The sequence below is a fragment of the Pseudomonas shirazensis genome (assembly GCF_014268785.2).
In the GTDB taxonomy this organism is placed as follows: Bacteria; Pseudomonadota; Gammaproteobacteria; order Pseudomonadales; family Pseudomonadaceae; genus Aquipseudomonas; species Aquipseudomonas shirazensis.
In genome coordinates this window covers 772,975-887,607 of the sequence record NZ_JABWRD020000002.1, presented here as the reverse complement: position 1 = coordinate 887,607, position 114,633 = coordinate 772,975, and the positions used below count along the sequence as shown (strand labels likewise).

Genomic DNA, 114,633 nt, shown 5'->3' with positions numbered 1-114,633 from the left:
CGGCACGGCCGTTGCCGATCCCGGGCTCCTGCAGCCATTCTCGTGCGGTTTTGCTCGCCAAGGCCTGCCAGTCAGGGCCTGGCTCAAGGCGGCGCGGCGCAGGCATACCCAGGCCGTGTAGCCAGCGCTGGAAAGGTTGCTGGCGGGCTTGGGTGAACGCCTCGAGCAGCTGTTCGGCGCGCGTTTCAGCGATGCCCGCAACACCCAGCAACTGCTCCCGGTCCAGGTTCAGCCAATCGTCCAGCGTACTGACCAGGCCGCTGTCGACCAACTGAGTCCAGGTTGCCGCGCCCATCCCAGGCATGTTCAGGCCTTGCTTGCCGCCCAGCCAGTGCAGGCGGGCGACAAACTGCTGGCGACAGGCGGGGCTGTCCTGCCAGCAGCTGAGCGAGTGGTAGCGGCCCGGTTCCGGGACCTGTACCGGCGCACGCTGGCTGCTGCGGTGCACCACGGACTCCAGCCGCGGAATGGTCAAGCCGGCCAGGCTTATTGCCACCTGATCGCCTGCGCGGATGTCCAGCGCTTGCCAGCGTGCCAGCGACCCGAGGCTGACCTGACTGACCTGGCGATCATCCAGCTGCAGCGGTTTCAGCTGTAACAGAGGCGTGATGCGCCCGGTGCGGCCAACCTTGAACTGCACCTCGCGCACTTCGGCCAGTGCCTGGCGCAGCGGATACTTCCAGGCTGCAATCCAGTACGGCGCATTGGCCTGCCAACGCTCTGCGGCGGGGCGCTGATCCTGGCGCAGGATCACTCCGTCAGTAGCGAACGGCAGGGCTGATCGATACCAGTGCTGGCGCCAGTGAGCGGCCTGCTCGAAGGTATCGATGGCGACGCTGTACTGCTGACTGTCGCTGAAGCCTAGTGCAGTCAGTGCACTGAGCCGTTCTGCCTGTGTAGCTGGCCCCTCGGGCCAATCCCAGACGAACAGGCCGATATCCGCGCCCAATTGCGCGCTGAGCTGCTTGCGCGCCATCACGCCGGCGACACTCCCACGTGCGCCGCGCCCACCGGCGGCTGCCTGCACGTGGTTGTCCAGGCGCAGGTACAGCTCGCCCTGCAGCGCCAGATCGAGGGCGCGTGGCAGTTCGCGCTGGATGCCCGAGAGGTACGGCAGGTGCCGGCTCCAGTCATGCCCGTGGACGCCGTCACCGCGGCTCAGCAATTGCACCAACCGACCTTGTCGGTAAACCAGCGAGACCGCCACCCCATCGACCTTGGGCTGAATCCACACGGCCTGTTTACCGCGCAGCCATTGTGCGGCGGCCTGCTCATCACGCAGCTTGGCGACGCCGGTATGAACAGTCGGGTGCGCCAGCGGGCCGCGCGCGCTGGCCAGCGGGTCGTCACTGGCATTGATGGCAAAGCACTGTTGCAGGTCCAGCAGGCGCTGCCGGCTTTGGTCGTAGAGTTCATCATCGACCAGCGCGATACCTTGGCGATGGTAGTGGTCATCCCACGTTGCCAGTGACTGGCGCAACTGTTCGACCTCTTGTTGCGCCCGCTCGCCAGGCCAGGCGGGGCAAGCGGCGGCCTGAGCACCCGACAGGTACAACAGCGACAGCAAATACAGCAGCAGTTTCAGCATCATGGCCAGCATCCTTGCCAGGCGATTCGGAACCCTCAGCCTAAGCGCGTAAGCGGACCAACGCTGGGCCAGTTTGTCAGGCGATATGTCACAAAAAAGCCCCTGTCGAGTACTCGGCAGGGGCTTTCGTCTGTGGCTGTAAGAAAGCTTACAGGCCAGCAGCGTCCTTCAGCGACTGGGCGCGGTCGGTGCGTTCCCAGGTGAAGGTGGTGAAGGTGTCGTCACCCACGGTTTTCTGCTCAGGGGTACGGCCGAAGTGACCGTAGGCCGCAGTTTCCTGATACATCGGGTGCAGCAGGTCGAGCATGGTGGTGATTGCATAAGGACGCAGGTCGAAGCACTCACGCACCAGCTGGACGATCTTGGCATCGGAAATCTTGCCGGTACCAAAGGTATTCAGCGAGATCGAGGTCGGCTGAGCAACACCGATGGCGTAGGAAACCTGAATCTCGCAACGCTCGGCCAGGCCGGCAGCCACGATGTTCTTGGCGACGTAACGACCGGCGTAGGCCGCCGAACGGTCAACCTTGGATGGATCCTTGCCGGAGAACGCGCCGCCGCCGTGACGGGCCATGCCGCCGTAGGAGTCGACGATGATCTTGCGCCCGGTCAGGCCGCAGTCGCCCACCGGGCCACCGATGATGAACTGGCCAGTCGGGTTGATGTGGAATTGGGTATCTTTGTGCAGCAGTTCGGCAGGCAGGGTGTGCTTGACGATCAGCTCCATGACAGCTTCTTTGAGGTCTTTTTGCGAGACTTCAGGGTTGTGCTGGGTCGACAGCACGACTGCGTCGATACCAACAACCTTGCCGCCTTCATAGCGGCAGGTGACCTGCGACTTGGCATCCGGACGCAGCCATGGCAGCAGACCGGACTTGCGTGCTTCGGCCTGGCGCTCGACCAGACGGTGCGAGAAGCAGATCGGTGCTGGCATCAGCACGTCGGTTTCGTTGCTGGCGTAGCCGAACATCAGGCCCTGGTCGCCGGCGCCTTGATCTTCAGGCTTGGAGCGGTCAACGCCCTGGGCGATATCGACCGACTGCTTGCCGATGATGTTCATCACCGCGCAGGTCGCGCCATCGAAGCCGACGTCGGAGCTGTTGTAGCCAATATCGACGATGACGTCGCGCACGATCTGCTCGAGGTCGACCCAGGCCGAGGTGGTGACTTCGCCGGCAATAATGGCAACACCGGTCTTGACCAAGGTTTCGCAGGCCACACGGGCGAACTTGTCCTGGGTGATGATGGCGTCCAGGACCGCGTCCGAAATCTGGTCGGCGATCTTGTCCGGATGTCCTTCAGACACGGACTCGGAGGTGAAAAGGGAGTATTCGCTCATCTCGACGGGTTCCTAAAATTTACCGATGGTGATGTCGCCAGCCGTCCGCTGAAAATGGCGGACCTGGATCTGGAAACCGTTACGCAAGCCCACATACAGGCTGTCTCCGAGAGCCAGCCCTGCTGCCCGGGCCCAACGGGCCAGGTCATCCTGCTCAAAGCCCAGCCAGAGATCGCCGCAGGCCTCGCGGGCCCAATGCTGATCATGGCTGCACAGTTCGGTGACCAGCAGGCTGCCGCCTGCCTTTACCCGTTTGGCCAGCAGGCGCAGGGCCTGGGCCGGATCGCTGAAATGGTGCAAGACCATGTTCAGCACTACGCAGTCGGCTGTCACATCCGTTGCACCCAATGCATCGGCCAACTGCAGGTTTACATTACTCAAGCTTTCTCGTTCACAGACCTGGCGCGCCAGCTCGAGCATGGTCGGGCTGTTGTCCATCGCCGTGACGCTGGCAAAGCGCCGGGCCAGGTCGGGCAGAAAACCACCGTCACCCGGGCCGACTTCAAGGGCACTGGCGTCAGCGCCGAAGCTGAGTTTGTCGAGCAGTGCCAGCAGGCTCTCGCGGTACTGCGGCAAGCCGGCGATCAAGTCCTGCTGGGCACGAAACTTTTCTTCCACACGCAGGAAGAAGTCCTGGCTGGTAGCGGCACGGCGCTGTTGCACCTGGGCAATGCGCGCCTGCACTGCGGCCGGCAACGCGAGGTCGTCGACCTCTTCAAGCAGTGCCGTATGCAGCCGGCCACCGGGACGCAGGCTGTCAGGCAGGGCGCGCCGATAGAAGATGGCGTTGCCTTCGCGGCGCGTGGCCACCAGTTCGGCCTGGGCCAGCACCTTGAGGTGATGACTCATGCCGGACTGGCCGACGTCGAAGATCTGCGCCAGTTCGAGCACGCCGAACGAGTCACTGGCCAGCGCGCGCAATACATGCAGGCGCAGCTCGTCGCCGCTGGCTTTGCATAAAGCTGCCAGGTCGTCGCTGCGTTGCAGGGCCAATGGTTGCGCGGGAAGATTCATAGCGCGGCAGTCTAGTCAGGCAAGGTTGCCCTCGCAAGGGCAATATCAAAAAGTTTTGATATTGGACGATGGATGGCCCGAGTCAGTCCGAACCACCGTCTATTCTCGCGAATCGCTCATCAATCACAGGAAAAACACCCAACTGCGACCATCCGTCATTGCCCCGGAGCCGACTGTGGGGGAAAATGGTCGTCTTTTTTGCGCTTCATAACTTATTCAAGCCCCCAGGAGACTTAGCGATGCCCAGCCGTCGTGATCGTGCCAACGCCATTCGTGCCCTCAGCATGGATGCCGTGCAAAAGGCCAACAGCGGCCATCCCGGTGCCCCAATGGGCATGGCGGATATCGCCGAAGTGCTTTGGCGCGACTACCTGAAGCACAACCCGAGCAACCCGAGCTTCGCCGACCGTGACCGCTTCGTGCTGTCCAACGGCCACGGCTCGATGCTGATCTATTCGCTGCTGCACCTGACCGGCTACGACCTGTCGATCGAAGACCTCAAAGGTTTCCGTCAGCTGCACAGCCGCACCCCGGGCCACCCTGAGTTCGGCTACACCCCGGGCGTCGAGACCACCACTGGCCCACTCGGCCAGGGCCTGGCCAATGCGGTCGGCTTCGCCCTCGCCGAAAAAGTCATGGCGGCGCAGTTCAACCGTGACAGCCACAACATCGTCGACCACAACACCTACGTGTTCCTCGGCGATGGCTGTCTGATGGAAGGCATCTCCCATGAAGTCGCCTCGCTGGCCGGCACTCTGGGCCTGAACAAGCTGGTGGCGTTCTACGACGACAACGGCATCTCCATCGATGGCGAAGTCCACGGCTGGTTCACCGACAACACCCCGGCACGCTTCGAAGCCTACAACTGGCAGGTGATCCGCAACGTCGACGGCCACGATGCCGAAGAAATCAAGATGGCCATCGAGACGGCGCGCAAGAGCGATCGTCCGACCCTGATCTGCTGCAAGACCATCATCGGTTTCGGTTCGCCGAACAAGCAGGGCAAGGAAGACTGCCACGGCGCGCCGCTGGGCAATGACGAAATCGCCCTGGCCCGCAAAGAGCTGAACTGGAACTACGGCTCGTTCGAAATCCCGGCCGACATCTATGCCGAGTGGGACGCCAAGGCGGCCGGTGCCAAGGCAGAAGCCGAGTGGAACCAGCGCTTTGAAGCTTACGCCGCTGCTCACCCAGAGCTGGCTGCCGAGTTCAAACGTCGTATGGCCGGTGACTTGCCTGCCGACTTCTCGGCCAAGGCTCAGGCCTACGTCAACGAAGTTGCTGCCAAAGGTGAAACTATCGCCAGCCGCAAGGCCAGCCAGAACGCCCTGAACGCCTTCGGCCCGCTGCTGCCCGAGTTCCTCGGCGGTTCGGCTGACCTGGCTGGCTCCAACCTGACCTTGTGGAAAGGCTGCAAAGGCGTCGACGCCGTTGATGCCAGCGGCAACTACGTGTTCTACGGCGTGCGCGAATTCGGCATGACCGCGATCATGAACGGCGTCGCCCTGCACGGCGGCCTGGTGCCTTACGGCGCGACCTTCCTGATGTTCATGGAATACGCCCGCAACGCCGTGCGCATGTCGGCTCTGATGAAGCAGCGCGTCATCCACGTCTACACCCACGACTCGATCGGCCTGGGCGAAGACGGCCCGACTCACCAGCCAATCGAGCAGCTGACCAGCCTGCGCAGCACGCCGAACCTGGACACCTGGCGCCCGGCCGATGCGGTCGAGTCGGCGGTTTCCTGGAAGCACGCGCTGCAGCGCAAGGACGGCCCTTCGGCGCTGATCTTCTCGCGTCAGAACCTGCAACATCAGCAGCGCGATGCGCAACAGATCGCCGACATCGAGCGCGGCGGTTACGTGCTCAAGGACTGCGCTGGCGAGCCTGAGCTGATCCTCATCGCTACCGGTTCCGAAGTAGGCCTGGCTGTACAGGCGTTCGACCAACTGAGCGAGCAAGGCCGCAAGGTCCGCGTCGTCTCGATGCCATGCACCAGCGTGTTCGATGCCCAGGACGCCAGCTACAAGCAGGCTGTGCTGCCGCTTGAGGTCGGTGCACGGATCGCCATCGAGGCTGCCCATGCCGACTTCTGGTACAAGTACGTTGGCCTCGAGGGTCGCGTTATCGGCATGACCACTTACGGCGAATCGGCTCCGGCCTCGGCGCTGTTCGAGGAATTCGGCTTTACCCTGGAGAACATCCTCGGTACTGCTGAAGAGCTGCTGGAAGACTGATGTAAAACAGGGTGGGCAGTGATGCCCGCCATGTCGTGACAAGGGGGGGGCTTTGCCCTCCATCGCGACACAAGGCCGCTCCTACAGGTACGTCGCCGTCGATAAGGCAGCGCGGTGCCTGTAGGAGCGGCCTTGTGTCGCGATTGGGCCGCGCAGCGGCCCCAAATGGCCCTAAAGCTTTAGTGAGCTCCGAATGCCTCAGCGTCCCTACAAAGTTGCACTCAACGGTTACGGCCGCATTGGCCGCTGTGTCCTGCGCGCGCTGGTTGAGCGGGGGGCGGCTGCGAGCTTCGAGATCGTTGCCTTGAACGACCTGGCCGATCAGGCCAGCCTGGAATACCTGACACGTTTCGACTCCACCCATGGCCGCTTCCCCGGCGAGGTCAAGGTCGATGGCGATTGTCTGCATATCAACGGCGACTGCGTGCAGGTGTTGCGCAGCGCCACCCCGGAAGGCATCGACTGGGCCGCGCTGGAGGTTGACCTGGTGCTCGAATGCACCGGTGCCTACAACACCCGCGCCGATGGCCAGCGCTTTCTTGACGCCGGCGCACCACGGGTACTGTTCTCGCAGCCGATGGCCAGCGAGGCCGACGTCGACGCCACCATCGTCTATGGCATCAACCAGGCTTGCCTGAGCGGTGCCGAGCAGTTGGTGTCGAATGCCTCCTGCACCACCAACTGCGGCGTGCCGCTGCTGCGCGTGCTGGATCAGGCGTTCGGCATCGAGTACGTGCAGATCACCACCATTCACTCGGCGATGAACGACCAGCCGGTGATCGACGCCTATCACCATGAAGACCTGCGCCGCACCCGCTCGGCGTTTCAGTCGGTGATCCCGGTGTCCACTGGTCTGGCGCGTGGCATCGAACGGCTGCTGCCGGAACTTGCCGGGCGAATTCAGGCCAAAGCGGTGCGTGTGCCCACTGTCAACGTGTCGTGCCTGGACATCACCCTGCAGACCGCCCGTGACACCACCGCTGCCGAGGTCAACCAGGTGCTGCGTGATGCAGCCCTGAGCGGCCCGCTGCGAGGGCTGCTGGCCTACACCGAGCTGCCGCACGCCAGCTGTGATTTCAACCATGACCCGCATTCGGCCATCGTCGATGCCAGCCAGACCCGCGTTTCCGGCCCCCGCCTGGTGAACCTGCTGGCCTGGTTCGACAACGAATGGGGGTTTGCCAACCGTATGCTCGACGTTGCTGATCATTTCCTGCACGTCGTCCACCAAACCCGCAGCAAACAGCCCTGAAGGACTGCATTCATGACCGTGTTGAAGATGAGTGACCTCGACCTGCAAGGTAAGCGCGTACTGATTCGCGAAGACCTCAACGTGCCTGTCAAAGACGGTGCGGTTGCCAGCGATGCGCGTATCCTGGCGGCGCTGCCGACCATCAAGCTGGCCCTGGAAAAAGGCGCCGCGGTAATGGTCTGCTCGCACCTCGGTCGGCCAACCGAAGGCGAGTTTTCTGCCGAAAACAGCCTCAAGCCGGTGGCTGATTACCTGAGCAAGGCACTCGGCCGTGAAGTACCGCTGGTGGCCGATTATCTCGACGGCGTTGAAGTTGCCGCCGGTGAGCTGGTGCTGTTCGAGAACGTGCGCTTCAACAAGGGCGAGAAGAAAAACGCCGACGAGCTGGCGCAGCAGTACGCTGCCCTGTGCGACGTATTCGTGATGGATGCGTTCGGCACCGCCCACCGCGCCGAAGGCTCGACCCACGGCGTGGCCAAGTTCGCCAAGGTTGCCGCTGCCGGCCCGCTGCTGGCTGCTGAGCTGGACGCATTGGGCAAGGCCCTGAAAGCGCCTGCCAAGCCAATGGCTGCCATCGTTGCCGGCTCCAAGGTGTCGACCAAACTGGATGTACTGAACAGCCTCAGCAGCGTCTGCGACCTGCTGATCGTCGGTGGCGGCATTGCCAACACCTTCCTCGCCGCCGCTGGCCACAAAGTCGGCAAGTCGCTGTACGAGCCTGACCTGGTCGACACCGCCAAGGCCATCGCCGCCAAGGTCAACGTGCCGCTGCCGGTCGACGTGGTAGTGGCCAAGGAGTTCGCCGAGAGCGCCGTGGCTACCATCAAGCTGATCAGCGAGGTTGCCGACGACGACATGATCCTCGACATCGGCCCGCAAACTGCCGAGCAGTTCGCCGAGTTGCTGAAGTCGTCGAAGACCGTGCTGTGGAACGGCCCGGTCGGCGTGTTCGAGTTCGATCAGTTCGGTAACGGCACCAAAGTACTGGCCCAGGCCATTGCCGGCAGCGACGCGTTTTCCATCGCGGGCGGTGGTGACACCCTGGCGGCCATCGATAAATATGGCGTTGGCAGCGATATCTCCTACATTTCTACCGGTGGCGGCGCGTTCCTCGAGTTCGTCGAGGGCAAGGTTCTGCCTGCCGTGGAAATCCTGGAACAACGAGCCAAGGCCTGAGCATGAAGGCGCCTGGCGCAGGGAGCGAGCGGATGCTCAAGCAATTGCCGGTGATGATCGTGGCCTGTCTGCTGGGCGCCTGCTCCAGCGGGCCGGCTGCCGATGGCGAGCCGTCGCAGGCGGTGCCGGGCGGCTGTTACCAGTCGCAGTGGCAGGCCGAGACGGTGCCGGTGATCAACAAGCGGCTGGGTCCGGACGGCCTGGAAAAGTACGACGACGAGCACCAGCGCAAGGCGCCCGGTTGCCCGTGATGGATTGGCGGGCAACCTAAACCTGGTTTTGTGGTCTTGGATTAGGGGCCGCATAGCGGACCCATAACGAGGGTTTCGGATGAAAGCGCTATTGGCCCTGATGGCCCTGGCGACACTGGCAGGCTGCTCACTGCTGCAGCCGGCACCGGCTGCGCCGGCAGACACCTGGACGCGCTGGGTCTGTGATACACAGACCGAAGTATCCTGGCGTTTCGCCGATGCCAGCCAGGATTCGGTCGATGTCCGCCTTGGCGGTAATGACCAGGTCTACCGGCTCAAGTCCGAGCCGGGCGCCTCTGGCGCGCTGTACAGCGATGGCGTTCTGGCCCTGCATCTGCGCGGCGAAGAAGGCCTGGTGTACTGGGTAGCAACCAATGATCTGATAGGGCGGGGCTGCAAGGCACCGTGATGGCCGGGTCGCTTCGGCGGCCCACATAACATGAACAGCAACCGCCCTATGGCAGGTTTGCACGAAACAACGACGCTTGTCGGGAGAGAGATACACAATGGCACTCATTAGCATGCGCCAGATGCTGGACCACGCCGCCGAGTTCGGTTACGGCGTTCCAGCTTTCAACGTAAACAACCTCGAGCAGATGCGCGCCATCATGGAAGCCGCCGACAAGACCGACTCTCCGGTCATCGTGCAGGCCTCGGCCGGTGCTCGCAAATACGCCGGTGCACCCTTCCTGCGCCACTTGATCCTGGCGGCAATCGAAGAGTTCCCACACATCCCGGTGTGCATGCACCAGGACCACGGTACCAGCCCTGACGTTTGCCAGCGCTCGATCCAGCTGGGCTTCAGCTCGGTGATGATGGACGGCTCGCTGGGCGAAGACGGCAAGACCCCAACCGACTACGACTACAACGTCCGCGTCACCCAGCAGACCGTCGCCATGGCCCACGCCTGCGGTGTTTCGGTAGAAGGCGAGCTGGGCTGCCTGGGTTCGCTGGAAACCGGCATGGCCGGTGAAGAAGACGGGATCGGCGCCGAAGGCGTACTCGATCACAGCCAGATGCTGACCGATCCGGAAGAAGCCGCCGACTTCGTCAAGAAGACTCAGGTCGACGCCCTGGCCATCGCCATCGGCACCAGCCACGGCGCCTACAAGTTCACCAAGCCGCCTACCGGCGACGTGCTGGCAATCGACCGCATCAAGGAAATCCACAAGCGCATCCCCAATACCCACTTGGTGATGCACGGTTCTTCCTCGGTACCGCAAGAGTGGCTGGCGATCATCAACCAGTACGGCGGCGACATCAAAGAGACCTACGGCGTACCGGTTGAAGAAATCGTCGAAGGCATCAAGTACGGCGTGCGCAAGGTCAACATCGACACCGACCTGCGCCTGGCCTCGACCGGTGCCATGCGTCGTCTGATGGCGACCAACCCGAGCGAGTTCGACCCACGCAAGTTCTTCGGCGAAACCGTCAAGGCCATGCGTGACGTCTGCATCGCCCGTTACGAAGCCTTCGGCACCGCCGGCAATGCCTCGAAGATCAAACCGATCTCCCTCGAAGGCATGTACCAGCGTTACCTGAAAGGTGAGCTGGCTGCCAAGGTCAACTGATCAGGGCTGTATGCTTGAAAAAACCCGCAGCGATGCGGGTTTTTTATGTCTGCGAGATGACCGTTAGTCGGCATGGGAAACTAAATTCGGTGATAGCGTTCTGATTCCATTGCACCCCGCCAACTGCGGTCTAGAGTAGACGGGTAGGAAGCAGTCGCTCTTACAAGAGAAGCAGCATGGATGAAGCTCAACCCACTGCAACGGACGGCAAGTCCGTCTTGCTGGTTGTCGACGATTACCCAGAGAACCTGATCAGCATGCGCGCCCTGCTGTCCCGTCAGGATTGGCAGGTATTGACTGCCTGTTCGGGCACCGAGGCGCTCGGCGCGCTGCTCCGCCATGAAGTCGATCTGGTTTTGCTCGACGTGCAGATGCCCGAGATGGACGGCTTTGAAGTCGCCCGCTTGATGCGCGGCAGCCAGCGCACTCGACTCACTCCAATCATTTTCCTGACTGCCAACGAGCAGTCGCAGGATGCCGTGCTCAAGGGTTACGCCGCCGGCGCCGTGGATTATCTGTTCAAACCCTTCGATCCGCAGATCCTCAAGCCCAAGGTGCAGGCCCTGCTCGAGCAGCAGCGCAACCGACGCATGTTGCAGCGCCTGACCCGCGAACTTGAAGCGGCGCGGGCCTTCAATGCCTCGATCCTGGAAAACGCCGCCGAAGGTATCCTGGTGGTGGATGAGAGCGGCACCATCAGCTTTGCCAATCCGGCGATCTCAAGCCTGCTGGATACCCCGGTGCAGATGCTCCAGGGCGCTCACGTGCTTGACCTGCTGCAACTGGCGATACCCAGCCTGTGGCGCGAGTCGGACTTCTTCAAGGCGTACCAGCAACGGCAGATCTTCCGCGTGCACGATGCGCAGTTGCGCACCGCCGACGGTCAACTGGTGCCGGTGGCGTTGTCCTGCGCGCCGCTGCCGAGCGAGCAGCACGCCATGGTGATTACCCTGCTGGACATGTCAGTGGTGCGCAGCCTGCACCAGCAGCTGGAACAGCAGGCGGTCACCGACCCGCTCACCGGCCTGCTCAATCGGCGCGGCTTCTACCAGGCTGCCGAAGCTGCGCTGCTGCGCAACGAGCACTCGGAGAAGGTCCAGGCACTGATGTACATGGATCTTGATGGCTTCAAGCGGATCAATGATTCGCTCGGGCACGAGGCGGGCGACGAGATCCTGCACTGGGTCGCGTCTCAACTGAAGGAGTGCCTGGGCAGCGAGGCGCTGCTGGCACGGATGGGCGGTGACGAATTCACGGCTCTGTTCGACGGCCTGCCGTATCCAGAGCTGGCCGGGCGCTTCGCCGAGCGGGTGCTCGAACGCCTGTCGATCAGCCACCAGGTGGACGGCGTGGATGTGTCCCTGGGCGTCAGCATTGGTATCGCCACCTATCCCGACTGCGGCGGCACTTTCGAGGGCCTGTTGCGCGCGGCGGACACGGCGATGTACGCCGCCAAGCATGCTGGCCGTCAGCAATACCGGTTTTACGATCAGGAGCTGAACGGCCGTGCGCGGTCGCGGCTGATGCTCGAAGACGGCGTGCGCAGCGCCATCGAGCAAAAGGATTTCAGCCTGGTGTTTCAACCGCAGGTGGCGTTTGCCGGTGGCCAGCTGCGTGGCTTCGAGGCGCTACTGCGCTGGCAGCACCCCAGCGTCGGTGATGTACCGCCGGGCTTGTTCATCCCGTTGCTGGAAGAGACCCGGCTGATCAGCCGCCTGGCCAGCTGGATCTACGATCAGGGTGCTGCCCAGCGCAAGGCTTGGCGCGCGGGCTTTGCCGATGACCTGGTATTGGGGATCAGTCTGAGCCGGGTCCAGTTCGCCATGCCCAATCTGGTCGATGAGCTGCAGGCGGTGATCCAGGCGCACGGCTTGCGCCCGGCGCAGCTTGAGGTCGAGGTGGCGGAAACCTCGCTGATGTACAACGTCGACGCCGCCGTGAAGCAGGTCAACCGCCTGCGTGAGCTTGGCGTGCGAGTAGCGCTGGACGACTTCGGCGCCGGCGGCTGTTCGCTGCGGATGATCCGCGATCTGCCCATCGACACACTCAAGCTTGACCGCCATCTGGTCGCGCGCCTGCCCGACTCAGCCAGCGATGCGGCGTTGGTGCGCAGCGTCATTGGCCTGTGCGCCGACTACGCGATCACGGTCATTGCCGAAGGCGTGGAAACCGAAGCCCAGGCGGCCTGGCTGAAGGCGCACGGCTGCTGTTATGTGCAGGGCTTTTTGGTGGCACGGCCGATGACTGCTGCCGATGCGAGCGGCTTTCCGTTGTTTTTCCACTGGCCCGGGCAATGATTGGCTAGAATCGCGTGTGCTTTTATCGACCGCCGTGCCATGACCGACCTACGTTACCTGCAAGCCTACCCACCGCACCTGCAAGAGCAGGTGCGGCAGATGATCGCCAGCGACCGCCTGGGCGAGTACCTGCGCCAGCGCTATCCCGCGCGTCACCAGGTGCAGAATGACAAGGCGTTATACGCCTACGCTCAGGAACTGAAGCAGAGCTATCTGCGCAGTGCGCCGAACCTGGACAAGGTGCTGTTCGACAACCGCCTCGACCTGACCCACCGCGCCCTGGGTCTGAATACAGCTGTGTCGCGGGTGCAGGGCGGCAAGCTCAAGGCCAAGAAAGAAATCCGCATCGCGGCCTTGTTCAAGGACGCCGCGCCAGAGTTTCTGCGCATGATCGTCGTGCATGAGCTGGCGCACCTGCGTGAGCGCGACCACAGCAAGGCGTTCTACCAGCTCTGCCAGCACATGGAGCCGGATTACCATCAACTGGAATTCGACCTGCGCGTTTACCTGACCTACCAGGAACTGCCCAATCAATCCTAAGGACCCCGAGCATGGAAGTGAGCAAGACCAAGAGCAGCTTCTACCGCCGCCTGTACGTCGCCTGGCTGATCGACAGCCAGACCGCCGCCAGCGTGCCGGCGTTGACCGAAGCCACCGGCATGCCCCGGCGCACCGCTCAAGACACCATCGCTGCGCTGGCCGACCTCGACATCATCTGCGAATTCGAGCAGGAGAGCGGCGCCCGCAACCATGCCGGGCAGTACCGCATCCGCGACTGGGGCGCGATCGACAAGCAGTGGATCGGCGCGCATCTGGCGCACATCCGTAAGGTGCTGGGCTACCCCTGAATCAACCTGCAGCGGGTCGCTCGCGGCCGCTGCACTTTCCCTGCCGCGCGTGCCTGGCTTAGCATGGCGCGCTTTACCCTCAGGAATGCTTGCGATGTCTGCACCCCGGCCGGCGCTCAGCCCCCGCTTCAGCAACTACGCCGCCATGGCCGACGGCGTCGCCACGCTGCTGTTTCCGCATGCTGAAGTGGTGGTGCATGACCTGCGCAGCCAGACCATCGTGCACATCGCCAACAATATCTCCAAGCGCCAGTTGGGCGACGACTCGGCGCTGCACGACTTGCCTGCCGACCTCAATGGCGCCACCCGGCTCGGTCCGTACGAAAAGCTCAATTGGGACGGCCAGAAAATTCGCTCGATCAGCAGTGTGATGCTCGATGACAACGGTCAGCCCGAAGCGCTGCTGTGCATCAACTTCAACGTATCGCTGCTGGAGCAGGCCAGGCAGGCGCTGGATGTGTTCTTCCAGGCCAGCCGCCTGCTGCCGCAGCCTGAAGTGCTGTTTCGTGATGACTGGCAGGAGCGCATCAACACCTTCATGCACAGCTGGCTGGCCGAACGTAGCCAGAGCCTCAATACGCTGGAGCGCGAGCACAAGCGCGAGCTGATCGAGGCTCTGCATGGCGAAGGGGCGTTCCGCGGCAAGAGCGCTTATGACTATGTGGCCAACGTGCTGAACATGGGCCGGGCGACCGTCTACAAGTACGTGAAGCTCGCTCGCGAAAGCTGATCACCTGTCGACCTGCTCGCTGATGCTTGCGTGACGTGGAAATAAAATCTATCGTAGATTTAATTTCCATATGAGTGCGCTGCCTGGGTGGCGCTCTGCCACCGAGAGCATTACTGATGATCGACGACCAAGCACTGCGCTCCCTGCAGCAGGCCATCACTGAAGCCCACACCGCGCTGCGTCCGCAGGTCGCGGTCACGCCGTTGACCTTGAGCAGCCGCCTGAGTGCTCTGAGCGGCTGTGAGGTTTACCTCAAGTGCGAGCACCTGCAGCACACCGGCTCGTTCAAATACCGCGGTGCCAGCAACAAGCTGCGCCTGCTTGACCCGGCCCAGCGCCAGCGTGGCGTCATCACCGCGTCCTCCGGCAACCACGGCCAGGGCCTTGCCTTGGCCGGCCAGGCACTGGGCGTGCCGGTCAGCGTCTACACCACCACGCAGGCCTCCAGCTACAAGCTGGAAGCAATGCGCGCACTGGGCGCCGAGGTCATCAGCCTTGATCTCGATCCGCTCGGCGCCGAACTGGAAGCCGGGCGCCAGGCGCAGGTGCAAGGCAAACCGTACGTGTCGCCGTACAACGACTACCAGATCATCGCCGGTCAGGGTACGGTCGGAATGGAACTGTTCGAGCAGCAGCCGGAGCTGGATGCGGTGTTCGTGGCTGTGGGCGGTGGTGGTCTGATTAGCGGTATTGCAGCGGCCCTGCATGGCCTGTCGGCGAAAACCCGCATCGTTGGTTGCTGGCCAGCCAACTCACCAGCCCTGCATGCCTCACTCGCAGCAGGGCGGATCATCGAGGTCGACGAGGAGGAGACTATCTCCGATGGCACCGCCGGCGGCGTCGAACCCGACAGCGTTACCCTCGGCCTGTGCCAACGGCTGTTGAGTCAGAGTGTGTTGGTCAGTGAGGCGCAGATCAAGGCTGCCATGCGTGAGGTCGCCGCCAGCGAGCGCTGGATCATCGAGGGCGCCGCAGGCGTGGCGATGGCCGGCATGCTGGCGCTGGCCGAGGAGTATCGCGGCAAGAAAGTCGCAGTCGTGCTGTGCGGCCGCAATATCGTGCTGGAGAAATACCTCGAGGCTATCGCATGAAGGTCTACGAGCTGCCGGCGATCATGGCCGCGCTGGATGTCCATCAGGCCATGTGCGCCATCGAACTGGGCTTTGTCGCTTATTCCGCAGGCCGGGTGCAGGTGCCACCGGTGCAGGCATTCGGCTTCCCTCAGGCAAATGGCGACTGCTGTATCAAATCGGCCTATGTCGAGGGCAGTGAGACCTTCACGGTCAAGGTTTCCACTGGTTTCTACAGCAACCCGCAGCAGGGCTTGCCGAGCAACGACGGGCTGATGCTGGTGCTCAGTGCCAGCACCGGCCAGCCGTTGGCGCTGCTGGCTGATCAGGGTTGGTTGACCTGCATGCGCACCGCCTTGGCTGGGCGCATCGCGGCACGGTTGCTGGCGCCGAACCGGGTCGAAGCGATCGGCATCCTTGGCACCGGCATGCAGGCGCGCTTGCAGCTGGAGCAGTTGCTGGCAGTCACCGCCTGCCGCGAGGTGCTGGTGTGGGGTCGTAGTGACGCCGCGCGGCGCGATTACAGGGCGTTTGCCGAGGCGCTGGGCTGCACTGTGCGCTGTATCGAGCAACCGCGGCTAGTGGCCGAGGCGGCCAACCTGCTGGTCTGCGCCACGCCTTCCCGCGAGCCGCTGCTGCAACGTGAATGGCTGCTGCCCGGCAGCCATATCACCGCGGTCGGTGCCGATGCATCAGGCAAGCAGGAACTGGCGGTGGAGCTGGTCGCCAGTGCTCAGCGGATCATTGTCGATTCGCGCCGCCAATGTAGCCAGTACGGCGAGGTGTCTCATGCGCTCAAGGCCGGTTTGATAGCCCCAAGCCAGCTGAGCGAACTCGGCGAGGTGCTGGCAGGGCACACGACCGGGCGCGAACACGACGGGCAACTGACCCTCGCCGATCTGACCGGCGTTGCGGTGCAGGATGCGCAGATTGCCCGCTGCGTGCTGGAGGTGCTGCAACGCTGACCAATTGGGCCTCGCAACGAGGCCTGATTATTGCTTTGGCAAGTAATCTGCCGCCTTGGCCAAAATAGAGGCCATTTGACATCATTGCCCGCTGTCGGCAGCACCGCGGATCTGTATTCTGCTCAGTATGACGGAGCACATGTTACCGTCATCCGCGGGAGCCCCCCATTGCCAAAAGGATTCGTGCATGCGGCCACTGCTGTGCCTTGCCGGGCTGTTGCTGGCGTTGCTGGCCTCGCCTGCAGCTGCAGAGCAAAAACTGCGTCTGGTTGCCGACAGCTGGCCGCCGTTCACCGACGCCAGCATGCCCGGCGGTGGCCTAGCGACCAGCCTGGTGACCACGGCGCTGATGCGCGCAGGCTTTACCAGTGAATACGAAGAAGTGCCTTGGGCGCGGGCGTTGAAAGGGTTGGGCGAAGGACGTTACGACGTGCTGGTCAACGCCTGGTACAACGAATCGCGCACCCAGATCGGGCAGTTTTCAAGTGCCTACCTGGGTAACCGTATCCGCTTGCTCAAGCGTCAGGGTGAGGCCTTCACTTATCAGCGCCAGGCTGACCTGTACCCCTACAGCATCGCCGTGGTGCGCGGCTATGCCTATTCGCCGAGCTTCGACGATGACAGCCGCCTGAGCAAGGTACAGGTGCGCAATTTCTCCTCAGCTGTGCGCATGCTGGCGGCCGGGCGGGTCAAGCTGGCAGTGGAAGACGAGTATGTTGCACGTTACAACCTGCAGCGCGAGCCGCAGCAAGTACGTGACTCGGTCAGTTTTGTCGATCCGCCGCTGGCTGAGAACAGCCTGCACATTCTGGTCAGCCTGCAGCACCCGCAACATCGGCAGATCGTGCAGCGCTTCGAGCGCGCGATTGCGGCCATGAAGGCCGATGGCAGCTATCAGCGCCTGCTGCGCCAGCATGGCTTCTAGAACCTTGGCTCAGCTCGGCGCACTTTCCTTGATCAAGTGCGCGGCCATGGTCCGCAGCGGGCCGAGCTGGCGGCAGATCAAGGCCAGCTGCGTCTGCACCAGGCGCTGATGCTCATCCAGCTCGTCCGGCATCTGCTCGAGGGCATTGGCCAAGGCTTCTTCTTCATCACTGTGAATCGCCACCGGCAGGCGCGCGGCCAGGCCGTTGGCGATCTGGTCGAGGCTGTTGGCCAGGCTGACCCCGGCACCGTCGATCAGTTGCTCGTGGACCTCTGGCGGCAGCGCCGTATCGCGGTGCGCACCTAGTCCTGACAGGTAGCTGAGCAAGGTGTGCGAGAGCACCAGGAAGCGGAAACCGACATCGGCTTCCTTACGGAAGTGGCCAGGCTCCATCAGCATGTTGGCCAGAGTAGTCGACAGCGCTGCGTCAGCGTTGTGCGCATTGCGCCGGGCCAGGCGATAGGCGAGGTCGTCGCGCTTGCCGTACGCATACTGCTGCATGATCTGGCGCAGGTACTCGCTGGCGCAGGTCAGGGTATTGGCCAGCACCTTGTTCAGCCGCCGCCCCTGCCAGTCGGGCAGGAACAGGAACACCGCCAGAATGGCGATCAGGCTGCCGACCAGGGTATCGAACAGGCGCGGCAGGAACAGGCCGTAACCGTCGCCGATCTGGTTGAAGCAGAACAGCACCATCAGCGTGATTGCCGCCGTGGCCAGGGTGTAGCGGGTGGTGCGGTTGACGAAGAACACCACCCCGGCAACCACCGCGAACAACGACTGCACCACCGGGTTGGGGAACAGGTCGAACAACGCCCAGCCGACCGTCAGGCCGATCGCCGTGCCGAAAATCCGCTGCACCAGCTTGCGCCGCGTCGCGCCATAATTGGGCTGGCAGACGAACAGCGTGGTGAGGATGATCCAGTAACCCTGGGTCGGGTGAATCAGATGCACCATGCCATAGCCGATCGACAGCGCCAGCGGCAGGCGCAGAGCATGGCGGAACAGCAGCGAAGTCGGCGTCAGCTGCGTGCGCAGGCGGCTCCAGACGTCCTTGAAGTTGCGCGGCGAGCGGTCCAGCAGGCTGCTGTCACTGGCATCGGCAAGGCCATCCGGGTTGCTGGCGTCGGCGAGCAGGCGGTCCAGCGTGGCGAGGTTGCCAGCCAGCGCCCGCAGCGAGCGCAGCAGGCCGCGCCAGGCTGGGTTGCTCTGGATGCGCAGGTGTTCCAGGGAGGCGTGCAGGTCTTCCAGCGCCTCGGCAAAACCGCTGCCGTAGACGAACGGCTGGCGCATGCGGATCGATTCCGACAGCTGCTGGCAGGCCGAGCCTTGCTGGCGCAGCAGGCGCTGGCAGCGGAACATCACGTCGCTGTGGAAAAACGCCTCGGCCAGAGCGTTGTACGGATAGTGCGAGGCACTCACGCGCTCGTGAATGTCCTGGGCCAGGAAATACAGCTTGAGGTAGCGGCTGACCTTCGAGTTGGGTTGGCTGTTGCCGACCCGGTGCAGGATGATCTCTTTGGCGGCGTTGAGGGCTGCGACCACCTTGCCGTTCTGCTGGGCCAGGTCCAGCCGTCGCGATTCCACTTCAAGGTTGCGAATTGGCTCGAACAGGTTGGCCTTGAGCTTGAGGTAGCGGCCCAGCTCGTAGAACAGCTTGGCCAGGCTCTGCTGCACCGGCTGATTGGAGAACAGCGCCTGCCACAGCACCGACAGCAGCCCATACCAGGCAGCGCCTGCCACCAGCAGCAAGGGCTCGTGCCAGAAGTCGGTGACCTCGCCGCCGCGCTGGTCGACGCCGATCATGGTGTACACCGAGAGGATCAAGGTCGCCGAGGCAATCGCGCCATAGCGCTCGCCTAAGGCGCCGAGCATGGTCAGGCAGAACGCCGCCAGGGCCAGGGCGAAGGCAAAAATCCAGGGGTAGGGGAACAGCAGCTCGACCGACAGCGCGGCGATGGCAAAACAGGCCAGGGTCACCAGCAGGGCGCTGAGGCGGCCCTGCCAGCCGTCGTCGGTCTCGGCCAGGGCGCTGGCTATGATCCCCAGAAACAGCGGGATCAACAGCTTCATTTCATCTTGATACCAACACAAGGCCATGCTGCCGGTGAGGGCGATGGTCACCCGGATGGCATAACTGAACTTGTCCTGGCCCCACAAACGACGCAGAGAATGACGAAACGAGCTCGATGACATAGTGGCCTGCTGGCAGTGATCGATGAGAACCTTTCAGGGCATTGCTGAAAGGATTCTACATTACACGAACTGCGCCGCGGCGTTGGCAGAAGCCCAGGCCCACTGGAAATTAAATCCGCCGAGATGGCCACTGACATCGAGCACTTCACCGATGAAATACAGCCCAGGGCTTTTCAGCGATTCCATGGTCTTGGACGACACTTCGCGCGTGTCGACGCCGCCCAGGGTGACCTCGGCCGTGCGATAACCTTCGGTGCCGGCCGGCACTACCTGCCAGCAGGCCAGCTTGTCAGCGATCTGTGCCAGCTCGGCCGGGGTGTACTGCTTCATCGGCTTTGATTCGAACCACTGCTCGGCCAGCAGGTTTGCCAGCTTGCGCGTGAACACCTCGCCGAGCACGGTCTTCAGCTCGCTGTTGGCGCGCTCGATTTGCTGGCTTTGCAGCCAGTCCAGCGCGTCACGGTCAGGCAGCAGGTTGATCTCGACGCTGTCGCCGGCCTCCCAGAACGAAGAAATCTGCAGAATCGCCGGGCCACTCAGGCCGCGGTGAGTAAACAGCAGGTTCTCGCGAAAGCTGCTGCCGTTGCAGCTGGCGGTGCAGTCCAGCGAGGTGCCCGAAAGCTCGGTGCACATGGCCTTGAGCTGCGGCTCGGTGATGGTGAACGGCACCAGCCCGGCACGGGTTGGCAGCAAGGTGTGGCCGAACTGGCGCGCTACCTGGTAGCCGAAGCCGCTGGCGCCCAACGTCGGGATCGATAACCCGCCGGTGGCGATCACCAGCGACTGGCAGGCGAACGGGCCGGCGCTGGTCTGCAGCCGATAACCCTCGGCGGTTTTCTCGATGGTCTCGATGCTGGTGTCCATGCGCAGGTCCACCCCTGCGGCGTTGCACTCGGCCAGCAGCAGGTCGAGGATGTCGCTGGATTTGTTATCGCAGAACAGCTGACCGAGCTTCTTCTCGTGATACGGCACCTGGTGCTTGGCCACCAGTTCGATGAAGTCCCACTGGGTATAGCGGGCCAGCGCCGATTTGCAGAAGTGCGGGTTGTTCGAGAGGAAGTTGCTCGGCTCGGTGTACATGTTTGTGAAGTTGCAACGCCCGCCACCCGACATGAGGATCTTCTTGCCCGGTTTGTTGGCATGGTCGAGCAGCAGCACACGGCGGCCACGATTGGCGCTGAGCTGAGCGCACATCAGGCCGGCGGCGCCAGCGCCGAGGATGATCACGTCGGTGGAGTGCACGGGGGTTACCTGGAATCAGTTGAACGAGGGTGAGGCCGACCCTGTGCCGCCGGCACAGGGTTGCTGCAGCTATCAGAGGATACGCACTCTCAGCGCGCGGCCCTTGATCTTGCCGCTGTTGAGGCGCTGCACGGCCTGCTTGGCCAATGCTCGCTCGACCGCAACGAAGGCCTGGAAGTCGAAGATGGCGATCTTGCCGACCTGCTTGCCAGGGATGCCGGCGTCGCCGGTCAGTGCACCGAGAATGTCACCCGGGCGCAGCTTGTCTTTACGCCCGGCGCCGATGCACAGAGTGACCATTACCGGCAGCAGCGGCTCGCCGCCCTGGCTCTTGAGGTTGTCCAGCTGTTCCCAGCGCAGGGGGCGCTTCTGTTGCTGCTCGATCGCCTGGGCGCGATGGCCTTCGGCGGGAGCGACCAAGCTGACGGCGACGCCCTTTTCGCCAGCACGGCCGGTACGGCCGACACGGTGTACGTGGATTTCGGCATCACGCGCCAGTTCGACGTTGATGACCATGTCCAGGCCGTCGATATCCAGGCCGCGCGCGGCAACGTCGGTGGCAACCAGCACCGAGATGCTACGGTTGGCGAACATCGCCAGCACCTGATCGCGGTCACGCTGCTCCAGGTCGCCATGCAGCGCCTGGGCAACGATGCCCTTGGCGGTCAGGTGGTTGACCACCTCGTCGCACTGCTGCTTGGTGAAGCAGAACGCCACGCACGATTCAGGGCGGTAGTGCGCGAGCACGCGGGTCAGCGCTTCAAGGCGCTGCTGCGGGTCGATCTCGATGAAGCTCTGCTCGATCTGGGTTTCGCTGTGCAGCGCGTCGACCTTGACCTGCTGCGGTTTGCGCATGAAGTCAGCGGCCAGTTGCTCGATGCCGCTCGGGTAGGTGGCCGAGAACAGCAAGGTCTGCCGGCGCGACGGCGTCTTGCCGATGATCGCGGCAATTGCGTCGAAGAAGCCCATGTCGAGCATGCGGTCGGCTTCGTCGAGCACCAGCGTGTTGAGCCCGTCGAGGACCAGCGTGCCCTTGTCCAGATGCTGCTGAACCCGGCCCGGAGTGCCAACGATGATGTGCGCGCCGTGCTCCAGCGAGGCGATCTGCGGGCCGAGCGAAACGCCACCGCAGAGGGTCAGGATCTTGATGTTGTCTTCCGCCCGGGCCAGCCGGCGCAGTTCTTTGGCCACCTGGTCAGCCAGCTCGCGGGTCGGGCACAGGACCAGTGCCTGGCAGCCGAAGTAGCGCGGGTTGAGCGGATTGAGCAGGCCGATGCCGAAGGCGGCAGTCTTGCCGCTGCCGGTCTTGGCCTGGGCGATCAGGTCCTGGCCACGCAGGATCACCGGCAGGCTCTGGGCCTGGATCGGGGTCATCGCGGCATAGCCGAGCGCCTCCAGGTTGGCCAGCATGGCGGCAGACAAGGGCAGAGAGGCAAATGCGGTGGATTCGGTGGTCACGAGGCGGGCCTGGGTAGCAAAGCGAAAAATGCCCGATAGTCTACCAGCCTCGTGGTCATTCCCCCTAAGGTTCGATCTCGGCTTCCGGACGACGGGCACGCCTGCCGTCGCTTGGCGCCAGTTGCAGGAAGATCGCCGCTGCCAGCATCGACATCAGGCCGATGGTGAAGAAGGTCAGCTGGAAGGCCCCCAGCACGCTCTCAACGCCATCGCCGTTACCAGCCGCGGTGAAGCCGCCGAGCAGGGCACCGGCACAGGCCACGCCCAGGCTCAAGGCCAGTTGCGCAACCACCGAAAGCAAGCCGTTGCCGCTGCTGGCACTGGCATCGTCGAGATCGATCAGGGTTACCGTGTTCATCGCGGTGAACTGCAGCGAGTTGACTGCACCGAGCAACGACAGCTGCACCAGCAACAAAGCATACGGCGTCTGCTCATCGACCAGGCCCAGGCTCGCCAGGAGGATGCCCAGCAGCACGGTATTGCCGGTGAGGATGATGCGGTAGCCGAGCCGCTCGATCAGCGGCCGTGCCACCGACTTGGCAACCATCGCCGCTGCTGCCAGAGGGATCATGCTCATGCCAGCCTGGGACGGCGAATAGCCCAGGGCGATCTGCAGCAGCAGCGGCACCAGGAAGGGCAGGGCACCGCTGCCCAGACGAGCGAACAGATTGCCGAGAATACCGATGGCGAAGGTGCGCACGCGGAACAGGCTGGGCGAGAACAGCGGCTCGGGATCGCGCCCGGCACGCAGCCAGTAGGCCGCCAGGCATGCCATGCCGGCAAACAGCAGCAACATCACCCGCAGGTGCGGCATGTGCAGCTCACCCAGGCCTTCCATGGCAATGGTGATCAGCACCATCGCTGCACCAAACAGGAGGAACCCAGGTGTATCGAAGGTCGTGCGCTCGCTGCCGCGCAGGTCGGGGATGAACTTCCACACCGCCCAACAGCCCAGCGCACCCACCGGCAGGTTGAGCAAGAAGATCCAGTGCCAGCTGAGGATTTCTACCAGCCAGCCGCCAACGGTCGGCCCCAGCAGCGGGCCGAGCAGGCCGGGGATGGTGATGAAGCTCATGATCCGCACCAGCTCTGAACGCGGGTAGGCGCGCAGCACCACCAGCCGCCCGACCGGCAGCATCAAGGCACCGCCCAGGCCCTGAACGATCCGCGCCCCGATCAGGAAACCGAGGCTGTTGGCCAGGGCGCACAGCAGTGAGCCAAAGCTGAACAAGAGGATCGCGCTGAAGAAGATCCGCTTGGTGCCAAAGCGGTCGGAGATCCAGCCAGAGGCCGGGATCAGCAAGGCCACGGTGAGCATGTAGGCGATGATCACCCCTTGCATGCGCAGCGGGTCTTCCTCGAGCGAGCGCGCCATCGCCGGCAGCGCAGTGTTGAGGATAGTGCCGTCGAGTGACTGCATGAAAAAGGCAATCGCCACCACCCACGGGATCCAGCGGGCGGTGACAGGGTCAAGCGGTGCGCGATCGGTCATGGCGGCCTCAAATCCTTCCAGGCGGCGGTGTTACAGAGTCAGGGTCATCGCTTTGACCAGCGCGCCCGGCAAATGACTCGATCCGGTTTGCCGTTGGCCGTAGGTGCTGGTCGAAAGGATCAGCTCACGCTCGGCAGTCAAGGCTTCGAGCTGCTGGCCGAGCAGGTTGTACAGGGTATCGTCGAAGCGCATGGTGCTGACCGGTCCCTGAATCTCGCCGTTCTTGACCCAGAAGGTGGCAAAGCGGGTCAGGCCGGTCATCCGTGCTGCTGGCAGGTCAGAGTAGTTCAGGTACCACAGGTTGCTGATGTACAGGCCGGTGCCCAGGCGCTGGAGGATGTCGGCGGTGGCCAACTCGCCCGGCGCCAGGCTCAGCGCGCAGGGTGACTCGTAGCTGTCGGCGCCGTTGGCGGCCAGCTTGAACTCCGCTGCGCTGCGGGCACTGACCAAGCGCTGCAGGCCGCGACCCTCGGCGATCAGTTGCAGGTCCTGGCGCTGCGAACCTTCGTCGGAAAACGCCGGGCTCAGCGAGCCACTGACCTGCTCGCTGATACTCACCAGCGGGCTCAATTGCGCATCGCCGCTGTACAGCCGCTGCAAGGCGCTGTTGCCGGTGGCCAGTGCCTGCGCGGAAAAACCGCCCCAGCAGAGCATGCCGGCGATTTCATCCATGGCCGCTGGCGCCAGGTAAGCGCGATAGCTGCCGGGCTTGAGCAGCACCCCAGGCAGGCCCAGATAGGCCAGTTGCTCGCGGGCCAGGCGCAAACGCTCGACAAAGGCAGCGGCGTCCCAGCTCTGGCCGGCATAGTTGGCTTTGACTGCCTCTCCGTTGGCGTGGAACAGGCTCCAGTCGAAGTTGAAACTGACCGCTTCATGCCAGCCAAACGCCCCGAACGAACTGGCAAAGCCGCGGCAGATCGGGCCGGCGGCGTAGATGCCGACCAAATCCAGTTCGGCAGCTTCGCGTTCGACCAGCGCCAGCACCTCGGCTGGGTCCGGCAGCGCCTGTTGTTGCAGGCTGTGCGACTGCCAGGCGCTGTCGTCCAGGCTCAGGTACGGGTCGACTGCCAGCAGCGGCAAGGTCTGGCGCAATTGCTTGAGGGCATCGTGCAGGCGCTGCTGGTCAAGCTCGGCATCGCCACACAAGGTGAATTGTTGCTCGGCCTGGCGGCCATTGTCGACCAGCCGGAGCTGGGCGCTGGCCTGGCTGACCACACCGGCCTGGCGCACCTTGGCATGGTTGAAACGAATGAACTGCGACTGCTCGGCGCTGAAACCGAGGGTGAACTGCTCGCCGTCGCGCAGGGCTGCACGCAAGGTCTGCAGCAGCTGCTGGAATTGCTCCTGGGGTGTGGCGCGCATCAGGCGTCTCCTCCGAATACATCGATCTGGCTGAACACACAGGCCGGCGACGCATGGCCGACCCGCACCACCTGATTGGGCTCGCCCTTGCCGCAGTTGGGGGTGCCGAGCACCTCGAAAGTGCTGCGGTCGCCGACTGCCGACAGGTCGCGCCAGAACTGCGCCGAAATACCGCGGTAGTTAGGGTTCTTGACCACGCCCTTGAGTTGGCCGTCTTCAATCAACTGGCCCCACTCGCAGCCAAACTGAAACTTGTTGCGCGCATCGTCAATCGACCACGAGCGGTTGGTGCGCATCAGGATGCCCTGCTCGATACCGCCAATCAGCTGCGCCAGCGACTGCTCGCCGGGTTCGATATTGAGGTTGGCCATGCGGTCGATCGGCGCGCGGTTCCAGCTGCAGGCGCGGCTGTTGGCGACCCCATCAAGCCCGGAGCGGAACTGCGACAGCGCGCCCCCGAGCGGGCGCAACAGCCTGCCCTGACGGATCAGGAACTGCTTGCTGGCGGCCGTGCCGTCATCGTCGTGGCTGTAGCTGGCCAGCTCTTCGGCGATGGTCGGGTCGAAGGTCACGTTGAGCAGGTTCGAGCCATACTGGAGCTGGCCGAAGTCGCTGGCTTTGACGAAACTGGTACCGGCGTAGTTGCGCTCGTCGCCCAGAATTCGGTCCATCTCCAGCGGGTGGCCGATCGACTCGTGGATCTGCAGCATCATCTGGTCAGGCATCAGCAACAGGTCGCGCTTGCCGCTCGGCGTGTTGGGCGCCAGCAACAGTTGCAAGGCCTGATCGGCAACCTGCGTCGCGGCACCGATCAGGCCGCAGCGCTCGATGATCTCGAAACCGCCCTGCTGGCCAAAATTGTCCCGGCCCAGGCTGCGGCTCTGGCTGTCCTGGCCGTCGCTGGCAGTGACGCCCATGCCCGGAAACAAAAAGCGCTGGGCGTGACGCAGTTCGGCGCCGGCCGAGTTCAGGTAGGTCTGTTCGACTTCGCTGATACCCAGGCTCGCCTGCCAGTCGACCAGGCGGTTGTCCGTCGGCACGCTGGCCGATTCGGCGGCGAGCAGGCCCAGGCAATCGGCCAGGTTTGGCAGCGGCTGAATGAAGTTGGGGGAGACATGGTCATGGCGCTCGCTCGGCACCGCTTGCGTACTCAAGTCCAGCAGGCTGTGCCGGGCGATCTGCCGGGCCAGCGCTTCGGCTTGCTCCAGCGCCCGTTGCAAGCCGCTTTGCGAAAGATCGGCGGTGGCCGCGTAGGCCTCCACACCGTTGATGCGCACGGTGAGCATGGCGCCTTCGTCCTGATTGAAGAACGGTGGCTGGGCAACATTGCGGCGCACCGCCAAGCCTTGATAGGACTGCTTGACGTGGCGCAGCGAAAACACCTCGGCCGTACTGCGCAGCGCAGCAAAGCGCTGACGCAGCAGGGCGCTGGAATCGAACATGGGCAGAACTCCGTGAACGCGGCGGCTCCCCCTAGAACCACCCTTCGTGCATGCTCAGGCAGGTGTCATCACGGGCCTCGAGCAGTGCCAGCTCAGTATGGCAGCCTGGTACTTCCCAAGTCAGGAAATAACGCGCCGCCTGCAACTTGCCACGATAGAAGTCGTGGTCGGCCGCCGCGCCGTTGACCAGCCCGCGCTCGGCATGCAGCGCCTGCTCCAGCCAGCGCCAGCCAATCACGCAATGGCCAAATACCTTGAGGTACAGCGCCGAGTTGGCCAGCGCCAGGCTGACCTTGCCAGCGGCCATATCACCCAGCAAAGCCAGAGTGACGGCCTGCAGCCGATTGACCAACTGCTCGAGCGGCTGGCGCAGCTCATCCAGCGCCGGGTGATGGCTGGCGCGTTCGGCGGTGGCAGCCATCAGCCGAATCAGCTGCTTGAGCCCGGCGCCGCCGTTGTGCGCCAGCTTGCGCCCGAGCAGGTCGAGCGACTGAATGCCATGCGTGCCCTCGTGGATCGGGTTCAGACGGTTGTCGCGGTAGTACTGTTCGACCGGGTACTCGCGGGTATAGCCGTGGCCGCCAAGAATCTGGATCGCCAGCTCATTGGCCTTCAGGCAAAACTCCGAGGGCCAGGATTTGACGATCGGCGTCAGCAGGTCGAGCAATGCCTGGGCCTGCTGGCGCTCGCTGGCGCTGGGCGCTGTGTGGGTATCGTCGAACAGACGTGCGGCATACAAGCCCAGATCGAAGGCGCCTTCAACGTAGGCCTTCTGCGTCAGCAGCATGCGCTTCACATCGCTGTGGGCAATGATCGGCACCGCCGCGCTGAGTGGGTCCTTGTTGTCCGGCAGGCGCCCTTGCGGGCGCTGGCGGGCGTAGTCTAGCGAGTACAGATAACCGGCATAGCCAAGCATCACCGCGCCCATGCCGACGCCGATCCGCGCCTCGTTCATCATCTGGAACATACAGGCCAGGCCATGATGCGGCTGGCCGAGCAGGTAGCCGACACAGTTGCTTTGATCGCCGAAATTCAGTGCCGTCGAGGTGGTGCCACGCCAGCCCATCTTGTGGAACAGCCCGGCCAGCAGCACATCGTTGCGCGGGCCCAGGCTGCCATCGGCATTGGCCAGGTACTTGGGCACGATAAACAGCGAAATGCCCTTCACCCCGGCCGGCGCATCCGGCAGCTTGGCCAGCACTAGATGGACGATGTTCTCCGACAGCTGATGGTCGCCGCCAGAGATGAAGATCTTGTTGCCCTTGATCCGGTAGCTGCCATCGCCAGCCGGTTCGGCGCGGGTGCGGATATCCGCCAGTGACGAGCCAGCATGGGGTTCGGTCAGGGCCATGGTGCCGAAGTAGCGCCCCTCGATCATCGGCTGCAGGAACAAGCGCTTCTGCTCATCGCTGCCGAAACTCTCGATCAGGTTGGCGGCGCCCATGGTCAGAAACGGGTAGGCCGTAGTGCCCGCGTTGGCGGCCTGGAAGTGCGCGAAACAGGCTTGCGAGAGCAGGCTCGGCAACTGCATGCCACCGACCTCGAAATCGCGGTTGGCATTGAGGAAACCCGCCTGCAAAAAGGCATCGACCGCAGGCTTCACCTCGGCAATCAACTCGGCCCGGCCATCCACGTAGCGCGGTTCATTTTCGTCGGCCTTCCGGTTGTGCCCGGCGAAGTACTTCTCGGCGATGGTGCGCGCAGTGGCCAACGCCGCATCGAAGGTTTCCCGGCTGTGCTCGGCGAAGCGTGGGCGCTGGGTCAGGGCCTCGGCGTCGAGAACTTCGTAGAGCTCGAAAGCCAGGTTGCGGGAGCTGAGCAGGGTTTCGGACATGCTGGCGGGTCCAGTGATGGGGTTGGTGCAAGGCTATGCGTGAATTTGCCGTGGCACTAGAACAATAGGTCCTAGTGATGGGGCATCACAGAGTGGGGGGAGGGCGATCGGAAACTTCCTACATGCTTCTCGGATTTCTTGGCGAGACAGAAACGCCTCACAAGTTGTAGATATTGTCCCTTTGTAGGGGGAAATATGGACAGATTGATTCGCTGGAATGATGTGTGGAAAGAAGATCTCCTGCTGGATCGCTGAGTTTTGGTCCTGGGAAGTGGAAGATAATGGATGTGCGTAGAAGGAAAATAGCTTCAGGTGCAGCTTTTTTTGGAAATTTTCTGGCGTCGCTTAGTGATGAGGGGCGAGTGTTCTTGAGCGATGGAAAAGACTATGCGAACACTACGAGGGTCGTGACGCAAAAATGGGTGCCTCTAGGCGATGAGGAACTTTATATTGCGGCGTCCTCGGCGATATATAAGTGTGGAGAAGTCAAAGAAACAGTGCAAATTTATGTACAGGGAGACGATGCGTGGGAGGTGTCGGGCAGCGTGTGGTATTGGCGCCGTGTAATTGCAGACGAGGTATATGAACTGAAATGACAAGTCGTCTACAGATCTCGTCAGGTCGGAAGATACGGTTGATTCAAATGCTATGGGGAGGGATGGATGCGCTTTATGTAGCGTTCCTTGTGTATGGCAGTTTGAAACGCGGCAGAGTTCCGATCTTGGGTGATTTTTATTCTGGTTTAGAAAGTATGCAGTGCTGGGGTGGTGGGCTGGAGTTTTTAATATGGCTCGGCGCTGCAGTCCAGATCTCAGTTATCGTGACGTGCGTGTTGTTCCTTGCTGGAAGAACGTACGCTTTATATCTCGCAGTTATCCAATTCCCAGGTAGGTTGATGTTTGCGATCCCCTCGTTTTCCCTACTCCTCGTTATTCCAGGTATTAATGCCTGGCTTTGGATGGTGATTTTTTTAGCTTTCGAGGCAATCAAAGGCTGGAGCCTGTGGTGGCTATGGCGCAACCGGACGTGATTAATTTGGTGTCGGTGAGTGGGGGCTAGAATTGGTGCTTCGTGCGTCATTGGGCATTGATGACGCCGAGTCGGGAGTGCGGCGGTGATTGCGCTGGCGTTGCGTAAGTGGACGGTGGCCAGGCGCGGATTGGTGTAGCTGCTGCTGGTTTTGGGGCCGCTTCGCGGCCCTTTCGCGACACAAGGCCGCTCAACCGCGTTCAGTCGGCATACACGGGCCAGGCACCTCGTCCCGCTGCCATGCGCGGTCATCTGGAGCGGCCTTGTGTCGCGAAAGGGCTGCGCAGCAGCCCCAATTACAGGCGACGTCGACCTAGAATCAGCCGGTAGTCACCAGGTTGAATTTGCTACTCAGTAGTCAGCAGGTGTTGATGCCACGTGAACTTAGTGTGCTGCCTGTGGCGCACAATCAGTTTTATTTGATCTGATGTCTCGGATTTTCCCTCTACCGTGTAGTCCATTTCCCAAACCGGCGCTCAGATGCCTCAGGCCATTGCGACGAGTTGCGTTGCGAACTACGATCGGGTGGCGGGGTTGAAGAAGAGCAGAAACTATTGTTTTTCGATTGTGGGTGTATCCGGCTTAGCTTGCGTCGCTCCAAAGCCCTTTACCGCTACCATGACCAAACAAGCCCCCAACAGGGTTAACCAATTAATCTTGTTGCCAAATGCAAGGTAATCCATTGCCATGGTTATGACGGGGACCATATAGAAGAGAACACCCACCTTGCTGGCGGAGTTTCTGGCGAGCATCTTGAATAGCAGGACAACAGCGAGCGTGGATACAACCGTGGACATCCATAGTGCCGAAACGACAAACGTAGGCGTCAAGCTCAGTCGTATATCCGTAAACGGCAGCACCGCCAGGAAGGTAGTCGAAGCAATGAGCGCATGATAAAAAGCGGCGGTCACGGGATTGATCGTGGTGTTCTTCTGCAGGACCGCACCGGCCGTTATGGCGAGCACCGACCCCAAACCAAAACATAGTCCTATGGCAGTTATCGATCCTAGTTCACGGGCGCCGAGTAGCGCGATCGTCAGGCCTGATAACCCCAACAAAAGATATAGGCTGCCAGCCCTGCCAATCCGTTCGCTGGCAAAAATTGGGGTGAGGAGAGGTTGGAACCCGAGGATCAGTGCAAGTACCCCCGGCGACATGTGATGGTTCAAGGCAAAGAAGTAGGCTGCTTGATAGGCTACTTGTAAAAGTACACCGACACCCATCACTCGAATCAAAAGGGCTTTTGGTAATAGCAGGCTCTCTTTCAACTTGTAGTGCGGCGCGGTCAGCCAGCAAGCAATGAGCAAGGCCAGCACTGCGCCAACAGAGCGAATTGTAAGAAAAACAGAGACTGACGCATCCTCGAGGCCGAGCTTTACGAAGATAGCTCCGCTGCTCCACATCAGTAAAAAAGCCAGGGGGTAATATTTTTCTGCTGTGGTCATAGCGGAGCTCACGATCAGGCGTTCCAGTCGTTTATTGCATAGCGCTGACCAATATCTCTCTGTTCGATGAGATAGCGGCGCAGCCCGACAGCCTTGTCAATTATTTCTAGGTTGTCGGCTTGCCTAGCGGCGCTGATGATCCAGTCATAGCAGGATGAGACTGGAAGGTCATAGATAAAATGGTACTTTGATAATGCGAATACAATGTCTTTGAAGGTATGGCGATTTATGATTTTTGATGTGGCGGAAATGATCTCCGATACGTGCGTTGTGTGTAGCGGTTGGCGCTCGATATAGGTGGTGTGGCAATCAAAGTCAATAGCGGCTTGAGCTCCAAAAATATCGGTGTCGACAAAGGCATCTTCAAACATGAAGTCCAAGCAGAGAAACATACGGCTGTGTAATCCAAAATTTACTGCTGCATGGCTTATTCCTGCATCGAGGTACCAGACTTCGCCTGCCCTCATCTGGAACACACCGTGCTCGTCAGAGTGGAAGGATTCGTCATTGTCCTCAAGGGCAACAAAGACCCTGAAATATTTGGTTTTCTGGCCAAGTTCCACGAAGTCGCGGTGCGGTATCACCAGTCCGTCAACGAGGCTCCTGGCGCGAACCATTTGGAGGTTATCGAACTTAAAATGTGTATGGATGAACTCGCGAAGGTGCAAGCATGCCAATGCATGCTCAGTAGGTAAACAGTGGTCTGTGCTCCTGTACTGAGTGTCGGAAGCGTCGCCGCTCGCATTATAGATGGATAGGTTTTTCCAATGGCCTTGTCCAAATTCATCGTACTCTTCAGGCTGCTTGGTTACGGAATTGAGATGCTCGATGTCCCTGGTTAAGTTGTAGTCCCGGAGGTCGATTTTCCCGATGATTCTAGATGGCATGCTATGGCTCCATTTGAGAAGCTCGCATGCTAAGTCATTGTTTGATCAAGTGATCGCTAATAATTATGATGCAACCCATCTCGGAATGTGATGATAGAGCTTCGAATGAACCTTGATATGAATCAGCTGCGCACATTCGTTACCGTGGCGGAATTAAAGAGCTTTTCCAGAGCCTCGGAAAAACTGTGTCGCGTCCAGTCAGCCGTAAGCCAGCAGATCCAGAAGCTTGAAGCTCATCTAGGCGCTGACCTGTTTGTCAGGGGCAAGAAAGCGTTGGCGTTGACGGCCAAAGGCGACGAGATGCTTGTTCATGCTGTCAGAATCCTGGAGATGAATGATCAAGCCGTCGCCACGATGACCGACATGAGCTACAAGGGGCAGGTCAAGGTTGGGACGTCTGACGCCTACGTCTCCAGTTTCTTCTCGGATATTATCAAGCGGTGTGCTGCGCGTTTTCCTGACATGGAGATTGAAGTGCACTGTGGTTACAGTAGCCAGATTTGGGAGCGCTATCTGTCCGGTGAACTGGATGTAGTGTTGACGCAGGGTAGGCCTCCGGCGGTGTCATCTGAGCTTCTCCATTCTGAAGAGCTTAAGTGGGTCTGCGCTAAGGGCAGCAATGCCTTGGCACAAAGTCCGGTGCCCTTGGCACTTTTTACTAAGGGCTGCGGCGACAGGGACTTGATACTGCAAGCTCTGCAGCGTGTTAGAAAGGCCTATCGAGTAAGTTACAACAGCACCAGTTATGCAGGTATTGTCGCGGCATTGGCATCCGGGTTCTACGTGTCTGCGGTCTTGATGAGTACGGTTGACGAAGACTTTCAAGTCTTGACAGGGGTTGATGGCTTCCCAGTGATAGGTAACCTGGATATCACGCTTGCTTATCATGATAAATCCAAAGGCTCGCTTTCCAGTGCCTTTGCCGATATTTCCAGAAGTTACTTTGGTTCCATGAGCGCAAGCGGTCTTTTGGTGGAACCCAAAGCGGTACAGTCCCAGTGATCTGTTCGTCGGTTAACGCACCATTCTGAAAGTCATAAAAAAAGGAGAGCCAAAGCTCTCCTTTTTTGCTTACTGCCGTGCCGGTGTCAGCCGATCGTCATCAAGCTCGCGTTACCCCCTGCCGCAGCGGTGTTGACGCTCACTGCGCGCTCGATCACCAAACGCTCCAAGGCAATCTGCTGATCGCCGCTGGACAACCCGTGCACACCGACAATCGCCCCGGCGCGCTTGGCTACCTGTTCGCACACGGCGCGCAGTTGGTCCGAGTGGCCGTGGTGGATAACAGCATCGAACGCTACTTCATCCTTGGTCCAGTCGGCTACCAGCTTGACCTTGCCTTGCAGCTCTTTAGGCAGGCGCGCACGCAGGCTCTTGGCCGGCTCGCCGTCGACGCATACCGCCGAGCTGCCTACAGCCAGTACTGCAGCCAATTGAGCCAGCAGGTCAGCTTCATTGTCTGCCAGGCACAGCACATGCTCGCGCGGCAGGATGGTGTAGCTGTTGCGCTCGCCGGTCGGGCCCGGCAGCAGGCGGGTGATGCCGCTCTGTGATTGCTCTGCGAACTGCTCGCAGAGGCTGGCCAGGTCGCTCAGCTGGTTGCTTTCGGCCCAGGCTTTAAGGCTGTGCAGCGGCTTGATCAATTGATCGCGCAGGACGCTGTCGACCTTGCTGGTAGCATCGGCCTCCTTGAACTGGCGAGCCACGGCGTCGACCGGGCGGGTCGACAGCAGGCGGTACAGGTACAGCGGGCCGCCGGCTTTCGGGCCGGTGCCGGACAGGCCTTCACCACCGAACGGCTGCACGCCTACTACGGCACCGACGATGTTGCGGTTGACGTACATGTTGCCGGCGTTGACGGTATCCACAACCTTGGCGATGGTTTCGTCGATGCGGGTGTGTACGCCCAGGGTCAGGCCGTAGCCGGAGGCGTTGATCTGCTCGAGCAGTTGGTCGAGGTTGCGGCGGTTGTAGCGCACTACGTGCAGTACCGGACCGAAGATCTCGCGCTTGAGTTCGTCGAAGCTGTCCAGCTCGATCAAGGTCGGCATGACGAAGGTACCGCGTTTGCATTCGGCAGCATCGGCGATGGCCACCTGATACACGGCGCGGCCTTTTTCGCGCATGGCCTGGATGTGCTTCTCGATACCCGCCTTGGCTTCAGCGTCGATTACCGGGCCGATGTCCACCGACAGGCGCTCCGGGTTGCCCTGGCGGTTTTGCGCCATGGCGCCCTTGAGCATTTCGATCACGCGGTCGGCGGAGTCTTCCTGCAGGCACAGAACGCGCAGGGCCGAGCAACGCTGACCGGCGCTGTCGAATGCCGAGGAAACCACGTCGATCACCACTTGCTCGGTCAAGGCCGACGAGTCGACGATCATCGCGTTCTGCCCGCCGGTTTCGGCGATCAGCGGGATCGGTCGGCCTTGAGCGTCGAGGCGGCCAGCGATATTGCGTTGCAGCAGGCGGGCGACTTCGGTCGAACCAGTGAACATCACACCTTTGACCCGCTCGTCACCGACCAGACCGGCGCCGACGGTTTCACCGCGGCCTGGCAGCAGTTGCAGCACACCCTCAGGTATGCCGGCTTCAAGCATCAAGCGCACCGCTTGCGCAGCGATAAGCGGAGTTTGCTCGGCAGGCTTGGCCAGCACAGGGTTACCGGCAGCCAAGGCCGCAGCAACCTGGCCGCTGAAGATCGCCAGCGGGAAGTTCCACGGGCTGATGCACACCACCGGGCCCAATGGGCGGTGGGCGTCGTTGCTGAAGTTGTTGCGGGCCTGTACCGCGTAGTAACGCAGGAAATCCACCGCTTCGCGGACTTCGGCAATGGCGTTGGCGTAGGTCTTGCCGGCTTCACGCACCAGCAGGCCCATCAACGGCTGGATCTCGGCCTCCATCAGGTCGGCACTGCGCTCGAGGATCGCTGCACGCTCGGCTGGTGGCGTCGCTTGCCAGATCGGCGCAGCGTTCAGCGCGCACTGGATGGCGTTGTCAACATCAATGACGGTGGCTTCCTGCACATGACCGACGACGTCGCGATGATCGGACGGGTTGATCACCGCTGCCGCCACTTCCTGGCTGCTAGCGCAACCCAGCATCGGTGCGGCTTTCCACTCGGTGTGAGCGGTTGCCAGCAAGGCGCAGGACAACGACGCCAGGCGATGTTCGTTGGCCAGGTCGATACCGGCCGAGTTGGCCCGCTCGCTGCCATACAAGTCACGCGGCAGCGGGATGCGCGGGTGTGGCAGGCCGATGCTGCCTTCCTGGGCCGCCATCTGCTCGATATTGGCGACCGGGTCGGAGACCAGCTCTTGAATCGAAATCGAGTGGTCGGCAATACGGTTGACGAACGAGGTGTTGGCGCCGTTTTCCAGCAGGCGTCGCACCAGATAGGCCAGTAGCGTCTCGTGGGTACCGACCGGGGCATACACCCGGCACGGACGGTTCAGCTTGCCATCGGCAACTTTGCCCACCACTTGTTCGTAGAGCGGCTCGCCCATGCCGTGCAGGCACTGGAACTCGTACTGGCCCGGGTAATAGTTCTGCCCGGCGATGTGGTAGATGGCCGACAGGGTGTGGGCGTTGTGGGTAGCGAACTGCGGGTAGATGGCTTCTGGCACCGACAGCAGCTTGCGTGCGCAGGCGATGTAGGAAACGTCGGTGTACACCTTGCGGGTGTAGACCGGATAGCCTTCCAGACCTTCGACCTGGGCGCGCTTGATTTCGCTGTCCCAGTAGGCGCCCTTGACCAGGCGGATCATCAAGCGATGGCGGCTGCGCTTGGCCAGGTCGATGACCGAGTCGATCACGTACGGGCAACGCTTCTGATAAGCCTGGATGACAAAACCGATACCGTTCCAGCCAGTCAGCGATGGCTCGAAGCACAGGCGCTCGAGCAGGTCCAGCGACAGCTCGAGGCGGTCGGCTTCTTCGGCGTCGATGTTCAGTCCGATGTCGTACTGCTTGGCCAGCAAGGTCAGCGATAGCAGGCGCGGGTACAGCTCGTCCATCACCCGCTCGTATTGCGCGCGGCTGTAGCGAGGGTGCAGCGCGGAAAGCTTGATCGAGATGCCCGGGCCTTCATAGATGCCGCGGCCATGGGAGGCCTTGCCGATCGAGTGGATCGCCTGCTCGTAGGAGGCCAGGTACTTCTGTGCGTCATGCTCGGTGAGTGCGGCTTCACCGAGCATGTCGTAGGAATAACGGAAGCCTTTGGACTCGAAGCGGCTGGCGTTGGCCAGGGCTTCGGCGATGGTTTCGCCGGTGACGAACTGCTCACCCATCAGACGCATGGCCATGTCGACGCCCTTGCGGATCATCGGTTCGCCACTTTTGCCGATGATGCGCGTCAGCGACGAAGTCAGGCCGGATTCGTTGTGGGTCGAGACCAGCTTGCCGGTCAGCAGCAGGCCCCAGGTTGCTGCGTTGACGAACAGCGACGGGCTGTTGCCCAGGTGCGGGTGCCAGTTGCCGGTGCTGATCTTGTCGCGGATCAGCGCGTCGCGGGTGCCTTTGTCGGGGATGCGCAGCAGGGCTTCGGCCAGGCACATGAGAGCAACGCCTTCCTGTGACGACAGCGAAAACTCCTGCAACAGGCCCTGAACGATACCGGCACGACCGCTGGCGCTCTTCTGGTTACGCAGCTTCTCGGCGATGCCCGAGGCGAGCTTGTTGGTGGCTTCGGCCTGGGCAGTGGTCAGGCGCGCCTGCTCCAGCAGCATCGGCACCATTTCCTGCTCGGGGCGACGGTAGGCCGAAGTGATGGCAGCACGCAGTACCGATTGCGGCAGGATGCTTTCAGCGAACTCGAGGAAGCATTGATGGCTATGCTCAGGCTGTACCTCGCCGGCGTCGTCACTGAGGTTGGCACCATGGCCATTGATTTCGTGCAGGGTCGCGCCACCCTCGAGCTTCTCCAGGTAATTGAAGATAGCCTGCTTGATCAACCAATGCGGCGTGCGGTCAATCGACTGCGCAGCTGCCTTGAGTCGCTCACGGGTAGGGTCATCGAGTTTGACCCCAAGGGTGGTAGTCGCCATTTCTTGTCCTCATTATTGCCACTTGTTGTGGCTTTAGCTGAGGCCAAGATTAGCGCTAGCCAATTGCGGGTGCAACCTGGTGCAACCCGTTTTTTTATAGTTTGAGGTGCAACTCGTCTGGCGCGTGGTTTTAGGTCGTCGCGCTGCTCGATTATGGTGCGTTTTCCCTTTATAAACGCGGCGTTTGCGACAAAAGTATCTAAAAGCGACGTTTTGTGTGTAAACGCATTTCAGGGTGCAACTGGCAAATGAAAAATGGTTGCACCCGGTTCATGTTGTTGCATAGCATGCGCCGCCTGGGTGCAACCGCTTTGTCGGCTGGTTGCATGAAATAAAAACAAACGCCAGGGCACAACCATGGGCAATCCACTGACGATCACCTTCGTGGTCTACATCGCAGTAATGGTACTGATCGGCTTCGCCGCCTATCGCTCCACCAACAACCTTTCCGATTACATTCTCGGCGGACGTAGCCTCGGTAGCGTTGTCACCGCGCTGTCCGCAGGTGCCTCCGACATGAGCGGCTGGCTGTTGATGGGCCTGCCAGGCGCCATCTACATGTCCGGCTTGTCTGAAGCCTGGATCGCCATCGGCCTGACCGTTGGTGCTTACCTGAACTGGCTGTTCGTGGCCGGCCGTCTGCGTGTGCAGACCGAGCACAACGGCGACGCGCTGACCCTGCCGGACTACTTCGCCAGCCGCTTTGAAGACAAGAGCGGGCTGCTGCGGATCATCTCTGCGATAGTCATTCTGGTGTTCTTCACCATCTACTGTGCCTCGGGCATCGTGGCGGGTGCTCGCCTGTTCGAAAGCACCTTCGGCATGTCGTACGAGACCGCACTGTGGGCCGGCGCTGCTGCGACCATCGCCTACACCTTCGTCGGTGGTTTCCTGGCAGTGAGCTGGACCGATACCGTGCAGGCCTCGCTGATGATCTTCGCACTGATCCTGACGCCGATCATCGTGCTGATCTCGACGGGCGGCTTCGACACCACCTTCCTCGCCATCGAAGCGCAGAACCCGGCCAACTTCGACATGTTCAAGGGGGCGACCTTCATCGGCATCATCTCGCTGATGGGCTGGGGCCTGGGCTACTTCGGCCAGCCGCACATCCTCGCGCGGTTCATGGCTGCCGAGTCGGTCAAGTCGATCGCCAAGGCTCGTCGCATCTCGATGACCTGGATGATCCTGTGCCTGGCTGGTACTTGCGCCGTGGGCTTCTTCGGTATCGCCTACTTCTCGGCCAACCCTGATCTGGCTGGCCCGGTTACCGAGAACCACGAGCGTGTGTTCATCGAGCTGGCGAAGATCCTGTTCAACCCGTGGGTTGCCGGTGTGCTGCTGTCGGCCATTCTGGCGGCGGTGATGAGCACCCTGAGCTGCCAGCTGTTGGTCTGCTCCAGCGCCCTGACCGAAGACTTCTACAAGACTTTCCTGCGTAAAAACGCTTCCCAGGTCGAGCTTGTCTGGGTCGGTCGGATCATGGTCCTGGCCGTGGCACTGATCGCCATCGCCCTTGCAGCCAACCCGGAAAACCGCGTGCTTGGCCTGGTGGCGTACGCCTGGGCTGGCTTCGGTGCTGCGTTTGGTCCGGTAGTCCTGCTGTCGGTACTGTGGAAGGGCATGACCCGCAACGGCGCGCTGAGCGGTATCATAGTTGGCGCACTGACCGTGATCTTCTGGAAGCAGCTGGACACCGGCCTGTACGAAATCATTCCGGGCTTCCTGTTTGCCACCATCGCCATCGTGCTGGTGAGCAAGCTGGGCGCGCCGACCTCGAGCATGGTTTCGCGCTTCGAGAAGGCTGACGAGGCTTACCACATCGGTAAGTAATGTTGCCCTGATCGCTGTATGAAAAAGCCCGCGCCTGTTTAGGTGCGGGCTTTTTCTTGCCCGCTGCAAGGCAGGCCTGCAGTCGCCTGGCGCATACGCAGGCCTGACGACTCCAGCCTGACAAGGTAAACTTGCCGCCTGCGCAGGAGTTGCCATGAACTATCGTCACGCCTTCCACGCCGGCAACCATGCCGACGTCTTCAAACACATCGTGCTGACCCGCCTCATCGCCTTGATGTCGCGCAAGGAGCAGCCGTTCGCTTACATCGATACCCACGCCGGCCTCGGTCTGTACGACCTGCACGGCGACCAGGCGAGCCGTACCGGTGAGTACCTGGAGGGCGTTGCCCGGCTGTGGGGCCGTGACGATCTGCCCGAGATCATCGCCGACTACCTGCGCGTGATCAAGCGCCTGAATCCAGAAGGTGAGCTGCGCTATTACCCGGGCTCGCCCGAGTTGGCGCGCCGGCTGATGCGTCAGCAGGACCGTGCGCTGTTCAACGAAAAGCACCCGGAAGACGGCCCATTGCTGCGCGAGAACATGAAAAAGGACCCGCGCGTCACCGTTCATCTGGGTGAAGGCTGGCATGTGCCCCGGGCGCTGCTGCCAGTGCAGGAAAAACGCGCGATCATGCTCATCGATCCGCCGTTCGAGCAGGCCGACGAGCTCAAGCGCTGCACCGTTGCAGTCAAGGAAGCGATCGGGCGCATGCGCCAGACGGTGGCGGTGATCTGGTACCCGATCAAGGACCAGCGCTTGCTGACTCGCTACTATCAGGACCTGACCAGCACCGGCGCGCCGAAGCTGCTGCGCGCCGAGCTGTATGTGCATCATCAGGACAGCCCGCAGGGTCTGAACGGTTCCGGCCTGGCGATTGCCAACCCGCCATGGGGTCTGGAAGAAGAGCTGCGCGAGTTGCTGCCGCTGCTGGCCAAAGAGCTGGCCCAGACTGACGGTAGCTGGCGCCTGGATTGGCTGATTGCTGAGTAGTCACAGTGCCCTGATGCTGTGCAGATCCCTGTAGGGGCGGCCTTGCCGGAGCGCCGGACCGGTCGGAAAGGGCTGCGAAGCGGCCCCACATTTTCAGCTTCGCCGCTGATACCGCCGGGCCAGCTTCGCTGGCCTTTCGCGACACAAGGCCGCTCCTACACAGGGGCGGTGCGCGATGGAGCTTTGCGTTATAATCCCGCCCTTTAGCCGCCGTCCGCCGTGAGGCCGACCGCGCATCTCTACCGAATGAAGAGGCTAGACCCTTGGCATTGACGATTCTTGGCCTGTCCGGCGCCCTTAGCCATGACCCTTCCGCGGCCCTGTACATCGACGGCAAGCTGATTGCCGCCGCCGAAGAAGAGCGCTTCGTGCGTGACAAGCATGCGAAGAACCGCATGCCCTACGAATCGGCGAAGTTCTGCCTGGAGCAGGCCGGCATCAAGCCGTCGGACGTCGATGTGGTCGCCATACCCTTCGCCCCGATCAGCCTGTTCGGCAAGGCCCGCTGGCACTATGCCAAACGCTACTGGTATGCCCCGGACCGCGCCCTCGACGCGCTGCTGATGGGCAACCGTCGCTACAAGCGCTATCGCAACAAGATCGTCTGGTGCCTCGAGCAACTGGGCTTCGATCCGAAAAAGATCAAGATCGAGCCGGTCGAGCACCACCTGGCGCACGCCTCCAGTGCTTACCACTGCTCGGGCTTTAAAGAAAAAACCGCGATCCTCGGCATCGATGGCAAGGGCGAATACGCCACGACCTTCTTTGGCTACGGTGAAAACGGCAAGATCCACAAGATCAAGGAGTTCTTCGATCCGGACTCGCTCGGCGGCCTGTATGGCGCGATCACCGAGTTCCTCGGCTTCGAAATGCTCGACGGCGAGTTCAAGGTCATGGGCATGGCGCCATACGGCGATGCCAGCAAATATGACTTCTCACGCCTGGCCAGCTTTGAAAACGGCGAACTGGTGATCAACACCGAATACGCCAACGTCATCGGCCTGCGTCGCTATAAAGAAAAGGGCAAGGGCTTCTACTTCTCGCCAAAACTGATCGAGTGGCTGGGTCCCAAGCGCGAAGGCGATATCGCCGACGAGCCGTACATCCACTACGCGGCGAGCATGCAGGCGCTGTTCGAGAAGCTTGCGCTGCAGATGATCGACCATTACCTGGGCGACATCCTCAAGCAGACCGGCAAGCTGGCCTTCGCTGGCGGCTGCGCGCTAAACGTCAAGCTCAACCAGAAGATCATCGCCCGCCCGGACGTCAAGGAGCTGTTCGTGCAGCCGGCCTCCGGTGACGCCGGTACTGCGGTCGGCGCTGCTGCCTACGTGTCGCACGCCCGTGGCGTCCCGGTCGAGAAGATGGAACACGTCTACCTCGGCCCGTCGTATTCCAACGAAGACGTGATTGCCGCCTGCGCTCGCCATCCGAGCCAGCCGCAGTGGCGCAAGCTGGACAACATGCCCGAGCAGATCGCCAAGATCATGGTCGATGGCAACCCTGTGGCCTGGTTCCAGGGCCGCATGGAGTTTGGCCCGCGCGCGCTCGGTGGCCGTTCGATCATCGGCTGCCCAAGCGTTGCCGGGGTTGCCGACCGGATCAACCACCAGATCAAGTTCCGCGAGCGCTGGAGGCCTTTCTGCCCGTCGATGCTCGACACCGTTGCGCCGCAGATGATCAAGATCGATCACCCTGCGCCGTTCATGACCTTCACCTTCGAAGTGTCGGATGAATGGAAAACCCGTGTACCGGAAGTGGTCCACGAGGACGGCACTTCGCGTGCCCAGGTGCTCAAGCGCGAATACAACCCGCGCTACTACGACATGATGAAAGCGCTGGAAGACCTGACCGGCAACGGCGTGTCGCTGAACACCTCGCTGAACCGTCGTGGCGAGCCGATGATCTGCTCGCCGACCGACGCCTTGAACATGTTCTTCGGCTCGGACCTGCAGTACCTGATCATGGAAGACATCCTGGTCGTGAAGGATGGCGCTGCGCCTTATGACCAGCCGCTCTGAACCGCGCATTCTGCAGTTCTGCCATGGTTATGACGGGCCGTTTCTCGACTGTGCCCGTCAGTACGCCAGCCTGTTTCAGGGGCGCGGTTATCAGGTCACCACGGTGTTTCTCACCGGCAAGGCCGATCCGCAGGTAGCCGCGGGCTGTGCTTCGGACGAAGTGCTGTTTCTCGAATTCAGCTCCAAGGCCGTGCGCGGCCTGAAGCTGGGGGCGATACGTGCGCTGCGGCGGATCGCTGCCGAGCGCAACTTTGCCCTGTGCATCGCCCACCGCTTCAAGCCGATCTATGTCGCCTCTCTCGGCACCGATCTGCCGGTGATCGGCGTGCACCACGCGTTCGGCGACTATCAGCGCAACAGCCGCCGGCTTTTCGCCAATCTGTTCCGCCAGCGCCTGAGCTTGCTCGGGGTGTCCGACGCGGTGCGTGACGATATGCGCCGCTGCCTGACGCAGTGGCCGGCCGAACGTATTCAAACTCTGTACAACCGCATCGACGTCGATGCACTGCAGGCCAGCCTGGTGCCGGCTGTGGAAGCTCGGCGCGTACTTGGCCTCGACCCACAGGCGTGGATTGTCGGCAATGTTGGCCGTCTGCACCCGGACAAAGACCAGGCGACCTTGCTCAAAGGATTTGCCCAGGCGCTGCCGAATCTGCCTGCCGGTGCTCGCCTGGCGATCCTCGGCACTGGCCGCCTGGAGCCACAGCTCAAGGCCCTGGCGGTCGAGCTGGGTATTGCTGCTCAGGTCGACTTTCTTGGCCAGGTGGCGGATGCGCGGCGCTACTTCAAGGCGTTCGATGTATTTGCGCTGAGCTCGGATCACGAGCCGTTCGGCATGGTCCTGCTGGAGGCTATGGTCGCCGGCGTTCCGGTATTGGCCACGGCCTGTGGCGGTGCCCGCGAAGTGGTCGAGGGCGTTGGCATGCTGTTCCCGCTGGGCGATGCCGGGCAGTTGGCCCAGGGCCTGGAACATATGGCCAGGCTGGACGACCAGCAGCGTCAGGCGTGTGCCGAGCACATGCTGCAACGCTTGCGCGAGCGCTTCAGTGATCAGGCCGTCGCCGAGACCTTCTGGCAGTTGCCGCAAGCGCAGGCGTTGGCGGTGCAGCCGTGATCTTCAACCGCATCCCGGCTGTGCGCGAGCGCGGCTGGAAAGTCATCGATGCCGCCGCCTATGCCGAGACCTGGCAGCGCTTCGGCGGCAGCGTCGCGACCCATCCGCGGGTGCTCGAACAGTTGGCTGAGCTTGCGCAGATCCCGGTCCGCTATCTGGGGTGGGAGCAGGGCGGTGATTTACAGGCGGCCATTCCGACCTGGGGTCGCCACCTGGCATTGTCCAAGGACGTGCTCAAGCGTCACGGCAAAAAGGGTCTGTTCGACCTGGGCAATGCCGAACTGATTCTGCCGGCGTCCAGCACTGCCGAGGCGCCGCTGCGGCATGCCGGGCGCTACCTGTCAGAGCTCAACCACGGGCGCTTCAGCGGCCTGCAGGCGCAAACTGAACAGTTGGCCATGGCCCGCGCGCCGGAAGACCTGTCGAAGAAGTTTCGCTACAACCAGCGCCGCGAACTGCGCCTGCTGGAAGAAGCCGGCGGGCAGGTGCAGCCGATCAGCGATTTTACCTCGGCGCAGATCGCCAGCATGTATTGCGACCTGTTCCAGCGCCGCTGGGGCTTCGCCGCCACCGGCGCGCAGCATATGCCTGAAGTGCTGGAGCGCCTGCGCGAGCTGTTGATCGGTTCGGTGGTATTGCTTGAAGGTGCACCGATTGCCATCCAGCTGATCTACCGTGTCGAGGCCCCAGAGTGGGTCAGCGTCGAGTACGTCAACGGTGGCGTCGACCCCGAGACCAAGGCGTTCAGCCCCGGCAGCGTGCTGAGTTTCCTCAATACCCAGGCCGCCTGGGAAGATGCCCGCGCGCGCAACAAGGCCCTGCGGTTCTCCTTCGGTCGTGCTGACCGGGAGTACAAGGAGCGTTGGTGCACGCCGGTGCCGGTGTATCAGGTCTGACCATGAGCGCACGCAAGCAGCAGTTACTCAATCGTCATCGCAAGCGCAAACGGCTGGTTGTGTTGGTGCTGTTGTGCGTTCTTTTGCTGTCGGGCTTGTGGCTGTGGTGGCTGCCGCCGGTACTCGCGCTGCTGCTATGGGTCGGCCATGAAGCCTGGTTTTCTGATCACCTGTTCTACGTGGCCGCCAGTGATTACGAGTACGACCTGCAAGGCTGCGCGCGCTACCCGCTGCACAGCCGCGACGGCCTGCTGACGCTGCCTGCAGATTGCGTACTGGATGCCAGCCAGACCCTGCTGCTGCGAGTGCAGCTGCGCGCCAGCTTGCTCGGTCGGCTGTTTGACCCTGCCGTTGTCATCGAAGGCGGCAACGCCGACAAGCAAACCTTCGAGCGCGGCGCCAAGGGCGTGCGCTACCTCAATCTCAGTGGTCAGGAGGCTGCATTGGCAGCTGGGCAGCTGCGTTTGCGCGGGCGCCACTGCCGGCTGGCAGATGAAATGGAGCTGCTGGTTATCGGCCACGCCGACTACCTTGCCGGCACCCTGATGGTGATCGCGCCGCATGCCGATGATGCCGAGCTGGCGGCCTTTGCAGCGTATGCCCAGGCCGAGCAGAGCTGGATCGTCACCCTGACCGCTGGCGAAATTGAAAATGAGTACTACCGCGACACACTGGCCCTGGACACCGTGCAGGCAGCCCGGCTCAAGGGCGAGCTGCGCAGTTGGGACAGCGTCGCCGTGCCGCGCTGGGCCGGGGTGCCATCGGCGCAGAGTGTGCAGCTCGGTTACTTCTGCATGCAATTGAGCGCGATGCAGGCCAATCCGCAAGCAGTAGTGGCGTCCCGTGAGGCCGATCTGGTCGATACGCGTCCGTTTCGCCGCTTCAACGAATGCACTCTTCAGAGTGATGCACACGGTCAGCCGACCTGGCAGGCCCTGGTGGCTGATCTGTGCGAGCTGATCGAGCGCGCGCGACCGGACACCGTAGTGCTGCCGCATCCGCAGCTCGACCCGCACCCCGATCACATCTGCGCCCACGATGCACTGCGCGAGGCGCTGGCCGCGTGCCAGTGGCAGCCGCAGACCCTGCTGCTGTACGCCAACCACCTTCATGACAACGACCGCTGGCCGATGGGCGAGGCGGGTGACGGCGTGGCCTTGCCGCCGTTGTTCGAGGCGCAGCCGGGGATGTGCCCGTGGGCACTGCAAGTCTCCCCTGAGCGACAGAGGCAAAAGGCCATGTCTTTGGCTATGATGCACGACCTGCAGCCGCCGGCGCCGCTCAAAAGACGGGTTCGGCGCTTGCTGCAACAGTATCTGGCAGGTCGCCGTTGGCCGCTATTTGGTAAAAACGAGTTCTTCCGTAAGGCAGTGCGTCGCCACGAACTGTTTTGGGTCGAGACACTGGTCGACAAGAGTAAACCACAGTGAAAGTCCTGTTTCTGGTCCAGAAAGAGCAGCGCGCCATCCTTGATCGGCTGTATGAAGGCATCGCCGCCAGTTGCGAGTGTGATATCCGCTGGCTGACCGACGCCGAACAGGACGACCTGCGCGGTTACTTCAAGCAGCATGTGCAGGTCGAACAGTACGACCGCATCCTGTTCTTCTTGCGCTTCAAAAAGGAGATCCGTCAGGTTCGCTTCATCAGCCAGATACCCAATCTGGTCATCCTTGAGCACGATGCCTACCAGAACTACATCCCCTGCAAGTACACCGGCAAGTTCAGCGCGCATTACCGCCGCCTGCCGTGGGCGCGGGTGATCACCTCTGGTGCGGTGGTCACCCGCCGTCTGCAGGACGAAGGCTTTGACGCGGTGTTCGTGCCCAAGGGCTATGACCAGGCGCTGCTGCGCAACGAGAACCGCGAGCGCGATATCGAACTGGCGTTTGTCGGCAGCCTGCGCAGCGTCGCCTATTCCGGGCGCAAGGCCATGCTCGACTCGTTGGCCGAGGTGGAAAACCTGGTCATCACCCGCACCAAGTCCGGCGAAGAGTACAGCCAGACCCTCAGCCGCATTCGCTACTTCGTCAGTGCCGATGTCGGCATGGGCGAGTACATGATCAAGAACTTCGAAGCCATGGCCTGTGGCTGTGTGCTGTTCGCCTACGACCAGGGTGATGAAGAAAACCGCGCCCTGGGCTTTGTCGACATGGACAACATCGTGCTGTACCGCGACCTTGCGCAATTGCGCGAAAAACTCGCGGTGCTGCGTGCCGACAGCGCCCTGGCCGAGCGTATTTCCCGCAATGGCCAGGCATTGGCAGAGCAGCGCTTCAGCTTCCACGCCATCGGCCAGGCGATCGTCGAGGCCATGCGTCCCCCTTTGCGTCAGCGTGACAACCCGGGCCCGTGGCAACGTCTGCGTCGCGCCCTGGGTCTATAACGCCCGACCCTAAACCATCGAGGACAACCATGCTTTTCAGTGAAAGCAGCGAGATCACGCTGATGGTGACCAGTTGCGGTCGGTTCGATCTGCTCAAGCGCACGCTCGAGACCTTCGACCGCTTCAACACCGCTCCCATCCGCGAGGTGTTCATCACCGAAGACGCCGGCGACGAAGCCGTGCGCGAATGCATCCCCGAACACTGGCGTGCGCACACGACCTTTATCGTCAACAACCCGAAGCTGGGCCAGTTGCGTTCGGTTGACGCCGCGTACGCGCAGATCAAGACGTTCTGGGTGTTCCACTGTGAAGATGACTGGGCGTTCTACCGCCCGGGCTTCATCGAAGACTCCATGGCCCTGCTTGAAGCTGATCCACAGGCCTTGCAGGTCTGGCTGCGCAGCTTTGCCCATGACCTGCAGGTGCACAGCCCGTATGTGTTCCTGCACGAGCGTCAGGTGCACGCCGGCATCCCGTTCTACCAGCTGGGTTCGAACAAACCGGAATGGCAGGGCTTTTCCTTCAATCCGGGCCTGCGCCGGCTGGCTGATTACCAGGCGCACGCGCCGTATGCCTCGCATTCGGGCGAGAAGAGCCTGTCGCGGCTGTATGCCGACGCCAACCGCTACGCACTGATTCTTGAAAACGACGCTGTATTGCACACCGGTTTCGGTGAGCACGTGGAAATGCCCGAAGAGAAGGTCAAGAAGCTTCGGCGCAAGCGCATGGAGCGCATCAAATTGATGGCTGCGCTCGTTATTGGACTACTGGTTGGATGGGTATTGAAGGATGTTTGAAAAGATAGGCAAGGAGGGCGCAATGAGCAGGCAATACTTTGCTGCAGCACTGATCGTGTTTCTGCTCAGCTATGTGTTGATGACGTCCTCGAAGTGGACCAACAACATTTTCTACGCGTTCGTCGCGTTGCCTGGGCTGGTGTTCCTGATAAAGGAGCGCGGCGCAGGATTGTTTGCAAACAAGCTGGGCTGGGCCTGGGTAGTGTTTCTGCTGTGGTTCCTGGTGCCAGCGGCGGTGGCTGGTGATGGGCAGTTCTACAAGCACATCCTCTATGTGACCTTGTTCGTGTTCATTCTGGGCGGGCTGCTCAATCCGGACTTCTTCCGCTCCGAGGCATTCACCCGAGCCCTGTTCTGGGCGCTGTGCCTATATATCTATGGCTGTGCGGCCTATGCCTACCAGTCTGGCGAGTTCCGTTTCGGCGCGCGAGTAGGGATCCTGCCCGCGCGGCTTGAGAACGTGATCTATGCCAGCATCTGGTTGTTCTGCGCGCTGGCCCTGGCCATGCCAGCGTGGGTCAAGAACCGCCGCTGGGTGGAAGCCTGTGCTGCGCTAGTGCTATCGGTGGTGGCGGTCAGTTTCGTCTTGCAGACGCGCACTGCACTGGTCGGCGCAGCCTTCCTGTTCGCGGCCTGGGCGTGCTACGCGCTGTGGCGCTTCCCCCGGGTTGCCGGGCCTTGGCTGTTGGCGTGTGCGGTGATGGGGGCGATAGCGCTGTGGCTGGTCAAGGATGCGCAGTGGTTCCACAACCTTTTTGCGCGCGGCGACTCGTATCGCATTGAGTTGTTCCAGATCATGGTCGGCGAGTGGCGCAATTGCGGCTGGCTGCTTGGCTGTGGCGTAGAGTTCCAGACCGACAAGCTGCTCAGCGGCGTGATGCCGATTCAGCATCCGCACAACATCTTCGTCGCGATGGGCTTGTACACCGGTGGCATTTCGCTGGTGCTGTTCCTGATCGTCATGGCCATGACCCTGATCGAGGCGATTCGCCTGCGCGATCCGTGGGGTATGTACCTGGCGTGCGCGCTGGTGATGCTCAATTTCGATGGCAGCAAGCTGATCGGCAACCCGGATGAGCTTTGGCCGCTGGTGTTGTTGCCGGCAGCGATGGTGTTGGGCAGGGTTGTCCAGCAACAACAGCGTAAGCGCTGGTAACGCATTAAAAAAGCTTGCGCGGTCCCTGTAGGAGCGGCCTTGTGTCGCGAAAGGCCAGCGTAGCTGGCCCGGCGATGTCAGCGGCGAAGCTGAAGCCGTGGGGCCGCTGCGCGGCCCTTTCGCGACACAAGGCCGCTCCTGCAAAGCCCCGGTCTCAGGCCAGCACCTTGGCCAGTTCTTCGCGACTGCACAGCTGCTGAGCGGCCAGGTAGCCGTCGACAAAGCTGCTGTCGCCGGCGTCGAGCAGCCACTGACGATCCTGCGGATAGCGCAGCATGTGCTTGAAATTGCGCAGCCGCTGCGACTTGCGCAGCGGCCGGCGGAAGATGCGCAGGTCGGCGATGTCGATCAAGCCCAGTTCACCCTCAGGCGTGAGCACCACATTGCCCATGTGCGCCGAGCGGAAGTACACCCCGCGCTCGTGCAGAATCGCAATGAACCGGCCCAGTTGCGCACGCAGTTGGTCGTGATCGGCAGGCTCTTCAAGCACCTGGCGCAAGGTCTGCCCAGGCAGCGGTGCATAGTGCACGGCATCGCGCTCGATTGCGCCGATACGGTATACCGCCTTCACCACTGGACACGGAATCTGCCGCTCCTGCAGATGCCGACAGTTGTCGGCAAAGCGCTGCGCATACGGATACCACGCAGCAGAGCTGAGCAGGCGCTTGCGACGAAACAGTTTGAGCATGCTGCCATCGATCAGGCGCAGGACCTTGTCGCCGGTGCCATCGGCTTCGAGCACAGTGGCGCCTTCGCGCAGTGCGAGATAACGTGCCTGTTCAAGCGCTTGCATCAAGTCTCCAGAGTGTGGCCAAGGGCAGGGCAGCCGCCTATCTTACCTGCAGCAGGCGGTCGGCAACACCGCGTGTGGTATAATCCCGACTCTTTTTCACCCGACGGATTGTCATGACAGTTCCCGAATCGTCCGCGCCCTCGAGCCTGAAGATCTATTTCCGCCTGCTCAGCTATGTGAAGCCCTATCTCGGCATCTTCATGCTCAGCATTCTCGGCTTCGTGATCTTTGCGTCGACCCAGCCCATGCTGGCCGGCATCCTCAAGTATTTCGTCGACGGCCTGAGCGATTCTCAAGCCGTGCTGTTCCCCTCCGTGCCGTACCTGCGCGACCTGAAACTGCTGCAGGCAGTGCCGCTGCTGATCATTCTGATCGCCGCCTGGCAGGGCCTTGGTTCGTTTCTGGGTAACTACTTTCTGGCCAAGGTCTCGCTGGGCCTGGTCCACGACCTGCGCGTCGAGCTGTTCAACAAGCTGCTGGTGCTGCCCAACCGCTATTTCGACAGCCACAACTCGGGTCACCTGATCTCGCGCATCACCTTCAACGTGACCATGGTCACCGGTGCTGCCACCGATGCAATCAAGGTGGTGATCCGTGAAGGCCTGACGGTGGTGTTCCTGTTCGCCTACCTGCTGTGGATGAATTGGAAACTGACCCTGGTGATGTTGGCGATCCTGCCGATCATCGCGGTGATGGTCAGTACTGCCAGCAAGAAATTCCGCAAGCAGAGCAAGAAGATCCAGGTCGCGATGGGGGATGTGACCCATGTCGCCTCCGAGACCATTCAAGGCTACCGTGTGGTGCGCAGCTTCGGCGGCGAAGCCTACGAGCAGCGCCGTTTCAACGCGGCCAGCCAGAGCAACACCGACAAACAGCTGCGCATGACCAAGACTGGCGCGCTGTACACGCCGGCGCTGCAATTGGTGATCTACACCGCCATGGCGTCGCTGATGTTCCTCGTGCTGTTCCTGCGCGGCGACGCTTCGGCCGGCGATCTTGTGGCCTACATTACTGCTGCTGGCCTGCTGCCCAAGCCGATTCGTCAGCTTTCGGAAGTCAGCTCGACCATCCAGAAAGGCCTGGCCGGCGCCGAGAGTATCTTCGAGCAGCTCGACGAGCCTGCCGAAGTGGACGCTGGCACGGTTGAAAAGGACCGCGTCGAGGGTCGTCTGGTGGTGCGCAACCTGAGCTTCACCTACCCCGGTACCGAGCGCCAGGTGCTGAACGACATCAGCTTCACCGCAGAGCCTGGACAGATGATCGCCCTGGTTGGTCGCTCCGGAAGTGGCAAGTCGACCCTGGCAGCGCTGATCCCGCGCTTCTATCACCACAATGAAGGGCAGATTCTGCTCGATGGCGTGGAGATCGAAGAGTACAAGTTGCGCAACCTGCGCCGGCATGTCTCGCAGGTCACCCAGCACGTCACCCTGTTCAACGATACCGTCGCCAACAACATTGCCTACGGCGATCTGGCTGGTGCGCCGCGCGAGGCCATCGAGGCTGCCGCCGCCGACGCCTACGCCAAGGAATTCGTTGATCAGTTGCCCAAGGGCTTCGATACCGAAGTCGGCGAGAACGGTGTGCTGTTGTCCGGTGGCCAGCGCCAGCGTCTGGCGATTGCCCGGGCCTTGCTGAAAAACGCCCCGCTGCTGATTCTCGACGAGGCCACTTCGGCGCTCGATACCGAGTCGGAGCGGCACATCCAGGCCGCACTGGATCACGTTATGCAAGGTCGCACCACGCTGGTCATCGCCCACCGCTTGTCGACCATCGAAAAGGCCGACATGATCCTGGTCATGGACCAAGGCCGTCTGGTCGAGCGCGGTACTCACGCCGAACTGCTCGAGGCTAATGGCCATTATGCCCGCCTGCACGCGATGGGCCTTGATCAGCCAGAGAAAGTCGATATCACCTGAGTCGGCTGTTGCGGGGCCGATCCGGCCCCGATTGTCACCGGAATTGTCCAGGCCGGCTTGGCGCTAAAGCCATCGTCTGGCCTGTGCTAATATCCTGCCCCTGTTAATTTTTCCATATGGGTTGCCCATGAAGTTGTCCATGCCGAGTTTCGATCAAGCCCCGGTGTTGGTGGTCGGCGATGTCATGCTCGACCGCTACTGGCATGGTGGTACTTCACGTATTTCCCCGGAGGCGCCGGTGCCTGTGGTCAAGGTCGAGCAGATCGAAGACCGTCCCGGCGGCGCGGCCAACGTGGCCTTGAACATTGCCGCCCTGGGCGCGCCGGCCTCGCTGGTCGGTGTGACCGGCCAGGACGAAGCGGCCGAGAGCCTGAGCAACAGCTTGCAGGCTGCGGGCGTACGCTCGATCTTCCAGCGCATTGCCCACCAGCCGACCATCGTCAAGCTGCGGGTCATGAGCCGTCATCAGCAACTGCTGCGCATCGACTTCGAAGAACCGTTCGCCACCGACCCGCTGTCATTGGGTGTCGAGGTTGAAAGGCTGCTGGATGGGGTCAAGGTGCTGGTCCTGTCCGACTACGGCAAGGGCGCCCTGAAAAACCACCAGAGCCTGGTCCAGGCGGCGCGTGCCCGCGGTATTCCGGTATTGGCCGACCCCAAAGGCAAGGACTTCTCGATCTACCGCGGCGCGAGCCTGATCACGCCCAACCTGAGCGAGTTCGAAGCCATTGTCGGCCGCTGCGTCGATGAAGCCGACCTGGTCGGCAAGGGCCTGCAATTGATGCAGGAGTTGGACCTGGGTGCATTGCTGGTGACCCGTGGCGAACATGGCATGACCCTGCTGCGCGCCGACCACCCGGCGCTGCACCTGCCGGCCCGGGCCCGTGAAGTGTTCGACGTCACCGGTGCCGGCGACACGGTCATCTCGACCCTGGCCGCCGCTATCGCTGCTGGCGAAGACCTGCCCCATGCCGTGGCCCTGGCCAACCTTGCCGCCGGCATCGTGGTCGGCAAGCTCGGTACCGCGGCGATCAGCGCCCCTGAACTGCGCCGTGCGATTCAGCGCGAAGAAGGTTCGGAGCGCGGCGTGTTGACCATCGAACAGTTGTTGCTGGCGATCGACGATGCGCGCGCGCACAACGAGTCGATCGTGTTCACCAACGGCTGTTTCGACATCCTTCATGCCGGCCACGTGACCTACCTGGAGCAAGCCCGCGCCCAAGGTGATCGCCTGATCGTCGCCGTCAACGACGACGCTTCGGTCAGTCGCCTGAAGGGTCCTGGCCGCCCGATCAATAGCGTCGACCGGCGCATGGCAGTACTCGCTGGTTTGGGTGCAGTTGATTGGGTCATCAGCTTCCCGGAAGCCACCCCAGAAAACCTGCTCAGCCAGGTCAAGCCTGATGTGCTGGTCAAAGGTGGCGACTACGGCATCGATCAAGTGGTCGGCGCCGACATCGTCACCAGCTACGGCGGGACGGTGAAAGTGCTCGGCCTTGTGGAAAACAGCTCAACTACTGCAATAGTAGAAAAGATCCGCAAGAACTGAAAAAGGGCCGCTTAGCGGCCCTTTTCATTCCTGGCATGACGCAACCCTCTGTAGGAGCGGCCTGTGTCGCGAAAGGGGCGCGTAGCGGCCCCAGATCGCAGCTTCGCCGCCGAAATAGCCTGGCCCGCTTTGCGGGCCTTTGGCGACACAAGGCCGCTCCAACAAAAAGCAGTCCGTGTGTTTATTTATGCAGCGATGTGCGAGCCCGAGCCAGCAGAGCCCGCGCCTTGCCCGTCAGCCGCTGCAACCGTGAAGCCGGCCGAGGCTCCACCAGCCCCTGCTGGCGCAGCCAATCCTTCCAGCGCACTCGCTCGTCACGCACCACCCAGCCTTCCTGCCGGGCAAAACTCTCGGCCAGCCAGATCCCACGGGTACTGGCCGGCACCAAAGTGTCCTTCTTCAGAGTGAACAGCTCGGCCGTAGGCCGCCCATCCACCAACGGCATCAAGTACAGATCAGGCCGCTTGCGATTAAGCCGCGCCACCAGTTGATCCCCTTCCAGCCGCTCATCCACATGAAACAGACTCAGCGACTTGGCCTCCCGTGGCACCTGCAAGCGCAAGTCATAGATCAGCTGCAACGACGCTGTAGGCAAATGTACATAGGCCCGCGGCTGTTCGATCAACACCAGGTTGCCCGACTGCACCGGCCGCGCCGCCGTGGCCTGTGAGGTCAGCACAAACGGCAATGCCTCCCGATAATGCAGCGCCGCCGCGTAGGGCGCGGGCAGCCAGGTATCGTTGAAGCGCCCGCCCAGCCAGCCCTCTGGCGTCTCCAGCAGGCACTCTTCGGCTACCTCCTGAATCGCGGTATGCAGCGGCAGGTTCAGCTCCTGCGCCGGCACATAGCCGGAAATCAGCTTGAGCACCACATCGCCACGGTCTTGCCGGCGCTGACGCACCAGCACCCAGTATTCGCGGTTCTGCCACTGCAGCGTCAGCCGCACCGACACGCCCAGGTTGGCCAGCTCAACCACGAAGCGCTCGCTGTCGGCCACCTGCACCGCCTTGCGTCGTTGCAGGGTCTGGGCGAAGTTCAGCGGCATGCCGATGGTCTGATAACTCAGGCCCTCGGCAGTGGCTTCGACATGCAGCGGCAGCGTTTTGAAGTTGCTCGGGTTCTTGCGGATCAGCGTACGTGCCACGAGGCTCCTCCTTGCGCTTGTGTTGCCGTGCCAGCGGCCTTATTGCTGCCTCAAGATACGGGCAACAGTGGCCACGTTATGGGCCAGATGCAGCGGGTTGATGGTGCCGACGATAGCACTGCTCACGCCAGGGTGGGCAAACAGCAGCTCGAAGCTGGCCTGTACCGCGTCCACCCCCGGCGCCAGGCAGACATGCCCGCTGGCCAGGGCTTTCTTCACCAGAATGGCTTTGCCATGCTCGGCGGCGTAGTCCAGCACCGGGCGTTCGGTTTGCTCGTTGAGGTTGAAGGTAACCATCGCACAGTCACCCTCCTGCAACGCCTTGAGCCCACCTGCCGCGGTCTTGCCAGACAAGCCAAAAGCGAGAATCTTGCCTTCCTGCTTGAGCGCGGCGAGGGTCTGGTAGACCTCTTCCTGCTCGAGGATCGCCAGGTCATTACCATCTGAATGGACCAGCACCAGCTCGATTCGATCCGTTTCAAGACGCTTGAGGCTACGTTCGACCGAGCGCCGGGTGTGCGCGGCGGAGAAGTCGAAGTGCGACTGGCCATCGTTGAACTCTTCACCGACCTTGCTGACGATCACCCACTCGTCACGCTGACCGCGCAGGAGCGGCCCAAGGCGCTCTTCACTGCGACCGTAGGCCGGCGCGGTATCGATCAGGTTGATCCCCAGTTCACGCGCCTGGGCCAGCAGCATGCGTGCCTCGTCGTCGCCTGGGATGGTGAACCCGCTGGGGTATTTGACGCCCTGATCACGGCCCAGCTTGACCGTGCCCAGGCCCAGCGGTGAAACCATCAGGCCAGTGCTGCCCAGCGCTCGGTGCAGGTCATGCAGATCGGGCAGGCTCATGGCAGCAGTTGCTCCCAGGCCGGTACGCCGAGCGCAGGCCGGGGCAGGCCGGACAAGTCAGGCTTGGCTTGAGGGCGAATACCATCGCGTTCGAGCTTGGCCAGCACGTGATCGGCGAAGTCCGGCGCCAGCGCCAGTTTGGTCGGCCAACCGACCAGCAGGCGCTGCTCTTCGGCGAGGAAGGCGTTGTCCGGCCGCACTTGGCCAGACTGCGCTGGCTCGGCTCGATCAACCCGCAGGGTGGCCCAGCGCAGCTGGCTTTGATCTACCCATGGCAACAGGCTGGCGACTTCTTTCTGCGCGGCAGCGATTTGCGCCGCTGGCTCGCGGGCAACGCCATCGGCTTCAGCCAAATCACCACCCAGGTACCAAACCCACTGGCCATCCGCGCCGGGATGAGTGGTGACCGTGATGCGCGGCTTGGGCCCACCGCCGAGGCAGTGCGCGTACAAAGGCTTGAGGTTGGGGCCTTTGGCCAGAACCATGTGCAACGGTCGGCGCTGCATGGCCGGTTGGTCCAGGCCGAGGGCCTGAAGCAGCTCGGCGGTGCCACCACCGGCGCTCAGCACGATGCGCTGGGCGTGAATCTCGCGCCCGTCGACACGCAGGCCGACCAGTTCATCGCCTTCGCGCAACGGCTCGATCTGCTCGCCGGCGAGCAAACTGTCACCGGCCAGCGCAGCAAGGTTGGCGAGCAGGCTGGGCACGTCGATGACCAGCTCGGCGAGGCGATAGACCTTGCCTTTGAAGGCGCGGTCTTGCAGGGCAGGCGGCAGTTGTTCGCCCTTGACCTGATCGACCCGGCCGCGCATGGCCTTGCTGGCAAAAAAGCTGGTGACATTGCCAAACAGGCCGCCCGGCGACCATAGGTAATGTGCATCGGACAACAAGCGTACCTTGTCCAGGTTCAGCTCGCCGCTGCCTGCCAGCGCCTCGCGCCAGCGCCGCGGCATGTCGGCGATCGCCTCGGAGGCGCCGGTCAGGCTGCCGTGCAGAGCGTACTTGATGCCGCCGTGGATGATCCCCTGCGACTTGATGGTCTGCTCGCCGCCCAGGCTTGCGCGTTCCACCAGCACCGTCGAATAGCCCAGGCGCTGCAGCCGGGCATTGAGCCAGAGGCCTGCGACCCCGGCGCCGACGATCAGTACGTCAGTGGAAATGGCAGATGGCATGCGGGCACCTCAAAGACAGGGACAGGCCAGCAGTATACAGGCTGATGTCTTTGCCGTTGACCGCGCAACGCAGCGGTCAGTGCCCGCTGCTGTTGGAAAATACCTGAATGACCACCACGCCGCCGACGATCATGGCCATGCCAAGCACAGCCGGCAGGTCCAGTTTCTGCCCATAGATGAGCCAAGCGGCGATGCTGATCAGGACGATGCCCAGCCCCGACCAGATGGCGTAGGCAATACCTACCGGAATGCTGCGTACCACCAGGGTCAGCATCCAGAACGCCACGGTGTAGCCGGCGATCATCAGCAACAGCGGCAGCGGCGTACTGAGGCCTTTGACCGCCTTCATCGAAGCGGTGGCGACGACCTCGGCGCAAATGGCGATGGCCAGATAAACATATGCGTTCACGCTGCATTCCTCGATTGATTGTCGGCCATTCTAGGCGATCCGCTTGGCAGCTTTCACGCTGTGTCCGCCGCTTTTATGGCTTGGGCGGACATGGGCAGGCCTTTTCAGGCAGTTCCTAGTAAACTGCGCCGCCATGAACAGAACCCTTTATACCCTGCTGTTTCACCTGGGCCTGCCGCTGGTAGCGCTGCGCCTGTTCCTGCGTGCGCGCAAGGCGCCGGCCTACGGCCAACGCGTCGCCGAGCGCTTTGCCATCAAGCTGCCACCGATGCGTCAGGGCGGCATCTGGGTGCATGCAGTGTCTGTCGGCGAGAGCATCGCGGCGGCGCCGATGGTGCGCGCATTGCTCAAGGCCTACCCCGAGCTGCCGATCACTGTGACCTGCATGACCCCTACCGGTTCGGAGCGGATTCGCGCGCTGTTTGCCGATGAGCCACGCATTCAGCATTGCTACCTGCCGTACGACCTGCCCTGGGCGGCGGCGCGCTTTCTCGACCATGTGCGGCCGCGGCTGGGCGTGATCATGGAAACCGAGCTGTGGCCCAACCATATCCACCAGTGCGCCAAGCGCGGCATCCCGGTGGCGCTGGCCAACGCGCGCTTGTCGGCGCGGTCGGCGCGCGGCTATGGCCGCTTCGCCAAACTGACCCGGCCAATGCTCGCCGAGATGAGCCTGATCGCGGCGCAGACCGAAACCGAAGCCGAGCGCTTTCGCAGCCTCGGCGCGCGGCCTGAATGCGTGCAGGTGACCGGCTCGATCAAGTTCGACCTCAAGCTCGACGAACAGCTGCTGCCCCGTGCCCGCCAATTGCGCGAGCAATGGCAGGCCAGCCAACGCCCAGTCTGGATCGCAGCCAGCACCCATGAAGGCGAGGATGCGCAGGTGCTGGAGGCGCACCGCCGCCTGCTCCAGGTGCATGCCGATGCGCTGCTGATTCTGGTGCCGCGTCACCCTGAGCGGTTCAACGCCGTGCATGCGTTGTGTGCTGAACAGTTCGCCACCGTGCGCCGTTCCAGCGCCGAGTTGGTCACCGACGCAACCCAGGTGCTGCTCGGCGATACCATGGGCGAGTTGCTGTTCCTCTATGCGCTGGCCGATATCGCCTTCGTCGGCGGCAGCCTGATGCCAACAGGCGGCCACAACCCGCTGGAGCCGGCTGCGCTGGCCCTGCCGGTGATCAGCGGCCCACACGTGTTCAACTTCCTCGATATCAGCGCAATGCTGAAAGATGCCGGCGCGTTGCAGTCAGTTGACGACAGTCAGGCATTGGCTGCCGCCGTGCAGCGGCTGGTCGAGTTGCCGTTGGACGCGAAGCGCATGGGCGAAGCGGGCAGGGCGGTGATGCAGGCCAATCAGGGCGCGTTGCAGCACTTGCTGGATGGCCTGGCTCGGCTGCTGGGCTAGCGATTGACTGCGGCGCGGGCGAGCCCGGCGCCGCAGTCGCAGATCAAGGCCGGCGTTCGAAGTTCTTCGCCGCCGCTGCTGCCAGATCCGGCGGCAGGAAGTCCTTGTCCGGGTTGTAATCGGCTTTCAGATAACGGCCCAGGTCGGACAGGTCCTGCGGGCTCAAGGTGCCGGCAGCCTGCTTCAGGCGCAGGTTATCCAGAATGTAGTCGTAGCGGCTGTTGTTGTAGTCACGCACGGAGGTGTAAAGCTGGCGCTGCGCATCGAGCACGTCGACGATGTTGCGGGTGCCGACCTGATAACCGATTTCGGTCGCCTCCAGCGCACTCTGGTTGGAGATGATCGACTGCTTGCGCGCCTGCACCTGTTCGACATCGGTGTTCACCGCGCGGTGCAGGTTGCGGGTGTTTTCCACCACCTGGCGGCGCAGGCTTTCGCGCTGCTGCTCGCTCTGGCTCAAGCGCTGATAGGCCTCGCGCACTTGCGAGCTGGTCAGGCCGCCGCTGTACAGCGGGATGTTCAACTGCAGGCCGATGCTGGTCTGTTCGACGTCGCCGCCGTAGCGCACGCCGGGCTGCGGCGCCGGGTTGGAAAAGCCCAGCGCATCGTTGTCACCCTTCTGGTAACGCGCCACCGCATCGACCGTCGGGGCATGGCCGGCCTTGCGCTGGCGCAAGGTTTCTTCGGCGGCATCGACAGCGTAGTTGGTCGCCTGCAGGTTGAGGTTCTGCCGTGCCGCGGTCTCGACCCAGGCCTTGGCATCGTTGGGCATCGGCACCTGGATCGGCAGGCTGTGGACCACGCCCTGCAATGAGCCATAGTCGCGGTTGGTCAGCGTTACCAATGCCTCGAAGGCATCTGCTACCTGGCGTTCGGCGATGATCCGGTTGGCCCGCGCCGTGTCGTAGCTGGCCTGCGACTGGAGCACGTCGGTCTTGTCCGACAGGCCGACGTCAAAGCGCTCGTTGGATTGATCCAGTTGGCGCTTGAAGGCGGCTTCCTCGGCTTTGGTCGAGGCTAGATTGTCTTGCGCCCGCAGTACCGAGAAATAGTTCTCGGCGGTCTGCAGAATCAGGTTCTGCTCGTTGGCCGACAGCTCCAGCGCCGCCTGCTCGTTGACCGCTTCGGCGGCTTGCAACTGGAACCAGCGATCGGCGCGGAAGATCGGCTGCGACAGGGTCGCGCTCCACGAATTGCCGCTGCGATTGGAGGTGATCGCCGGCTCGTCGAGCTTGGTGCGGGTGTTCATCATTTCGGCACCCGCCGACAGGTTCGGCAGCAGCCCGGCGCGGGCCTGCGGCACGATTTCGCGGCGTGCGCCATAGTCGGCGCGGGCAGCGGCAAGGTCGGCGTTGTTGCTGGCCGCTTCCTGATAAACGCTGATCAGGTCGGTCTTCACTGGCGCGGGCAGATCAGCCGCCCAGACCACTCCGTTGGACGCACAAGACACGGCAACCGCCAGTGAAAGTTTGCGCAGCATAGGGCAATCCTTGTACGAGTTTTAATTACTGAACCGTTGAGTATCGGTGCGCCAGTGTAAGGCTGCGCACGGCCGGCAACAATCGCTGATTGGCGCCTTTGATCGCCGCGCTGCAAGCACCCTTGGCTTTGCGCGCAACTCCAGTCTAGACTGCGCATGTTCTTGTCGGGGTGCCTTGATGCAAAGGCTGAGATCGGAAGTTTCCGGATCCCGTTGAACCTGATCAGGTTAGCGCCTGCGTAGGGAACAAGATTTCTCGCTTTCCCGGCGAGTCTCTTGTGTCAGGTCCGGGATTTGTCGAGCAGCGCAGCCGCGCATTGGCATTCCAGGTATCCGGCACTGCATCCATCAAGGGTGTGTCCGCGTCATTCAGGTTCTCCCCGACATTCCGCCGCTAGGAAGCTGTCTGGAGCCTGTGATGAGCAAACAAGAAAAAGCGATCAACCTCAGCGAATCGGCGCAAGTCGATCAGCAGTCTGTGCAACCCTTCACCCGTTCGCGCAAAGTGTATGTCCAGGGTTCGCGCCCGGATATCCGTGTGCCCATGCGCGAAATCAGCCTGGATGACACCCCTACCGACTTTGGCGGCGAAGCCAATGCGCCGGTGCTGGTGTACGACACCTCGGGCCCGTATACCGACCCCGCTGTCAGCATCGATGTGCGCAAAGGCCTGGGCGATGTCCGCTCGGCCTGGATCGACGCGCGGGGCGACACCGAACGCCTGGAGGGTCTGAGCTCGAACTTCGGCCAGCAGCGCCTGAGCGATGCCGAGCTGACCAAGCTGCGCTTTGCCCACGTGCGCAATCCGCGCCGGGCCAAGGCCGGCGCCAACGTCACGCAGATGCACTACGCGCGGCAGGGCATCATTACTGCCGAGATGGAATACGTCGCCATCCGCGAAAACATGAAGCTGCAAGAGGCCCGCGCTGCCGGCCTGCTTGAGCAGCAGCACGCCGGCCACAGCTTCGGCGCGAGTGTGCCCAAGGAAATCACCGCAGAGTTCGTCCGCGACGAAATCGCCCGTGGCCGCGCGATCATCCCGGCCAACATCAACCACACCGAACTCGAACCGATGATCATCGGCCGTAACTTCCTGGTGAAGATCAACGGCAACATCGGCAACAGCGCGCTGGGGTCGTCCATCGAAGAAGAAGTGGCCAAGCTGACCTGGGGCATCCGCTGGGGTTCGGACACGGTCATGGACCTCTCCACCGGCAAGCACATCCATGAAACCCGCGAGTGGATCATCCGCAACTCGCCGGTGCCGATCGGCACCGTGCCGATTTACCAAGCACTGGAAAAGGTCGGCGGCGTTGCCGAAGACCTGACCTGGGAGCTGTTCCGCGACACCTTGATCGAGCAGGCCGAGCAGGGCGTGGACTACTTCACCATCCATGCCGGCGTGCTCCTGCGCTACGTGCCGCTGACCGCCAAACGCGTCACCGGCATTGTCAGCCGTGGTGGTTCGATCATGGCCAAGTGGTGCCTGGCGCATCACCAGGAGAACTTCCTCTACACCCATTTCGATGAAATCTGCGAAATCATGAAGGCTTACGACGTCAGCTTCTCGCTCGGCGACGGCCTGCGTCCGGGCTCGATTGCCGATGCCAACGACGCCGCCCAGTTCGGTGAGCTGGAGACCCTGGGCGAACTGACCAAGATCGCCTGGAAGCACGACGTACAGTGCATGATCGAAGGCCCCGGCCATGTGCCGATGCAGTTGATCAAGGAGAACATGGACAAGCAGCTGGAATGCTGCGACGAGGCGCCGTTCTACACCCTCGGCCCGCTGACCACCGATATCGCGCCGGGCTACGACCACATCACCTCGGGCATCGGTGCGGCGATGATCGGCTGGTTTGGCTGCGCCATGCTCTGCTATGTCACGCCCAAGGAGCACCTCGGCCTGCCGAACAAGGATGACGTCAAGACCGGCATCATCACTTACAAGATCGCCGCACATGCCGCCGACCTTGCCAAGGGCCACCCCGGCGCGCAGATCCGCGACAACGCGCTGTCCAAGGCGCGCTTCGAGTTCCGCTGGCAGGACCAGTTCAACCTTGGCCTGGACCCGGACACCGCCCGTGCCTACCACGACGAGACCCTGCCCAAGGAATCGGCCAAGGTCGCTCACTTCTGCTCGATGTGCGGGCCGAAGTTCTGCTCGATGAAGATCACCCAGGAAGTGCGCGAGTACGCTGCCAATCAGCGTATCGAGGCGGTCGACATGTCGGTCGAGGAGGGCATGCGCGAGCAGTCCGAGCGCTTCCGTCAGACCGGCAGCCAGCTGTATCAGAAGGTGTGATGCAACTGGGGCCGCTTTGCGGCCCCAACTTGAGTACCCAACAATAATTCTTCGCCGAGCGCCAACCATGTCCAGCTCCAGCAACTTTTCTCCCGATCAGCCGATTCCCGCCAGCCAGCGCCTGTTTGGCGGGCGGGACCTGTTTGTCCTGTGGTTCTCCCTTGGCACTGGCTTGATGGTGCTGCAGGTCGGCGCCATGCTCGCGCCCGGTCTGGGTCTGGCCGGCGCGATACTGGCAATCGTGCTCGGCACTGCGGTTGGCGTGCTGCTGCTGGCTGCCGCCGGGGTGATCGGCAGTGACACCGGCCTGTCGGCCATGGGCACCTTGCGCTTGAGCCTTGGCCGGCACGGCGTGCGCCTGCCGGCAGTGCTCAACCTGCTCCAGCTGATTGGCTGGGGCTCGTTTGAAATCATCGTCATGCGCGACGCCGCCAGCCTGCTCGGCGCGCGGGCGTTCGGAGCCGATAGTGCCTGGACCAGCCCGCTGCTGTGGACGCTGTGCTTTGGCGCGTTGGCAACGCTGCTGGCAATCTGCGGCCCGCTGACCTTCGTGCGCAAGATCTTGCGCAAGTGGGGTATCTGGCTATTGATCGGCGCCTGCCTGTGGCTGACCTGGAACCTGTTTGCCAAGGCCGATCTGAGCGCTATCTGGCAGCGTGCGGGCGATGGCTCGATGTCGCTGGCGGTGGGTTTTGACATCGTCATCGCCATGCCGCTGTCGTGGTTGCCGTTGATTGCCGACTATTCGCGCTTCGCCCAGCATGCGGGCCGCGTGTTCAGTGGCACCGTGCTCGGTTATCTGCTTGGTAATGCCTGGCTGATGAGCCTTGGCGTTGCCTACACCCTGGCCTTTGCGCCAAGCGGTGAGGCCAATGCCCTGCTGCTGGCGCTGGCCGGCGCCGGCTTGGGTATTCCGCTGTTGTTGATTCTGCTGGATGAGACCGAGAACGCTTTTGCCGATATCCATTCCGGCGCGGTCTCCACCGGCTTGCTGCTGCCGATCAAGGTCGAACACCTGGCCCTGGCGATCGGCCTGCTGTGCACGCTGATCGCCTGCCTGGCGCCGCTGGCCCAGTACGAGAACTTCCTGCTGTTGATCGGTTCGGTATTCGCGCCGCTGTTCGGCGTGGTGCTGATGGATCACTTCGTGATCCGCCGGCGCCAGCTGCCTACCCGTGTCGAGGGCTTGCACTGGCAGGCGCTGCTGGCCTGGGCGCTGGGCGTCGCGGCCTATCATGGCATTGCCAATCTGGCCCCGCAGTTCGGCGCAACCCTGCCGGCATTGATGCTGGCAGGGCTGCTGTACGGGCTATTGAATGTCAGCCGCGGCCGGGAAACAGCTCAGGCTTGATCACGCCATTCAGGCGCGGGTAGGGGATTTTCAGCTCGATGTGGCCCATGGAGTAGGGCGCGATGGCATACACCTCGTACTTCACCACGACCGCACCGTAGGTCAGGGCGATGTGCGGGGACTTCTTGAACGGCCAGGTCTTGACGAATTCGGCGTCCTTGTCCATGCCGGTGCTGATCATCCAGGCGCGGTGCGACTCTTCGACGGTTTTCCAGAAGGTGTCTTCCTGGCCTGGCACCAGCATGTCCTGCAGGGTCAGGACCTTGTCCTGCTTGCGCGAGTAGTTGATGAACGCGCGGCCGGGCATGCCGTGGGCGCCGCCACTGTCGAGGTAGCTGGACAGCTCGATGATCACCAAGCCGTCATGCTGTTCACGTACCTTGGCTTGCAGGTAGCTGCTGTTGCGCTTGTCGGCGCTGGCCAGGTACTGATCCTCGTAGGCCTTGAGCGAGGTCGGCGCGCTGCTGCGGGCGTTGTCGGTGGTCAGTTGCAGCAGGCGGCTTTCGACGATGGCGTCGAGCTTGGGCAGCGCCGGGAAGTGCACGGTGTCGATGTTCACCAACGGGCAGTCGCTGGCGCTGCAGCCCGGCTTGACGTGCTCCCAGGCATCGCGCTTGACCTCGAGCGGGGCCCGGTAATTGGGCGCGAACAGGCTCTGGCAGGCGCTCAGTGCCACCGCCAGCACAGCCACGGAAGTCAGTTTGACTAGCGTCATGATGATCCTTGCAGAACTTGGATAGTCGGCCTTGGACCGTCGGCAAAGCCGTCGGTTCGCCACTAAGCTAACAGACATGACGCACCCGCTTCCAGCAGCCTGAACGGTCAACGGAAAGGGGTGAAACCCGGTCAAACGCAGAGTAGGATGGCGCGATGCGGTAGTTGAGGTAATGAGGATTTCCATGACAGACACGTCCAATTCGGTGCCCAAGACGGTTGAGATCGTCAAGCGCGAGAACTGCTTCCAGGGCTTTTACAAGCTCGACAAGCTGCACCTGCGCCATGAGCTGTTCGCCGGCGGCATGAGCCGTGAGATCAGCCGCGAGCTGTTCGTGCGCCACGATGCAGTGTGCGTGCTGCCGTACGATCCGCTGCGCGACGAGGTGGTGCTGATCGAGCAGTTCCGCGCTGGCGCCATGGGCAAGGTGGCCAATCCCTGGCTGATTGAAATGGTCGCGGGCCTGATCGACAAGGACGAGCAGCCTGAAGAGGTTGCCCATCGCGAAGCCGAAGAAGAAGCCGGCCTGACCTTCTCGGCCCTGTGGCCGATGACCCGCTACTTCCCATCGCCGGGCGGCAGCGACGAGTTCGTGCATCTGTTTCTCGGCCGCTGCGTCAGCGAAGGTGCCGGCGGCTTGCATGGGCTGGAGGAAGAGGGCGAGGATATCCGCGTGCGCGTCTGGTCGTTCGAGGACGCCCTGCAGGCGGTACGTGACGGGCGCATCTGCAACGCGGCCAGCATCATCGGCCTGCAATGGCTGGCGCTGAACCGCGACGAAGTACGGGGGATGTGGAAGTGAACCTGCTGCGCGAGCGTTATCGGGTCGATCTGGTCGGGCTGCAAAGTGCCTGCGAGGCCAACTACGCTCGCTTGATGCGCCTGTTGCCGGACATGCGTACTACCCAGAGCTCGCGGCGCATCGGTATGACCCAGGGCGACCAGATGCTTGGCGTGCTGGTGCTGGACGTGCTGCTGACGTGCCCATACACCACCACCCTGCGCGTGCGTCAGGAACATAGCCTGCCCTGGCTGCCGGTGCCGCAGTTGGAAGTGCAGGTGTACCACGATGCGCGCATGGCCGAAGTGGTCAGCGCCGAGCATGCACGGCGCTTTCGCAGCATCTACCCGTACCCCAACGAAGCCATGCACCAGCCCGACGAGAAGGCCCAGCTCAACCTGTTTCTCGGCGAATGGCTGAGCCACTGCCTGGCCTGCGGCCATGAATTGGCGGCAGTACGCTGAAAATGTGATGCGAGTCGGCTTCGCCGGCTTGCGTGAAAGCTGTCAGCGGCGATAATCGCGAAGAACTCGCTCGAGGAGACGGCCGTTGCCGCAGCCCAACCATCCCCATGCACCGATCAACGTCGTGCAACTGACCGACGCCCATCTGTTTGCTGATCCGGCGGGCACCCTGCTGGGCCTGAATACCCGCGGCAGTCTGCAGCATGTGATCGACCAGGTGCATCGCGAACAGCCTGCAATCGACTTGCTGCTGTGCACCGGCGACCTGTCGCAGGATGCCAGCGCGACGGCCTATCGCGCCTTTGCCGAGATGACGGCGACGCTGCGCGCGCCAGCCCGCTGGCTGCCGGGCAACCATGATCAGGCGCGAGTGATGGCCGAGGTGGCGCAAGGTACGGATTTATTGCAGTCGGTAACCGATGTGGGCAACTGGCGCATCATCATGCTCGACTCGGCAGTGGTGGGCGCGACCCATGGCCTGCTCGCGCCGGCGCAGCTTGCCGTCCTCGATCAAGCCCTGAACAGTGCCTCCCAGCGCCATAGCCTGATCTGCTGTCACCACCAGCCGGTGGATATCGGCTGCGCCTGGATGGCGCCGATCGGCCTGCGCAACAGCGATGAGTTGCTGCAACGGGTGCAGGCTCACCCGCAGGTGCGCGCGGTGCTCTGGGGGCATGTGCACCAAGCCTTCGAGCAGACGCGTGACGGCGTGCGCTACATGGCCACACCGTCGACCTGCATCCAGTTCGCCCCGGGTAGCGTCGACTTCAAGGTCAGTGAAGAATTGCCGGGATACCGCTGGCTGCGCCTGCATGCAGACGGTCAGCTGGAAACAGGCGTAGAGCGGGCGCTGGATTATGTGCTGCAGCTGGATTTCAACAGCCCCGGTTATTGAGCGCGCAGCCCTCAGCGACTTTGAGCAATTTATTACGAAAATCCCGAAGCAGCGCCAATGCTCGGCGAACACGCTACACTGCGCGTCCCTGCGCCCCAACTGGCGGGCGCGCCGCAGCAGACACCGGGGGCAGCATGTCGGGTTCCATCCTTTATATCCACGGCTTCAACAGCTCGCCGCTGTCGACCAAGGCGCGCCAGCTTGAGGCGGTGATGCAGCAACTGGGCCTGGCTGGCCAGTTGCGCATCCCCGCGCTGCACCATCACCCGCGTGAGGCGATTGGCCAGCTTGAAGCCGCCATTGCCGAGCTGGGCGCGCCCTTGCTGGTAGGCAGTTCGCTGGGCGGCTACTATGCGACCCATCTGGCCGAGCGGCATGGCCTCAAGGCCCTGCTGATCAACCCGGCGGTAGCGCCGCACCGCTTGTTCGACGGCTACCTGGGCACCCAGCGCAACCTGTATACCGATGAGCCTTGGGAGCTGACCCTGGACCACGTGCAGGCGCTGGCCGAGCTCGAAGGGGCGCCGCCAACCGATGCCGCGCGTTACCAGGTGTGGTTGCAGACTGCCGATGAAACCCTCGACTACCGCCACGCCGCTGTCTACTACCAGGCCTGCGCGCTGCGTATCGAAGCCGGTGGCGACCATAGTTTCCAGGGCTTCACCAAGCGCCTGCCGGCGTTGCTGGCTTTTGCCGGCATTGCCCGCGAGCAATATGCGGCGCTCGATTTTTCTGTATTTTGATTTTTTCGCATTCACCAGACTGACGACGAGAACCCATGGCCAACCCCAGCGCTAGCGCCTATAACGCCGACGCCATCGAAGTCCTCTCCGGCCTCGATCCGGTGCGTAAACGGCCCGGTATGTACACCGACACCAGCCGGCCCAACCACCTGGCCCAGGAAGTCATCGACAACAGTGTCGACGAAGCCCTGGCCGGTCACGCCCGCTCGGTGCAGGTCATCCTGCATGCCGACCACTCGCTGGAAGTCAGCGACGATGGCCGCGGCATGCCGGTCGACATCCACCCCGAAGAGGGCGTCTCGGGTGTCGAACTGATCCTCACCAAACTGCACGCCGGCGGCAAGTTCTCGAACAAGAACTACCAGTTCTCCGGTGGTCTGCACGGCGTTGGTATCTCCGTGGTCAATGCCTTGTCGACCCAGGTTCGGGTGCGGGTCAAGCGTGACGGCAACGAATACCAGATGACCTTCGCCGACGGCTACAAGGCCACCGAGCTGGAAGTGATCGGTACGGTCGGCAAGCGCAATACCGGTACCAGCGTGTATTTCAGCCCTGATCCGAAGTACTTCGACTCGCCGAAGTTTTCCATCAGCCGCCTCAAGCATGTGCTCAAGGCCAAGGCCGTGCTCTGCCCTGGTTTGTCGATCAGCTTCGAAGACAAGGCCAGCGGCGAGAAAGTCGAGTGGCACTACGAAGACGGCCTGCGCTCGTACCTGGTCGATTCGGTCAGCGACTTCCTGCGGCTGCCCGACGAGCCGTTCTGCGGCAGCCTGGCCGGTAACAAGGAAGCGGTCGACTGGGCATTGCTATGGCTGCCTGAGGGCGGCGACAGCGTGCAGGAAAGCTACGTCAACCTGATCCCGACGGCGCAAGGGGGTACCCACGTCAACGGCCTGCGCCAAGGTCTGCTGGATGCGATGCGCGAGTTCTGCGAGTTCCGCAACCTGCTGCCGCGTGGGGTCAAGCTGGCCCCGGAAGACATCTGGGAGCGGATCAGCTTCGTCCTGTCGATGAAGATGCAGGAGCCGCAGTTCTCCGGCCAGACCAAAGAGCGCTTGTCCTCGCGCGAGGCAGCGGCGTTCGTCTCCGGCGTGGTCAAGGATGCCTTCAGCCTGTGGCTCAACGCGCACCCTGAACTGGGCATGCAGCTGGCGGAGCTTGCGATCAGCAACGCGGGTCGCCGCCTCAAGGCGAGCAAGAAGGTCGAGCGCAAGCGCATTACCCAGGGCCCGGCACTGCCCGGCAAGCTGGCCGACTGCGCTGGCCAGGACCCGATGCGCTCCGAGCTGTTTCTGGTCGAGGGTGACTCCGCCGGCGGTTCGGCGAAGCAGGCGCGGGACAAGGAATTCCAGGCCATCCTTCCGCTGCGCGGGAAGATCCTCAATACCTGGGAAGTCGACGGCGGCGAAGTGCTGGCCAGCCAGGAAGTGCACAACATCGCCGTGGCCATCGGTGTCGATCCGGGTGCCACCGACCTGTCGCAGCTGCGCTACGGCAAGATCTGCATCCTCGCCGACGCCGACTCCGACGGCCTGCACATCGCCACCTTGCTCTGCGCCTTGTTCGTGCAGCACTTCCGGCCGTTGGTCGAGGCGGGCAACGTCTACGTCGCCATGCCGCCGCTGTACCGCATCGACCTGGGCAAGGAGATCTACTACGCCCTCGATGAAGCGGAGCGTGACGGCATTCTTGACCGTTTGGTCGCCGAGAAAAAACGTGGCAAGCCGCAGGTCACCCGCTTCAAGGGCCTGGGTGAGATGAACCCGCCGCAGTTGCGCGAAACCACCATGGACCCGAACACCCGGCGCCTGGTGCAGTTGACTCTGGATGACGTCGAGGCCACCTGTGAGCTGATGGACAAGCTGCTGGCGAAGAAGCGCGCCGGTGATCGCAAGAGCTGGCTGGAAACCAAAGGCAACCTGGCTGAGGTCATGGTTTGATTGTTCGGTTGCTTGCCGCAGTACTGGCCCTGGTCGCTTTGCCGAGTCTGGCGAGCGACTGGCCGGAGCTGAAGCTGAGCAGCGAGCACGCTATTGACGGCATGCCCAGCGGCAATCTCTCGGGCCTGGCGATGTGCCGTGGCGCGCTGTGGGGTGTATCCGACCGCGATGACGACCGGATCTACCGCTTCGAGCAGCGCGATGGCGCCTGGCAGGCCGAAGCGATGCCCTTCAGCGCGCCGCCGGTGCCTGACAGTGGCTTGCCGTTAGGCTTGAAGGTGCGCAGTTGGGCGGTCGCCGCAGTGCGCGGTGGTGAATTGGACTTTGAAGGTATCAGTTGCGATCAGGCGGGTAACTTCTACTTGGTCAGCGAATCCCATGCGGCGGTGCTGCAGGTGCCGCTGCAAGGTGAGCCGAACTGGTTGAAGATCGACCCGTTGATGGTTGGCCGGGCGCGTGCCAGCGGCATGCTGCTGCGCTTCAATGGCTTGTTCGAGGGATTGGTGATCAACCCGGCGGGCGATCGTCTATGGCTGGCCGCCGAACGGGAACGGCGCGGCCTGGTTGCCTTGCAACGCCAGCAGTCGCTGTGGACCTGCGTGCGCAGCTGTGTGCTGTTCAGCGAGGCCGGGGTCGAGATGCAGCCGCCGCAAGTGGACAAGCCGCGGCCGGTGTCGCGCGATTTTGCTGACCTGGCGCTGTATGCCGGCAAGCTGTTTACCTTGGAGCGTAATGCCTACCGGGTATGCCGGCGCGACGCGGACAGCGGCGCCGTCGAACGCTGCTGGTCGTTTGCCGCCGATGCGCTGACCGAGGCGCGCCGCTATGACCAGCTGTTTGGCGTCGCCGAAGCCTTGATCATCGATGACCAGGGCGCCTGGATTGGCGTGGACAACAACAACGGCGCCCGCGGCGATGGCGAAGTACGGCCGATCGTCTGGCGCTTTGCTGCGCCACAAGGCGGCTGGAGTGGCAAACCATGAGCCAGCCGGCCGGCAAGCGCGCGGGCAGGGTGCTGATGATTCTCGCCTGGGCGGCGGCGATGTTTCTTGCCACGCGTTTTTTTGGCGTCTGGGAGGATCAGCAGCGCAACCCCAATGCGCAACCCGAGTCGGCCCATGGTGATGGTTTCATCGAAGTTCGCTTGCTGAGCAATGGTCAGGGCCACTTCGTCGCCGACGGCGCGATCAACGGCCAGACCGTGCACTTCATGCTCGACACCGGCGCGACCGATGTCGCCATCCCCGAGTCGCTGGCCAAAGGCCTTGAGCTGCAACGCGGTGCGCCTGTGCTGGTGAGTACCGCCAATGGTCGTACTGAAGGCTACCGGACCCGTCTGGACAGCCTGCAACTGGGTGATATCCGCCTGCAGGGCGTGCGCGCCCTGGTGGTGCCCGGCCTTGACGGCACAACCGTGCTGCTCGGCATGAGCGCCCTCAAACAACTTGAATTTACCCAGCGCGGCGGCAGCATGCTGTTGCGCCAGAACCTGAAATGACGAGGCCCGCATGAGCGACTCACTGGAACTCAGTCTCGACGGCGTCGAGCGCCGTTCCCTGGCTGACTTCACCGAACAGGCCTACCTCAACTACTCCATGTACGTGATCATGGACCGCGCTCTGCCGCATATCGGCGACGGGCTCAAGCCTGTGCAGCGGCGCATTGTCTATGCCATGAGCGAGTTGGGCCTGGACGCCGATTCCAAGCACAAGAAGTCAGCGCGTACCGTCGGCGACGTGCTCGGCAAGTTCCACCCCCATGGCGACTCGGCCTGCTATGAAGCCATGGTGCTGATGGCGCAGCCGTTCAGCTACCGCTATACCCTGGTCGACGGCCAGGGCAACTGGGGTGCGCCAGACGATCCGAAGTCGTTCGCGGCCATGCGTTATACCGAGGCGCGCCTGTCGCGCTATTCCGAAGTGCTGCTAGACGAAGTCGGCCAGGGCACGGTCGACTGGGTGCCCAACTTCGACGGCACTCTGCAGGAGCCGTCGGTTCTGCCGGCGCGGCTGCCGAATATCCTCCTCAACGGCACCACCGGTATTGCTGTGGGCATGGCCACCGATGTGCCGCCGCACAACCTGCGCGAAGTCGCCAGCGCCTGTGTGCGCCTGCTCGACGAGCCGAAAGCGACCATCGAGCAGCTGTGCGAGCACATTCAAGGCCCGGACTATCCGACCGAAGCCGAGATCATCACGCCGCGTGCCGACATCTTGAAGATGTACGAGAGCGGCAAAGGCTCGATCCGCATGCGTGCGGTGTACCGCGTCGAGGATGGCGACATTGTCGTCACCGCCTTGCCGCATCAGGTCTCCGGGGCCAAGGTGCTCGAGCAGATCGCTGCGCAGATGCAGGCCAAGAAGCTGCCAATGGTGGCTGACCTGCGCGACGAGTCCGATCATGAGAACCCATGCCGGATCGTGATCATCCCGCGCTCCAATCGGGTCGATGCCGACGAGCTGATGCAGCACCTGTTCGCCACCACTGATCTGGAAAGCAGCTACCGGGTCAACGTCAACATCATCGGCCTCGACGGCCGGCCGCAACTGAAAAACCTGCTGCTGTTGCTGCAGGAATGGTTGCAGTTCCGCGTCGGCACCGTGCGCCGGCGCCTGCAGCACCGCCTGGACAAGGTCGAGCGGCGCCTGCACCTGTTGGACGGCTTGCTCACGGCGTTTCTCAACCTGGATGAAGTTATCCACATCATCCGCACCGAAGAGCACCCTAAGCAGGCGCTGATTGCCCGCTTTGAACTAACCGAGATCCAGGCCGAATACATCCTCGAGACCCGCCTGCGCCAGCTGGCTCGCCTGGAAGAAATGAAAATCCGCGGTGAGCAGGACGAACTGCTCAAAGAGCAGGCCAAGCTGCAAGCCCTGCTGGGTAGCGACGCCAAGCTGAAAAAGCTGGTGCGCAGCGAGCTGATCAAAGATGCCGAGAAGTATGGCGACGACCGTCGCTCGCCGATTGTCGAGCGCAGCGAAGCCAAGGCACTCTCGGAAAACGAGCTGATGCCGACCGAGCCGGTCACCGTGGTGCTTTCGGAAAAAGGCTGGGTGCGTTGCGCCAAGGGCCATGACATCGATGCCACCGGGCTTTCCTACAAGGCCGGTGACGGCTTCAAGGCCGCTGCGGCGGGGCGCTCCAACCAGTTTGCCGTGCTGATCGACTCCACCGGGCGCAGTTATTCGGTGGCCGCGCACACGTTGCCCTCGGCCCGTGGCCAGGGCGAGCCGCTGACCGGGCGGCTGACACCGCCGCCGGGGGCGACCTTCGAGTGCGTGCTGCTGCCCGAGGACGACGCCCTGTATGTGGTGGCCTCCGACGCGGGTTACGGCTTCGTGGTCAAGGGCGAAGACCTGCAGGCCAAGAACAAGGCCGGCAAGGGTTTGCTCAGCCTGCCCAACGGCGCCAAGGTGATCCCGCCGCGGCCGGTGAGCAACCGCGAGCAGGACTGGCTGGCAGCGGTGACCACCGAAGGCCGCTTGCTGGTGTTCAAGGTTGCCGACCTGCCGCAGCTGGGCAAGGGCAAGGGCAACAAGATCATTGGCGTACCGGGCGACCGGGTTGCTAGTCGCGAGGAGTATGTCACCGACCTGGCCGTCATCAGCGAGGGTTCGACCCTTGTATTGCAGGCTGGCAAGCGTACCCTGTCGCTCAAGCCAGATGATCTGGAGCATTACAAGGGCGAACGCGGTCGGCGAGGCAGCAAGCTGCCCCGCGGCTTCCAGCGCGTCGATGGACTGCTGGTGGAAGCTTCGAGCTAACCAGGCGAGTCGTCTGAACCGGCACTTTCGGCGTTGTTCGCGGCGGAACTACTGGAGTCGGACGACCTTTTCGCGGATGATAGGCGCTCGCGGCGCCGGCGTGGCCGAGCGCCCCAAAGACTCTACATGTGTATCACTGCGGTGTGCCGAATGGCTGCCGCCTGGATGGGATGATGAAATTTCCGCGCTTTCCATTTGCGCTGTTGATGACCGGCCTGCTGGGCCTGGGCGGGTGCAGTGTGCACCAGCCGGTAGCCCTGTATCAGCTGGACAGTGGTGAACCTGGCCAGCCTTCGCAGAGTGCCGGTATGGCTGTGGTGCTGGGCCCGGTTTCGGTGGCTGACTACCTGCAGCGCGAGACCTTTTTGCAGCGCCAGGCAGACGGCAGCCTGACTTCGGCGACGGACGGTCGCTGGGCGGGAAGCCTGTCTTCGGATATTGACCAACTGCTGGTGCGCCAGCTGGCCTGGCGCCTGGATAGCCAACGGGTGGTGCTGGCGCCGGCGAGCAGTGGTTTTGCGCCGGATGTGCAGGTGCTGCTGTCGATCACTCGCCTGGATTCGGGCAAGGATCAGCCGGCCATTCTGGATGCACAGTGGCGCCTGCTGGATCGCCGCGGCAACGTGCGTGACAACCGCATAGTGCACCTTGAGCAACCGCATGAGGGCAGCGAGTCTTCCCAGGTGCAGGCGCAAGGGCAGTTGTTGCAGAAGCTGGCCGAGCAGTTGAGCAGCGCGGTCAAGCCGCTGGCCAATCAGCCGGCCCTGGCTGAAGAAACCCGCAAGAAGCCGGCGGCGCCGGTGCAGGTCAAGAAGACCCCAGAGAAGTCGAAGATCCCGATTGCTTCGCCGGTGCGTACCGATATGGAAGTGTTCAGGTTCTGAGTTTGAATTGAGGCGGTTGCAAAGGCCGCCCCTGCAGAGATCTGTGGGGGCGGCCTTTTCGTTTGCGGTGGTCTTGCGCGGGTCGGTGTAGGGGCGGCCTTGTGTCGCGAAAGGGTCGCGGAGCGGCCCCACGGTTTCAGCTTCGCCGCTGACATCGCGGGGCCAGCTACGCTGGCCTTTCGCGACACAAGGCCGCTCCTACACCGGACCGCGCAAGAGCACCCTCAGCGGATCTTCAGACCCGGCGCTCGTGCATGCGCGCCAGCTGCCGCTCCAGCATCGATGGGTACGGCTCCATCAACCGCTCGACACAGCACGCACCCTCAGGGCTGGCAATCGGGCGGATGCGGGCGCGTTGGCGGACCAGCGCATCATCGGTGATCTTGCGCTCGACCAACAGCAGGTTGCGGCTGTGCTGCGACAAGGCCAGGGCATCCTGAGCTTTTTCGGTCATCAGCAGATCGACCTGCTCGAGCCCTTGCAGGTCATCACCCACGGTCAGCCCCAGTTGCAGCTGCAAGGTGATGCCGCTATCGGCCACTTCGATCTGCAGGGCATGGCCCAGGGCGCGCAGCAGCTCGCCGCAGCAGATGGCATTGGTCAGGTAGTCTTCACCCGTCTCGCGGCTGTGGAACAGCAGCAAGGTGCTGCCGTCGGTCAGGGTGAAGGTTTCACCTTCATACAGCGAAGCAGCCTGTTCGAGGCAGTCGCGATAACGCTCGAGCAGCTCGGTCAGGCGTGTGCGCGGCAGGCGGCGCAGTTGCTCCTGGGAACCCAGCTGTACGGCCAGTACGGCGCTGTACTGCGGTTCGGTCGAGACGGGCGCGGCCACAACCGGCTTGGCGCTGCTCTGCTCGACGTCGATCAGACCGGCAAAGGCTTCATCGTCTTCCTCATCCTGCTGGGCAATAGCCCGGCTGCGGGCAGCGACACTGGTGGTTGCCGGGGCGTGATCAAGGTCGGCGAAGTCATGCTCGTCGTCGTGCTCTTCCTCTTCTTCCGGCTCAGGTGGCGGCGGTGGCGCGAGGCGGGCATGCAACTGACGGGCAAGGTCGCCGATCTCGTCCTGACGATCGATGGCCGGGGTGTACGGGTGCGGATCACGCAGCCAGACCCGCAGCTGCAGCAGCGGCGTGGAGATGTAGCGGCCCAGACGCAAGCTCAGGGTCAAAGCCAATACCAGCAGGATCCCCGCCAGAATACCCATGCTCTGCAAGCTGATCAGCATTGGTTGCTGGAACTCGCTCATGTCCAGGCTGATGCGCAGTTGCCCGGCGGTCACGTCCTGGAAGGTTATCTTGGTCTGGTACAGGCCTTCGGCTTCACCCAGCAGGGTGTTTTTCGGGCGCTGACCGGCCTCGGCGAGGATGCGGTTGTCGACGCTGTAGATGGCAGCGTGGGCCACCAGCGGGTTCTTCACCAGATTGCCCAGCAGCACGTTGAGGCTGAGGATGTCGTTGGACACCAGCAGCTCGGTCGCCGAGGTGGCCGTCTGGATGGTCAGGCTCTGCCCCAGGGCGTCCGCCTGCTCATGCATGGCCTGCTTGAACTGCAGGCCCATCACGCAGGCATAGATCACCAGCGCCATGGCCACCAGGAAAATATTGGTGCTGGCGATACGCAATGCCAAGGGTACGCGGCGTTGGCGCAGAGCATGGAACAGCATCAGGAAGAAGTTATCGGATTTAACTGGCGTGGGCCGGTTCACAGAGCGCGGCTCTTTATGACGAGAAAGTGCTGCGCAGTATAGCGACCCGGCATTTGTCGGCAAAGTGCAAGTGGCGCCCGATAGTCACCGAAAGTCGGTAGAATGCGCATTTTTCATCGAAGTCGGAGCCAGGTTGTGCGCGAAATCGTTCTGATCAACATCACCGGTGAAGACCGCCCAGGTCTCACTGCCGCCATCACCGGCGTCCTGCTCCAGGGCGGTGTGAACATTCTCGACATCGGCCTGGCCGTGATGCACGGCACTTTGTCGTTCGGCATCCTCGTCGATATCCCGGATAACGAAGTCGCCACGCAGTTGCTGCACAGCGTGCAGAGCAAGGCCCACGAGCTCAATCTGCAGGCACGCTACACGCCGATTTCCGAGGCTGACTACCAGCACTGGGCCGATAGCCAGGGCGACGCCCGGCAGATTGTCACCTTGCTCAGCCGCAAGGTCACCCCCGAGCAGCTGCAGCGGGTCAGTGCGATCATCAGTCAGTATGGCCTGACCATCGAGCGCATCGAACGCCTGTCGGCGAGGGTGGCGCTGAACGCCGACAGCGAGCATGGCAAAGCGTGTCTGGAGATTTCTGTACGCGGCGAGCCGAGTGATGCTCAGGCCCTGCGTGCCGCGTTCTTCACGTTGTCTGAAGAGCTGGCCGTGGATATCGCCTTCCAGAAGGATGACCTGTTCCGCCGCAACCGCCGGCTGGCGGTGTTCGACATGGATTCGACGCTGATCGAAGCCGAAGTCATCGACGAGCTGGCCAAGGCCGCCGGCGTCGGCGAGCAGGTCTCCGCCATTACCGAGCGGGCCATGCGCGGCGAGCTGGATTTCCGCGCCAGCTTCAAGGAGCGCATGGCATTGCTCAAAGGCCTGGACGTTAAGGTACTGGACGAGATTGGCGCATCGCTGCGTTTGACCGAGGGTGCCGAAAACCTGTTCGCCGAGCTCAAGCGCCTGGGTTACAAGACCGCCATCCTGTCCGGTGGCTTTACCTACTTCGCCAAGCAGGTACAGGCGCGGCTGGGTATCGACTACGTGTTCGCCAACGAGCTGGAAGTGGTCGACGGCAAGGTCACAGGCGTGGCCATCGAGCCAATTGTCGATGCCCAGCGTAAAGCTGACCTGTTGCAGGAGCTGGCCAGCAAGGAAGGCCTGCAACTGGCACAGACCATCGCTGTAGGCGACGGCGCCAACGATCTGCCCATGCTGTCGCTGGCAGGGCTGGGCGTGGCCTTCCGCGCCAAACCACTGGTGCGCCAGTCGGCCAAACAGGCGATCTCGACCCTGGGTCTGGATGGTGTGCTGTATCTGCTCGGCTTGCGCGACCGCGACGCTCGCGGCTGAACTGAGGCCGTAAGGGGCCGCAGAGCGGCCCCGGCAAACGAAAAGGCCCCGCATGGTTTGCGCCATGCGGGGCCTTGTAGTAGGCGGCGGATCAGACTGCGGTCGGCACCGCCAGCAGTTCACCCATGCGCACGGCAGAGCCGGCACCGAGGCTTTCAGCCCACTTCACCTGTTCCGGGCCAAACAGCACGATGGCAGTGGAGCCCAGCTTGAAACGGCCCAGTTCGGCGCCTTTTTCCAGGTGGATCGGTGTGCGGCTGGCTTCGTCGTAGCGGAAGGTCTTCAGCTCACGCTTGGGCGGCGTCACCAGCCCGGCCCAGACGGTTTCGATCGAAGCCACGATCATTGCCCCGACCAGCACCACCGCCATCGGCCCGCGCTCGGTATCGAACAGGCAGACCACGCGCTCGTTGCGGGCAAACAGCTCCGGTACGTTTTCGGCAGTGGTCTGGTTGACCGAGAACAGCCGGCCTGGCACGTAGACCATCTCTCGCAGGGTGCCGGCCAGCGGCATGTGCACGCGGTGGTAGTCCTTCGGCGACAGGTAGATGGTGGCGAACTCGCCGCCCATGAACGGTGCGGCCAGCGCCGGGTCGCCGCCGAGCAGCTCCAGCGCGCTGTAACCATGGCCCTTGGCCTGGAAGATGCGGCCGTGCTCGATCGGCCCGAGTTGGCTGACGGCGCCATCGGCTGGGCACAGAATGGCCCCTGGAGTCTCATCCAGCGGGCGTGCACCTGGCTTCAGGGCGCGGGTGAAGAAGGCGTTGAAGTGCTCGTAGGCGCTGAGGTCTTCGACCAGCGCTTCGGACATGTCGACCTGATAACGCTTGGCGAACCAGGCGGTGAAGGCATTCTTGAACCAGCGCGCGCGGCACTCGGCAACGCAACCGGCCAGGCGTGACAGCAGATGGTGCGGCAGCAGGTACTGACTGATGATGAACAAACGCGATTTCATTGAATTTCCTTAAACCTCTACGGGCGTGTCCGGATGGTTGCCCCATTCGCCCCACGAGCCGGCGTACGCCTTGACCCGGGGGTAGCCGAGGGACTTGGCCACCAGATAGGTAAAGCCTGAACGGTGATGGGTCTGGCAATGGGTGATCACTTCCTTGTCGGGAGTGATACCCAGATTTTGCAGAACTTCGGCCATGTCCTTGCGGATGCGCAGGTGGTCATTCATGTCCATGCCTGCGGTCCACTCGAAGTTGACGGCGCCGGGGATGTGCCCGCCTTTGGCCGCGAGCACTTTCTCGCCCCGGTATTCACCCGGCGCGCGAGCGTCCCAGATGGCCAGGTCGGCAGCGCCGAGGCGGCTCTGCAGGTATTCGCGGGTGGCGGTCGGCTCGTCGTTTATGGTCAGGCTGACCGAGCCGGTGGCGCTGGCGGGCGTCTCGGTCGACAGCTGATCAGCCGGCCAGGCCTGAATACCACCGTTGAGGTAGTGGTACTGCGCATGACCGATGACATCCAGCAGCCAGATGAAACGCCCGGCCCAGCCACCGCCTTCGTCGTCGTAGACCACATAGACGGCATCGTCACGATGGCCGAGTTCGGCGAACAGCTTTTCCAGGTCGGCGCGCGCCGGCAGTAGCCCAGGCGCCGGCGGTTGGCCCAGCTGGGTACGCTTGGGGTCGACGAAGCGCGCACCGGGTACGTGGCCACTGCCATAGCGGTTGGCGCTGGTCAGGTCGACCACGATCAGTGCGGGCGAGCCCAGGCGTGGCAACAGGTCTTGCGCTTCGATAACCAGCGGCAAGCCAGAAAAATCAGTCATCCACAGTCTCCAGGTGGAACGCGAGGGGCGATTGTAGCGTAAGGCTCAGCTACTGCGGGTGGCGAAGGTAGCCAGAGCGCGCTCGATACACTGTGCAGTCTTGCCCAGTGCCTGCACGCTGACGTCGGCCAGCGGGCGGCCCGCCTGATCGGCAAGCAGCAGCATGATTACCTGGCCATTGACCGCCAGCGAGCGCAGCAGCAGGTGCTCGCTGGGGAACATGGCATTGATCGGCGCTGGCAGCAGGGCGGCGAACTGGGCGTGGTTGTCCGGCGTCAGGCGCAGTTGCCCGGCCTGGCTGGTCAAGCGCTGTAACAGTTTGTTCTGCTTGACTGCCAGGTTCAGCGCAGCTGCTTCCTTGGGCAGCCCGGCAGTCTGCTGCACGCGCAAGGCGTCAGTGGCCTTGTCGTAGGTCAGCAGCAGTACCCGCTGCATGCCGCAGGCGAGCAGTGCATCGCGGGCATGAGTGGCCAGGTGCACGGCATTGCTGAAGCGGCTGGGCTGGGCCAGCATTTCGGCGCACAGCGTGCGCCAGCGCTCCAGGTTTTCTGCAGGCGGCGGCGGTGGTGTGAGCATGTCCGGGTGCGGGCGGCGCTGCTGCCATGGCCATATCAACGCTTCGGCCGGGTGGAACAGGGCGTGTCGGGCGTGATGGCGGGCACTCGCGGCGGCTTGCTGGTGAACCTGCTGCTGGACGTCGTCCAGCGAGGTCTGCAAGTACAGCGCGGTCAGCAGTTGCCAGCGCAGCAGGTGCGGGTTGTCCCAGCCGACCTGGGCCGCCAGCGCCAGGCCGTTGGCCAGCAATACGGTGTTGGCCGGTTGGTTGAACCAGCGGCGCAGGCCTGGTTCTTCATCAAGCCGATGCTGCTGCTCGAGGCTGTCCGTCTCGCGGGCAATGTTGAATACCTGAGCCAATTGTTCGCGTTCGCTGGTAAGCAGGCGGTAGCCCTGGGTCACCCACTCCGGCAGGCGCCAGTGCAGGGCGACCGCCTGGCACAGCTCCATCAGGCGTACGCCAAACAGCTCGATCTCGACCTCGGCAGCGTTTTCGCCCTTGTGGATAACCCGCAGCTCCCAGGTGTCGAGCAGCTTGGGGTAGGTCACGGCCATCGGCCACAGCGGCGACAGGAACAGCAGGCTACCCCAGTGAATCTCCTGCCACAGCCGCGCCAGGCGGCTGGCGAACAGGCCACTGGCCTGCTGCGCGGCATGCTGGCTAATCAACAAAAACTGGCGCAGTACCGGCGGAATGTCATCGCCGGGCAAGGCCGGCAGGCGCGCCAGCAGCTGTGCGCTGCGCTCAAGTCCGAGTCGATTGAGGGCAACTTCGAGGCTCTCGGCCGGCTCGGCCTGGCTGGCGTTGGCCGAGTGATTGGCCTCACGCATGACCGACAGCACCAAGGCGGGGCTGTCCTGCATCAGTTCGGCGATGTCGCGCAATGACCGACGGTTGTCATTGATGGCCGCCAGTACCCGGTCGTGGCTTTCCTTGGGCACGGGCAGGCGCACGTCATCCAGCAGTTTTATCCAGCGGTCTAAAGTGCGTGGCGTCTGACTTGGTACCTTGGTTTCAATTGGCATTTTGACATCAGTCCGAACTGGCTTTTCACTTGGAGTGGCTATAGTCTGGCGCAGTTCTGCCGATAAGTAGAAGAAGAGTTTTCAAGCTCCCGTCCCCGACCCTGACCTCGACTTCAAGTGCTTTGAACCTATGGCTAAAATTATCGGCATCATCGTCGTCTTCGCGAGCGTGATCGCAGGCTACGTGCTTTCCCACGGCAAGATTGCGGCGCTGATCCAGCCGTTCGAAGTGCTCATCATTGGCGGGGCTGCGTTTGGCGCGTTCCTGCAGGCCAACCCTGGCTACATGACCATGCACGTGATCAAGAAGTCGATGAAGATGTTCGGCTCACGTTTCACCCATACCTTCTACCTGGAGGTGTTGGGCCTGGTCTACGAGATCCTCAACAAGAGCCGCCGCGAAGGCATGATGGCGATCGAAGGCGATATTGAAGACGCCTCGGCCAGCCCGATCTTCGCCAAGTACCCGGCAGTGCTGGGTGATGAGCGCATGACTGCGTTCATCTGTGACTACCTGCGCATCATGTCCACCGGCAACATGGCTCCGCACGAGCTCGAAGGCCTGTTCGACATGGAGCTGCTGAGCCTCAAGGAAGAACTCGACCACCCTTCGCACGCGGTCACCGGTATCGCCGACGGCATGCCTGGCTTCGGTATCGTTGCGGCGGTACTGGGTATCGTCGTCACCATGGCCTCGTTGGGTGAGGGTGACCAGGCTGCCATCGGCATGCACGTAGGTGCGGCGCTGGTGGGTACCTTCTTCGGTATTCTTGCTGCGTACGGTTTCTTCGGCCCACTGGCCACCTGCCTGGCTCACGATGCCAAGGAAGAGGTCAATCTGTACGAGTCGATCAAGGCGTCGCTGGTGGCTTCGGCCTCGGGCATGCCGCCGTCGCTGGCCGTGGAATTCGGGCGCAAGGTGCTGTACCCCAAGCACCGTCCGAGCTTCGCCGAGCTGGAACAAGCAGTTCGCGGTCGCTGATTCATGGAAAACAATCAGCCGATAATCATCAAGCGCGTCAAGCGCTTTGGCGGCGGTCACCATGGCGGCGCCTGGAAGATCGCTTTTGCCGACTTCGCGACGGCGATGATGGCGTTCTTCCTGGTGCTGTGGCTGATGTCGACGGCCACCCCAGAGCAAAAGATCGCCATCGCCGGCTACTTCAAGGACCCGATCGGCTTCTCCGAAAGCGGTACGCCCTATGTGATTGATCTGGGCGGTTCGCCTGAGCTGGCGCCGGACAAGACCATCAACCCTGAGGTGAAGTCCGATCCGACGCCCGAGACCAGCGTGCAGCTGGACAAGGATCAGGTCGAGACCATGGCCGAGCAGGTTGAAAAGGAACGCCTGAACCTGCTCTTGCAGGAGCTGCAGAACAAGGTCGAAGAAAATCCGCAACTGCAGAAGTTCAAGGATCAGATCCTGTTCGAGATCACCCAGGACGGCCTGCGTATCCAGATCATGGATGCCGAGAACCGGCCGATGTTCGACATCGGCAGCGCGCGTTTGCAGCCGTACTTCGAGGACATCCTGCTGGCCATGGCCGACACCATCAAGGCGGTGCCGAACAAGATCAGCGTCAGCGGCCACACCGATGCCAAGGCCTATGCCGGTAGCGGTGACTACGGCAACTGGGAGCTGTCGGCCAACCGTGCCAACGCCGCGCGACGTGCGCTGGTGGCGGGCGGCTATCCGGATAACCAGGTGGCGCGGGTGGTTGGCTATGCGTCGTCGTCGCTGTTTGACCGCAAGAACCCGTTCAACCCGGTCAACCGGCGCATCGATATCATCGTTCTGACCAAGAAGGCCCAGCGCAATATCGAGGGCGAGCAGGGCACTCCGGATGCACCGCCGGCATCTGACGCACCCGCGGCGCCAGGCTCGGCAGCGCCAGGTGCAGCAGCGCCCGCTGGTGCCGGCGAGGCGCCAATGCAGCCGCGCGAGCTGCGACAGAAGCTCAATCTCTTCGAGGACGGTACCTTGAAGATGGACGAGCCGAAGGAATAACCGCCTGCGGCACAGCAAAAAATGGCCGCAATGCGGTAATGCCGGTCAGTTAGGCCGATTGGGGCTGCAAAGCAGCCCCAACTTGCCTGCACCAGCTGTTAATAGCTGTCTTCGGTCAGGCTGGCGATGATCGAGCGGTAGCTGTGCATACGCTGTGGCTTGATCCGGCCTTCGTCCAGCGCCTTGAGCAAGGCGCAGCCTGGCTCGCGGTCGTGCTTGCAGTCGCGAAAGCGACAGGTGCCGAACAGTTCGCTGAACTCGATGAAGCCGGCTTCGACATCATCGCGGCTGACGTGCACCAGGCCGAATTCACGGATACCGGGGGAGTCGATCAGGTCACCGCCGTTGGGGAAGTGATAAAGCCGCGCCGTGGTGGTGGTATGGGTACCCTGGCCAGACCACTCGGACAGATCACCCACCCGCGTGTGCGCCTGCGGCAGCAGGCTGTTGACCAGCGACGACTTGCCGACACCGGACTGGCCGACAAACACGCTGACGTGGCCATCGAGCATTTTTTGCAGCTGCTGCATGCCGTCGCCGTGGTGCGCCGACACCTCCAGCAGGGGGTAGCCCAGGTCGCGGTAGACCTCGAGCAAGGCATTCAGCGCCGGTGCGTTTTGCTCGTTGATCAGGTCGGCCTTGTTCAGCAACAGCAACGGGCGAATGCCGGCGTGCTCGGCGGCGACCAGGTAGCGGTCGATCAGGTTGGCGTGGGGCTCAGGGGCGGGGGCAAAGACGATCACGATCAGATCGACGTTGGCGGCTACCGGCTTGAGCACGCCCTGGTTGTTGGGGCGGGTCAGCTCGGTCGAGCGCGGTAGTTGCGCGACGATGACGCCGATGCCCTGGTTGCCTGCTCGCCATACCACGCGGTCACCGGTGACCAGTGCAGGCAGGTTGGCGCGCAGGTGGCAGCGGAAGATCTGGCCAACTGTGTCGCCGTCCTGGGCTTCGACTTCGACTTGGACGCCAAAGTGGGCGATGACCAGGCCGAATTGCTCGGGTCCGAGGTCGCCGCCTTCCAGTTCCTGCAAGACGTGCTGCTCGCGTTTGGCGGCGCGGTCGGCGCGTTCGCCCTGGATTTTTTCGATGCGCCAGTTTTGGCGGCGATTGAGCTGGCGTTTGGCCATGAATGTTCCGTGGTGGCTTGCGGTTGGAAAACGGCTGACAGTTTAGCATGCTCCTGTTGTGGGCTATTCGTTAACCTTGGGTGACGCGGTGTCTGTGGGATCGTTGAACAAAGTGAATTAGCGAGCAAAGCCAATTACCCGATCGAGCCACTAAGCTACTATGACGGCCTATCTCAGGAGCCTTTCATGGACAACACACAGAACCTGATCTGGATCGATCTGGAAATGACCGGCCTGGATCCGGACAGCGACGTCATCATCGAGATGGCGACCATCGTCACCGACAGCAACCTCAACACCCTGGCCGAAGGCCCGGTGATTGCCATTCACCACAGCGATGAAGTGCTGGCGCGCATGGATGAGTGGAACACCCGTACCCACGGCGGCTCGGGCTTGACCCAGCGTGTGCGTGACAGCCGTATCAGCATGGCCGAAGCCGAGGCCCAGACCATCGCGTTTCTGCAGCAGTGGGTGCCGAAGGGCAAGTCGCCGATCTGTGGCAACAGCATCTGCCAGGATCGGCGCTTCCTGTACCGCCACATGAAGTCGCTGGAAAGCTACTTCCACTACCGCAACCTCGACGTTTCTACCCTCAAGGAATTGGCTGCACGCTGGGCCCCTGAGGTGCGCGACAGCTTCCAGAAGGGTGGCACCCACCTGGCGCTGGACGATATTCGCGAGTCGATTGCCGAGCTGCGTCACTACCGCGAACACTTCATCAAGTTCTGAGCCTGCTGCGCCGGCTGACGATAGTCGGCGCGCCCCCTTCTGGTGCGGGGTGCAACTGGGTAGACTGCGCGCCTTTCTCGCACGGACTCGCACCATGTTGCTGATGCTCTACCTCGTCGCTATCACCGCCGAAGCCATGACCGGGGCCTTGTCCGCCGGCCGTCGCGGCATGGACTGGTTCGGTGTGGTGCTGATCGCCTGCGTGACGGCTCTGGGTGGTGGCTCGGTGCGCGACGTGTTGCTGGGGCACTATCCGCTGACCTGGGTGAAGCACCCCGAGTACCTGGTGCTGACCAGCTTTGCTGCTCTGCTGACGATCTTTATCGCGCCACTGATGCGCCATCTGCGCTCGCTGTTTCTGGTCCTCGATGCGCTGGGGCTGGTGGCGTTTACCCTGATCGGCTGCATGACTGCGCTGGAAATGGGCCAAGGCCTGCTGGTGGCGTCGATCAGTGGGGTGATCACCGGGGTGTTCGGCGGGATTCTGCGCGATATCTTCTGCAACGACATCCCGCTGGTGTTTCGCCGCGAGCTGTATGCCAGCGTGTCGTTTGCGGCGGCGTGGTTCTATCTGGGCTGCGTGCACTTCAATCTGCCGGCCGAGCAGGCCACGCTGTTGACTCTGTTTGGTGGTTTTCTGGTGCGTTTACTGGCGATCCGTTTCCACTGGGAAATGCCCAAGTTTCACTACAACGACCAGCAGTAGTCACTCAGCTCGCTGGCTGCGCCTGCCGTTCTGCGTGCTGGGCCAGCGCCCACTCGACATGCTCGCGGACCAGTTCGGATGGGTACTCGCGGCGTGCTTGCAGCGCCTCCAGCACCGGAATGGTCGACGGTGCGTTGCCCAGCCCCACCGCCAGGTTGCGTAGCCAGCGTTCGTAGCCGGCGCGGCGCAGCGGCGAGCCTTCGGTATTGCCCAGAAAGGTCGCCTCATCCCACATGAACAGTTCGGCCAGGCCGGCATTGTCCAGGCCGTGACGCGGCTTGAAGTCGTTTTCCTGGGTGGGGCGGGCGAAGCGGTTCCACGGGCAGACAATCTGGCAGTCATCGCAGCCGAACACTCGATTGCCGATCATCGCGCGCAGCTCGACCGGGATCGCCTGCTTCAGCTCGATAGTCAGGTAGGAGATACAGCGCCGAGCGTCGAGTACATACGGGCCGACGAAGGCATTGGTCGGGCACACATCCAGGCACGCCTGGCAGCGGCCGCAGTGCTCGCTGGTCTGGGCTTCATCCACCGGCAGCGGCAGGTCGACGAACAGCTCGGCAAGAAAGAAGTAGCTGCCGGCCTTGCGGTTGAGCAGCAGGGTGTTCTTGCCGATCCAGCCCAGCCCGGCCTCCTGCGCGATGGCTTTTTCCAGCACCGGGGCGCTGTCGACAAAGGCACGAAAGCCGAACGGGCCGATGTCTGCCTGAATGCGGTCGGCCAGGTGCTGCACGCGTTTGCGCACCAGCTTGTGGTAGTCGCGGCCCAGCGCGTAGCGCGACACGTAGGCTTTTTCCGGCTGTGCGAGCACCTGCGCCATGCGCGTATCGCCGGGCAGGTAGTCCATGCGCAGCGAGATCACCCGCAGTGTCCCCGGGATCAACTGCTCGGGGTGGGAACGTTTGCTGCCATGCGCGGCCATATAGTCCAGCTCGCCGTGATAGCCGGCGGCAAGCCAGCGCTCCAGGTGCTGTTCATGCTCGCCCAGGTCTACACCAGCGATACCGACGTGGGCGAAGCCGAGTTCGCGGCCCCAATCCTTGATCGATTGGGCCAGCGCGGCGAGGTCAGGAATACAAACGGACATGGATGGGCAAGGCATTACAGGCTCAGGTGCGTATAATTCTGCCAGACATCGGAGCCTTTGACCCCATGCCCCAGACCAAACACCCCGACAACGCGGTAAAAACCCTCAGCCGAGGCAACCTCGCCCGGCTGCCGGCACGCCGTGCAGACGCGCACAAGACCGACTTCGGCCATGTGCTGGTGGTCGGTGGCGACCTTGGCACCGGCGGCGCCGCGCTGCTCAGTGGCGAGGCCGCGCTGCGCTGTGGTGCTGGCCTGGTCAGCATCGCCACGCGCCCTGAGCATGTTTCAGCGGCGCTGACCCGGCTGCCCGAGGCCATGTGCCTGGGCGTGTCATCGGCCAATCAGCTGATCGAGGTGCTGGCCCGCGCTTGCGTGCTGGTAGTCGGCCCCGGGCTTGGCCAGGCCGCATGGGGGCGCAGCCTGCTGTCGGCTGTGGCCAACAGCGATGTGCCGCAAGTATGGGATGCCGATGCGTTGAACATGCTCGCCAGCAGCCCGTTGGCCGTGCCCGGCGCGAGCATCCTCACCCCGCACCCAGGGGAGGCGGCGCGCTTGTTGGGGATTTCCACCGAGGCGGTGCAGGCTGACCGTGCGGGCGCTGCGCGCAAGCTGGCGCGCAGGTACGCCAGCATCTGCGTGCTTAAAGGCGCGGGTACTCTGGTGGCTGATCCGGACGGGCAGCTGGCCCTGTGCCAGCGAGGCCACCCGGCGATGGCCGGTGCAGGGCTGGGCGATGTGCTCACTGGTGTGCTTGGCGCATTGCTGGCACAGGGGCTGGATGGCTGGTCGGCGGCATGCCTGGGCGTGTGGCTGCATGCCTGCGCTGGCGAGCGCCTGGGCGTGAAGGGCAGGGGCCTGGCAGCCAGTGATCTGCTGCCGGTCATTCGTGAATTATTGGAGGAGCATTCAGCGTGTCAGGTGTAACCCTGTTTCTGCCCGACGAAGAAGCCACTGTGGCCTTCGGCGCGCGACTGGCCGAAGTGACCGGCGGTCATGGCGTGATATTTCTCGAGGGTGACCTCGGCGCCGGCAAGACCACCCTGTCGCGTGGCCTGATCCGTGGCCTGGGCCATACCGGGCCGGTCAAGAGCCCGACCTTTACCGTGGTCGAACCCTACGAAATCGGCGATGTGCGGGCGTTTCACTTCGACCTGTACCGGCTGGTCGATCCGGAAGAGCTGGAGTACCTGGGCATTCGCGATTACTTCGAAGGCGACGCCCTGTGCCTGTTCGAATGGCCCGATAAAGGTGCGGGCGTTTTGCCAAAGCCCGACCTGACCATTACCATAAGCCCGCAAGCGGGCGGACGCTCGCTTAACCTGTTGCCGCAGGGCGCTCGTGGCCAAGCCTGGTGCACCGCGCTGGCCAACAAAATTCAACAGTAAATGGGGTTAGGTATGCGCATACGCGCACTGGTCGCCGTAGTCGGTCTGCTGCTCAGCGCAGTGACTGTCAACGCTCTGGCCGCCACACAAGTAAAAAGCATGCGTCTGTGGCGCGCGCCGGACAACACACGACTGGTCTTCGACCTCTCCGGGCCCGTGCAGCACAGCGTGTTTACGCTTAGCGCACCGGATCGGCTGGTTATCGATATCAATGGTGCCACTCTCGGCGCGCCGCTCAACGTGGCCACCTCCAACACCCCGATCAGCAGTGTCCGCTCGGCGCAACGCACGCCGACCGACCTGCGCGTGGTCATCGACCTGAAAAAGGCCGTCACCCCGAAAAGCTTCATTCTGGCCCCCAACGCCCAGTACGGTAACCGCTTGGTGGTCGACCTGTACGATCAGGAAGCCGACGCCATCGCGGCTACTACGCCGACGCCCCCGCCGACGCCGGTGCAGCCGCCGGCCACCACGCCGGCCATCCCGGTAACGCCGACCCAGCCGGCGATCAAGCTGCCGCCAGCACCAAGCGGCAAGCGCGATATCGTGGTTGCCATCGACGCCGGTCACGGCGGCGAAGACCCGGGCGCTTCCGGCTCGCGCGGTCAGCACGAAAAAACCATCGTGTTGCAGATCGCTCAAGAGTTGCAGCGCCAGATCAACAGCGAGAAAGGCTACCGCGCCGAGCTGACGCGTACCGGCGACTACTTCATCCCGCTGCGCAAACGCACCGAGATCGCCCGCAAAAAAGGTGCAGACCTGTTCGTTTCGATCCATGCCGACGCCGCGCCGTCGAAGGCCGCCTTTGGTGCTTCGGTGTTCGCCTTGTCTGACCGTGGTGCTACCTCGGAAACCGCGCGCTGGCTGGCCGACACGGAAAACCGCTCCGACTTGATCGGCGGTGCCGGTAACGTCAGCCTCGACGACAAGGACCGCATGCTCGCCGGGGTTCTGCTCGACCTGTCGATGACCGCTACGCTCAGCTCCAGTCTGGATGTCGGGCAAAAAGTGCTGGGCAACATGGGCCGCATCACCTCGCTGCACAAGCGCCGAGTCGAGCAAGCGGGCTTCATGGTGTTGAAATCGCCGGATATTCCGTCGATCCTGGTCGAAACCGGGTTTATCTCCAACGCCAACGAAGCCGCCAAGCTGGCTACCAAGAGCCACCAGCAGGCGCTGGCGCGCTCGATCCACACCGGCTTGCGCCAGTACTTCCAACAGAGCCCGCCGCCTGGCACTTACATCGCCTGGCTGCGTGACGCCGGCAAGATTGCCCAAGGCCCGCGTGACCATACCGTGCGTCCGGGTGAAACCCTGGCGATGATCGCCGTGCGTTACCAGGTCAGCGTGGCTGCCCTGCGCAGCAGCAACAGCCTGAAAACCGATGAGCTGAAGGTCGGCCAGCATCTGGATATTCCGGGTACCACCCTGGCGTCGCAGCAATGACCGGTGGTTCGCGGATCGAGCTGCTCAGCCCGCGGCTGGCCAACCAGATTGCCGCCGGCGAAGTAGTCGAGCGACCTGCGTCGGTAGCCAAGGAGCTGCTGGAAAACAGCCTCGACTCCGGTGCCCGGCGCATCGATGTCGAGGTCGAGCTGGGTGGCACCAAGCTGCTGCGTGTGCGTGACGACGGCAGCGGCATCTCCCCGGATGACCTGCCGCTGGCCCTGGCCCGGCACGCCACCAGCAAGATTCGCGAGCTGGAAGACCTTGAAGGCGTACTCAGCCTGGGCTTTCGCGGTGAAGCACTGGCGTCGATCAGTTCGGTTGCACGGCTGACCCTGACCTCGCGCACCGCCGATGCCAGCGAAGCCTGGCAGGTCGAGACCGAAGGCCGCGACATGACCCCGCGGGTACAGCCTGCGGCGCACCCGGTCGGCACCTCGGTAGAAGTGCGCGACCTGTTCTTCAATACCCCGGCCCGGCGCAAGTTCCTCAAAGCCGAGAAAACCGAATTCGATCACCTGCAGGAAGTCATCCGTCGCCTGGCACTGGCACGCTTCGATGTCGGCTTCCACCTGCGTCACAACGGCAAGAGCATCCTCAGCCTGCACGAGGCCGCCGATGATGTGTCGCGGGCGCGCCGAGTCGGCGCCATCTGTGGCCCGGGCTTTCTTGAACAGGCGCTGCCGATCGACGTTGAGCGCAACGGCCTGCGCCTGTGGGGCTGGGTCGGCTTGCCGACCTTCTCGCGCAGCCAGGCTGACCTGCAGTACTTCTTCGTCAACGGCCGGGCGGTGCGCGACAAGCTGGTGGCCCATGCAGTACGCCAGGCGTATCGCGACGTGCTGTTCAACGGCCGCCATCCGACCTTCGTGTTGTTCCTTGAGCTGGAGCCTAACGGCGTCGACGTCAACGTGCACCCGACCAAGCACGAAGTACGCTTCCGTGAGGGGCGTACGGTTCACGATTTTCTCTACGGCACCCTGCATCGCGCGCTGGCCGATGTGCGCCCGGAAGGTCAGGTGGCCGCGCCTGCCGCAGCCGCCGAGCTGGTGCGTGCTGGTGGCCAGCTGGCTGGCGAGTTCGGCCCTCAGGGCGAGATGCGCCTGGCCACGCCTGTGCTCGAACAGCAGCAGCCTGCTCCAGCCGGCTCCGGCGCTGGTGCGGGTTACCAGTACCAGTACACGCCGCGCCCCTCGCAGCCACTGCCGGTGGCCGAAGCGCAGGCCGCTTACCGCGAATTCTATGCGCCGCTGAGCAGCGCCGCGCCGGTCGCGCTGCCCGACGGCCAGGGCGATATACCGCCGCTGGGCTACGCCATGGCGCAGCTCAAGGGCATCTACATCCTTGCCGAAAACGCCCAAGGCCTGGTGCTGGTCGACATGCATGCCGCCCACGAGCGGATCATGTACGAGCGCCTCAAGGTGGCCATGGCCAGCGAAGGCCTCAGTGGCCAGCCGCTGCTGGTGCCGGAAACTCTGGCGATGAGCCAGCGTGAAGCCGATTGCGCCGAAGAGCATGCACAGTGGTTCCAGCGCCTCGGCTTCGAGCTGCAGCGGCTAGGCCCGGAGACGGTCGCGATTCGCCAGATCCCGGCGTTGCTGAAACAGGCCGAAGCCAATCGGCTGGTGCAGGACGTGCTTGCTGACCTGATGGAATACGGCACCAGCGACCGCATCCAGGCGCACCTCAACGAGTTGCTCGGGACCATGGCCTGCCACGGCGCCGTGCGCGCCAATCGGCGCCTGGCCATCCCCGAGATGAACGCCTTGCTTCGCGACATGGAAAACACCGAGCGCAGCGGCCAGTGCAACCACGGCCGACCGACCTGGACCCAGATGGGCCTGGACGATCTGGACAAACTCTTCCTGCGCGGTCGGTGACATGAGCAGCAAACCTCCAGCTATCTTCCTCATGGGCCCGACTGCGGCGGGCAAGACCGATCTCGCCATCGAGTTGAGCAAAGTGCTGCCCTGCGAGCTGGTCAGCGTCGATTCGGCGCTGGTCTATCGCGGCATGGACATTGGCACTGCCAAACCGTCGAAAGACATCCTGGCGGCGTACCCGCACCGCTTGATCGATATCATCGACCCCGCCGAAAGCTACTCCGCAGCGCAGTTTCGCAGCGATGCCCTGGCGGCCATGGCCGAGATCACCGCACGCGGCAAGGTCCCGCTGCTGGTCGGCGGCACCATGCTCTACTACAAGGCTTTGCTTGAAGGCCTGGCCGACATGCCAGCGGCTGACCCGGCCGTGCGCGCCGAGCTGGAAGCCCAGGCCAGCGCACTGGGCCTGGGCGAATTGCACCGGCAGCTGGCCGAGGTCGATCCGGTGTCGGCGGCGCGCATCCACCCCAACGACCCGCAGCGCTTGATTCGTGCGCTGGAGGTGTATCGGGTGAGTGGTGAGAGCATGACTGCCCACCGCCAGCGCCAATCAGCCGAAAGTAGCGGCGCAGACGCAGGCGCGGCCGGCCATTTGCCCTATACTGTGGCCAGTCTGGCGATCGCTCCTGCAGATCGTCACATTCTGCATGAGCGAATTGCGTTACGATTTTCACAGATGCTGGAACAGGGCTTCATCGATGAGGTCCGAGAGCTGCGAGCCAGAAGTGACTTGCACGCCGGGCTGCCGTCTATACGGGCAGTGGGCTATCGGCAGGTCTGGGATTTCCTAGACGGCAAGCTAGATGAGAATGAGATGCGAGAACGCGGTATCATTGCGACTCGCCAGCTGGCCAAGCGGCAGTTCACCTGGTTGCGCGGTTGGTCCGACGTGCACTGGCTGGACAGCCTGGCCTGCGACAATCTGTCCCGCACCTTGAAATACCTTGGGGCCATCTCCATATTGAGCTGAGTCCCTGCTAATTGCCGTCTACTCTTGCGAGTGGGCGGCGTAATCATAGAATTTTCTCGTTTTTTATTATTTATCCTTACAGGAGTGCGGCATATGTCAAAAGGGCATTCGCTACAAGACCCTTACTTGAACACCTTGAGAAAAGAAAAGGTCCCGGTTTCGATCTATCTGGTCAACGGGATCAAGCTGCAGGGCTCGATCGAATCTTTCGACCAGTTTGTAGTTCTACTGAAAAACACCGTCAGCCAAATGGTCTACAAACACGCCATTTCGACTGTCGTACCTGCACGTCCGGTTCGTCTGCCAAGCCCGTCCGATTCCGAGAACGGTGACAGCGAGCCAGGCAACGCCTGATTAGGAGCCTGCATTGTTCTTTGAGCGCCACGGTGGTGGTGAACGAGCGTTGCTCGTTCACTTGGAAGGTCAGAACCCTGAGGCGCGCGAAGACCCGCAGGAGTTCCAGGAGCTGGCCCTGTCGGCCGGTGCTGAAATCGTCTTGCTGTCTACGGTGACACGGCATCAGCCCAGTGCCAAATTCCTGATTGGCAGTGGCAAGGTCGAGGAGTTACGCGATCTGGTCAGTGCCGAGCATGTCGATCTGGTGATTTTCAATCACACCCTCACGCCCAGTCAGGAGCGTAACCTCGAACGTGTGTTCGAGTGTCGCGTGCTTGACCGTACCGGGCTGATCCTCGATATCTTCGCCCAACGGGCGCGTACCCATGAAGGCAAGCTGCAGGTCGAACTGGCCCAGCTTGAGCACATGAGCACGCGGCTGGTGCGCGGCTGGACTCACCTTGAGCGGCAAAAAGGTGGTATCGGCCTGCGCGGTCCGGGGGAGACCCAGCTTGAAACCGACCGGCGCCTGTTGCGGGTCCGCCTGCGGCAGATCAAGGCGCGCCTGGAAAAGGTCCGCAGCCAGCGTGAGCAAGCGCGGCGCGGGCGCAGACGTGCGGACATCCCGTCGGTGTCGCTGGTGGGTTATACCAACGCCGGCAAGTCGACGCTGTTCAACGCCCTGACCCAATCCGACGTGTACGCGGCCGACCAGCTGTTCGCCACCCTCGACCCGACCCTGCGCCGTCTGCAACTCGACGACCTGGGGCCGATCGTGCTCGCCGATACCGTGGGCTTCATTCGCCATCTGCCGCACAAGCTGGTCGAGGCATTTCGGGCTACGCTCGAAGAGTCGAGCAACTCCGACCTGCTACTGCACGTGATCGACGCCCATGAGCCAGAGCGCATGGAGCAGATCGAGCAGGTGCTGGCGGTATTGGGCGAGATCGGCGCAGAAGGCTTGCCGATCCTCGAGGTCTATAACAAACTCGACCTGCTTGAAGATGTCGAGCCACAGATCCAGCGCGATGCCGATGGCAAGCCGGAACGGGTCTGGGTGTCGGCACGTGATGGACGTGGCCTGGAGCTGGTTGGCCAGGCGATTGCCGAGTTGCTGGGGGATGATCTGTTTGTCGCCACCCTGCGCCTTGATCAGCGTTTCGCTCGCTTGCGCGCGCAGCTGTTCGAACTGGGCGCGGTGCAGAGCGAGGAACATGATGAAGAGGGCAGCAGCCTGCTCAGCGTGCGCCTGCCGATGATCGAGCTTAATCGCCTGGTCAGCCGTGCCGGCATCGAGCCGCAGACGTTTATCGCGCAACACACTTTGCAATAAATGCCCGTCGAGGTCGCCGGGCAGCCGTGACAGGCATTCTGTAGCATTGGACGGCGCGCCGTGGGCGCGTCTTTGCTTTATCAGATGGAGAGCGCTATGGCTTGGAATGAGCCGGGTGGCAACTCGAAAGACCAGGATCCCTGGGGCGGTCGCCGTGGCGGCGGCGGCAGTGGTGGCGGTGGCGACAAAAAAGGCCCACCTGATCTCGACGAGGCCTTCCGCAAGCTGCAGGACAGCCTGAACGGCATGTTCGGTGGCGGCAAGAAACGCGGCGGTGGTGACCGCAATATCGGCAAGGGTGGCGGCTACGGCCTGCTGGGCATAGGCCTGGCGGTGTTGGCTGCGATCTGGCTGTACAGTGCCGTGTACGTGGTCGACGAGCAGGAGCAGGCGGTTGTGCTGCGCTTCGGCAAGTACTACGAGACCGTGGGTCCAGGCCTGAATATCTATTTCCCGCCGATCGATCGCAAGTACATGGAAAACGTGACGCGTGAGCGTGCGTACACCAAGCAGGGGCAGATGCTCACTGAAGACGAGAACATCGTCGAAGTGCCGCTGACCGTGCAGTACAAGATCACCAACCTGCAGGACTTCGTGCTCAACGTCGACCAGCCGGAAGTGAGCTTGCAGCATGCGACCGACAGTGCCCTGCGTCACGTGGTCGGCTCGACCTCGATGGACCAGGTGCTGACCGAAGGTCGTGAGCAGATGGCCGTGGATATCCGCGAGCGTCTGCAGCGTTTCCTCGACACTTACCGTACCGGTATCACCGTGACTCAGGTCAACGTACAGAGCGCGGCAGCCCCGCGTGAAGTGCAGGAAGCCTTCGACGACGTGATCCGTGCCCGTGAAGACGAGCAGCGTGCGCGCAACCAGGCCGAGTCCTACGCTAACGGCGTGGTGCCAGAGGCCCGTGGTCAGGCACAGCGCATCATCGAAGACGCCAACGGCTACCGCGATGAAGTGATTGCCCGCGCCAAGGGTGAAGCCGATCGCTTCACCAAGCTGGTCACCGAGTACCGCAAGGCGCCGGACGTAACCCGTCAGCGTCTGTACCTGGAGACCATGCAAGAGGTCTACAGCAATTCGAGCAAGGTCATGGTGGCAACCAAGGACGGGCAGAACAACCTGCTCTACCTGCCGCTGGACAAGATGGTCGAAGGCGGTCGCAACACGTCGGCGTCTGCCGGCAGCAGCGCGTCGCCGTCGGTCAACGACGCAGCTGTGCGCGCAGCGCAGGACCTGCAACAGCAACAACAGGCACTGCGTACTAGGGAGAGCCGCTGATGAGCAATAAATCGCTGATCGCCCTGATCGCCGCAGTCGTGCTGGCTGTCGTGGCCTGGAACAGCTTCTACATCGTGTCCCAGACCGAACGTGCGGTAATGCTGCAATTCGGTCGTGTGGTTCAGGCTGATGTTCAGCCCGGCCTGCATGTGAAGATCCCGTACGTCAACCAGGTGCGCAAGTTCGACGCGCGGCTGATGACCCTGGACGCACCGACGCAACGCTTCCTGACCCTGGAAAAGAAAGCGGTAATGGTCGACGCCTATGCCAAATGGCGGGTGAAAGACTCCGACCGTTTCTACACCGCAACCTCGGGCATGAAGCAGATCGCCGACGAGCGTCTGTCGCGACGTCTGGAAAGCGGCCTGCGTGACCAGTTTGGTAAACGCACCCTGCACGAGGTGGTATCCGGTGAGCGTGATGCACTGATGGCTGACATCACTGCATCGCTGAACCGCATGGCCAACAAGGAGCTGGGTATCGAAGTGGTCGACGTTCGCGTCAAGGCCATCGACCTGCCGAAGGAAGTCAACCGCAGCGTGTTCGATCGTATGAGCACCGAGCGTGAGCGTGAGGCCCGTGAGCATCGCGCCAAAGGTAACGAGCTGGCCGAGGGTATCCGTGCGGATGCCGACCGTCAGCGTCGAGTACTGCTGGCCGAAGCCTATCGTGAATCCGAGGAAACCCGCGGTGATGGTGACGCCCAGGCGGCCGCCATCTACGCTAAGGCCTACAACCAGGATGCGGATTTCTATTCGTTCCACCGTAGCCTGCAAGCGTACCGTGCGAGCTTCTCGAGCAAGAGCGACGTGCTGGTCCTGGATCCGAAGAACGAGTTCTTCCGGTACCTGGACAAGAGCCGGCCGTAAGCGACAAGGCCCCGCCTGGCAGGTAAAACTGCCGGCGGGGTGCATCCCGAAGGAAAAGGGGTGTATGATGAGTCAGCCGGGAAATTTCCCGGCTTTTTTGCGTCTGCAAGGTTGATTGGCTCGCATTGGGTCAGCCCGACGCTAGTAATTCGAGGGTGTTGGTACGGCGGTAGCGCTGGGATTAGTGCTGCCTGTTGTTGTGTGCCAATGCCTGTATTCACGGCTCGCCTATGGGTTGGCCGCTCGGACCAAAGGGGAAAAGGCGTAATGGCAACGGTAGACCGCTGGCTGCTGCCAGATGGCATCGAGGAAGTACTGCCACCTGAAGCTGCGCGCATTGAAGTCGCGCGGCGGCAGGTGTTGGACCTGTTCCAGAGTTGGGGTTACGAACTGGTCGTTACTCCGCATATCGAGTACCTGGAATCGCTGCTCACCGGTGCCAGCCAGGACCTCGACCTGCATACCTTCAAGGTGGTCGACCCGCAGTCCGGTCGACTGATGGGCTTCCGTGCCGACTTCACCCCGCAGGTAGCGCGCATCGACGCCCACACTCTGCGCCGTGAAGGTCCGAGCCGCCTGTGCTACGCCGGTAGCGTGCTGCATGCGCAGCCGCGCCAGCTGTCTACTTCGCGCAGCCCGATCCAGCTCGGCGCCGAGCTGTATGGCGATGCCAGCCCGACCAGCGATGTCGAAGTCATCAGCTTGATGCTGGCCATGCTGCGCCTGGCCGATGTGCCGGACGTGCACATGGATCTCGGCCACGTCGGTATCTACCGTGGTCTGGCGCGTGCTGCCGGGTTGTCCGGCGACGTCGAGCAGCAGCTGTTCGATGCGCTGCAGCGCAAGGCCCGCGATGAAGTGTACGCACTGACCGCTGACCTGCCGCAGGACCTGGGCGGCATGCTGCGTGCCCTGGTTGAGCTGTGCGGTGGCCGTGAAGTGCTGGCTCAGGCGCGTGTGCGTCTTGGCCGTGCCCCGGCCAGCGTCCTGGCTGCACTGGATGACCTGCTGGCGATCGCTGATCGGCTGGCAGCGCGCTTCCCGGAGCTGCCGCTGTACTTCGACCTCGGCGAGCTGCGCGGCTACAACTATCACACCGGTGTGGTGTTCGCGGTGTTCGTCCCTGGGGTCGGTCAGTCGATCGCTCAGGGCGGTCGCTACGATGACATCGGTGCCGACTTTGGCCGGGCGCGTCCGGCCACTGGTTTCTCCACGGATTTGAAGACCCTGGTCACACTGGGGCGAGCGGAGGTCGTATTGCCTTCTGGCGGCATCTGGATGCCCGACAGCGGCGACGCGGCCCTCTGGCAGATGGTCTGCCAGTTGCGCAACGAGGGCCAGCGAGTGGTCCAGGCATTGCCTGGCCAGCCGCTGAGTGCTGCCCTCGAGGCGGATTGTGATCGGCAATTGATTCAGCAAGAAGGGCGTTGGCAGATCCTGCCTCTGACCCATTGAGACAGCTCGCGCGGCCCGCATCAGGGCCGGCAACCAAGTTTGCGTGAATGAGGACAAGTGTTATGGGTAAGAATGTCGTCGTCCTGGGCACCCAATGGGGTGATGAGGGCAAAGGCAAGATCGTTGATCTGCTGACCGAACATGCTGCCGCCGTAGTGCGCTACCAGGGCGGTCACAACGCCGGCCACACGCTGGTGATCAACGGTGAAAAAACCGTGCTGCACCTGATCCCATCGGGCATCCTGCGCGAAGGCGTGCAGTGCCTGATCGGCAACGGTGTAGTGGTTGCACCGGACGCCTTGATGCGGGAAATCACCAAGCTCGAAGAAAAGGGTGTACCGGTCCGTGAGCGCCTGCGCATCAGCCCGGCTGCGCCGCTGATCCTGTCCTACCACGTAGCACTGGACCAGGCTCGCGAGAAGGCCCGTGGCGAAGCCAAGATCGGTACCACTGGTCGTGGTATCGGCCCGGCCTACGAAGACAAGGTCGCTCGTCGTGGCCTGCGCATCGGTGACCTGTTCCACCGTGAGCGCTTCGCTGCCAAGCTCGGTGAGCTGCTGGACTACCACAACTTCCAGCTGGTCAATTACTACAAAGAGCCGGCCATCGATTTCCAGCAGACCTTGGACGAGTGCATGGCCTACGCCGAGCAGCTCAAGCCGATGATGCTCGACGTCACCGCCGAGCTGCACAACCTGCGCCGCGCCGGCAAGGACATCATGTTCGAAGGCGCCCAGGGCTCGTTGCTGGACATCGACCACGGTACCTACCCGTACGTGACCAGTTCCAACACCACCGCCGGCGGCATCTCCACCGGTTCCGGCGTTGGCCCGATGTACCTGGATTACATCCTCGGCATCACCAAGGCGTACACCACCCGTGTCGGTTCCGGTCCGTTCCCGACCGAACTGTTCGATGACACTGGCGCAACCCTGGCCAAGCGTGGCCACGAGTTCGGCTCGACCACCGGCCGTGCCCGTCGTTGCGGCTGGTTCGATGCGGTCATCCTGCGTCGCGCCATCGACGTCAATAGCATTTCGGGCATCTGCCTGACCAAGCTGGACGTGCTCGACGGTCTTGAAACCATCAACATCTGTGTGGGTTACAAGAACGAGAATGGCGCAGTGCTCGAAGCGCCTTCCGACGCCGACAGCTACATCGGCCTGGAGCCGGTGTACGAAGAAATGCCAGGTTGGAGCGAGTCGACCCTGGGCGCCAAGACCCTCGAAGAGCTGCCAGAAGCGGCTCGCGCTTACATCAAGCGCATCGAGGAGCTGACCGGCGCGCCGATCGATATCATTTCGACCGGCCCGGATCGCAACGAGACCATCGTGCTGCGTCATCCGTTTGCCTGATTAGCCTGCCAGGCTGATCCAGCGCCGCGTTCCCGCAAGGGAGCGCGGCGTTTTTTTGCACACGTTGTATCGCCGGTGAATAAACTTGGCGTTTATGCCTGCTGCGACGGCACAACCCTTGCTGTAAGAATGCCCTTGTCGATGCCATCAAAATAGTGGCGCAAGAAACACGAGGGTTCACCGTGTCTGCCATTCTTTCATTGTTACGAAGCCGCCTGTTGCGGCCTGTGTTTGTTGCCTTGGGTATCGCCCTTTTGGTGCAGGTGCTGGTGGCCGTTGCGCTGACCCGGAGCACAGTGACGGCCCTTGAGGCTGATCTTGGCGAGCGTCTGGGCAGCGACAGTCGCAAACTTGCGGGTGAACTGGAATTAGCCGGGCAGGACGTCCGCGCCGGCCTTGAAAGCCTCTCCAGCAGCACTCGGCAGCGTTTGAGCAGCGGTTTGTCGACGCGCCTGCAAAGCGAACAGCAGCAATTGCGCGCCACCCTGGAGAAGAACCTCAAGGACTCGGCCAACGACATGGCCGAGTTGCTCGCCTCGGTTGCCCCGCGAGCGATCTGGGACAACGACGTGCCGGTGCTCTCCGACTTTGCCCGCCGTGCCCAGCGCAATCCCAATGTATTGTTCGTGATCTATGACGATGCTCAGGGCCAGCACCTGACGCGCTACCTCAACCGGCAAAACCCGATCAACCAGGCGCTGATGGACAAGGGCGAAGGTGAGCGGGCGCTGGACAAAGTGCTCAACGCTGCGCGCAAGGACCCTTCGGTGTACTTCGTCGAAGCACCGATCAGCCCCAACGGTGCCGAGATCGGCAAGGTGCTGATGGGCGTTTCCACCGCATCCGTCGAACAGGAATTGAAGGCCCTCGATGAACGCTTCGCGGCATTGATCGGCAGCAGCGAGCAGTTGGTCGGCGACAGCCTCGGGGCGGCCGCCGCAGACAGCGGCAAGGCTCTGCGTGCGCGTCTGGAAGCTGCGCAGAACAGCGCCACTGCGATGCAGGCCAACACCGCCGAAACCGTCCGCGATGCGGCCGCCGAGCTGCGCTGGCGGATTGGCCTGGGCCTGGTACTGGTGGGGCTTGGCGTACTGCTGGTAGTGGCAGTGGTACTCGGCCGGCGCGTGGTCAACAAGCTGCGCCTGCTGATCGCGGCACTCAATGACCTGGCCGCAGGCGACGGTGACCTGACCAAACGGGTCAGTCTCGACAGCCGTGATGAAATCGGCGACATGGCGGCAGCGGTCAACCGCTTTGTCGACAAGCTGCAGCCGATCGTCCGCGAGGCGGGTGAAGTCGCCCAGCGCACCGGCGTCGAAATCGGTGTCATGACCCAGCGCAGCGCCGGTGCCGACGCTGCCGCAGCCTTGCAGCGTGACGCAGTGGCGGCCAGCTTGCGCGACCTGTCCGGCATGGCCGACCAAGCCCAGGCCGAGAGCCATGCGATGCAGGCTGCCTTGCAGCAGGTGGTCGACATCCGCCAGGCCACTGACGAAAACAGCCGCACCTCGACCCAGCTTGCTGGCTTGATCGAAAACCTCGCGGGCCAGGTCGATGCCGGCTCGCAGGTGATCGAGCGGCTGGCCAAGCAGAGCGAGCAGATCGAAGTGGTGCTGACGGTGATCCACGGCATTGCCGAGCAAACCAACCTGCTCGCCCTCAACGCGGCAATCGAAGCCGCCCGCGCCGGTGAGACCGGTCGTGGCTTTGCGGTGGTGGCCGACGAGGTGCGGGCGCTGGCAAGCAAGACCCAGAGTTCGACCGGGGACATTCAGGCGCATATCGTTGCCCTGCAGCAAGGCGCCAAGCAGGCGGTGGCAACCATCAGCCAGGCTGGGCGCCAGGCCAGCGAAGGCTTGCTGGTGCTGCGTGATAGCGAGCGCCGCCAGCAGTCGGTGCAAGCGGCAGTCGAGCAGGTGCATGCAGCGATTGGCCTGGCGACCCGCGCTGCCGAGCAGCAGGCGCACGGTGCGCAAGCGGTGCGCGGCAGGGTCGAGACGATTCATGCCCAGGCCGAGCGCTCGGCCGAGGTGGTGATGCAGACGACCGCCAGCGGCAAGGTGCTGGATGATCTGGCGGCGCAGCTGCGCGCCAGCCTTGGCCAGTTCCGGGCGTGAGGGGGTTATAGGGGAGGGGCTGGGCTGCCTGCGCAGCCCATCCAGGGCTCAGGCCCGGTTCAGGTACATCCGCGTGGTCAGCAGGTACACCGGCAGGCCTGATACTACGATCAACAGCGCGGCATAGGGCGCCGCCGCGGCGAACTCGACGTTGGCCGTGTGCGCCCACACCTCGGTGGCCAGGGTGGTCATCCCGGTCGGGCTGAGCAACAAGGTCGCGGTTAGCTCTTTCATGGCATCCAGGAACACCAGGGCAAAGGCTGCGGCCAGCGCCGGAAAGATGATCGGCAGGGTGACCCGACAAAATGCGCTGAAGCTGCTCGCGCCCAAGGTCCGAGCCGCCTCTTCAAGCGTTGGCGAGGCCTTGTTCAGCGCCGTGCGCACTGGCGCCTGGGCCAGTGGCAGGAACAGCAAGGCATACGCCAGCAGCAACAACGCCGTGGTCTGGTACAGCGCCGGTACGTAGTGCAGGGCAAAGAACACCAGCGTCAGGGCAATCACCAGGCCCGGCAGGGCATGCAGCAGGTACGGTAGGCGCTCGGCCCAGATCGCCAGGCGGCCCTTGTAGCGCACCACCAGGAAACTGATCGGCAGTGCCAGCACGACGCAGAACCCGGCGCCGCCCAGCGACACCGACAGCGAGGTGAGCAGCGCCTGGCTGATCTCGCCCACAGGAAACGCTGCCGACGAGCCGACACTCAGCCAGTAGCCGAGCATCGCCAGTGGAATACCACTACCGAGCACCGCCAACGCCAGGCAGAACAACTGGCCGACAGCCGTGAAGTTACCCAGCTTGATCGGCTGCGCGCGCCGCGCCACACCCTGGCCAATGCGCACATGGCGCGCCTTGCCGCGCACGCGAAGTTCCAGCGTGAGCATGATCAGGCACAGCGCCAGCAGCACTGCCGAGAGCATCGCCGCGTTGGCGTTGCTGAACTCCAGTTCGAACTGCTGATAGATCGCCGTGGTGAAGGTCTGTAGGCCAAGAATCGACAGGGCGCCGAACTCGACCAGCATGTGCAGCGCGATCAGCAAGGCGCCACCGAGCATCGCCGGCCACAGCAGCGGCAGGGTGACCTTGCGATACACCCCCCAGCGGCTGCAGCCGAGGGTCCTCGCCGACTCTTCCAGCGAGCTGTCGACATTGCGCAAGGTCGCCGCGACCGGCAAGAAGATCAGCGGGTACTTGGACAGTGCCATGACCATGATTGCCCCGCCGAGGCCCTCGAAGTCCGAGCTCAGCGATACCCAGGTAAAGCTGCTGACAAACGACGGCACGGCAAACGGCAGGCACAGCACCACGCCCCACATGCGCCGCCCCGGCAGGTCACTGCGCTCAAGCAGCCAGGCCAGCGCCAGGCCGAGCACCATGCACACGGCCGTGACCCCAACCATCAGCAACAGGGTGTTGCGCAGCAAGCCCCAGACGAAAGGCCGCCAAAGCAGATGCAATGCCTCCTGCCAACCGGCTTCCCAGGCTTTCATGGCGACGTACAGCAACGGCAGCAAGCTCATCGCCACCAGAAACAGAACCGGCAGCAGCACCCAGATCGACGGGCGCTTGCGGCGAGGCACGAAACGCGCCTGGGCCGCTTGGGGCAGGGCGGCAGTCATCAGAGCAGACCGACCTCACGTTCCAGCTCCAGCGCTTCCTCGGCATTGCCCAGGTCGGCGGGGGTGATCTGCGGCGGGCGCAGCTCTTCGAACGGCTTCAGGCCGCGGTCCGAGACCATGCCTTTGTGCAGAGGGTATTCGGCGGTGGTCTGGGTGATAACACGCTGGCCTTCTTCGCTGGCCATCCAGTTGAGCAGTGCCTGGGCTTCCTTGGGATGCTTGCTGGCTTTCACCGCGGCAGCGCCCGAAATGGTCACCAGGCCGCCGGCATCGCCATCGGCCAGGTAGTACAGCTTGGAGTCAAGCTTGCCGCGCTCGCGCTCAAGCGCGTACCAGTAGTAGTTGTTGACCAGCACCGCGGCGACTTCGCCTTTTTCCACGGCCTTCAACGCAACCATGTTGTTGGTGTAGGTCTTGCCGAACGCCTTGAGGCCGGTCAGCCATTCTTCGGCCGCTTCACGGCCATGCATTTTCAGGATGGCGACCGCCTGCTCCTGGAACGCGCCGCTGGTAGGCACGAAGCCGATGCGACCATCCCACTCAGGGTCAGCGAAGTCCATGACCGATTGCGGCAGGTCTTTTTCGTCAATTTTCTTCGGGTTGAACACCACCACGCGGGTACGCGCAGTCACGCCCATCCAGGTGCCGTTGCTGGCCACGTATTCCTTGGGCAGCATGTTCAGGGTGGCGTCGTCGATCTTGGCCAGCAGGCCGAGCTCGCCGAGGTTGTTCAGCGGTGGCGACTCTTCGGTATAGATGACATCGGCGGGCGAGCGGTCGCCTTCTTCAATGATCTGGCTGGCCAGCTGGTTGCTGCTGCCCTTGCGTATATTGATATGGATGCCGGTCTTGGCCTCGTAGGCCTTGGCGATGGCTTCGCCGATTTCCTTGTGCTGACCGTTGTACAGGGTCAGGCTGACCGGCGCGTCTGCCATGGCGGCCGGTGCGCCAATCACCAGGCTCAGAACAGCGGCGGCCAGGGTGCGCATCAGCGGTTGCGGACGGATCGTCATGCGGGTACTTCCTCGCTTACGGCTACATATTTGGAAACAATGGTAAACGAAATCGTTTCTCATGTGGCCGCATTACGAGAAATTCATAAGTCAGCTATCGAGCCGCGGAGCAGGGGGAGTGGCGGGGCATACCAAATCGCAGGCAAGAAAAAACCCACTAGCAAGCTAGTGGGTTTTTAATTTGGTGCCCAGGAGAAGACTCGAACTTCCACGACCTTGCGGTCACTGATACCTGAAACCAGCGCGTCTACCAATTCCGCCACCTGGGCAAAGCTTTACATCTACAGCGTACTGCGATGAATCTCTTGCTGAATCACAGACATACCTGCTATCTATGCTTCGAAATATTTGGTGCCCAGGAGAAGACTCGAACTTCCACGACCTTGCGGTCACTGATACCTGAAACCAGCGCGTCTACCAATTCCGCCACCTGGGCACACTGTCAAGATTAAAGGATGCTTTACAACATCGCTTATCTCAACTACAACGGCGGTGTCCGTCGTTGTGGTGCGCACTATACGGACGCCATTGGGGGCTGTAAAGCCCTCGTATCAAAAAAAAAGTAAAAAACTCAACACGTTGATTCTGTTGAGCTTCCCTCGCCAACAAGACTGTCAGACGGGGGCTGTCCAACGACGACATTTCCGGTTTCAATAGGCCTATGCCAAACTTCTACTCTATATATACCAAGGTGAACCCCTCCTGATGGCCGATTGGCAATCCCTCGATCCAGAGGCCGCTCGCGAAGCGGATAAATACGACAACCCTATTCCCAGCCGTGAGCTGATCCTGCAGCGCCTTGCCGATCGTGGCGAGCCAGCCGCGCGCGAGGAGCTGGCCGCAGAGTTCGGCCTGCTCGAAGAAGACCAGATCGAAGCCCTGCGCCGCCGCCTGCGCGCCATGGAACGTGACGGTCAGCTGATCTATACCCGGCGTGGCACATATGCCCCGGTAGACAAACTGGACCTGATCTGCGGCCGCGTGTCTGGCCACCGTGATGGTTTCGGCTTCCTCATCCCGGATGATGGCAGCGCTGACCTGTTCCTCAGCCCGTCGCAGATGCGTCTGGCGTTCGACGGTGACCGTGCCCTGGCACGGGTTTCCGGTACTGACCGTCGTGGTCGCCGCGAAGGTGTGCTGGTCGAGATCATCTCCCGCGCCCATGAGAGCGTGGTTGGCCGTTACTTCGAAGAAGGCGGCATCGGCTACGTAACCCCGGACAACCCGAAGATCCAGCAGGAAGTGCTGGTCACTGCCGGGCGTAACGGTGGCGCCAAGATCGGCCAGTTCGTCGAAATCAAGATCACCCACTGGCCAACGCCGCGGTTCCAGCCGCAGGGTGATGTGGTCGAGGTGATCGGCAACTACATGGCGCCGGGCATGGAAATCGACGTTGCCCTGCGCAGCTACGACATCCCGCACGTGTGGCCGCAGGAAGTGGTCAAGGAAGCGCGCAAGTTCCGCTCCGAAGTCGAAGAAAAGGACAAGGAACGCCGCATCGACCTGCGTCACCTGCCGTTCGTCACTATTGACGGCGAAGACGCCCGTGACTTCGACGACGCCGTCTATTGTGAGCCGCAAGGCAAGCTGCGGCTGTTCTCCGGCGGCTGGCGCCTGTACGTGGCAATTGCTGACGTGTCCAGCTACGTGCGCCTGGGCTCGGCCCTGGATATCGAAGCGCAGCAGCGCGGCAACTCGGTGTATTTCCCTGAGCGGGTGATCCCGATGCTGCCCGAGGAGCTGTCCAACGGCCTGTGCTCGTTGAATCCGCACGTCGATCGCCTGGCCATGGTCTGTGAAATGACCATCAACAAGTCCGGGCAGATGGTCGATTACCAGTTCTGCGAGGCGGTGATCCACTCCCATGCACGGCTGACCTACAACAAGGTCAGCAGCATGCTCGAGCACTCGCGCACCCGTGAAGGCAAGGCCCTGCGCGATGAGTACAGCGAGGTCGTGCCGCACCTGAAGAACCTGCACGCCCTTTACAAGGTCCTGCTGGCGGCGCGCCATACCCGTGGTGCGATCGACTTCGAGACCCAGGAAACCCGGATCATCTTCGGTGATAACCGCAAGATCGAAGAAATTCGCCCGACTGTGCGTAACGAAGCGCACAAGCTGATCGAAGAGTGCATGCTCGCGGCCAACGTTGCGACCGCTGCGTTCATGCAGAAGCACGAAGTGCCGTCGTTGTACCGTGTGCACGACGGCCCGCCACCGGAGCGTCTGGAAAAACTGCGCGCCTTCCTCGGTGAGCTGGGCTTGTCGCTGCACAAGGGCAAGGAGCCTTCGCCGAAGGACTACCAGGCCCTGCTGGCGAGCATCTCCGGGCGTCCGGACTTCCACCTGATCCAGACGGTGATGCTGCGCTCGTTGAGCCAGGCGGTGTACAGCACCGACAACAATGGCCACTTTGGTCTGAACTACGAGGCGTACACCCACTTCACCTCGCCGATCCGCCGTTACCCGGATCTGCTGGTGCACCGCGCCATTCGCAGCGTGATCCGCTCCAAAATCGACACCCCGCACGTCAAGCGTGCCGGTGCCGTGGCCATCCCCAAAGCGCGCATCTACCCATATGACGTTGCCACTCTGGAGCAGATGGGCGAGCAGTGCTCGATGACCGAGCGGCGCGCCGACGAGGCCACTCGCGACGTGGTCAACTGGCTCAAGTGCGAGTACATGAAAGACCGTGTGGGCGAAATCTTCCCGGGCGTGATCACCGCGGTGACCGGTTTTGGTCTGTTCATCGAGCTGACCGACATCTACGTCGAAGGCCTGGTCCACGTCAGCGCGCTGCCGGGCGACTATTACCACTATGACGCCGTGCATCATCGCCTGTCGGGCGAACGCACCGGCCGCAGCTTCCGCCTGGGCGACACGGTTGAAGTCAAGGTCATGCGGGTCGACCTCGACGAGCGCAAGATCGACTTTGAAATGTCCGAAACCACGGTCAATGCGCCGGTTGGCCGCAAGCAGCGAGGCGCCGCCGACACGGCTCCGGCGGGCAAGTCCGCGCCGGCAGGCAAAGGTGCAGGCACCGGCAAGCGTGACGTGAAGCAGGACAGCAAGCGCGAGGCCACGTCGCAAGCCAAGCCAGAAGCCAAGGCCGAGCCAGCACCGCGTCGGCGCAAGAACGAAAGTTCGGATGCCTACTTCCCGAGCGATGCCGTGCAGCGCAACGCCGAAGTACGCAAGAGCCGTGAAGTGAAAAAGGCGCTGATGGGCGAAGCCCGCAATGCGCCGACGGCAAGCAAGTCCGGCAAGAGTTCGAGCAAGTCTGCCAGCGACAAGCCAAGCAAACACCGTAAAGGGCCGCCCAAGTCCGGCGCGCCACGCAAGAGCAAGAACAAGTCATGAGTCAGTTGGAAAAAATCTACGGCGTGCACGCTGTGCAGGCGCTGCTGCAGCACCACCCCAAGCGGGTCAAGCAGATCTGGTTGTCGGAAGGGCGCAGTGAGCCGCGTCTGCAAACCCTGCTGGCTCTGGCCGCAGAAAACCGCGTAGCGGTCGGCCAGGCCGAGCGTCGCGAGATGGACGCCTGGGTTGAAGGCGTGCATCAGGGCGTGGTGGCTGAAGTCAGCCCGGCGCAGGTGTGGGGCGAATTGATGCTCGAGGAGTTGCTCGAGCGCACCGAAACCCCGCCGCTGATTCTCGTGCTCGATGGTGTTACCGACCCGCACAACCTCGGCGCGTGCCTGCGCACCGCCGATGCTGCCGGTGCCATTGCGGTGGTGGTGCCCAAGGACAAGTCGGCGACCCTGACCCCGGCTGTGCGCAAGGTTGCTTGCGGCGCTGCCGAGGTGATACCGCTGGTCGCCGTGACCAACCTGGCGCGTACCCTGGAGAAGCTCCAGCAGCGCGGCCTGTGGGTGGTCGGCACTGCCGGCGAAGCCGACAAGGAGATCTACCAACAGGACCTGACCGGTCCGCTGGTGGTGGTCATGGGTGCTGAAGGCAAGGGCATGCGTCGTCTGACCCGTGACCATTGCGACTTCCTCGTGAAGCTGCCGATGGCTGGCAGCGTCAGCAGCCTGAACGTGTCGGTGGCTACCGGTGTGTGCCTGTTCGAAGCCGTACGTCAGCGCCAACTGAAGCGCTGAGCTGTTGCCTGAGCCGGCCTCTTCGCGGGTTTACCCGCGAAGAGGCCGGCTCAGTTGGCATCTATTACGGATATGTTTCTACCTGTTCAAATAATCGCCAATCACCTTGCTTGTGCGTCCCGCCTTCTCTACAATTGCGCCCCTTGCCCAGCAGGCAGGCGCGCATGTGCCTTCTGCACAAGGCAAGTCATACAGTGTCATTCACTCCTTGTCTGACCAGATTCCCTGGCAGGCTTCTAACCCGTAAGGAGCATTCATGCGTCATTACGAAATCATCTTTCTGGTCCACCCGGATCAGAGCGAGCAAGTCGGCGGCATGGTTGAGCGTTACACCAAGCTGATCGAAGAAGATGGTGGCAAAATCCACCGTCTGGAAGATTGGGGTCGTCGTCAACTGGCCTACGCAATCAACAATGTTCACAAGGCTCACTACGTGATGCTGAACGTTGAGTGCACTGGCAAGGCCCTGGCCGAGCTGGAAGACAACTTCCGTTACAACGATGCCGTGATCCGTAACCTGGTCATCCGTCGCGACGAAGCCGTTACTGGCCCGTCCGAGATGCTCAAGGCCGAAGAGAACCGCAGCGAGCGCCGTGAGCGTCGTGAACGTCCTGAAGCTGATGGCGCCGATGGCGACGACAGCAATGACAGCGACGCCAGCGATAGCGCTGACGAGTAATCCACGGACCTTTTGAGGAGCCTATTACATGGCACGTTTCTTCCGTCGTCGTAAATTCTGCCGCTTCACTGCTGAAGACGTGAAAGAGATCGACTTCAAAGATCTCAACACCCTGAAAGCTTACGTATCCGAAACCGGCAAGATCGTTCCAAGCCGTATCACCGGTACCAAAGCTCGTTATCAGCGTCAGCTGGCTACCGCTATCAAGCGCGCCCGCTTCCTGGCCCTGCTTGCCTACACCGACAGCCACGGCCGCTGAGGCCTGGCTTTCGACAAGTAGCAAGGGATAAGCATGCGGGCGTTAGCTGATTTCATCATGCGCGGTCGCGTGCAGGCCGCTGTAGTAGTGGCCGGTTGTGCGGCATTGCCGCTGTTGTTCTGGTTGTGTGCCGCCGCTGGGAGCCTGGTGTTCCTGCGGCGCGGTTTCAAGGACGCTTCCTCGGTCATCGTCTGGGGCATTTTGCCGGCGTTGGTCTGGTGGGTCTTCGGCGAGCCGCGCACCTTGATGGTGTTGCTGGGTACGCTGGGGCTGGCTGCGCTGTTGCGCGCCGGGCACTCCTGGAACCGGGTGCTGTTGACCAGCATTGCACTGGGCCTGTTGTATGGCCTGATTCTCAGTTCGGTGTTCCGTGAACCGATTGAAGCTCTGGCGCGAGCGCTTGAAAAAGCCCTGCCGCAGATGCTCGACGGTCTCTACCAGCAGTTATCGGTAGAGGAGCAGGCACGCCTTGGGAGTCTTGTCGTACCGGTGCTCAACGGCCTGATTGCGGCGTTGCTGCAGGTTGTCAGTGTGTTGTCCCTGATGTTGGGGCGCTACTGGCAGGCCTCGTTGTACAACCCGGGAGGTTTCGGCCGCGAGTTTCAAGCGGTACGGATTCCCTTGGTGCCAACGCTGGTATTGCTGGGGTGCATGGTGTTGGGTCCGAACCTCGGTTCTGCCCTGGCGCTGCTCACGCCGCTTTGCAGCGTACCGCTCATGTTTGCCGGGCTTGCCCTGCTGCACGGGTTGGTGGCACAGAAACGTCTGGGCAGATTCTGGCTGGTCGGGTTGTACGTGACGCTGGTGCTGTTCATGCAGCTGACTTATCCGCTGCTCGTGGTCCTGGCCATTGTCGATAGCCTGGTTGATTTTCGCGGTCGCAAGTCGCCTCAGGGTGACGATTCCGCGAACGGTGAAGGTTAAAAGTTAAGAGGTTTTACCAAATGGAACTGATCCTGCTGGAAAAAGTCGCTAACCTGGGCAACCTGGGCGACAAAGTTAAAGTTAAAGCCGGTTACGGCCGTAACTTCCTGCTGCCGTTCGGCAAGGCCACTGTTGCCAATGCCGCCAACGTCGCTGCGTTCGAAGAACGTCGCGCCGAGCTGGAAAAAGCTGCAGCCGACAAGAAAACTTCGGCTGAAAGCCGTGCTGCCCAACTGGCCGAGCTGGAAGTGACTATCACTGCCACCGCTGGCGACGAAGGCAAGCTGTTCGGTTCGATCGGCACCCACGACATCGCTGATGCCCTGACCGCCTCCGGCGTTGAAGTGGCTAAAGCTGAAGTTCGTCTGCCGAACGGCACCATCCGTAACGTTGGCGAATACGACGTAGCCGTGCACCTGCACAGCGACGTTGAAGCCACCGTTCGCGTGGTTGTCGTTGCAGCCTAAGCTGTAGCACTCGGCTGGCTCCCTGTGGGCTAGCCGGTTAACATTGGGCGCGGCTCTGCTTTGCAGGCCGTGCCCTTTGTTTTTCTCATCACCCAGAATTCTATTGTGGCCATGAACGAGATCACCCATCCAGAACAGCTCGACCTGCAAACCGCTGCGCTGAAAGTGCCGCCGCATTCCATCGAGGCCGAACAGGCCGTGCTCGGTGGTCTGATGCTGGACAACGAAGCCTGGGAGCGGGTGCTGGATCAGGTTTCGGATGGCGACTTCTATCGGCATGACCACCGCCTGATCTTCCGTGCCATCCACAAGCTGGTTGACCTCAACCAGCCGTTCGACGTGGTCACCCTGCACGAACAGCTAGACCGCGAAGGCCAGTCGAGCCAGGTCGGTGGCCTGGCGTATCTGGCCGAGCTGGCCAAGAACACCCCGTCGGTTGCCAACATCAAGGCCTATGCGGCGATCATTCGTGAGCGCGCCACGCTGCGCCAGCTGATCAGCATCAGCACCGATATCGCCGACAACGCCTTCAACCCGCAAGGGCGCAACGCCGCCGAGATTCTTGACGATGCCGAGCGGCAGATCTTCCAGATCGCCGAGGCGCGGCCCAAGACCGGCGGCCCGGTCGGGGTCAACGACCTGCTGGCCAAGGCCATCGACCGCATCGACACGCTGTTCAACTCCGACAGCGACATCACCGGTATCTCCACCGGCTATACCGACCTGGACGGCAAGACCAGCGGTTTGCAGGCGGCCGACCTGATCATCGTTGCCGGCCGACCGTCGATGGGGAAAACCACCTTCGCCATGAACCTGGTGGAAAACGCCGTGCTGCGCAGCGACAAGGCAGTGCTGGTGTTCTCCCTCGAGATGCCAGGCGAATCGCTGATCATGCGGATGCTCTCGTCACTGGGTCGCATCGACCAGACCAAGGTGCGTTCCGGTCAGCTTGATGATGACGACTGGCCGCGGTTGACCTCGGCGGTCAACTTGCTCAACGACCGCAAGCTGTTCATCGACGATACCGCCGGCATCAGCCCTTCGGAGATGCGCGCGCGGACCCGCCGCCTGGCCCGTGAACACGGCGAGATCGGCATGATCATGGTCGACTACCTGCAGCTGATGCAGATCCCGGGCTCCAGTGGTGACAACCGTACCAACGAGATTTCGGAGATTTCCCGCTCGTTGAAAGCCCTGGCCAAGGAATTCAACTGCCCTGTCATTGCCCTGTCGCAGTTGAACCGCTCGCTGGAACAGCGCCCGAACAAGCGCCCGGTCAACTCCGACTTGCGTGAATCGGGTGCAATCGAGCAGGACGCCGACGTGATCATGTTTGTCTACCGGGATGAGGTCTATCACCCCGAGACCGAGCACAAGGGCGTCGCCGAGATCATCATCGGCAAGCAGCGGAACGGCCCGATCGGCTTTGTCCGCCTGGCGTTCATCGGCAAGTACACCCGCTTCGAGAACCTCGCCCCGGGGGCGTACAACTTCGACGACGACGAGTAACAGCCGGCGGTGCTGCTGCGCCGTCCAAGCCCCTCATCATGAATCCGACCATTACCGTCGGATTTGATCAAAATTTGTGCTATATTCCGCGCCCGCGATTTCCCTGCACACCAAGAACCGGTCACTGACATGCACGCAGCCAAACCACTTTACGACTATCCCAAGTACTGGGCCGAATGCTTCGGGCCAGCGCCTTTCCTGCCGATGAGCAGGGAGGAGATGGATCAGCTCGGCTGGGATTCCTGCGACATCATCATCGTGACCGGTGATGCCTACGTCGACCATCCGTCGTTTGGCATGGCCATCATCGGCCGCCTGCTCGAAGCCCAGGGCTTCCGGGTCGGCATCATTGCCCAGCCGAACTGGCAGTCCAAAGACGACTTCATGAAGCTTGGCGAGCCGAACCTGTTCTTCGGCGTCGCGGCCGGCAACATGGACTCGATGATCAACCGCTACACCGCTGACAAGAAGATGCGCTCCGACGATGCCTATACCCCTGGTGGCCTGGCCGGCAAGCGCCCTGACCGTGCCAGCCTGGTGTACAGCCAGCGCTGCAAGGAAGCCTACAAGAATGTGCCGATCGTGCTCGGCGGCATCGAGGCTTCGCTGCGCCGCATCGCCCACTACGATTACTGGCAGGACAAGGTCCGCCATTCGATCCTGATCGACGCCTGCGCCGACATCCTCCTGTTCGGCAACGCCGAGCGTGCGGTAGTTGAAGTCGCGCAGCGCCTGTCCAACGGCGAAACCATCGAGCAGATCACTGACGTGCGCGGAACCGCTTTCGTACGCCGCGACACCCCGGCTGGCTGGTTCGAAATCGACTCGACGCGCATCGACCGGCCGGGCAAGGTCGACAAGATCATCAATCCGTACGTGAATACTCAAGACACCCAGGCCTGCGCCATCGAGCAAGCCAAGGGCGAGGTCGAAGATCCGAACGAAGCCAAGGTGGTGCAGATCCTCGACAGCCCGGGCATGACCCGCGACAAGACCGTGCTGCGTCTGCCCTCGTTCGAGAAGGTACGCAATGACCCGGTGCTGTACGCCCATGCCAACCGCGTTCTGCACCTTGAAACCAACCCGGGCAACGCCCGTGCGCTGGTGCAGAAGCACGGCGACGTGGATGTCTGGTTCAACCAGCCGCCGATTCCGATGACCACCGAAGAAATGGACTACGTGTTCGGCATGCCGTATGCCCGTGTGCCGCACCCGGCCTACGGCAAGGAGCGCATCCCGGCCTACGAGATGATTCGCTTCTCGGTGAACATCATGCGTGGCTGCTTTGGCGGCTGCACCTTCTGCTCGATCACCGAGCATGAAGGCCGCATCATCCAGAACCGTTCGCACGAGTCGATCCTCAACGAGATCGAGGAGATGCGCGACAAGGTGCCGGGCTTCACCGGCGTGGTCTCCGACCTTGGCGGGCCGACCGCCAACATGTACCGCATCGCCTGCAAAAGCACCGAGATCGAGAAGCACTGCCGCAAGCCGTCGTGCGTGTTCCCGGGCATCTGCGAGAACCTCAATACCGACCACACTTCGCTGATCGAGCTGTACCGCAAGGCCCGAGCCTTGCCGGGGGTGAAGAAGATCCTGATCGCTTCGGGCCTGCGCTACGACCTCGCGGTCGAGTCGCCGGAGTACGTCAAGGAACTGGTCACCCACCACGTCGGCGGTTACCTGAAGATTGCCCCGGAGCATACCGAGCGTGGCCCGCTGGACAAGATGATGAAGCCGGGTATCGGCAGCTACGACCGCTTCAAGCGCATGTTCGAGAAGTACTCGAAAGAAGCGGGCAAAGAGCAGTACCTGATCCCGTACTTCATCGCCGCGCACCCGGGCACAACCGACGAGGACATGATGAACCTCGCCCTGTGGCTCAAGGGCAACGGCTTCCGTGCCGACCAGGTGCAAGCGTTCTACCCGTCGCCAATGGCCTCGGCCACGGCGATGTACCACTCGGGCAAGAACCCGCTGCGCAAGGTTACCTACAAGAGCGAAGGCGTCGAGATCGTCAAGAGCGACGAGCAGCGTCGGCTGCACAAAGCATTCTTGCGCTACCACGACCCGAAAGGCTGGCCGATGCTGCGTGAAGCACTGGAGCGCATGGGCCGCGCCGACCTGATCGGCCCGGGCAAGCACCAGTTGATCCCGCTGCATCAGCCGCAGACCGACGGCTACCAGAGTGCACGGCGCAAGAACTCCACGCCGAGCGGCAGCCACAAGGTCGGCAAAGAGCAGAAGATCCTGACTCAGCACAACGGCCTGCCGCCACGCGCCAGCGATGGCAGCAAGCCCTGGGACAAGCGCGAGAAGGCCAAGGCCGAGGCATTTGCGCGTAACCAGCAGGCCGCCAAAGAGCGCAAGGAAGCGGCCAAAGGCGGCGTCAAGAAGCCGCGTCAGCCAGCTGTACCGCGCTGACCTGGTGAATGGGGCCGCAAAGCGGCCCTAATAAGCACCAAGGTCAATCAGGCGCTTTGTCGACCCACTTCGGCACCACCGGCGCGACGAACTGCTCCATGCCGTCCAGCAGTGCATCGGCCTGCTGCTCGAGCAACAGCATCGCCCGATGCTGTGGGCGGACAAAACCCTCCTCGACGATATGGTCGAGGAAGTCGCCCAGCTTTGTATAAAAGCCGTTCACATCGAGCAGTCCCAGCGGTTTGGCGTGATAGCCCAATTGCCCCCAGGTCCACACCTCGAACAACTCTTCCAGCGTACCCAGGCCACCCGGCAGGGCGATGAAGGCATCGCTGAGCTCGGCCATGCGCGCCTTGCGCGCGTGCATGCCGTCGACCACTTCCAGCCGGCTCAGGCCCTTGTGGCCAACCTCGGCGTCCAGCAGGCTCTGCGGGATGATCCCGACCACCTCACCGCCGGCCGCCATCGCCGCGTCGGCAACCACGCCCATCAGGCCGACCGCGCCGCCGCCGTAGACCAGGCGTAGGCCACGCCGGGCAATCGCTTCGCCGAGGGCAACGGCTGCTGCGCGGTAGGCGGGGTTGGCGCCGATACTGGCGCCGCAGAACACACAAACGGAACGTACAGGCATTGTTTCTCTCCCTTTACAGACGTCCAAGGGTAAAGCGCACGCCTGTCGCTTCCAAGATCGGATTTATTCGGGACGGGAAAACTCGCAGGCCGCGCCAGTGGCGCCATGGGCGTAAGCGGCGAGCAGGCTATTCATCAGGCTACCAAGGGACATGTCGTTTGCTCCTAAATGAGAGGTTGTCCCATCGTCGGTTATGCAGGCATGATGTGCACTTAGATTGGTTGTATACAATCCATAGAACAAATTTACTGGCTGCCGGCCGAACACTGCCTTGATGCATATCAGGCACGCTCGTTCCGCTTTCAGGCAGACTCGCAATTGATAAACCCTGCCAAGGAGATTCACGATGTTTGCGAAAGCTGTAGCGGTATCCCTGCTGACCCTCGCCAGCGCTTCTGTGTTTGCAGCCGAGTGCGCGGTGACCATTGATTCGACTGACCAGATGTCCTACAACAGCAAAGAATTCACCGTCGACAAGAGCTGCAAAGAATTCACCGTGACCCTGACTCACTCCGGCAACCTGCCGAAGAACGTCATGGGCCATAACCTGGTGGTCAGCAAGACTGCCGACATGCAGGCCATTGCCACCGAAGGCATGACCCAAGGCATCGACAAGGGTTACCTGAAGGAAGACAACGCCAATATCATCGCTCACACCGCGATGATCGGTGCGCCAGAGAAAGAAACCAAGGTCACCTTCGACACTTCCAAGCTGGAAGCTGGCGGCGACTACAGCTTCTTCTGCACCTTCCCAGGCCACATCTCGATGATGAAAGGCAAGGTCGTGGTCAAGTAAGCCACGCCACAAAAAAAGCCCGGCCGCGATCAACGTCGCGGTCGGGCTTTTTTTTATCGCCGCCGATTACGGCGCGAACGGCAGCTCGCGCTTGTGCTGAGTCTTGCGGTAGGTGCTGACGATGATATCGAAGGCATGCTGGTCGACAGGCTCACCGTGCAGGAAGGCATCGATCTGCTGATAAGTGATGCCGTGCGCTGCTTCATCTGGCTTGCCTGGCTCAAGGTCTTCGAGGTCCGCAGTCGGTACTTTCTCGACCAGTGACTCAGGCGCACCAAAGGCACGAGCAATGGCACGTACCTGGTTCTTCACCAGGCCGCTGAGCGGCGCCAGATCACAGGCGCCGTCACCGAATTTGGTGAAGAAGCCCATCACCGCTTCGGCCGCATGGTCGGTGCCGATCACCAGGCCGCCACGGGCGCCGGCGACGCTGTACTGGGCCACCATGCGCATGCGCGCCTTGATGTTGCCGACCACGAAATCGACCATGGCCGGTGCGCCGTCCTGCAGCACATCGACCTTGCTCTTGAGCCCAAGCACGGCGGGAGCGATGTCGATGGTGTGCACTTCATCGGCCTTGATCACATCCAGGCAGGCCTGTGCGTCGTGTTCGTCGTGCTGCACGTTGTACGGCAGACGCACGGCGATGAAGCGATAGCCGTCGTCGCCGCTGCTGGCGCGCAGTTCGTTGACGGCGCGCTGGGCGAGCAGGGCGGCGGTCAGCGAGTCGACCCCGCCACTGATGCCTAGCACCAGGGTCTTGAGCCGGGCGTTGGCCAGGCAGTCCTTGATGAAAGCCACACGCCGGGCAACTTCGGCCTCGAGCGCGGCGGCATCGGCGAACGGCGGCTGCACCTTGAGCTGCTGCGCGATCTCTTGCTGAACGGCTTGCATGGATTACTCCTTGTGGGCAACTTTGAATACGTGACGCAGGTAGGCGACGAAGTTTTCATCGCGGCACTGCGTCTTGGCGGCCTCGTCGGAAATCTTCGCTACCGGCGAGCCATTGCAGTCGGTCATTTTAAGCACGATGCTCATTGGCGCTACCCCCGGCAGGTCGCAGGTGAGGTTGGTGCCGATGCCGAAGCTGACATTGATGCGACCACGCAGGGCACGGAATATCTGCAACGAACGCGGCAGGTCGAGACCGTCGGAGAACACCAGGGTCTTGGTCATCGGATCGATGCCCAGTTGCTGGTAATGAGCGATGGCCTTTTCCGCCCAGGCCACCGGCTCGCCGGAGTCGTGGCGCAGGCCG

95 protein-coding genes, 2 tRNA genes, 2 pseudogenes and 1 riboswitch (2 of these 100 cut by a window edge) are annotated in these 114,633 nt (G+C 62.4%); of the genes and pseudogenes, 66 read left to right on the top strand and 33 right to left on the bottom strand.

Annotated features, from left to right (window positions below; translation table 11 throughout):
• From ligB to HU736_RS15320, 3 genes are all read right to left on the bottom strand, one after another.
• Positions 1-1,591 carry the 5' portion of an NAD-dependent DNA ligase LigB gene (gene ligB / locus HU736_RS15330; RefSeq protein WP_103435794.1) on the bottom strand. Its footprint begins 83 nt before the window's first position, so only the first 1,591 of its 1,674 coding nucleotides appear in the window; its start codon is at positions 1,589-1,591; its stop codon lies beyond the left edge, outside the window.
• A gap of 145 nt (positions 1,592-1,736) precedes the next feature.
• Positions 1,737-2,927, bottom strand: a complete 1,191-nt coding sequence (metK, locus tag HU736_RS15325; protein ID WP_103435795.1) for a methionine adenosyltransferase — start codon at positions 2,925-2,927, stop codon at positions 1,737-1,739.
• Positions 2,928-2,939: 12 nt separating this feature from the next.
• Positions 2,940-3,941: an ArsR/SmtB family transcription factor gene (locus tag HU736_RS15320; RefSeq protein ID WP_181089555.1), complete on the bottom strand. Its 1,002-nt coding sequence runs from the start codon at positions 3,939-3,941 to the stop codon at positions 2,940-2,942.
• 239 nt (positions 3,942-4,180) lie between these two features.
• Between HU736_RS15320 and tkt the strand changes: the two genes are divergently transcribed.
• The 13 genes from tkt (at position 4,181) to HU736_RS15255 (ending at position 17,263) form a co-directional block, all read left to right on the top strand.
• Positions 4,181-6,178 carry a transketolase gene (tkt, locus tag HU736_RS15315; RefSeq protein WP_186700712.1) on the top strand — a complete coding sequence of 666 codons (1,998 nt, stop codon included), beginning with the start codon at positions 4,181-4,183 and terminating at the stop codon, positions 6,176-6,178.
• Positions 6,179-6,371: 193 nt separating this feature from the next.
• Positions 6,372-7,430: an erythrose-4-phosphate dehydrogenase gene (epd, locus tag HU736_RS15310; protein ID WP_103435798.1), complete on the top strand. Its 1,059-nt coding sequence runs from the start codon at positions 6,372-6,374 to the stop codon at positions 7,428-7,430.
• Between the two features lie 12 nt (positions 7,431-7,442).
• The gene (locus HU736_RS15305) at positions 7,443-8,606 is read left to right on the top strand and encodes a phosphoglycerate kinase (RefSeq protein ID WP_186700710.1); all 1,164 of its coding nucleotides are present in this window, start codon (positions 7,443-7,445) and stop codon (positions 8,604-8,606) included.
• 32 nt (positions 8,607-8,638) lie between these two features.
• The gene (locus HU736_RS15300; protein ID WP_103438681.1) at positions 8,639-8,857 is read left to right on the top strand and encodes a hypothetical protein; all 219 of its coding nucleotides are present in this window, start codon (positions 8,639-8,641) and stop codon (positions 8,855-8,857) included.
• Positions 8,858-8,936: 79 nt separating this feature from the next.
• The gene (locus HU736_RS15295) at positions 8,937-9,266 is read left to right on the top strand and encodes an MliC family protein (RefSeq protein ID WP_186700708.1); all 330 of its coding nucleotides are present in this window, start codon (positions 8,937-8,939) and stop codon (positions 9,264-9,266) included.
• A 97-nt stretch (positions 9,267-9,363) separates the two neighbouring features.
• A complete protein-coding gene (gene fba, locus HU736_RS15290) occupies positions 9,364-10,428 on the top strand; it encodes a class II fructose-bisphosphate aldolase (protein ID WP_101315791.1) in 1,065 nt (354 codons plus the stop codon).
• 176 nt (positions 10,429-10,604) lie between these two features.
• A complete protein-coding gene (locus HU736_RS15285; RefSeq protein WP_186700706.1) occupies positions 10,605-12,725 on the top strand; it encodes a putative bifunctional diguanylate cyclase/phosphodiesterase in 2,121 nt (706 codons plus the stop codon).
• 39 nt (positions 12,726-12,764) lie between these two features.
• Positions 12,765-13,265 (top strand): M48 metallopeptidase family protein, encoded by a 501-nt coding sequence (locus tag HU736_RS15280; protein WP_101315795.1) that lies wholly within the window; start codon positions 12,765-12,767, stop codon positions 13,263-13,265.
• An 11-nt stretch (positions 13,266-13,276) separates the two neighbouring features.
• Complete coding sequence (locus HU736_RS15275; RefSeq protein WP_101315797.1) at positions 13,277-13,573, top strand: winged helix-turn-helix domain-containing protein; 297 nt, start codon at positions 13,277-13,279, stop codon at positions 13,571-13,573.
• 94 nt (positions 13,574-13,667) lie between these two features.
• A complete protein-coding gene (locus HU736_RS15270) occupies positions 13,668-14,303 on the top strand; it encodes a helix-turn-helix transcriptional regulator (protein ID WP_103435802.1) in 636 nt (211 codons plus the stop codon).
• 116 nt (positions 14,304-14,419) lie between these two features.
• Positions 14,420-15,394: a threonine/serine dehydratase gene (locus HU736_RS15265; protein WP_186700704.1), complete on the top strand. Its 975-nt coding sequence runs from the start codon at positions 14,420-14,422 to the stop codon at positions 15,392-15,394.
• Complete coding sequence (locus tag HU736_RS15260; RefSeq protein ID WP_186700702.1) at positions 15,391-16,338, top strand: ornithine cyclodeaminase family protein; 948 nt, start codon at positions 15,391-15,393, stop codon at positions 16,336-16,338. The genes HU736_RS15265 and HU736_RS15260 overlap by 4 nt, the downstream gene beginning before the upstream one ends.
• 187 nt (positions 16,339-16,525) lie before the next feature.
• The gene (locus HU736_RS15255; RefSeq protein ID WP_186700700.1) at positions 16,526-17,263 is read left to right on the top strand and encodes a substrate-binding periplasmic protein; all 738 of its coding nucleotides are present in this window, start codon (positions 16,526-16,528) and stop codon (positions 17,261-17,263) included.
• A gap of 9 nt (positions 17,264-17,272) precedes the next feature.
• Here the strand turns inward: HU736_RS15255 and yccS are convergent, their stop codons facing one another.
• The 7 genes from yccS to HU736_RS15220 all read right to left on the bottom strand — a co-directional run bounded on the left by yccS (position 17,273) and on the right by HU736_RS15220 (position 28,286).
• The gene (yccS, locus tag HU736_RS15250; protein ID WP_186700698.1) at positions 17,273-19,456 is read right to left on the bottom strand and encodes a YccS family putative transporter; all 2,184 of its coding nucleotides are present in this window, start codon (positions 19,454-19,456) and stop codon (positions 17,273-17,275) included.
• 60 nt (positions 19,457-19,516) lie between these two features.
• Positions 19,517-20,698: a BaiN/RdsA family NAD(P)/FAD-dependent oxidoreductase gene (locus HU736_RS15245; protein WP_103435807.1), complete on the bottom strand. Its 1,182-nt coding sequence runs from the start codon at positions 20,696-20,698 to the stop codon at positions 19,517-19,519.
• Between the two features lie 72 nt (positions 20,699-20,770).
• Entirely contained in the window at positions 20,771-22,156 is a 1,386-nt protein-coding gene (gene dbpA, locus HU736_RS15240) for an ATP-dependent RNA helicase DbpA (protein WP_103435808.1), read from the bottom strand.
• A gap of 64 nt (positions 22,157-22,220) precedes the next feature.
• On the bottom strand, positions 22,221-23,648 hold the full coding sequence (gene mdtD / locus HU736_RS15235) for a multidrug transporter subunit MdtD (RefSeq protein WP_103435809.1): 1,428 nt from the start codon (positions 23,646-23,648) through the stop codon (positions 22,221-22,223).
• Positions 23,649-23,678: 30 nt separating this feature from the next.
• Positions 23,679-25,010: a TldD/PmbA family protein gene (locus tag HU736_RS15230; RefSeq protein ID WP_186700696.1), complete on the bottom strand. Its 1,332-nt coding sequence runs from the start codon at positions 25,008-25,010 to the stop codon at positions 23,679-23,681.
• On the bottom strand, positions 25,010-26,452 hold the full coding sequence (locus HU736_RS15225; RefSeq protein ID WP_103435811.1) for a TldD/PmbA family protein: 1,443 nt from the start codon (positions 26,450-26,452) through the stop codon (positions 25,010-25,012). The genes HU736_RS15230 and HU736_RS15225 overlap by 1 nt, the downstream gene beginning before the upstream one ends.
• Positions 26,453-26,483: 31 nt before the next feature.
• Positions 26,484-28,286, bottom strand: coding sequence for an acyl-CoA dehydrogenase (locus HU736_RS15220; protein ID WP_186700694.1), 1,803 nt, complete (start codon positions 28,284-28,286; stop codon positions 26,484-26,486).
• A gap of 224 nt (positions 28,287-28,510) precedes the next feature.
• On the opposite strand from HU736_RS15220, the gene HU736_RS15215 reads away from it, so the two are divergent.
• A complete protein-coding gene (locus tag HU736_RS15215) occupies positions 28,511-28,882 on the top strand; it encodes a hypothetical protein (protein ID WP_146047313.1) in 372 nt (123 codons plus the stop codon).
• A gap of 62 nt (positions 28,883-28,944) precedes the next feature.
• Positions 28,945-29,316, top strand: a complete 372-nt coding sequence (locus tag HU736_RS15210; protein WP_146047314.1) for a hypothetical protein — start codon at positions 28,945-28,947, stop codon at positions 29,314-29,316.
• Between the two features lie 550 nt (positions 29,317-29,866).
• On the opposite strand, the gene HU736_RS15205 is transcribed toward HU736_RS15210, so the two are convergent.
• Together HU736_RS15205 and HU736_RS15200 are read right to left on the bottom strand one after the other, a co-directional pair.
• The gene (locus HU736_RS15205; protein WP_186700692.1) at positions 29,867-30,760 is read right to left on the bottom strand and encodes a DMT family transporter; all 894 of its coding nucleotides are present in this window, start codon (positions 30,758-30,760) and stop codon (positions 29,867-29,869) included.
• Between the two features lie 14 nt (positions 30,761-30,774).
• Positions 30,775-31,647: an aspartyl/asparaginyl beta-hydroxylase domain-containing protein gene (locus HU736_RS15200; RefSeq protein ID WP_186700690.1), complete on the bottom strand. Its 873-nt coding sequence runs from the start codon at positions 31,645-31,647 to the stop codon at positions 30,775-30,777.
• Between the two features lie 117 nt (positions 31,648-31,764).
• On the opposite strand from HU736_RS15200, the gene HU736_RS15195 reads away from it, so the two are divergent.
• A complete protein-coding gene (locus HU736_RS15195) occupies positions 31,765-32,649 on the top strand; it encodes a LysR family transcriptional regulator (RefSeq protein ID WP_207073801.1) in 885 nt (294 codons plus the stop codon).
• An 86-nt stretch (positions 32,650-32,735) separates the two neighbouring features.
• On the opposite strand, the gene putA is transcribed toward HU736_RS15195, so the two are convergent.
• Positions 32,736-36,689: a trifunctional transcriptional regulator/proline dehydrogenase/L-glutamate gamma-semialdehyde dehydrogenase gene (gene putA / locus HU736_RS15190; protein WP_186700688.1), complete on the bottom strand. Its 3,954-nt coding sequence runs from the start codon at positions 36,687-36,689 to the stop codon at positions 32,736-32,738.
• A gap of 357 nt (positions 36,690-37,046) precedes the next feature.
• On the opposite strand from putA, the gene putP reads away from it, so the two are divergent.
• The 9 genes from putP to HU736_RS15145 all read left to right on the top strand — a co-directional run bounded on the left by putP (position 37,047) and on the right by HU736_RS15145 (position 47,880).
• Positions 37,047-38,522 (top strand): sodium/proline symporter PutP, encoded by a 1,476-nt coding sequence (gene putP / locus HU736_RS15185; protein ID WP_103435819.1) that lies wholly within the window; start codon positions 37,047-37,049, stop codon positions 38,520-38,522.
• Between the two features lie 154 nt (positions 38,523-38,676).
• Complete coding sequence (locus HU736_RS15180) at positions 38,677-39,513, top strand: 23S rRNA (adenine(2030)-N(6))-methyltransferase RlmJ (protein ID WP_186700687.1); 837 nt, start codon at positions 38,677-38,679, stop codon at positions 39,511-39,513.
• Positions 39,514-39,776: 263 nt separating this feature from the next.
• Entirely contained in the window at positions 39,777-41,534 is a 1,758-nt protein-coding gene (locus HU736_RS15175; RefSeq protein WP_101315830.1) for a carbamoyltransferase family protein, read from the top strand.
• A complete protein-coding gene (locus HU736_RS15170; protein WP_186700686.1) occupies positions 41,518-42,648 on the top strand; it encodes a glycosyltransferase in 1,131 nt (376 codons plus the stop codon). The genes HU736_RS15175 and HU736_RS15170 overlap by 17 nt, the downstream gene beginning before the upstream one ends.
• Positions 42,648-43,544, top strand: coding sequence for an antimicrobial resistance protein Mig-14 (locus HU736_RS15165; protein WP_103438682.1), 897 nt, complete (start codon positions 42,648-42,650; stop codon positions 43,542-43,544). The genes HU736_RS15170 and HU736_RS15165 overlap by 1 nt, the downstream gene beginning before the upstream one ends.
• 2 nt (positions 43,545-43,546) lie before the next feature.
• Complete coding sequence (locus HU736_RS15160) at positions 43,547-44,974, top strand: PIG-L deacetylase family protein (protein WP_186700685.1); 1,428 nt, start codon at positions 43,547-43,549, stop codon at positions 44,972-44,974.
• Entirely contained in the window at positions 44,971-45,927 is a 957-nt protein-coding gene (locus HU736_RS15155; RefSeq protein ID WP_103435822.1) for a glycosyltransferase family protein, read from the top strand. The genes HU736_RS15160 and HU736_RS15155 overlap by 4 nt, the downstream gene beginning before the upstream one ends.
• Positions 45,928-45,956: 29 nt before the next feature.
• Complete coding sequence (locus HU736_RS15150) at positions 45,957-46,724, top strand: hypothetical protein (protein WP_103435823.1); 768 nt, start codon at positions 45,957-45,959, stop codon at positions 46,722-46,724.
• A 22-nt stretch (positions 46,725-46,746) separates the two neighbouring features.
• Positions 46,747-47,880, top strand: coding sequence for an O-antigen ligase family protein (locus tag HU736_RS15145; RefSeq protein ID WP_225913054.1), 1,134 nt, complete (start codon positions 46,747-46,749; stop codon positions 47,878-47,880).
• A gap of 154 nt (positions 47,881-48,034) precedes the next feature.
• On the opposite strand, the gene HU736_RS15140 is transcribed toward HU736_RS15145, so the two are convergent.
• Positions 48,035-48,673 (bottom strand): BUD32 family EKC/KEOPS complex subunit, encoded by a 639-nt coding sequence (locus tag HU736_RS15140; RefSeq protein ID WP_186700677.1) that lies wholly within the window; start codon positions 48,671-48,673, stop codon positions 48,035-48,037.
• A gap of 113 nt (positions 48,674-48,786) precedes the next feature.
• Here HU736_RS15140 and msbA point away from each other — a divergent pair, with 113 nt between their 5' ends.
• Both msbA and hldE read left to right on the top strand, forming a co-directional pair.
• Positions 48,787-50,589 carry a lipid A export permease/ATP-binding protein MsbA gene (gene msbA, locus HU736_RS15135; RefSeq protein WP_103435826.1) on the top strand — a complete coding sequence of 601 codons (1,803 nt, stop codon included), beginning with the start codon at positions 48,787-48,789 and terminating at the stop codon, positions 50,587-50,589.
• Positions 50,590-50,716: 127 nt separating this feature from the next.
• Entirely contained in the window at positions 50,717-52,138 is a 1,422-nt protein-coding gene (hldE, locus tag HU736_RS15130; protein WP_186700676.1) for a bifunctional D-glycero-beta-D-manno-heptose-7-phosphate kinase/D-glycero-beta-D-manno-heptose 1-phosphate adenylyltransferase HldE, read from the top strand.
• Positions 52,139-52,319: 181 nt separating this feature from the next.
• Here hldE and HU736_RS15125 read toward each other — a convergent pair whose 3' ends face one another.
• The 4 genes from HU736_RS15125 to HU736_RS15110 form a co-directional block, all read right to left on the bottom strand.
• Positions 52,320-53,282: a metal ABC transporter ATPase gene (locus tag HU736_RS15125; protein ID WP_101315845.1), complete on the bottom strand. Its 963-nt coding sequence runs from the start codon at positions 53,280-53,282 to the stop codon at positions 52,320-52,322.
• A 39-nt stretch (positions 53,283-53,321) separates the two neighbouring features.
• The gene (locus HU736_RS15120; protein WP_186700675.1) at positions 53,322-54,134 is read right to left on the bottom strand and encodes an aldo/keto reductase; all 813 of its coding nucleotides are present in this window, start codon (positions 54,132-54,134) and stop codon (positions 53,322-53,324) included.
• Positions 54,131-55,306 (bottom strand): FAD-dependent oxidoreductase, encoded by a 1,176-nt coding sequence (locus HU736_RS15115; protein ID WP_186700674.1) that lies wholly within the window; start codon positions 55,304-55,306, stop codon positions 54,131-54,133. The genes HU736_RS15120 and HU736_RS15115 overlap by 4 nt, the downstream gene beginning before the upstream one ends.
• 76 nt (positions 55,307-55,382) lie before the next feature.
• On the bottom strand, positions 55,383-55,715 hold the full coding sequence (locus tag HU736_RS15110; protein ID WP_103435831.1) for a DMT family transporter: 333 nt from the start codon (positions 55,713-55,715) through the stop codon (positions 55,383-55,385).
• A 133-nt stretch (positions 55,716-55,848) separates the two neighbouring features.
• Between HU736_RS15110 and waaA the strand changes: the two genes are divergently transcribed.
• A complete protein-coding gene (gene waaA, locus HU736_RS15105; RefSeq protein WP_186700673.1) occupies positions 55,849-57,120 on the top strand; it encodes a lipid IV(A) 3-deoxy-D-manno-octulosonic acid transferase in 1,272 nt (423 codons plus the stop codon).
• A gap of 43 nt (positions 57,121-57,163) precedes the next feature.
• Here the strand turns inward: waaA and HU736_RS15100 are convergent, their stop codons facing one another.
• Positions 57,164-58,600, bottom strand: a complete 1,437-nt coding sequence (locus HU736_RS15100; RefSeq protein ID WP_186700672.1) for a TolC family outer membrane protein — start codon at positions 58,598-58,600, stop codon at positions 57,164-57,166.
• A 156-nt stretch (positions 58,601-58,756) separates the two neighbouring features.
• A riboswitch (TPP riboswitch) is annotated at positions 58,757-58,863 on the top strand.
• A gap of 155 nt (positions 58,864-59,018) precedes the next feature.
• Here HU736_RS15100 and thiC point away from each other — a divergent pair.
• Both thiC and cytX read left to right on the top strand, forming a co-directional pair.
• Positions 59,019-60,905, top strand: a complete 1,887-nt coding sequence (gene thiC / locus HU736_RS15095) for a phosphomethylpyrimidine synthase ThiC (RefSeq protein ID WP_101315857.1) — start codon at positions 59,019-59,021, stop codon at positions 60,903-60,905.
• 67 nt (positions 60,906-60,972) lie between these two features.
• Positions 60,973-62,256: a putative hydroxymethylpyrimidine transporter CytX gene (gene cytX, locus HU736_RS15090; protein ID WP_103435834.1), complete on the top strand. Its 1,284-nt coding sequence runs from the start codon at positions 60,973-60,975 to the stop codon at positions 62,254-62,256.
• Here cytX and HU736_RS15085 read toward each other — a convergent pair.
• The gene (locus HU736_RS15085) at positions 62,225-62,971 is read right to left on the bottom strand and encodes an RsiV family protein (protein ID WP_101315861.1); all 747 of its coding nucleotides are present in this window, start codon (positions 62,969-62,971) and stop codon (positions 62,225-62,227) included. The two genes, cytX and HU736_RS15085, sit on opposite strands and share 32 nt — an antisense overlap.
• 184 nt (positions 62,972-63,155) lie before the next feature.
• Here HU736_RS15085 and HU736_RS15080 point away from each other — a divergent pair, with 184 nt between their 5' ends.
• The 9 genes from HU736_RS15080 (at position 63,156) to HU736_RS15040 (ending at position 72,445) form a co-directional block, all read left to right on the top strand.
• Entirely contained in the window at positions 63,156-63,773 is a 618-nt protein-coding gene (locus HU736_RS15080; RefSeq protein WP_186700670.1) for an NUDIX domain-containing protein, read from the top strand.
• Positions 63,764-64,216, top strand: a complete 453-nt coding sequence (locus HU736_RS15075) for a DUF1249 domain-containing protein (protein WP_101315865.1) — start codon at positions 63,764-63,766, stop codon at positions 64,214-64,216. Before HU736_RS15080 ends, HU736_RS15075 begins: the two co-directional genes overlap by 10 nt.
• 85 nt (positions 64,217-64,301) lie before the next feature.
• A complete protein-coding gene (gene cpdA / locus HU736_RS15070; RefSeq protein WP_103435836.1) occupies positions 64,302-65,111 on the top strand; it encodes a 3',5'-cyclic-AMP phosphodiesterase in 810 nt (269 codons plus the stop codon).
• A gap of 134 nt (positions 65,112-65,245) precedes the next feature.
• Positions 65,246-65,854, top strand: a complete 609-nt coding sequence (locus tag HU736_RS15065) for a YqiA/YcfP family alpha/beta fold hydrolase (RefSeq protein ID WP_186700668.1) — start codon at positions 65,246-65,248, stop codon at positions 65,852-65,854.
• A 35-nt stretch (positions 65,855-65,889) separates the two neighbouring features.
• On the top strand, positions 65,890-67,794 hold the full coding sequence (parE, locus tag HU736_RS15060; protein WP_101315871.1) for a DNA topoisomerase IV subunit B: 1,905 nt from the start codon (positions 65,890-65,892) through the stop codon (positions 67,792-67,794).
• Positions 67,794-68,777: an esterase-like activity of phytase family protein gene (locus HU736_RS15055; RefSeq protein ID WP_371411599.1), complete on the top strand. Its 984-nt coding sequence runs from the start codon at positions 67,794-67,796 to the stop codon at positions 68,775-68,777. The genes parE and HU736_RS15055 overlap by 1 nt, the downstream gene beginning before the upstream one ends.
• Positions 68,774-69,292: a retropepsin-like aspartic protease family protein gene (locus HU736_RS15050; protein WP_103435839.1), complete on the top strand. Its 519-nt coding sequence runs from the start codon at positions 68,774-68,776 to the stop codon at positions 69,290-69,292. The genes HU736_RS15055 and HU736_RS15050 overlap by 4 nt, the downstream gene beginning before the upstream one ends.
• Positions 69,293-69,302: 10 nt before the next feature.
• Positions 69,303-71,561, top strand: coding sequence for a DNA topoisomerase IV subunit A (gene parC, locus HU736_RS15045; protein WP_103435840.1), 2,259 nt, complete (start codon positions 69,303-69,305; stop codon positions 71,559-71,561).
• A 173-nt stretch (positions 71,562-71,734) separates the two neighbouring features.
• Positions 71,735-72,445 (top strand): PqiC family protein, encoded by a 711-nt coding sequence (locus HU736_RS15040; protein ID WP_186700666.1) that lies wholly within the window; start codon positions 71,735-71,737, stop codon positions 72,443-72,445.
• Between the two features lie 235 nt (positions 72,446-72,680).
• On the opposite strand, the gene HU736_RS15035 is transcribed toward HU736_RS15040, so the two are convergent.
• Positions 72,681-74,153: a histidine kinase gene (locus HU736_RS15035; RefSeq protein ID WP_103435841.1), complete on the bottom strand. Its 1,473-nt coding sequence runs from the start codon at positions 74,151-74,153 to the stop codon at positions 72,681-72,683.
• 135 nt (positions 74,154-74,288) lie between these two features.
• Between HU736_RS15035 and serB the strand changes: the two genes are divergently transcribed.
• Complete coding sequence (serB, locus tag HU736_RS15030; RefSeq protein WP_103435842.1) at positions 74,289-75,503, top strand: phosphoserine phosphatase SerB; 1,215 nt, start codon at positions 74,289-74,291, stop codon at positions 75,501-75,503.
• 91 nt (positions 75,504-75,594) lie between these two features.
• Here the strand turns inward: serB and asd are convergent, their stop codons facing one another.
• The 3 genes from asd to HU736_RS15015 are packed head-to-tail and all read right to left on the bottom strand — an operon-like array spanning position 75,595 to position 78,858.
• On the bottom strand, positions 75,595-76,458 hold the full coding sequence (asd, locus tag HU736_RS15025) for an archaetidylserine decarboxylase (RefSeq protein ID WP_186700664.1): 864 nt from the start codon (positions 76,456-76,458) through the stop codon (positions 75,595-75,597).
• Positions 76,459-76,467: 9 nt separating this feature from the next.
• Complete coding sequence (locus HU736_RS15020; RefSeq protein WP_186700660.1) at positions 76,468-77,277, bottom strand: rhodanese-like domain-containing protein; 810 nt, start codon at positions 77,275-77,277, stop codon at positions 76,468-76,470.
• Positions 77,278-77,322: 45 nt separating this feature from the next.
• On the bottom strand, positions 77,323-78,858 hold the full coding sequence (locus HU736_RS15015) for an HDOD domain-containing protein (RefSeq protein WP_103435843.1): 1,536 nt from the start codon (positions 78,856-78,858) through the stop codon (positions 77,323-77,325).
• A gap of 130 nt (positions 78,859-78,988) precedes the next feature.
• On the opposite strand from HU736_RS15015, the gene motA reads away from it, so the two are divergent.
• On the top strand, positions 78,989-79,840 hold the full coding sequence (motA, locus tag HU736_RS15010; RefSeq protein WP_101315887.1) for a flagellar motor stator protein MotA: 852 nt from the start codon (positions 78,989-78,991) through the stop codon (positions 79,838-79,840).
• Positions 79,841-79,843: 3 nt separating this feature from the next.
• The gene (motB, locus tag HU736_RS15005) at positions 79,844-80,866 is read left to right on the top strand and encodes a flagellar motor protein MotB (protein ID WP_186700658.1); all 1,023 of its coding nucleotides are present in this window, start codon (positions 79,844-79,846) and stop codon (positions 80,864-80,866) included.
• Positions 80,867-80,964: 98 nt separating this feature from the next.
• On the opposite strand, the gene rsgA is transcribed toward motB, so the two are convergent.
• Positions 80,965-81,996 carry a small ribosomal subunit biogenesis GTPase RsgA gene (gene rsgA, locus HU736_RS15000; RefSeq protein ID WP_181107304.1) on the bottom strand — a complete coding sequence of 344 codons (1,032 nt, stop codon included), beginning with the start codon at positions 81,994-81,996 and terminating at the stop codon, positions 80,965-80,967.
• A 186-nt stretch (positions 81,997-82,182) separates the two neighbouring features.
• Between rsgA and orn the strand changes: the two genes are divergently transcribed.
• Together orn and HU736_RS14990 are read left to right on the top strand one after the other, a co-directional pair.
• The gene (gene orn, locus HU736_RS14995; RefSeq protein WP_103435846.1) at positions 82,183-82,725 is read left to right on the top strand and encodes an oligoribonuclease; all 543 of its coding nucleotides are present in this window, start codon (positions 82,183-82,185) and stop codon (positions 82,723-82,725) included.
• 94 nt (positions 82,726-82,819) lie between these two features.
• Positions 82,820-83,431, top strand: a complete 612-nt coding sequence (locus HU736_RS14990; RefSeq protein ID WP_101315895.1) for a trimeric intracellular cation channel family protein — start codon at positions 82,820-82,822, stop codon at positions 83,429-83,431.
• 4 nt (positions 83,432-83,435) lie between these two features.
• On the opposite strand, the gene queG is transcribed toward HU736_RS14990, so the two are convergent.
• Positions 83,436-84,518 (bottom strand): tRNA epoxyqueuosine(34) reductase QueG, encoded by a 1,083-nt coding sequence (gene queG / locus HU736_RS14985; RefSeq protein WP_103435847.1) that lies wholly within the window; start codon positions 84,516-84,518, stop codon positions 83,436-83,438.
• A gap of 65 nt (positions 84,519-84,583) precedes the next feature.
• Here queG and HU736_RS14980 point away from each other — a divergent pair, with 65 nt between their 5' ends.
• The 13 genes and pseudogenes from HU736_RS14980 to HU736_RS22240 form a co-directional block, all read left to right on the top strand.
• Entirely contained in the window at positions 84,584-85,444 is an 861-nt protein-coding gene (locus HU736_RS14980; RefSeq protein ID WP_225913052.1) for an NAD(P)H-hydrate dehydratase, read from the top strand.
• Positions 85,432-85,905, top strand: a complete 474-nt coding sequence (gene tsaE, locus HU736_RS14975) for a tRNA (adenosine(37)-N6)-threonylcarbamoyltransferase complex ATPase subunit type 1 TsaE (RefSeq protein ID WP_101315901.1) — start codon at positions 85,432-85,434, stop codon at positions 85,903-85,905. Before HU736_RS14980 ends, tsaE begins: the two co-directional genes overlap by 13 nt.
• Positions 85,906-87,351 carry an N-acetylmuramoyl-L-alanine amidase gene (locus tag HU736_RS14970; RefSeq protein WP_181003766.1) on the top strand — a complete coding sequence of 482 codons (1,446 nt, stop codon included), beginning with the start codon at positions 85,906-85,908 and terminating at the stop codon, positions 87,349-87,351.
• Positions 87,348-89,231 (top strand): DNA mismatch repair endonuclease MutL, encoded by a 1,884-nt coding sequence (gene mutL / locus HU736_RS14965; RefSeq protein ID WP_186700654.1) that lies wholly within the window; start codon positions 87,348-87,350, stop codon positions 89,229-89,231. The genes HU736_RS14970 and mutL overlap by 4 nt, the downstream gene beginning before the upstream one ends.
• Position 89,232: 1 nt before the next feature.
• Positions 89,233-90,204, top strand: coding sequence for a tRNA (adenosine(37)-N6)-dimethylallyltransferase MiaA (gene miaA / locus HU736_RS14960; RefSeq protein WP_186700652.1), 972 nt, complete (start codon positions 89,233-89,235; stop codon positions 90,202-90,204).
• 93 nt (positions 90,205-90,297) lie between these two features.
• Positions 90,298-90,558 carry an RNA chaperone Hfq gene (gene hfq / locus HU736_RS14955; RefSeq protein ID WP_060480687.1) on the top strand — a complete coding sequence of 87 codons (261 nt, stop codon included), beginning with the start codon at positions 90,298-90,300 and terminating at the stop codon, positions 90,556-90,558.
• 13 nt (positions 90,559-90,571) lie between these two features.
• Complete coding sequence (gene hflX / locus HU736_RS14950) at positions 90,572-91,873, top strand: ribosome rescue GTPase HflX (RefSeq protein ID WP_101315909.1); 1,302 nt, start codon at positions 90,572-90,574, stop codon at positions 91,871-91,873.
• A 96-nt stretch (positions 91,874-91,969) separates the two neighbouring features.
• Positions 91,970-93,160 carry an FtsH protease activity modulator HflK gene (hflK, locus tag HU736_RS14945; RefSeq protein WP_186700650.1) on the top strand — a complete coding sequence of 397 codons (1,191 nt, stop codon included), beginning with the start codon at positions 91,970-91,972 and terminating at the stop codon, positions 93,158-93,160.
• Positions 93,160-94,029, top strand: coding sequence for a protease modulator HflC (gene hflC / locus HU736_RS14940; protein ID WP_103435852.1), 870 nt, complete (start codon positions 93,160-93,162; stop codon positions 94,027-94,029). Before hflK ends, hflC begins: the two co-directional genes overlap by 1 nt.
• Positions 94,030-94,296: 267 nt before the next feature.
• Positions 94,297-95,484 carry an ATP phosphoribosyltransferase regulatory subunit gene (locus HU736_RS14935; RefSeq protein ID WP_101315915.1) on the top strand — a complete coding sequence of 396 codons (1,188 nt, stop codon included), beginning with the start codon at positions 94,297-94,299 and terminating at the stop codon, positions 95,482-95,484.
• Between the two features lie 62 nt (positions 95,485-95,546).
• Positions 95,547-96,839 carry an adenylosuccinate synthase gene (locus HU736_RS14930; RefSeq protein WP_103435853.1) on the top strand — a complete coding sequence of 431 codons (1,293 nt, stop codon included), beginning with the start codon at positions 95,547-95,549 and terminating at the stop codon, positions 96,837-96,839.
• A 518-nt stretch (positions 96,840-97,357) separates the two neighbouring features.
• Positions 97,358-98,050 (top strand): annotated as a pseudogene (locus HU736_RS22245) (methyl-accepting chemotaxis protein); the annotation flags it as partial.
• Positions 98,051-98,440: 390 nt separating this feature from the next.
• A pseudogene (locus tag HU736_RS22240) lies at positions 98,441-98,956 on the top strand (methyl-accepting chemotaxis protein); the annotation flags it as partial.
• Between the two features lie 48 nt (positions 98,957-99,004).
• Here the strand turns inward: HU736_RS22240 and HU736_RS14920 are convergent.
• The 4 genes from HU736_RS14920 to HU736_RS14905 form a co-directional block, all read right to left on the bottom strand.
• A complete protein-coding gene (locus HU736_RS14920) occupies positions 99,005-100,570 on the bottom strand; it encodes an ABC transporter permease (RefSeq protein WP_186700646.1) in 1,566 nt (521 codons plus the stop codon).
• Entirely contained in the window at positions 100,570-101,583 is a 1,014-nt protein-coding gene (locus tag HU736_RS14915; RefSeq protein WP_186700644.1) for an extracellular solute-binding protein, read from the bottom strand. Before HU736_RS14915 ends, HU736_RS14920 begins: the two co-directional genes overlap by 1 nt.
• Positions 101,584-101,765: 182 nt before the next feature.
• Positions 101,766-101,852: transfer RNA gene (locus HU736_RS14910), tRNA-Leu, on the bottom strand.
• Between the two features lie 80 nt (positions 101,853-101,932).
• Positions 101,933-102,019: transfer RNA gene (locus tag HU736_RS14905), tRNA-Leu, on the bottom strand.
• 269 nt (positions 102,020-102,288) lie between these two features.
• On the opposite strand from HU736_RS14905, the gene rnr reads away from it, so the two are divergent.
• The 8 genes from rnr (at position 102,289) to HU736_RS14865 (ending at position 111,948) form a co-directional block, all read left to right on the top strand.
• Positions 102,289-104,943 carry a ribonuclease R gene (gene rnr, locus HU736_RS14900; RefSeq protein WP_103435857.1) on the top strand — a complete coding sequence of 885 codons (2,655 nt, stop codon included), beginning with the start codon at positions 102,289-102,291 and terminating at the stop codon, positions 104,941-104,943.
• On the top strand, positions 104,940-105,686 hold the full coding sequence (gene rlmB / locus HU736_RS14895) for a 23S rRNA (guanosine(2251)-2'-O)-methyltransferase RlmB (protein WP_186700642.1): 747 nt from the start codon (positions 104,940-104,942) through the stop codon (positions 105,684-105,686). The genes rnr and rlmB overlap by 4 nt, the downstream gene beginning before the upstream one ends.
• Positions 105,687-105,942: 256 nt before the next feature.
• A complete protein-coding gene (rpsF, locus tag HU736_RS14890) occupies positions 105,943-106,365 on the top strand; it encodes a 30S ribosomal protein S6 (protein WP_101315962.1) in 423 nt (140 codons plus the stop codon).
• 28 nt (positions 106,366-106,393) lie between these two features.
• Positions 106,394-106,624, top strand: a complete 231-nt coding sequence (gene rpsR / locus HU736_RS14885; protein WP_101315965.1) for a 30S ribosomal protein S18 — start codon at positions 106,394-106,396, stop codon at positions 106,622-106,624.
• A gap of 33 nt (positions 106,625-106,657) precedes the next feature.
• Entirely contained in the window at positions 106,658-107,548 is an 891-nt protein-coding gene (locus HU736_RS14880; protein WP_103435858.1) for a YybS family protein, read from the top strand.
• Between the two features lie 20 nt (positions 107,549-107,568).
• Positions 107,569-108,015: a 50S ribosomal protein L9 gene (rplI, locus tag HU736_RS14875; RefSeq protein ID WP_103435859.1), complete on the top strand. Its 447-nt coding sequence runs from the start codon at positions 107,569-107,571 to the stop codon at positions 108,013-108,015.
• Between the two features lie 111 nt (positions 108,016-108,126).
• Positions 108,127-109,524, top strand: coding sequence for a replicative DNA helicase (gene dnaB, locus HU736_RS14870; protein ID WP_101315971.1), 1,398 nt, complete (start codon positions 108,127-108,129; stop codon positions 109,522-109,524).
• A 129-nt stretch (positions 109,525-109,653) separates the two neighbouring features.
• On the top strand, positions 109,654-111,948 hold the full coding sequence (locus tag HU736_RS14865) for a YgiQ family radical SAM protein (RefSeq protein ID WP_103435860.1): 2,295 nt from the start codon (positions 109,654-109,656) through the stop codon (positions 111,946-111,948).
• Between the two features lie 43 nt (positions 111,949-111,991).
• Here HU736_RS14865 and HU736_RS14860 read toward each other — a convergent pair whose 3' ends face one another.
• Positions 111,992-112,579 (bottom strand): cytokinin riboside 5'-monophosphate phosphoribohydrolase, encoded by a 588-nt coding sequence (locus HU736_RS14860; RefSeq protein ID WP_181089621.1) that lies wholly within the window; start codon positions 112,577-112,579, stop codon positions 111,992-111,994.
• Positions 112,580-112,925: 346 nt separating this feature from the next.
• Between HU736_RS14860 and azu the strand changes: the two genes are divergently transcribed.
• Positions 112,926-113,375 carry an azurin gene (gene azu, locus HU736_RS14855; RefSeq protein ID WP_103435862.1) on the top strand — a complete coding sequence of 150 codons (450 nt, stop codon included), beginning with the start codon at positions 112,926-112,928 and terminating at the stop codon, positions 113,373-113,375.
• A 66-nt stretch (positions 113,376-113,441) separates the two neighbouring features.
• Here azu and nadE read toward each other — a convergent pair whose 3' ends face one another.
• Entirely contained in the window at positions 113,442-114,269 is an 828-nt protein-coding gene (gene nadE / locus HU736_RS14850; RefSeq protein WP_103435863.1) for an NAD(+) synthase, read from the bottom strand.
• Positions 114,270-114,272: 3 nt separating this feature from the next.
• A protein-coding gene (gene pncB, locus HU736_RS14845; RefSeq protein ID WP_186700640.1) for a nicotinate phosphoribosyltransferase crosses the window boundary here: on the bottom strand, positions 114,273-114,633 show its 3' end. 845 nt of this gene lie beyond the right edge of the window; 361 of the gene's 1,206 nt are visible here — the last part of the coding sequence; the start codon falls outside the window, past its right edge; its stop codon occupies positions 114,273-114,275.

What these genes read in the sequence shown, in the direction of transcription:
- HU736_RS15295 (WP_186700708.1), top strand. Translation starts at nt 8,937, where the DNA reads ATGAAAGCGCTATTGGCCCTGATGGCCCTGGCGACACTGGCAGGCTGC.
- HU736_RS15140 (WP_186700677.1), bottom strand. Translation starts at nt 48,673, where the DNA reads ATGCAAGCGCTTGAACAGGCACGTTATCTCGCACTGCGCGAAGGCGCC.
- waaA (WP_186700673.1), top strand. Translation starts at nt 55,849, where the DNA reads ATGAACAGAACCCTTTATACCCTGCTGTTTCACCTGGGCCTGCCGCTG.
- hldE (WP_186700676.1), top strand. Translation starts at nt 50,717, where the DNA reads ATGAAGTTGTCCATGCCGAGTTTCGATCAAGCCCCGGTGTTGGTGGTC.
- hfq (WP_060480687.1), top strand. Translation starts at nt 90,298, where the DNA reads ATGTCAAAAGGGCATTCGCTACAAGACCCTTACTTGAACACCTTGAGA.
- HU736_RS14970 (WP_181003766.1), top strand. Translation starts at nt 85,906, where the DNA reads ATGGGGTTAGGTATGCGCATACGCGCACTGGTCGCCGTAGTCGGTCTG.
- HU736_RS15065 (WP_186700668.1), top strand. Translation starts at nt 65,246, where the DNA reads ATGTCGGGTTCCATCCTTTATATCCACGGCTTCAACAGCTCGCCGCTG.
- queG (WP_103435847.1), bottom strand. Translation starts at nt 84,518, where the DNA reads ATGTCCGTTTGTATTCCTGACCTCGCCGCGCTGGCCCAATCGATCAAG.
- mdtD (WP_103435809.1), bottom strand. Translation starts at nt 23,648, where the DNA reads ATGACCGATCGCGCACCGCTTGACCCTGTCACCGCCCGCTGGATCCCG.
- HU736_RS15020 (WP_186700660.1), bottom strand. Translation starts at nt 77,277, where the DNA reads ATGACTGATTTTTCTGGCTTGCCGCTGGTTATCGAAGCGCAAGACCTG.
- orn (WP_103435846.1), top strand. Translation starts at nt 82,183, where the DNA reads ATGGACAACACACAGAACCTGATCTGGATCGATCTGGAAATGACCGGC.
- HU736_RS15205 (WP_186700692.1), bottom strand. Translation starts at nt 30,760, where the DNA reads ATGACCACAGCAGAAAAATATTACCCCCTGGCTTTTTTACTGATGTGG.
- HU736_RS15210 (WP_146047314.1), top strand. Translation starts at nt 28,945, where the DNA reads ATGGATGCGCTTTATGTAGCGTTCCTTGTGTATGGCAGTTTGAAACGC.
- motA (WP_101315887.1), top strand. Translation starts at nt 78,989, where the DNA reads ATGGCTAAAATTATCGGCATCATCGTCGTCTTCGCGAGCGTGATCGCA.
- HU736_RS15040 (WP_186700666.1), top strand. Translation starts at nt 71,735, where the DNA reads ATGAAATTTCCGCGCTTTCCATTTGCGCTGTTGATGACCGGCCTGCTG.
- mutL (WP_186700654.1), top strand. Translation starts at nt 87,348, where the DNA reads ATGACCGGTGGTTCGCGGATCGAGCTGCTCAGCCCGCGGCTGGCCAAC.
- HU736_RS15280 (WP_101315795.1), top strand. Translation starts at nt 12,765, where the DNA reads ATGACCGACCTACGTTACCTGCAAGCCTACCCACCGCACCTGCAAGAG.
- HU736_RS15220 (WP_186700694.1), bottom strand. Translation starts at nt 28,286, where the DNA reads ATGTCCGAAACCCTGCTCAGCTCCCGCAACCTGGCTTTCGAGCTCTAC.
- fba (WP_101315791.1), top strand. Translation starts at nt 9,364, where the DNA reads ATGGCACTCATTAGCATGCGCCAGATGCTGGACCACGCCGCCGAGTTC.
- HU736_RS15170 (WP_186700686.1), top strand. Translation starts at nt 41,518, where the DNA reads ATGACCAGCCGCTCTGAACCGCGCATTCTGCAGTTCTGCCATGGTTAT.
- hflK (WP_186700650.1), top strand. Translation starts at nt 91,970, where the DNA reads ATGGCTTGGAATGAGCCGGGTGGCAACTCGAAAGACCAGGATCCCTGG.
- HU736_RS15305 (WP_186700710.1), top strand. Translation starts at nt 7,443, where the DNA reads ATGACCGTGTTGAAGATGAGTGACCTCGACCTGCAAGGTAAGCGCGTA.
- HU736_RS15225 (WP_103435811.1), bottom strand. Translation starts at nt 26,452, where the DNA reads ATGTTCGATTCCAGCGCCCTGCTGCGTCAGCGCTTTGCTGCGCTGCGC.
- HU736_RS14880 (WP_103435858.1), top strand. Translation starts at nt 106,658, where the DNA reads ATGCGGGCGTTAGCTGATTTCATCATGCGCGGTCGCGTGCAGGCCGCT.
- HU736_RS14990 (WP_101315895.1), top strand. Translation starts at nt 82,820, where the DNA reads ATGTTGCTGATGCTCTACCTCGTCGCTATCACCGCCGAAGCCATGACC.
- HU736_RS15085 (WP_101315861.1), bottom strand. Translation starts at nt 62,971, where the DNA reads ATGACGCTAGTCAAACTGACTTCCGTGGCTGTGCTGGCGGTGGCACTG.
- HU736_RS14915 (WP_186700644.1), bottom strand. Translation starts at nt 101,583, where the DNA reads ATGACGATCCGTCCGCAACCGCTGATGCGCACCCTGGCCGCCGCTGTT.
- HU736_RS15160 (WP_186700685.1), top strand. Translation starts at nt 43,547, where the DNA reads ATGAGCGCACGCAAGCAGCAGTTACTCAATCGTCATCGCAAGCGCAAA.
- HU736_RS15200 (WP_186700690.1), bottom strand. Translation starts at nt 31,647, where the DNA reads ATGCCATCTAGAATCATCGGGAAAATCGACCTCCGGGACTACAACTTA.
- azu (WP_103435862.1), top strand. Translation starts at nt 112,926, where the DNA reads ATGTTTGCGAAAGCTGTAGCGGTATCCCTGCTGACCCTCGCCAGCGCT.
- msbA (WP_103435826.1), top strand. Translation starts at nt 48,787, where the DNA reads ATGACAGTTCCCGAATCGTCCGCGCCCTCGAGCCTGAAGATCTATTTC.
- yccS (WP_186700698.1), bottom strand. Translation starts at nt 19,456, where the DNA reads ATGTCATCGAGCTCGTTTCGTCATTCTCTGCGTCGTTTGTGGGGCCAG.
- HU736_RS15270 (WP_103435802.1), top strand. Translation starts at nt 13,668, where the DNA reads ATGTCTGCACCCCGGCCGGCGCTCAGCCCCCGCTTCAGCAACTACGCC.
- thiC (WP_101315857.1), top strand. Translation starts at nt 59,019, where the DNA reads ATGAGCAAACAAGAAAAAGCGATCAACCTCAGCGAATCGGCGCAAGTC.
- motB (WP_186700658.1), top strand. Translation starts at nt 79,844, where the DNA reads ATGGAAAACAATCAGCCGATAATCATCAAGCGCGTCAAGCGCTTTGGC.
- rpsR (WP_101315965.1), top strand. Translation starts at nt 106,394, where the DNA reads ATGGCACGTTTCTTCCGTCGTCGTAAATTCTGCCGCTTCACTGCTGAA.
- rsgA (WP_181107304.1), bottom strand. Translation starts at nt 81,996, where the DNA reads ATGGCCAAACGCCAGCTCAATCGCCGCCAAAACTGGCGCATCGAAAAA.
- cytX (WP_103435834.1), top strand. Translation starts at nt 60,973, where the DNA reads ATGTCCAGCTCCAGCAACTTTTCTCCCGATCAGCCGATTCCCGCCAGC.
- HU736_RS14860 (WP_181089621.1), bottom strand. Translation starts at nt 112,579, where the DNA reads ATGCCTGTACGTTCCGTTTGTGTGTTCTGCGGCGCCAGTATCGGCGCC.
- parE (WP_101315871.1), top strand. Translation starts at nt 65,890, where the DNA reads ATGGCCAACCCCAGCGCTAGCGCCTATAACGCCGACGCCATCGAAGTC.
- putA (WP_186700688.1), bottom strand. Translation starts at nt 36,689, where the DNA reads ATGGCGACTACCACCCTTGGGGTCAAACTCGATGACCCTACCCGTGAG.
- epd (WP_103435798.1), top strand. Translation starts at nt 6,372, where the DNA reads ATGCCTCAGCGTCCCTACAAAGTTGCACTCAACGGTTACGGCCGCATT.
- HU736_RS15320 (WP_181089555.1), bottom strand. Translation starts at nt 3,941, where the DNA reads ATGAATCTTCCCGCGCAACCATTGGCCCTGCAACGCAGCGACGACCTG.
- rnr (WP_103435857.1), top strand. Translation starts at nt 102,289, where the DNA reads ATGGCCGATTGGCAATCCCTCGATCCAGAGGCCGCTCGCGAAGCGGAT.
- rplI (WP_103435859.1), top strand. Translation starts at nt 107,569, where the DNA reads ATGGAACTGATCCTGCTGGAAAAAGTCGCTAACCTGGGCAACCTGGGC.
- HU736_RS15285 (WP_186700706.1), top strand. Translation starts at nt 10,605, where the DNA reads ATGGATGAAGCTCAACCCACTGCAACGGACGGCAAGTCCGTCTTGCTG.
- HU736_RS15195 (WP_207073801.1), top strand. Translation starts at nt 31,765, where the DNA reads ATGAATCAGCTGCGCACATTCGTTACCGTGGCGGAATTAAAGAGCTTT.
- HU736_RS15150 (WP_103435823.1), top strand. Translation starts at nt 45,957, where the DNA reads ATGCTTTTCAGTGAAAGCAGCGAGATCACGCTGATGGTGACCAGTTGC.
- HU736_RS15145 (WP_225913054.1), top strand. Translation starts at nt 46,747, where the DNA reads ATGAGCAGGCAATACTTTGCTGCAGCACTGATCGTGTTTCTGCTCAGC.
- rlmB (WP_186700642.1), top strand. Translation starts at nt 104,940, where the DNA reads ATGAGTCAGTTGGAAAAAATCTACGGCGTGCACGCTGTGCAGGCGCTG.
- rpsF (WP_101315962.1), top strand. Translation starts at nt 105,943, where the DNA reads ATGCGTCATTACGAAATCATCTTTCTGGTCCACCCGGATCAGAGCGAG.
- tkt (WP_186700712.1), top strand. Translation starts at nt 4,181, where the DNA reads ATGCCCAGCCGTCGTGATCGTGCCAACGCCATTCGTGCCCTCAGCATG.
- HU736_RS14865 (WP_103435860.1), top strand. Translation starts at nt 109,654, where the DNA reads ATGCACGCAGCCAAACCACTTTACGACTATCCCAAGTACTGGGCCGAA.
- HU736_RS14920 (WP_186700646.1), bottom strand. Translation starts at nt 100,570, where the DNA reads ATGACTGCCGCCCTGCCCCAAGCGGCCCAGGCGCGTTTCGTGCCTCGC.
- HU736_RS15265 (WP_186700704.1), top strand. Translation starts at nt 14,420, where the DNA reads ATGATCGACGACCAAGCACTGCGCTCCCTGCAGCAGGCCATCACTGAA.
- putP (WP_103435819.1), top strand. Translation starts at nt 37,047, where the DNA reads ATGGGCAATCCACTGACGATCACCTTCGTGGTCTACATCGCAGTAATG.
- HU736_RS14980 (WP_225913052.1), top strand. Translation starts at nt 84,584, where the DNA reads ATGCCCCAGACCAAACACCCCGACAACGCGGTAAAAACCCTCAGCCGA.
- HU736_RS15080 (WP_186700670.1), top strand. Translation starts at nt 63,156, where the DNA reads ATGACAGACACGTCCAATTCGGTGCCCAAGACGGTTGAGATCGTCAAG.
- HU736_RS15275 (WP_101315797.1), top strand. Translation starts at nt 13,277, where the DNA reads ATGGAAGTGAGCAAGACCAAGAGCAGCTTCTACCGCCGCCTGTACGTC.
- miaA (WP_186700652.1), top strand. Translation starts at nt 89,233, where the DNA reads ATGAGCAGCAAACCTCCAGCTATCTTCCTCATGGGCCCGACTGCGGCG.
- hflC (WP_103435852.1), top strand. Translation starts at nt 93,160, where the DNA reads ATGAGCAATAAATCGCTGATCGCCCTGATCGCCGCAGTCGTGCTGGCT.
- asd (WP_186700664.1), bottom strand. Translation starts at nt 76,458, where the DNA reads ATGAAATCGCGTTTGTTCATCATCAGTCAGTACCTGCTGCCGCACCAT.
- HU736_RS15300 (WP_103438681.1), top strand. Translation starts at nt 8,639, where the DNA reads ATGCTCAAGCAATTGCCGGTGATGATCGTGGCCTGTCTGCTGGGCGCC.
- HU736_RS15015 (WP_103435843.1), bottom strand. Translation starts at nt 78,858, where the DNA reads ATGCCAATTGAAACCAAGGTACCAAGTCAGACGCCACGCACTTTAGAC.
- metK (WP_103435795.1), bottom strand. Translation starts at nt 2,927, where the DNA reads ATGAGCGAATACTCCCTTTTCACCTCCGAGTCCGTGTCTGAAGGACAT.
- HU736_RS15115 (WP_186700674.1), bottom strand. Translation starts at nt 55,306, where the DNA reads ATGCCATCTGCCATTTCCACTGACGTACTGATCGTCGGCGCCGGGGTC.
- HU736_RS14930 (WP_103435853.1), top strand. Translation starts at nt 95,547, where the DNA reads ATGGGTAAGAATGTCGTCGTCCTGGGCACCCAATGGGGTGATGAGGGC.
- HU736_RS15050 (WP_103435839.1), top strand. Translation starts at nt 68,774, where the DNA reads ATGAGCCAGCCGGCCGGCAAGCGCGCGGGCAGGGTGCTGATGATTCTC.
- HU736_RS15255 (WP_186700700.1), top strand. Translation starts at nt 16,526, where the DNA reads ATGCGGCCACTGCTGTGCCTTGCCGGGCTGTTGCTGGCGTTGCTGGCC.
- HU736_RS15230 (WP_186700696.1), bottom strand. Translation starts at nt 25,010, where the DNA reads ATGCGCGCCACACCCCAGGAGCAATTCCAGCAGCTGCTGCAGACCTTG.
- parC (WP_103435840.1), top strand. Translation starts at nt 69,303, where the DNA reads ATGAGCGACTCACTGGAACTCAGTCTCGACGGCGTCGAGCGCCGTTCC.
- HU736_RS14935 (WP_101315915.1), top strand. Translation starts at nt 94,297, where the DNA reads ATGGCAACGGTAGACCGCTGGCTGCTGCCAGATGGCATCGAGGAAGTA.
- HU736_RS15100 (WP_186700672.1), bottom strand. Translation starts at nt 58,600, where the DNA reads ATGCTGCGCAAACTTTCACTGGCGGTTGCCGTGTCTTGTGCGTCCAAC.
- nadE (WP_103435863.1), bottom strand. Translation starts at nt 114,269, where the DNA reads ATGCAAGCCGTTCAGCAAGAGATCGCGCAGCAGCTCAAGGTGCAGCCG.
- HU736_RS15260 (WP_186700702.1), top strand. Translation starts at nt 15,391, where the DNA reads ATGAAGGTCTACGAGCTGCCGGCGATCATGGCCGCGCTGGATGTCCAT.
- HU736_RS15180 (WP_186700687.1), top strand. Translation starts at nt 38,677, where the DNA reads ATGAACTATCGTCACGCCTTCCACGCCGGCAACCATGCCGACGTCTTC.
- dnaB (WP_101315971.1), top strand. Translation starts at nt 108,127, where the DNA reads ATGAACGAGATCACCCATCCAGAACAGCTCGACCTGCAAACCGCTGCG.
- HU736_RS15120 (WP_186700675.1), bottom strand. Translation starts at nt 54,134, where the DNA reads ATGAGCCTGCCCGATCTGCATGACCTGCACCGAGCGCTGGGCAGCACT.